Source organism: Cryobacterium sp. CAN_C2, from assembly GCF_015751745.1.
Taxonomy (GTDB): Bacteria; Actinomycetota; Actinomycetes; order Actinomycetales; family Microbacteriaceae; genus Cryobacterium.
Genome location: NZ_JADOUX010000007.1, coordinates 1 through 115343, shown reverse-complemented (window position 1 = coordinate 115343; position 115343 = coordinate 1). Strand labels below are relative to the sequence as shown.

Annotated in this window: 99 protein-coding genes, 3 tRNA genes and 1 pseudogene (1 of these 103 running past the window's edge); 59 read left to right on the top strand and 44 right to left on the bottom strand. The window is 65.0% G+C overall.

Features of this window, described 5'->3' with window-relative positions:
* A protein-coding gene (locus IWX77_RS07940; RefSeq protein WP_196843975.1) for a mechanosensitive ion channel family protein crosses the window boundary here: on the bottom strand, positions 1-6 show its 5' portion. Its footprint begins 1110 nt before the window's first position; the window shows 6 of its 1116 coding nt (coding positions 1-6); the start codon lies at positions 4-6; the stop codon falls past the left edge of the window.
* Positions 7-228: 222 nt separating this feature from the next.
* Positions 229-2775 (bottom strand): aminopeptidase N, encoded by a 2547-nt coding sequence (gene pepN / locus IWX77_RS07935; RefSeq protein WP_196843974.1) that lies wholly within the window; start codon positions 2773-2775, stop codon positions 229-231.
* Between the two features lie 102 nt (positions 2776-2877).
* Here pepN and IWX77_RS07930 point away from each other — a divergent pair, with 102 nt between their 5' ends.
* Positions 2878-3912 carry a DUF2332 domain-containing protein gene (locus tag IWX77_RS07930; RefSeq protein WP_196843973.1) on the top strand — a complete coding sequence of 345 codons (1035 nt, stop codon included), beginning with the start codon at positions 2878-2880 and terminating at the stop codon, positions 3910-3912.
* On the opposite strand, the gene IWX77_RS07925 is transcribed toward IWX77_RS07930, so the two are convergent.
* The 3 genes from IWX77_RS07925 to IWX77_RS07915 all read right to left on the bottom strand — a co-directional run bounded on the left by IWX77_RS07925 (position 3892) and on the right by IWX77_RS07915 (position 8924).
* Positions 3892-5331: an AAA family ATPase gene (locus IWX77_RS07925; RefSeq protein WP_196843972.1), complete on the bottom strand. Its 1440-nt coding sequence runs from the start codon at positions 5329-5331 to the stop codon at positions 3892-3894. The genes IWX77_RS07930 and IWX77_RS07925 overlap by 21 nt on opposite strands.
* A gap of 304 nt (positions 5332-5635) precedes the next feature.
* Positions 5636-7249: an SDR family oxidoreductase gene (locus IWX77_RS07920; RefSeq protein WP_196843971.1), complete on the bottom strand. Its 1614-nt coding sequence runs from the start codon at positions 7247-7249 to the stop codon at positions 5636-5638.
* A 100-nt stretch (positions 7250-7349) separates the two neighbouring features.
* Positions 7350-8924, bottom strand: a complete 1575-nt coding sequence (locus IWX77_RS07915; RefSeq protein WP_196843970.1) for an MFS transporter — start codon at positions 8922-8924, stop codon at positions 7350-7352.
* Positions 8925-9087: 163 nt separating this feature from the next.
* Between IWX77_RS07915 and IWX77_RS07910 the strand changes: the two genes are divergently transcribed.
* From IWX77_RS07910 to IWX77_RS07895, 4 genes are all read left to right on the top strand, one after another.
* On the top strand, positions 9088-9705 hold the full coding sequence (locus IWX77_RS07910; protein ID WP_196843969.1) for a mycothiol-dependent nitroreductase Rv2466c family protein: 618 nt from the start codon (positions 9088-9090) through the stop codon (positions 9703-9705).
* Between the two features lie 13 nt (positions 9706-9718).
* Positions 9719-10216: a ribose-5-phosphate isomerase gene (locus IWX77_RS07905; RefSeq protein WP_196843968.1), complete on the top strand. Its 498-nt coding sequence runs from the start codon at positions 9719-9721 to the stop codon at positions 10214-10216.
* Positions 10217-10222: 6 nt separating this feature from the next.
* A complete protein-coding gene (locus tag IWX77_RS07900) occupies positions 10223-11224 on the top strand; it encodes an Fpg/Nei family DNA glycosylase (protein WP_196843967.1) in 1002 nt (333 codons plus the stop codon).
* 62 nt (positions 11225-11286) lie between these two features.
* A complete protein-coding gene (locus tag IWX77_RS07895; RefSeq protein ID WP_196843966.1) occupies positions 11287-12879 on the top strand; it encodes a multicopper oxidase family protein in 1593 nt (530 codons plus the stop codon).
* 75 nt (positions 12880-12954) lie between these two features.
* Here IWX77_RS07895 and IWX77_RS07890 read toward each other — a convergent pair.
* Positions 12955-13028 (bottom strand) — tRNA-Gly (locus tag IWX77_RS07890).
* A 186-nt stretch (positions 13029-13214) separates the two neighbouring features.
* On the opposite strand from IWX77_RS07890, the gene IWX77_RS07885 reads away from it, so the two are divergent.
* The 6 genes from IWX77_RS07885 to IWX77_RS07860 all read left to right on the top strand — a co-directional run bounded on the left by IWX77_RS07885 (position 13215) and on the right by IWX77_RS07860 (position 18993).
* Positions 13215-13288, top strand: a tRNA-Pro gene (locus tag IWX77_RS07885).
* A 43-nt stretch (positions 13289-13331) separates the two neighbouring features.
* Positions 13332-14741, top strand: a complete 1410-nt coding sequence (gene tig / locus IWX77_RS07880; RefSeq protein WP_196843965.1) for a trigger factor — start codon at positions 13332-13334, stop codon at positions 14739-14741.
* 165 nt (positions 14742-14906) lie between these two features.
* A complete protein-coding gene (locus tag IWX77_RS07875; RefSeq protein WP_196843964.1) occupies positions 14907-15503 on the top strand; it encodes an ATP-dependent Clp protease proteolytic subunit in 597 nt (198 codons plus the stop codon).
* Positions 15504-15530: 27 nt separating this feature from the next.
* The gene (locus IWX77_RS07870) at positions 15531-16214 is read left to right on the top strand and encodes an ATP-dependent Clp protease proteolytic subunit (protein ID WP_196843963.1); all 684 of its coding nucleotides are present in this window, start codon (positions 15531-15533) and stop codon (positions 16212-16214) included.
* A 133-nt stretch (positions 16215-16347) separates the two neighbouring features.
* On the top strand, positions 16348-17625 hold the full coding sequence (gene clpX / locus IWX77_RS07865; RefSeq protein ID WP_196843962.1) for an ATP-dependent Clp protease ATP-binding subunit ClpX: 1278 nt from the start codon (positions 16348-16350) through the stop codon (positions 17623-17625).
* A 162-nt stretch (positions 17626-17787) separates the two neighbouring features.
* Positions 17788-18993 (top strand): benzoate/H(+) symporter BenE family transporter, encoded by a 1206-nt coding sequence (locus IWX77_RS07860; RefSeq protein WP_196843961.1) that lies wholly within the window; start codon positions 17788-17790, stop codon positions 18991-18993.
* A gap of 30 nt (positions 18994-19023) precedes the next feature.
* Here the strand turns inward: IWX77_RS07860 and IWX77_RS07855 are convergent, their stop codons facing one another.
* Both IWX77_RS07855 and IWX77_RS07850 read right to left on the bottom strand, forming a co-directional pair.
* Positions 19024-19779 (bottom strand): hypothetical protein, encoded by a 756-nt coding sequence (locus IWX77_RS07855; RefSeq protein ID WP_196843960.1) that lies wholly within the window; start codon positions 19777-19779, stop codon positions 19024-19026.
* Positions 19780-19907: 128 nt separating this feature from the next.
* Positions 19908-21971: a M3 family metallopeptidase gene (locus IWX77_RS07850; RefSeq protein ID WP_196843959.1), complete on the bottom strand. Its 2064-nt coding sequence runs from the start codon at positions 21969-21971 to the stop codon at positions 19908-19910.
* A gap of 35 nt (positions 21972-22006) precedes the next feature.
* Between IWX77_RS07850 and IWX77_RS07845 the strand changes: the two genes are divergently transcribed.
* Entirely contained in the window at positions 22007-22453 is a 447-nt protein-coding gene (locus IWX77_RS07845) for a hypothetical protein (protein ID WP_196843958.1), read from the top strand.
* An 8-nt stretch (positions 22454-22461) separates the two neighbouring features.
* Here IWX77_RS07845 and IWX77_RS07840 read toward each other — a convergent pair whose 3' ends face one another.
* The 7 genes from IWX77_RS07840 to IWX77_RS07810 form a co-directional block, all read right to left on the bottom strand.
* A complete protein-coding gene (locus IWX77_RS07840; RefSeq protein ID WP_196843957.1) occupies positions 22462-22731 on the bottom strand; it encodes a hypothetical protein in 270 nt (89 codons plus the stop codon).
* A 3-nt stretch (positions 22732-22734) separates the two neighbouring features.
* Positions 22735-23181, bottom strand: a complete 447-nt coding sequence (locus IWX77_RS07835) for a GNAT family N-acetyltransferase (protein WP_196843956.1) — start codon at positions 23179-23181, stop codon at positions 22735-22737.
* A gap of 8 nt (positions 23182-23189) precedes the next feature.
* Complete coding sequence (gene valS / locus IWX77_RS07830) at positions 23190-25784, bottom strand: valine--tRNA ligase (RefSeq protein WP_196844014.1); 2595 nt, start codon at positions 25782-25784, stop codon at positions 23190-23192.
* A 126-nt stretch (positions 25785-25910) separates the two neighbouring features.
* A complete protein-coding gene (locus IWX77_RS07825) occupies positions 25911-27548 on the bottom strand; it encodes a dipeptide ABC transporter ATP-binding protein (protein ID WP_196843955.1) in 1638 nt (545 codons plus the stop codon).
* The gene (locus IWX77_RS07820; protein ID WP_442784438.1) at positions 27545-28414 is read right to left on the bottom strand and encodes an ABC transporter permease; all 870 of its coding nucleotides are present in this window, start codon (positions 28412-28414) and stop codon (positions 27545-27547) included. Before IWX77_RS07820 ends, IWX77_RS07825 begins: the two co-directional genes overlap by 4 nt.
* On the bottom strand, positions 28411-29388 hold the full coding sequence (locus IWX77_RS07815; RefSeq protein ID WP_196843954.1) for an ABC transporter permease: 978 nt from the start codon (positions 29386-29388) through the stop codon (positions 28411-28413). Before IWX77_RS07815 ends, IWX77_RS07820 begins: the two co-directional genes overlap by 4 nt.
* Positions 29373-31031 carry an ABC transporter substrate-binding protein gene (locus IWX77_RS07810; RefSeq protein ID WP_196843953.1) on the bottom strand — a complete coding sequence of 553 codons (1659 nt, stop codon included), beginning with the start codon at positions 31029-31031 and terminating at the stop codon, positions 29373-29375. Before IWX77_RS07810 ends, IWX77_RS07815 begins: the two co-directional genes overlap by 16 nt.
* Positions 31032-31485: 454 nt before the next feature.
* Here IWX77_RS07810 and ileS point away from each other — a divergent pair, with 454 nt between their 5' ends.
* The 4 genes from ileS (at position 31486) to ndk (ending at position 37304) form a co-directional block, all read left to right on the top strand.
* Positions 31486-34905 carry an isoleucine--tRNA ligase gene (gene ileS, locus IWX77_RS07805; RefSeq protein ID WP_442784441.1) on the top strand — a complete coding sequence of 1140 codons (3420 nt, stop codon included), beginning with the start codon at positions 31486-31488 and terminating at the stop codon, positions 34903-34905.
* Between the two features lie 85 nt (positions 34906-34990).
* On the top strand, positions 34991-36361 hold the full coding sequence (locus tag IWX77_RS07800) for a bifunctional folylpolyglutamate synthase/dihydrofolate synthase (protein WP_196844012.1): 1371 nt from the start codon (positions 34991-34993) through the stop codon (positions 36359-36361).
* On the top strand, positions 36358-36885 hold the full coding sequence (locus tag IWX77_RS07795) for a DUF4233 domain-containing protein (RefSeq protein ID WP_196843951.1): 528 nt from the start codon (positions 36358-36360) through the stop codon (positions 36883-36885). The genes IWX77_RS07800 and IWX77_RS07795 overlap by 4 nt, the downstream gene beginning before the upstream one ends.
* Positions 36882-37304 carry a nucleoside-diphosphate kinase gene (ndk, locus tag IWX77_RS07790; RefSeq protein ID WP_196843950.1) on the top strand — a complete coding sequence of 141 codons (423 nt, stop codon included), beginning with the start codon at positions 36882-36884 and terminating at the stop codon, positions 37302-37304. The genes IWX77_RS07795 and ndk overlap by 4 nt, the downstream gene beginning before the upstream one ends.
* A 59-nt stretch (positions 37305-37363) precedes the next feature.
* Here the strand turns inward: ndk and IWX77_RS07785 are convergent, their stop codons facing one another.
* On the bottom strand, positions 37364-37963 hold the full coding sequence (locus IWX77_RS07785; RefSeq protein WP_196843949.1) for a vitamin K epoxide reductase family protein: 600 nt from the start codon (positions 37961-37963) through the stop codon (positions 37364-37366).
* Between the two features lie 301 nt (positions 37964-38264).
* Here IWX77_RS07785 and IWX77_RS07780 point away from each other — a divergent pair, with 301 nt between their 5' ends.
* From IWX77_RS07780 to IWX77_RS07765, 4 genes are all read left to right on the top strand, one after another.
* Positions 38265-41228 (top strand): Rne/Rng family ribonuclease, encoded by a 2964-nt coding sequence (locus IWX77_RS07780; protein ID WP_327012126.1) that lies wholly within the window; start codon positions 38265-38267, stop codon positions 41226-41228.
* Positions 41229-41327: 99 nt separating this feature from the next.
* Complete coding sequence (locus tag IWX77_RS07775; protein WP_442784439.1) at positions 41328-42317, top strand: permease; 990 nt, start codon at positions 41328-41330, stop codon at positions 42315-42317.
* Positions 42307-43086: a TIGR03943 family putative permease subunit gene (locus IWX77_RS07770; RefSeq protein WP_196843948.1), complete on the top strand. Its 780-nt coding sequence runs from the start codon at positions 42307-42309 to the stop codon at positions 43084-43086. Before IWX77_RS07775 ends, IWX77_RS07770 begins: the two co-directional genes overlap by 11 nt.
* A complete protein-coding gene (locus IWX77_RS07765; protein ID WP_196843947.1) occupies positions 43076-44587 on the top strand; it encodes a hypothetical protein in 1512 nt (503 codons plus the stop codon). The genes IWX77_RS07770 and IWX77_RS07765 overlap by 11 nt, the downstream gene beginning before the upstream one ends.
* Positions 44588-44666: 79 nt before the next feature.
* On the opposite strand, the gene IWX77_RS07760 is transcribed toward IWX77_RS07765, so the two are convergent.
* Positions 44667-44939 (bottom strand): DUF4031 domain-containing protein, encoded by a 273-nt coding sequence (locus IWX77_RS07760; protein WP_196843946.1) that lies wholly within the window; start codon positions 44937-44939, stop codon positions 44667-44669.
* 227 nt (positions 44940-45166) lie between these two features.
* Between IWX77_RS07760 and rplU the strand changes: the two genes are divergently transcribed.
* The 14 genes from rplU to IWX77_RS07690 all read left to right on the top strand — a co-directional run bounded on the left by rplU (position 45167) and on the right by IWX77_RS07690 (position 54979).
* Positions 45167-45475, top strand: coding sequence for a 50S ribosomal protein L21 (gene rplU / locus IWX77_RS07755; RefSeq protein ID WP_092450786.1), 309 nt, complete (start codon positions 45167-45169; stop codon positions 45473-45475).
* An 18-nt stretch (positions 45476-45493) separates the two neighbouring features.
* The gene (gene rpmA, locus IWX77_RS07750) at positions 45494-45751 is read left to right on the top strand and encodes a 50S ribosomal protein L27 (protein ID WP_092450784.1); all 258 of its coding nucleotides are present in this window, start codon (positions 45494-45496) and stop codon (positions 45749-45751) included.
* A gap of 150 nt (positions 45752-45901) precedes the next feature.
* Positions 45902-47578 carry a GTPase ObgE gene (gene obgE, locus IWX77_RS07745; protein ID WP_196843945.1) on the top strand — a complete coding sequence of 559 codons (1677 nt, stop codon included), beginning with the start codon at positions 45902-45904 and terminating at the stop codon, positions 47576-47578.
* A complete protein-coding gene (proB, locus tag IWX77_RS07740) occupies positions 47575-48381 on the top strand; it encodes a glutamate 5-kinase (protein ID WP_196843944.1) in 807 nt (268 codons plus the stop codon). Before obgE ends, proB (IWX77_RS07740) begins: the two co-directional genes overlap by 4 nt.
* A gap of 127 nt (positions 48382-48508) precedes the next feature.
* Complete coding sequence (gene proB, locus IWX77_RS07735; RefSeq protein WP_196843943.1) at positions 48509-49315, top strand: glutamate 5-kinase; 807 nt, start codon at positions 48509-48511, stop codon at positions 49313-49315.
* Between the two features lie 47 nt (positions 49316-49362).
* Positions 49363-50631, top strand: coding sequence for a glutamate-5-semialdehyde dehydrogenase (locus tag IWX77_RS07730; protein ID WP_196843942.1), 1269 nt, complete (start codon positions 49363-49365; stop codon positions 50629-50631).
* Positions 50632-50749: 118 nt separating this feature from the next.
* Positions 50750-50965: a hypothetical protein gene (locus IWX77_RS07725; protein WP_196843941.1), complete on the top strand. Its 216-nt coding sequence runs from the start codon at positions 50750-50752 to the stop codon at positions 50963-50965.
* A gap of 15 nt (positions 50966-50980) precedes the next feature.
* Positions 50981-51574 carry a nicotinate-nucleotide adenylyltransferase gene (gene nadD / locus IWX77_RS07720; protein ID WP_196843940.1) on the top strand — a complete coding sequence of 198 codons (594 nt, stop codon included), beginning with the start codon at positions 50981-50983 and terminating at the stop codon, positions 51572-51574.
* A complete protein-coding gene (locus tag IWX77_RS07715; RefSeq protein ID WP_196843939.1) occupies positions 51571-52680 on the top strand; it encodes a hypothetical protein in 1110 nt (369 codons plus the stop codon). Before nadD ends, IWX77_RS07715 begins: the two co-directional genes overlap by 4 nt.
* Positions 52681-52803: 123 nt before the next feature.
* Entirely contained in the window at positions 52804-53205 is a 402-nt protein-coding gene (gene rsfS / locus IWX77_RS07710; RefSeq protein WP_196843938.1) for a ribosome silencing factor, read from the top strand.
* 73 nt (positions 53206-53278) lie between these two features.
* Positions 53279-53354: transfer RNA gene (locus IWX77_RS07705), tRNA-Ala, on the top strand.
* Positions 53355-53731: 377 nt separating this feature from the next.
* Positions 53732-54076: a histone-like nucleoid-structuring protein Lsr2 gene (locus IWX77_RS07700; RefSeq protein ID WP_196843937.1), complete on the top strand. Its 345-nt coding sequence runs from the start codon at positions 53732-53734 to the stop codon at positions 54074-54076.
* A gap of 50 nt (positions 54077-54126) precedes the next feature.
* Entirely contained in the window at positions 54127-54450 is a 324-nt protein-coding gene (locus tag IWX77_RS07695; RefSeq protein ID WP_327012123.1) for a YchJ family protein, read from the top strand.
* Positions 54451-54637: 187 nt separating this feature from the next.
* A complete protein-coding gene (locus IWX77_RS07690; RefSeq protein ID WP_196843936.1) occupies positions 54638-54979 on the top strand; it encodes a TIGR02611 family protein in 342 nt (113 codons plus the stop codon).
* Positions 54980-55014: 35 nt separating this feature from the next.
* On the opposite strand, the gene IWX77_RS07685 is transcribed toward IWX77_RS07690, so the two are convergent.
* Positions 55015-55395, bottom strand: coding sequence for a hypothetical protein (locus IWX77_RS07685; protein WP_196843935.1), 381 nt, complete (start codon positions 55393-55395; stop codon positions 55015-55017).
* Positions 55396-55576: 181 nt separating this feature from the next.
* Between IWX77_RS07685 and IWX77_RS07680 the strand changes: the two are divergent.
* The 4 genes and pseudogenes from IWX77_RS07680 (at position 55577) to treZ (ending at position 63098) form a co-directional block, all read left to right on the top strand.
* Positions 55577-56611: pseudogene (locus tag IWX77_RS07680) on the top strand (LLM class flavin-dependent oxidoreductase).
* Between the two features lie 132 nt (positions 56612-56743).
* On the top strand, positions 56744-58945 hold the full coding sequence (gene glgX, locus IWX77_RS07675) for a glycogen debranching protein GlgX (protein ID WP_196843934.1): 2202 nt from the start codon (positions 56744-56746) through the stop codon (positions 58943-58945).
* A gap of 32 nt (positions 58946-58977) precedes the next feature.
* Positions 58978-61347 (top strand): malto-oligosyltrehalose synthase, encoded by a 2370-nt coding sequence (treY, locus tag IWX77_RS07670; protein WP_196844010.1) that lies wholly within the window; start codon positions 58978-58980, stop codon positions 61345-61347.
* Positions 61344-63098 (top strand): malto-oligosyltrehalose trehalohydrolase, encoded by a 1755-nt coding sequence (treZ, locus tag IWX77_RS07665; protein ID WP_196843933.1) that lies wholly within the window; start codon positions 61344-61346, stop codon positions 63096-63098. Before treY ends, treZ begins: the two co-directional genes overlap by 4 nt.
* 18 nt (positions 63099-63116) lie before the next feature.
* On the opposite strand, the gene IWX77_RS07660 is transcribed toward treZ, so the two are convergent.
* On the bottom strand, positions 63117-65963 hold the full coding sequence (locus IWX77_RS07660; RefSeq protein WP_196843932.1) for an FAD-binding and (Fe-S)-binding domain-containing protein: 2847 nt from the start codon (positions 65961-65963) through the stop codon (positions 63117-63119).
* Positions 65963-67717 (bottom strand): L-lactate permease, encoded by a 1755-nt coding sequence (locus tag IWX77_RS07655; protein ID WP_196843931.1) that lies wholly within the window; start codon positions 67715-67717, stop codon positions 65963-65965. The genes IWX77_RS07660 and IWX77_RS07655 overlap by 1 nt, the downstream gene beginning before the upstream one ends.
* A gap of 140 nt (positions 67718-67857) precedes the next feature.
* Here IWX77_RS07655 and IWX77_RS07650 point away from each other — a divergent pair, with 140 nt between their 5' ends.
* The 3 genes from IWX77_RS07650 to IWX77_RS07640 all read left to right on the top strand — a co-directional run bounded on the left by IWX77_RS07650 (position 67858) and on the right by IWX77_RS07640 (position 69880).
* Complete coding sequence (locus IWX77_RS07650; RefSeq protein WP_442784440.1) at positions 67858-68559, top strand: GntR family transcriptional regulator; 702 nt, start codon at positions 67858-67860, stop codon at positions 68557-68559.
* Between the two features lie 7 nt (positions 68560-68566).
* Entirely contained in the window at positions 68567-69046 is a 480-nt protein-coding gene (locus tag IWX77_RS07645) for a hypothetical protein (protein WP_196843930.1), read from the top strand.
* Between the two features lie 87 nt (positions 69047-69133).
* Positions 69134-69880 (top strand): enoyl-CoA hydratase/isomerase family protein, encoded by a 747-nt coding sequence (locus tag IWX77_RS07640; RefSeq protein ID WP_196843929.1) that lies wholly within the window; start codon positions 69134-69136, stop codon positions 69878-69880.
* Positions 69881-70105: 225 nt separating this feature from the next.
* Here IWX77_RS07640 and IWX77_RS07635 read toward each other — a convergent pair whose 3' ends face one another.
* The 6 genes from IWX77_RS07635 to IWX77_RS07610 all read right to left on the bottom strand — a co-directional run bounded on the left by IWX77_RS07635 (position 70106) and on the right by IWX77_RS07610 (position 77004).
* Positions 70106-71488: a DUF2079 domain-containing protein gene (locus IWX77_RS07635; protein WP_196843928.1), complete on the bottom strand. Its 1383-nt coding sequence runs from the start codon at positions 71486-71488 to the stop codon at positions 70106-70108.
* A gap of 482 nt (positions 71489-71970) precedes the next feature.
* Positions 71971-73416, bottom strand: coding sequence for a dihydrolipoamide acetyltransferase family protein (locus tag IWX77_RS07630; protein ID WP_196843927.1), 1446 nt, complete (start codon positions 73414-73416; stop codon positions 71971-71973).
* Positions 73416-74435 (bottom strand): alpha-ketoacid dehydrogenase subunit beta, encoded by a 1020-nt coding sequence (locus tag IWX77_RS07625; protein ID WP_196843926.1) that lies wholly within the window; start codon positions 74433-74435, stop codon positions 73416-73418. The genes IWX77_RS07630 and IWX77_RS07625 overlap by 1 nt, the downstream gene beginning before the upstream one ends.
* Positions 74432-75574, bottom strand: coding sequence for a pyruvate dehydrogenase (acetyl-transferring) E1 component subunit alpha (pdhA, locus tag IWX77_RS07620; protein WP_196843925.1), 1143 nt, complete (start codon positions 75572-75574; stop codon positions 74432-74434). Before pdhA ends, IWX77_RS07625 begins: the two co-directional genes overlap by 4 nt.
* A gap of 109 nt (positions 75575-75683) precedes the next feature.
* A complete protein-coding gene (locus IWX77_RS07615; RefSeq protein WP_196843924.1) occupies positions 75684-76172 on the bottom strand; it encodes an Lrp/AsnC family transcriptional regulator in 489 nt (162 codons plus the stop codon).
* A 7-nt stretch (positions 76173-76179) separates the two neighbouring features.
* The gene (locus IWX77_RS07610) at positions 76180-77004 is read right to left on the bottom strand and encodes an oxygenase MpaB family protein (protein ID WP_297413817.1); all 825 of its coding nucleotides are present in this window, start codon (positions 77002-77004) and stop codon (positions 76180-76182) included.
* A 192-nt stretch (positions 77005-77196) separates the two neighbouring features.
* Between IWX77_RS07610 and IWX77_RS07605 the strand changes: the two genes are divergently transcribed.
* Together IWX77_RS07605 and IWX77_RS07600 are read left to right on the top strand one after the other, a co-directional pair.
* Positions 77197-77757 (top strand): YceI family protein, encoded by a 561-nt coding sequence (locus IWX77_RS07605; RefSeq protein ID WP_196843923.1) that lies wholly within the window; start codon positions 77197-77199, stop codon positions 77755-77757.
* A gap of 235 nt (positions 77758-77992) precedes the next feature.
* On the top strand, positions 77993-79024 hold the full coding sequence (locus IWX77_RS07600) for an NAD(P)H-dependent flavin oxidoreductase (RefSeq protein WP_327012124.1): 1032 nt from the start codon (positions 77993-77995) through the stop codon (positions 79022-79024).
* Positions 79025-79062: 38 nt separating this feature from the next.
* Here the strand turns inward: IWX77_RS07600 and IWX77_RS07595 are convergent, their stop codons facing one another.
* The gene (locus IWX77_RS07595; protein ID WP_196843922.1) at positions 79063-79509 is read right to left on the bottom strand and encodes a DUF1801 domain-containing protein; all 447 of its coding nucleotides are present in this window, start codon (positions 79507-79509) and stop codon (positions 79063-79065) included.
* Between the two features lie 223 nt (positions 79510-79732).
* Here IWX77_RS07595 and IWX77_RS07590 point away from each other — a divergent pair, with 223 nt between their 5' ends.
* Together IWX77_RS07590 and IWX77_RS07585 are read left to right on the top strand one after the other, a co-directional pair.
* Entirely contained in the window at positions 79733-81169 is a 1437-nt protein-coding gene (locus IWX77_RS07590) for an amino acid ABC transporter substrate-binding protein/permease (protein WP_297413823.1), read from the top strand.
* On the top strand, positions 81166-81894 hold the full coding sequence (locus tag IWX77_RS07585; protein ID WP_196843920.1) for an amino acid ABC transporter ATP-binding protein: 729 nt from the start codon (positions 81166-81168) through the stop codon (positions 81892-81894). Before IWX77_RS07590 ends, IWX77_RS07585 begins: the two co-directional genes overlap by 4 nt.
* Before the next feature lie 120 nt (positions 81895-82014).
* Here IWX77_RS07585 and IWX77_RS07580 read toward each other — a convergent pair whose 3' ends face one another.
* From IWX77_RS07580 to IWX77_RS07560, 5 genes are read right to left on the bottom strand one after another with little or no spacing between them, the layout of a single operon-like run.
* Positions 82015-83058, bottom strand: coding sequence for an FUSC family protein (locus tag IWX77_RS07580; RefSeq protein ID WP_196843919.1), 1044 nt, complete (start codon positions 83056-83058; stop codon positions 82015-82017).
* A gap of 29 nt (positions 83059-83087) precedes the next feature.
* A complete protein-coding gene (locus IWX77_RS07575) occupies positions 83088-84230 on the bottom strand; it encodes a winged helix DNA-binding domain-containing protein (RefSeq protein WP_196843918.1) in 1143 nt (380 codons plus the stop codon).
* A gap of 44 nt (positions 84231-84274) precedes the next feature.
* Positions 84275-85879, bottom strand: coding sequence for a tripartite tricarboxylate transporter permease (locus IWX77_RS07570; RefSeq protein ID WP_196843917.1), 1605 nt, complete (start codon positions 85877-85879; stop codon positions 84275-84277).
* Entirely contained in the window at positions 85879-86406 is a 528-nt protein-coding gene (locus IWX77_RS07565) for a tripartite tricarboxylate transporter TctB family protein (protein ID WP_196843916.1), read from the bottom strand. Before IWX77_RS07565 ends, IWX77_RS07570 begins: the two co-directional genes overlap by 1 nt.
* 2 nt (positions 86407-86408) lie before the next feature.
* Positions 86409-87407: a tripartite tricarboxylate transporter substrate-binding protein gene (locus IWX77_RS07560; RefSeq protein WP_196844006.1), complete on the bottom strand. Its 999-nt coding sequence runs from the start codon at positions 87405-87407 to the stop codon at positions 86409-86411.
* Positions 87408-87587: 180 nt separating this feature from the next.
* Here IWX77_RS07560 and IWX77_RS07555 point away from each other — a divergent pair, with 180 nt between their 5' ends.
* Both IWX77_RS07555 and IWX77_RS07550 read left to right on the top strand, forming a co-directional pair.
* Complete coding sequence (locus IWX77_RS07555) at positions 87588-89264, top strand: sensor histidine kinase (RefSeq protein WP_196843915.1); 1677 nt, start codon at positions 87588-87590, stop codon at positions 89262-89264.
* Positions 89257-89943, top strand: a complete 687-nt coding sequence (locus IWX77_RS07550; RefSeq protein WP_196843914.1) for a response regulator — start codon at positions 89257-89259, stop codon at positions 89941-89943. The genes IWX77_RS07555 and IWX77_RS07550 overlap by 8 nt, the downstream gene beginning before the upstream one ends.
* On the opposite strand, the gene sepH is transcribed toward IWX77_RS07550, so the two are convergent.
* A complete protein-coding gene (gene sepH / locus IWX77_RS07545; RefSeq protein ID WP_196843913.1) occupies positions 89944-91125 on the bottom strand; it encodes a septation protein SepH in 1182 nt (393 codons plus the stop codon).
* A gap of 199 nt (positions 91126-91324) precedes the next feature.
* Between sepH and IWX77_RS07540 the strand changes: the two genes are divergently transcribed.
* Positions 91325-91618: a DUF4193 domain-containing protein gene (locus IWX77_RS07540; RefSeq protein WP_196843912.1), complete on the top strand. Its 294-nt coding sequence runs from the start codon at positions 91325-91327 to the stop codon at positions 91616-91618.
* A gap of 25 nt (positions 91619-91643) precedes the next feature.
* On the opposite strand, the gene IWX77_RS07535 is transcribed toward IWX77_RS07540, so the two are convergent.
* Positions 91644-92096, bottom strand: coding sequence for a DUF3093 domain-containing protein (locus IWX77_RS07535; protein ID WP_196843911.1), 453 nt, complete (start codon positions 92094-92096; stop codon positions 91644-91646).
* A gap of 38 nt (positions 92097-92134) precedes the next feature.
* Between IWX77_RS07535 and dut the strand changes: the two genes are divergently transcribed.
* The 5 genes from dut (at position 92135) to dxs (ending at position 99277) form a co-directional block, all read left to right on the top strand.
* Positions 92135-92644: a dUTP diphosphatase gene (gene dut, locus IWX77_RS07530; RefSeq protein ID WP_196843910.1), complete on the top strand. Its 510-nt coding sequence runs from the start codon at positions 92135-92137 to the stop codon at positions 92642-92644.
* Between the two features lie 35 nt (positions 92645-92679).
* Positions 92680-93270, top strand: a complete 591-nt coding sequence (locus IWX77_RS07525; protein WP_196844005.1) for a DUF3710 domain-containing protein — start codon at positions 92680-92682, stop codon at positions 93268-93270.
* A 148-nt stretch (positions 93271-93418) separates the two neighbouring features.
* On the top strand, positions 93419-94147 hold the full coding sequence (locus IWX77_RS07520; protein ID WP_196843909.1) for a DUF3159 domain-containing protein: 729 nt from the start codon (positions 93419-93421) through the stop codon (positions 94145-94147).
* Positions 94148-94364: 217 nt separating this feature from the next.
* A complete protein-coding gene (locus IWX77_RS07515) occupies positions 94365-97211 on the top strand; it encodes an aconitate hydratase (protein ID WP_196843908.1) in 2847 nt (948 codons plus the stop codon).
* A 116-nt stretch (positions 97212-97327) separates the two neighbouring features.
* The gene (gene dxs, locus IWX77_RS07510) at positions 97328-99277 is read left to right on the top strand and encodes a 1-deoxy-D-xylulose-5-phosphate synthase (protein ID WP_196843907.1); all 1950 of its coding nucleotides are present in this window, start codon (positions 97328-97330) and stop codon (positions 99275-99277) included.
* Between the two features lie 91 nt (positions 99278-99368).
* Here the strand turns inward: dxs and IWX77_RS07505 are convergent, their stop codons facing one another.
* The 4 genes from IWX77_RS07505 to IWX77_RS07490 all read right to left on the bottom strand — a co-directional run bounded on the left by IWX77_RS07505 (position 99369) and on the right by IWX77_RS07490 (position 104661).
* Positions 99369-101537: a 3-hydroxyacyl-CoA dehydrogenase NAD-binding domain-containing protein gene (locus tag IWX77_RS07505; protein WP_196843906.1), complete on the bottom strand. Its 2169-nt coding sequence runs from the start codon at positions 101535-101537 to the stop codon at positions 99369-99371.
* Positions 101534-102739: a thiolase family protein gene (locus tag IWX77_RS07500; protein WP_196843905.1), complete on the bottom strand. Its 1206-nt coding sequence runs from the start codon at positions 102737-102739 to the stop codon at positions 101534-101536. Before IWX77_RS07500 ends, IWX77_RS07505 begins: the two co-directional genes overlap by 4 nt.
* A gap of 100 nt (positions 102740-102839) precedes the next feature.
* Positions 102840-104078 carry an HRDC domain-containing protein gene (locus tag IWX77_RS07495; RefSeq protein WP_196843904.1) on the bottom strand — a complete coding sequence of 413 codons (1239 nt, stop codon included), beginning with the start codon at positions 104076-104078 and terminating at the stop codon, positions 102840-102842.
* On the bottom strand, positions 104071-104661 hold the full coding sequence (locus IWX77_RS07490; protein ID WP_196843903.1) for a DUF3000 domain-containing protein: 591 nt from the start codon (positions 104659-104661) through the stop codon (positions 104071-104073). Before IWX77_RS07490 ends, IWX77_RS07495 begins: the two co-directional genes overlap by 8 nt.
* A gap of 64 nt (positions 104662-104725) precedes the next feature.
* Between IWX77_RS07490 and IWX77_RS07485 the strand changes: the two genes are divergently transcribed.
* Complete coding sequence (locus tag IWX77_RS07485) at positions 104726-106066, top strand: alpha/beta hydrolase family protein (protein ID WP_334353654.1); 1341 nt, start codon at positions 104726-104728, stop codon at positions 106064-106066.
* Here IWX77_RS07485 and IWX77_RS07480 read toward each other — a convergent pair.
* Positions 105992-106423 (bottom strand): SufE family protein, encoded by a 432-nt coding sequence (locus IWX77_RS07480; RefSeq protein ID WP_196843902.1) that lies wholly within the window; start codon positions 106421-106423, stop codon positions 105992-105994. The two genes, IWX77_RS07485 and IWX77_RS07480, sit on opposite strands and share 75 nt — an antisense overlap.
* Positions 106420-107325 (bottom strand): sulfurtransferase, encoded by a 906-nt coding sequence (locus tag IWX77_RS07475; RefSeq protein WP_196843901.1) that lies wholly within the window; start codon positions 107323-107325, stop codon positions 106420-106422. The genes IWX77_RS07480 and IWX77_RS07475 overlap by 4 nt, the downstream gene beginning before the upstream one ends.
* A 139-nt stretch (positions 107326-107464) precedes the next feature.
* On the opposite strand from IWX77_RS07475, the gene zapE reads away from it, so the two are divergent.
* The 4 genes from zapE (at position 107465) to IWX77_RS07455 (ending at position 110958) form a co-directional block, all read left to right on the top strand.
* Positions 107465-108517 (top strand): cell division protein ZapE, encoded by a 1053-nt coding sequence (gene zapE / locus IWX77_RS07470; RefSeq protein ID WP_196843900.1) that lies wholly within the window; start codon positions 107465-107467, stop codon positions 108515-108517.
* A 181-nt stretch (positions 108518-108698) separates the two neighbouring features.
* Positions 108699-108848: an ammonium transporter gene (locus IWX77_RS07465; protein ID WP_196843899.1), complete on the top strand. Its 150-nt coding sequence runs from the start codon at positions 108699-108701 to the stop codon at positions 108846-108848.
* A gap of 210 nt (positions 108849-109058) precedes the next feature.
* Positions 109059-110279 (top strand): ammonium transporter, encoded by a 1221-nt coding sequence (locus IWX77_RS07460; RefSeq protein WP_196843898.1) that lies wholly within the window; start codon positions 109059-109061, stop codon positions 110277-110279.
* Positions 110280-110433: 154 nt separating this feature from the next.
* The gene (locus IWX77_RS07455; protein WP_196843897.1) at positions 110434-110958 is read left to right on the top strand and encodes a PadR family transcriptional regulator; all 525 of its coding nucleotides are present in this window, start codon (positions 110434-110436) and stop codon (positions 110956-110958) included.
* Positions 110959-111247: 289 nt separating this feature from the next.
* Here IWX77_RS07455 and IWX77_RS07450 read toward each other — a convergent pair whose 3' ends face one another.
* On the bottom strand, positions 111248-112429 hold the full coding sequence (locus IWX77_RS07450) for a MarP family serine protease (RefSeq protein WP_196843896.1): 1182 nt from the start codon (positions 112427-112429) through the stop codon (positions 111248-111250).
* A gap of 226 nt (positions 112430-112655) precedes the next feature.
* Between IWX77_RS07450 and IWX77_RS07445 the strand changes: the two genes are divergently transcribed.
* Positions 112656-113387: a YqjF family protein gene (locus IWX77_RS07445; protein ID WP_297412981.1), complete on the top strand. Its 732-nt coding sequence runs from the start codon at positions 112656-112658 to the stop codon at positions 113385-113387.
* Between the two features lie 13 nt (positions 113388-113400).
* On the opposite strand, the gene IWX77_RS07440 is transcribed toward IWX77_RS07445, so the two are convergent.
* From IWX77_RS07440 to IWX77_RS07430, 3 genes are all read right to left on the bottom strand, one after another.
* Entirely contained in the window at positions 113401-114054 is a 654-nt protein-coding gene (locus IWX77_RS07440; protein ID WP_196843894.1) for an NAD(P)H-binding protein, read from the bottom strand.
* Between the two features lie 49 nt (positions 114055-114103).
* Positions 114104-114811 carry a M50 family metallopeptidase gene (locus tag IWX77_RS07435; protein WP_196843893.1) on the bottom strand — a complete coding sequence of 236 codons (708 nt, stop codon included), beginning with the start codon at positions 114809-114811 and terminating at the stop codon, positions 114104-114106.
* Positions 114812-115041: 230 nt separating this feature from the next.
* Positions 115042-115343: HNH endonuclease signature motif containing protein (locus IWX77_RS07430; protein WP_196843892.1), on the bottom strand; the 302-nt coding region annotated here is incomplete at its 5' end.

The window sequence follows — 115343 nt, the reverse complement described above, 5'->3', positions numbered from 1 at the left end:
GTTCATATCAGAACCAGTCTACCGAGGGGCTTCGGCGGCATCCGTGACGTGGCCTCGGCGCTGCTAGCCGGGCCCCGCTATGCGGCCGGCGCAACCCGATGCAGGCAGCACAGCAGCGACATCCTCTCGGTTTGCGTGGAGTTTGCTGTGAACGTCGGGGCGAAAGTGAAAACCCCGCGACCAGCCTATGGACGGTCGCGGGGTTCGCAGTCGTGCAGGACTGGCGAACTATTCGGCGTCGCGCGCCTGTACCTTGAGTGAACGTTCGACACCGGCCAGGTTCTCAACCACGAGGCGGCGCAGGGCGGCCGGCTCGGGGTTCGCATCGAGCCAGGCGCCGGTCGCGTCGGCGAGAGCCTGACTGTTCAGCGGTGCCGGGTAGAGGCCGATCACGAGCTTCTCGCCGATCGAGAAGCTGCGGGCAGCCCACACCGCCTGCAGCATGTCGAAGTAGGTCGCGACGAACGGCTCGAGCAGCCCCGAGTCGTTCACCCTCAGGAACCCGGCGGCCGTCGTGCGCACGATGGTCGTCGCGGCCGTATCGACGTCGATGAGCGACGACCAGGCGGCGAGCTTGCCCTCGGCGGTGGGCAGAGCTGCCCGGGCCAGGGCGGCCGACTGGGCGCCTGTGGCCGTGTTGTCGGCCGCGAGCGCTGCGTCGATCTCGGTCGCGTCAGCGTGGCCGCCGGCGACGAGGGCGGTGAGCAACTCCCAGGCGAGGTCGGTGTCGACCGTGAGTCCGTCAAGCATGGTGCTGCCCGAGCGCAGAGCGGCTACGTTGTCGAGCTGCGCCGAGGTGGCCGCGACGGAGGCAAAGAACTTCACGAACTGGAATTGGGCATCGCTACCGGCCGCCGCTCCCTGCGCTAGCGTCCACAGCGCGTCGGCGACCTCGGTCGTGACGGCGGTGCGGTGCGGTGCGGCCACGTAGTAGGTGGCGGTGAGCACGACCTGGCCGAGCACGGTGCGCAGCGTGGTCGACTCGGTTTCAGTGGCAACGTTCTTCAGCACCAGATGCACGAAGTCGCGCGCCGTGGTTTCGGCGTCGCGGGTGGAGTCCCAGACCGAACCCCAGACCAAGGCGCGGGCGAGCGGGCTTTCAATAGCAGCGAGGTGCTCGAGGGCGCAGGCCTGCGAGGCCGGGTCGAGGCGCACCTTGGCATAGCTGAGGTCGTCGTCGTTGAGCAGGATCAGGTCACCACGCGCGTGGCCGACGAGGGCGGGGACATCCGTTCGCGAACCGTCGACGTCGAGCTCGACCCGGTGCGTGCGCACGAGTTTGTGTGCATCGTTGAAGGTGTAGAAGCCGATCGCGAGGCGGTGCGGGCGAATGGTGGGATAGTCGGCCGCTGCGGTCTGCAGTACCGTGAAGCCGGTGATGATGCCGGCGTCGTCGACAGCGATCTCGGGGCTGAGGGTGTTGACGCCCGCGGTTTCCAGCCAGAGCTGGGCCCAGCCGCTGAGGTCTCGACCGCTGGCCAGTTCCAGCTCGACGAGCAGGTCGCGCAGTTCGGTGTTGCCCCACTGGTGCTTCTGAAAATACGAGCCGACGCCGGTGAAGAACGCCTCGATGCCCACCCAAGCGGCGAGCTGCTTGAGCACCGACCCACCCTTGGCGTACGTGATGCCGTCAAAGTTGACGAGCACGTCGTCGAGGTCGCGGATAGTGGCGACGACCGGGTGGGTCGACGGCAGCTGGTCCTGCTTGTAGGCCCAGCTCTTCTCCATCACGGCGAAGGTGGTCCACGCCTCGTGCCACTCGGTGGCCTCAGCGGTGGCGATGGTCGACGCCCACTCGGCAAAGCTCTCGTTGAGCCAGAGGTCGTTCCACCAGGTCATGGTGACCAGGTCACCGAACCACATATGGGCAAGCTCGTGCAGAATCGTGACGACGCGGCGTTCCTTGATGGCGTCGGTCACCTTGGAGCGAAAGATGTACGTTTCGGTGAAAGTGACCGCGCCGGCGTTCTCCATCGCTCCGGCGTTGAACTCCGGCACGAACAGCTGGTCGTACTTGTCGAACGGGTAGGCGTAGCCGAATTTCTCCTCGTAGTAGGCGAAGCCCTGGCGGGTCTTCTCGAGGATGTAGTCGGCGTCGAGGTATTCGCTGAGGCTCTTGCGGCTGAACACACCGAGCGGAATGGTGCGTCCGTCACTCGACGTGAGTGAGCTGCGCACGACGGCGTAGGGACCAGCGATAAGCGCGGTGATGTAGCTCGAGATGGTGTGCGTCGGCTCGAACGCCCAGGTACTGGCACCGTTGCCGGCATCGGTCGGTTCGGGGGTGGTGGAGTTGGAGATGACCTGCCACGCGCTCGGCGCCGTGACGGTGAAGGAGAATTTAGCCTTGAGGTCGGGCTGCTCGAACACGGCGAAGACCCGGCGGGAGTCCGGCACCTCGAACTGGCTGTACAGGTAGACCTCGTTGTCGACCGGGTCGACGAAGCGGTGCAGGCCCTCTCCAGTGTTGGTGTACAGCGCGTCGGCGACGACGACGAGCTCGTTTTCGGTCTTCAGACCGTCAAGCGCAATACGGATGCCGTCACTCACGACGGCCGGGTCGAGCGCGGCACCGTTGAGGGTCACCGAGTGAACCTGCGCCGTGATGGCGTCGATGAAGGTCGAGGCGCCTGGGGTGGCGGTGAAGCTGACCGTGGTCGTGCTGCCAAACGTGGTGGGACCGGTGGTGAGGTCGAGCACAACGTTGTAGCTCGCTACGGTTACGAGCGCTGCGCGCTCCGCCGCTTCAATGCGGGTGAGGTTTTCTCCAGGCAACAGGTTCTCCAATTCGATTCACGATTCGATTCGCGATTGTGAAGCTCTGGCACTCGTGGAGCCATCGCACCTCGCAAGCCTAACCATGATTACGATGTGCACATGAGAGAGAGCACCGATCCGCTGGTCGCCACCAGCGCGCGCTACCGGGCCTTCGCCGAGGTCGAAGCCCGCGGCTTGAGCGCCTGCTACGAACGGTGGGCCGTTGGCATTGCGGACGACCCCCAGCTCGTGTCATTGATAGACGAGCTGCCCGCGGCCAAGCGGCAGCCGAACCTGATGTTCAGCGCGGCCCGGTTTCACGGGGCGCCGGTGGGGGAGTATGCACCGTTCGCCGCGTGGCTGCCGAAACACTGGGCCGACGTCGCCGCGACGTGCCTGACCCACGCGACGCAGACCAACGAGCCCGGTCGCTGCGCCGTGCTGCTGCCGGCTCTGGCGGCGCTCGCCGGACCGCTTGCGCTCATCGAGGTGGGGGCATCCGCTGGTCTCTGCCTGCATCCCGACCGGTACAGCTACCGGTATCGGTTCGCCGACAGTGACAGTGACAGTGGCAGTGGCAGTGGCAGTGGCGGCGGCGACGAGCGGATGCTGCATCCTGTCGATGGTCCCAGCCCGGTGCTGCTCGACTGTGTGGTCAGCGGCCCCGTGCCACTACCCGAACGGATGCCCGACATCGTCTGGCGCGCCGGCATCGACCTCAACCCGCTCGACGTGCACAGTGACGCGGACGTGGCGTGGCTCGAGGCGCTCATCTGGCCGGAGCACGACGATCGGCGGTCCCGGCTGCGGGCCGCAGTTGCGGTGGCCCGGCAGCACCCGGTCGAGATCGTGCGCGGTGATCTCAACGACGAGATCGAGGCGCTCGTGGCTCGGGCTCCGGCTGAGGCGACCGTCGTCGTATTCCACACCGCCGTGCTTGCCTACCTGAACGAGACAGACCGTAATCGGTTCGCCGGGCAGATGACGCGGTTGCCGGTGCGCTGGCTCTCGAACGAGGGATACAGCGTGGTGCCGGGGGTAGCGGAGCGACTCACGGCGACGCCGGCGGAGTCATCCGCTTTCATTCTGGCGCAGGGCAGTGAGCCGATCGCCTTCACCCAGCCGCACGGCCGGTCACTGCACTGGATTCGGTGACACGTCGGCGTCGAACGGGGCATCGTGCGGCTGCCAACGCGGGGTATCGCCGCTGCTCGTGCCGAGGAGTCGTCGGGTGAGGTCTTCTCCCGCCGACAACAGGTCGTCGAGGGCGATCTGCAGGTCGTCATCGTCGACGGTTTCGGCGCGGAGGGCCGCGCGCAGCACGGCACGGCGAATGAGCTCCTTCGCGAAGGAACCGGTCACGCCCTCCGAGCGGAGGGCGGCCGCGTCGAGGGCTGCCGGGCTGAACGGCAGCCCGGAAGCGTAGCGGCGAAACAGCCGCTCGCGCTCCGCGAGCTCGGGTAACGGCACTTCAACGGCGAGGTCGACCCGGCCTGGACGTTCGGCGAGGGCCCGCTCGAGTACCTCGACCCGGTTGGTGGTCATGACGAAGGCCACATCGGCGTCGCCGTCGAGTCCGTCGAGGGCGTCGAGCACCTCAAACAGCAGCGGTTGCGGAGTCGCGTTGCGCTGCATCGCGACGAGGTCGATGTCCTCCAGAACGACAATTGACGGCGCGAAGGTGCGCGCGATCTCGGCGGCCGCAGCGATGTGCACGATGCTGGCCCCGGTAAGCAGCACGGCCGTGATACCCGGTGTTTCGCTCAGCAGATGGCGCACCGTGAGGGTTTTACCGGTGCCGGGAGGTCCGTAAAGCAGTACACCGCGCTTGAGGTGCTGCCCGGCGGCGAGCAGCGCGAGGCGTTGTTCACCGATTCCGATGACGTGGTCGGCGATGGTGCCGAGGATTCCCTCCGGCAGCACGATGGCCGCTGGCGGTACGACGGGCCGTTCCAAAAATGTGATTCCGGCCCCGGCCCCGTATTCGGTTTGCACGAACGACAGCACCTGACCGCGCAGCACGCTGTGCTCGATCATGAGCTTCCGCAGGTGCTCGAGAAAGTCCGTGACCATCTGCGGTGACACCGCCATGATTTCGAGTTCGGCGGAGTATCGCCCGAATTGCGGGTTCGCGGCGCGTTGCAGCACAGCGATCGGCTGGTCATGGAAACGGATGAGCCGGAGTCCGAACGAGACCACCTGACGGGTCGACGTCGCACCGGTCGCGCGAGCGGAGTAGTCCACCGGACCGGGACCAAAGCCCTGAAACGGGCTCGCCACCAGCTCGGACAGTGTCGAGTGAAACCGCTGCTGCCCACCGGACACCCCGAGGAGATTGGCCGGATCCGAATCGGTCAGGGTGGTCAGGGCAATGTCGGCGTCAACGAGGCGATGATCGGCCAGAGACTCCGACACGACCGGCAGGGTCGACGCGTCCCTACCGAGGTGCGCGGTGACCACCTCGCCGAGGGGCGACAGGCCCGGCCGGCCCCGGTCATCCGCTGCACTGACCACACGGTCCATGAAGGACTTGAAGGCCCGAACAACGTCTCGATCGAAGGTGTCCTCGGTCATATCGTGCTCCTCTCGAACCTGACAGCCCGTAATGATTGTCACGCCCATGTTAGAGGCGAACCGGTGGGCCTCGCCGATGCCGAAGAAGATGGTGCTCACCGTAATTTCAACCGCGGCGTAGCCCCCCGGAGCCGAGATAACACAGCCGTATCGTCGCACCCGATAGCCGCATCTTTAAATCCCTGACCTCTGGTTTCCTCGGCATCACCGTGAGCCAGGCGTCGGCTCGATGCCGGGTGGCGCTGTCGGAAACTGCACGCGCGCCCGAGAGATGCTGGCGCGCGAGCTGCAGGGCGACGACGCGCTACCAGGCTCCGGGCTTGTAATCCTTGAGAAACACGCCGTAGAGATCTTCGCCGGCCTCACCGCGCACGATCGGGTCGTACACGCGGGCGGCACCGTCGACCAGGTCGAGCGGGGCGTGAAAGCCCTCCTCGGCCAGACGCACCTTGGTCGGGTGCGGGCGTTCGTCGGTGATCCAGCCGGTGTCGACGCTGGTCATAAGAATGCCGTCGTCGAGCATCTCCTTCGCGCTGGTGCGGGTGAGCATGTTGAGTGCGGCTTTGGCCATGTTGGTGTGCGGGTGGCCCGGCCCCTTATAACCACGACCGAACACCCCTTCCATCGCCGACACGTTCACGATGTAGGTGCGCCGGGCAGCGGATGCCGTGAGCGAGGACCGCAGACGGCTCACCAGCAGAAATGGCGCGGTCGTGTTGCACAGCTGCACTTCGAGCATCTCGAGCGGGTCGATGTCTTCGACGTTGGCGGTCCAGCTGTTCACCTCGTGCAGGTCGGGCACGAGGCCGCCGGCGTCGATGGCGGTGCCGGCGGCGAGGCGTTCGAGCGACGAGGAGCCGGCGGTGAGGGCCAACCGGGTGAGGTCATCCGCTGTGAGGGCGCCGGCGCCGGATGCAGCCGCGAGCAGCGGGTGACCACTGACCGACGCGGCGAGAGCGAGCGGATGCGCATCGTTGGTGTGCCCGAACGATACGATCTCGGGCAGCGGTCCATCGGGCAGCGGCGAATCCTCTGCCTCGACGAGGGGGGAGTAGGACCCGCGCGAGCGGCGCACGGTCTGGGCGGCGTTGTTGATGAGAATATCCAGTGGGCCCTGGGCGGCGACCGAGTCGGCGAGGGCGATCACCTGAGCCGGGTCGCGCAGGTCGATACCGACGATGCGCAGACGGTGCAGCCAACCCTTGGAATCCGGCATGGCGGCGAAGCGGCGCACCGCATCACGCGGAAACCGGGTCGTGACGGTGGTGTGGGCGCCGTCGCGCAGTAGGCGCAGGGCGATGTACATGCCGATCTTGGCACGGCCGCCGGTGAGCAGTGCACGCTTGCCGCTGAGGTCCGTTCGGGCATCTCGTTTGGCGTGGCTCGACAAGGCGCAGCTGGGGCATAGCTGGTGGTAGAACGCGTCGACCACGGTGTACTTCTGCTTGCAGATATAGCAGGCGCGCGGAACGAGCAACTCGCCGGCCGTCGCCGCGTTCGTGCCGAGGGAGAGCTGGGCGCCGCGGGTCTCGTCGTCGATGCGGGTGGGAGCACCGGTGGCCGTGGCGGCGATGACGCTGCGATCGGCGTCGGCGATCACCGCGCGCTTCTCGATGCGGCGCACCATTTTGACCGACTTGAACATCTTGGCGGTGGCCTGGCGCACGGTGACGAAGTCGGCGTTGTCCGGGTCGATGTCGCTGAGGGACGCGAGCACCCGCAGGGTGACCTCGAGGTCGTGCGGGTCAATACCGGCAAATTCGGCTGCTGGCGCGCTCAACTCCGCAGCGCCTGAATCGACCGCAGCGCCTGACTCGACCGCAGCGCCTGACTCGACAGCGTCTGACTCGACAGCGGTGGGCGCAGTGCTCGTGGGCGCCGCACCGATGGGCGCCGTACTGATTGGTGCAGTGGTCATCCGAGAATTCTACGTCGGGCGACTGGGAGCATCCGTTTGACGTGTACGCAGCGGGCGTGCGTGACCGGGAGCCGGCGACGCACGCCCGCGAACACGAATACTAGTGCTCGGCCGGCTCTCGAATCGGAATGGCGTTCGTCGGCGGCTCGTAGGTGTGATCGAACGGCATTTTGTCGGTGTCGAGCAGGGGGTTGTCGTCCTGCGTCTTGACCAGTTCGTGCGCTTCTTCCTCGGTGTTCACGCTCGGCATGGAGCCCGGCAGTGGTCGGTTGGCCGATTCCCGTAGAAAGAAGATGGCGATCGCCCCGATGAACGAGGTGCCCATCAGGTAGAACGCCGGCATCATGTCGTTGCCGGTGCCCGCGATGAGCGCTGCGATGATGAACGGCGTGGTCCCGCCGAAGATGGCCACGGCAAAGTTGTACGAGATGCCCATGGCACCATAACGGCTCGCCGTCGGGAACAGGGCCGGCAGGGCGGAGGCAAGGTTGGAGACGTAGAACGTGACCGGGAACGCGATGAGCGCCAAGCCGAGCAGGGTCGACCAGACCGCGCCGACGCCGATGAGCAGGAATGCCGGGTACGACAACAGGACGGTGCTGATGGCTCCGATCCAGAGCACGGGGCGACGCCCGATGCGGTCCGACAGACGGCCGGCCAGCGGAATGCACAGCGCCATCACCACGAGAATCGGAATCGTCAATGCCGTGCCGTGCAGCTCGTCATAGCCCTTGTTCTCGGTGAGGTAGGTGGGCATATACGACGTCAGCGCGTAACCGACGGTGTTCGCGGCCGCGACGAGGATCATGGCGATGACGATGTTGCGCCAGTGCGCCTTGAAGACGGCAATCGGACTCTTCGAGGTCTCGGCTGTGCCTCCAGCGGGGTTCTTCTGCGCTTTCTCCTGGGCATCAAGGGTGGCCTGGAATGCGGGAGACTCGTCAATCTTCATGCGGAAGTAGATGGCGACCAGGCCGAGCGGCCCGGCAATGAGGAACGGGAGGCGCCAACCCCACTCCTGCATGATGTTCTGACCGAGCGTGAGCTGCAGCACCGAGACGAGCGAGGCGCCGATGGCAAAACCGAGGTAGCTGCCCATGTCGAGAAAACTCGCGAAGAAGCCGCGCTGTTTGTCGGGAGCATGCTCGCTGACGAAGGTCGTAGCACCGGCGTACTCGCCACCGGTCGAGAAGCCCTGGACGAGCTTGACGAACACCAGCAGCACCGCCGCCCAGATGCCGATCTGTGCGTAGCCGGGCAGCACCCCGACGGCGAAGGTCGAGGCGGCCATCAGAATCAGCGTGGTCGCGAGCACCTTCTGGCGGCCGATCCGGTCGCCCAGCCACCCGAAGAACACGCCGCCGAGGGGACGGGCGAAGAAGGTCGCGGCGAAGGTGCCGAGGAGGAAGAGTGTTTGGACGGATGCGTCCGCCTCCGGCAGAAAGACCGGACCCATGGTGGTGATGAGGTATCCGAAGATACCCACGTCGTACCATTCCATGGTGTTTCCCACGATGGTGCCGCCGAGGGCGCGCTTCATGATGGGTTTGTCGACGACGTTGACGTCGGATACGGCGATTTGGCGGCGACGGAGAGCTTTTGTGGGCTTGAGCCGGGCGGCCGCGGCGCTCATTGCGCCCGAATTCGTCTTGGGCGTGCTTCGGTCAAATGGCATGTTAAATTCTCCCGTGGAGATATTGTGCGTGCAAAGACAAAGCTGTACTGCGTGGTGCAGATTTTTTTGAACCTCCTTATAATACCCCCACACGGGGGGCATTGCCCTAATGGCAATCCTCAGAGTCGGGAATGACTCAGGCAGTTCTGCTTAGGCTGGTGGCATGACTGATTCCGTTGACTTCTGGTTTGACCCCTCCTGCCCTTGGGCCTGGATGACTTCGCGGTGGGTTGACGAGGTCGCCCACCTGCGTGATTTCGAGGTGACCTGGCACGTGATGAGCCTCGCGGTTCTCAATGAAGACCAGGAGGTGAGCGAGGAGTACGCGGCGTTCTTTCCGCGGGCGCTCAGGTACACTCGCCTCGTTGCTGCCGCCGGCGCATTGCACGGCCAGCCGATGATCAAGGCGCTCTACGACGCGCTTGGTACGCAAATTCACCCCGGCGGCAACAGCAATCCCGACGAAGTCATTCCGGCTGCGCTCGCCGAGGTTGGCCTGCCCGCCGGCTTTGCAGCCTTCGCCGACAGCGACGAATACGACCTGGAGATGCGGACCAGCCACTTCGACGGCATCAACCGCGTCGGCCAGGACGTCGGCACCCCGGTGATCGCGGTCAACGGTGTCGCCTTCTTCGGCCCCGTTATCTCTCCAGCACCGATGGGTGACGCTGCTCTTTCTCTGTGGGACGGCGTCGTGGCGCTCGCCAGTTACGACGGATTCTTCGAGCTCAAGCGCAGCCGCACCCGCGAACCCATTTTTCACAGCGGCGGTCAGCACTAAATAGACTGCTCACATGCGCATCCACATCGCCACGGACCATGCCGGACTCGACCTCAGCCACCACCTGATCGCGCACCTGCGTGCGGCCGGCCACGACGTCATCGACCACGGACCACAGGCCTACGATGCCCTCGACGACTATCCGGCCTTCTGCATCAACGCCGCACAGGCCACCGTTGACGACCGTGAGAGCGGCATCGAAGCGCTCGGCGTCGTGTTCGGCGGTTCGGGCAATGGAGAACAGATGGCGGCCAACAAGGTAGCCGGCGCCCGCGCAGCCCTGGTCTGGAACCTCAGCACAGCACGGCTCGCCCGCGAACACAACGACGCCAACGTCATCTCGATCGGCGCTCGCGAGCACACGATCGCGGAAGCCACCGGGTTCATCGACGCGTTCATTGCCGAGCCGTTCAGTGACGGGGAGCGCCACGCGCGTCGCATCCGTCAGCTCGGCGAATACGAGCGAACCGGAACGATCGCCGGAAAAGGCGTGAACGTCGACGGCAGGTGAGCTGAGGTGCCAGAGGGTCATTCCGTCCACCGCATTACCCGGCAATTTCAACGTAACTTCGTCGGTCGCCGGGTCGCCGTCTCCTCCCCGCAGGGTCGATTTGTGGCCGGTGCAGCGCAGCTCAACGAGCACACGATAACGGATGCCCGCGCCGTCGGAAAGCAAATGTTTCTGGAGTTTGACCACGGACTGTGGTTGCGCATCCACTTGGGAATGTACGGCGCGTGGGATTTCACCGGCGAGATTCTGATGGATGCCACTATGGCCTCGGCCAACGGCCGGATGGGCCAGACCAATCAGCACGGCACCGACCTCGCTGCAGAAGCTGCAGCCCCGACCTTCGACGCGGGCGGCGAAAATTCAATCTTCAGCATCGGAGCGCCACGCCGCACCCGGGTGCGCATGTCGGAGCAGGAAAAGGAGGTCGACCTCGCCGACACCTTTCCGCCCGAGCCGGTCGGCCAGGTGCGGGTTCGCCTGCTGACAGGCACGGTGTGCGCCGACCTGCGCGGACCGACCGCGTGTGAGGTGCTCGACCCGGCCCAGGTCGAAGCGGTCATCGGCAAGCTCGGACCCGACCCGGAGCTGGGCAACACCCCCGAAGCCGAGGAACGCTTCGTGAGCGTTGTGCGCACGAAGCCCACGCCGATTGGCCGGTTGCTGATGGACCAGAGCGTGGTCAGCGGCATCGGCAACGTCTACCGTGCCGAGATGCTCTTTCGTGCCGGTCTGAACCCGCACACCCCCGGCAAGTCGCTGAGTAACGAGACCGTGCGGGCGCTCTGGCAGGACTGGGCACACCTCTTGCACATCGGCGTCGCGACCGGCCAGATGATGACGATGGACAAGCTTGAGGGTGCCGGATACCGGCTCGCCATGAAGAATCGCGCTGACCGGCACTGGGTCTACAAGCGGGAAGGCCTGCCCTGCCGGGCCTGCGGCACCCATATCGTGCTCGAAGAGATGGCGGCCCGCAAACTGTACTGGTGCCCGCGGTGCCAGGCCTGACCTCGCCCAGGCTCCACGGCTCCGTGGTGTGAGTGCGTCGGGCAAGCTGCGAAAATAAGCTCATGATCTTTCGTCGATTTACCCGGCCGCGCCGTCGTGTTGCCACCCTGATTAGCGGTGCCGTGGTCGGCGCGGTCGTACTCGCCGTGGGCCTGACCGCCTGCTCAAGCGACAACGGCGCCGGCGTCATCGACACCGTCGGCACGATTGACTTCGTGAACCCGCTCGCAATCCCGCCGCTTGCCGAGTCAACCGTCACTGACGACGGTGAGCGCGTCTTCGATCTCACGGCCCAGGCCGGAACGACCGAGTTCATGCCGGGAGTAGTCACCGACACCTGGGGGTACAACGGCAGTTATCTCGGCCCGACCCTCGTTGCCGAGCGCGGCGAGAACGTGCGCATCAACGTCAAGAACCACCTCGATGAGGCCACGACCGTGCACTGGCACGGCATGAACCTGCCCGCCGAAATGGATGGCGGCCCGCACCAGATGGTCGAGCCGGGCGCAGAGTGGAGCCCGAACTTCTCGATCGACCAGCCCGCATCGACGCTCTGGTACCACCCGCACCCCGCCGGAAAGACCGAGCACCAGGTCGAAATGGGCCTGGCTGGTCTGTTCCTGGTGCAGGATGCCGCTGAGGCGGCGCTCACCCTGCCCCGCAGTTATGGCGTCGATGACATTCCCGTGATGTTGCAGGACCGTCGCTTCGATGCGAACGGTCAGTTCGTCACCGACGTGCGCGGCTACATCGGCCCGATCGGCGACCAGCTGCTCGTCAACGGTACCCGCGCGCCGTACCTCGACGTGACAACCGAGGTGGTGCGCCTTCGCCTCGTCAACGGGTCGACGGCGCGCATGTATGACTTCGGGTTCAGCGACGGCCGGTCGTTTGACCTGATCGGAACCGACGGGGGACTGCTGAACGAGGCGGCAGCGATGGAGGGCATCCGCTTGTCACCGGGGGAGCGCGCCGAAGTGCTCGTGCGGCTGGTGCCGGGCGAGACCGTGAACCTGCAGTCCACCCCACCCGACCTTGGCACCTCGGCCGGAGCCGCAACCCGCAACGCCGGCGATGACACGCTCGACGTGATGGAGCTGCGCGCGGCCGACACGCTCAGCAGCATCGGCGCCGTGTCCACGAAACTGGCGAGCATCGAACCGCTCAAGAAAACGGATGCTTCCGCCGACCGTTCCTTCACCCTCAACGGATATACCATCAACAACCGGTTGATGGACATGGCGCGCATCGACGAGACCGTCGAGGCCGGTGCGACCGAAGTGTGGACCGTCGACAACGCCATGCCGTTACCGCACAACTTCCACGTACACGCCGTGCAGTTTCAGGTGCTCCGGGTGGGTACCGAGTCTCCGCCACCCGAGCTCTCGGGCTGGAAAGACACGATCTACCTTGAGCCCGGCGTGCGTTACGAACTGATCATGCAGTTCGCGGAATATACCGATCCCAACTTTCCCTATATGTTCCACTGCCACATGCTCGCGCACGAGGACGCGGGAATGATGGGCCAGTTCGTTGTGGTCAAGCCCGGCGACCAGGCCGGCACTCCGCCGACCGCGCACGACGCCGTCAGGTCGGAATCAAACTTGGCCGTCGGCAGTGGGCCACGGCTGCTCGCTCCGACCCACGGCCATTGAGTTTGTTCGCAGCAGCTGACGTGGGGCCGTTAGAAGGGGAAAGCCGCGGGCTCTCGGCCGACGACTTTCGTTGTGTGGAGGGGATGACGGGAATCGAACCCGCGCCATCAGTTTGGAAAACTGAGGCTCTACCATTGAGCTACATCCCCAGACCCAAGACTTCTGGGCACGGAAACATCGTAGTACAGGAAACCGGGTACCGGATGCCGGTGCGGGCGCATCCGCTCGAAAGGCGTGCATTAGACTTACTGAGGTCATTCCGCCTGTCGCGAGCTTTCGCCTGCGCCACCAGATTGATTCCCCAACAAAGTAGTACCAACGGGTCGAAGTAGATCCGGGGCGTAGCTCAGCTTGGTAGAGCGCTCGTTTTGGGGGCGAGAAGTCGCAGGTTCAACTCCTGTCGCCCCGACATTACCCGCAGCACACCGTTTCAATACACAGGAGAGTCTCGAGTGAAGTCCACGGTCGAAAAACTGAGCCCCACGCGCGCCAAGCTCACCATCACGGTGAGCCCCGACGAACTGAAGCCAGCCATCACCCACGCCTACGGCCACATTGCCGAAGATATCAACGTCCCCGGTTTTCGTAAGGGAAAAATCCCGCCGGCCATCATCGATCAGCGCGTCGGGAAGGCTGCGGTTCTGGAGCACGCGGTCAACGAGGGTCTCGACGGTTTCTACCGTGCGGCCGTTGAAGAGAACAAGCTTCGCCCGCTGGGTCGCCCCGAGGCCGACATTGTCGAATGGCCGAGCAACACCGACTTCTCTGGTGACCTGCTCCTCGCCATCGAGGTTGACGTGCGCCCCGAGATCGACCTGCCCAGCTACGCCGGCCTCAAGCTCACCGTCGATGCCGTCGAGGTATCCGACGAAGAAGTTGCCGAAGAACTCGACAAGCTGCGCAGCCGCTTCGGCACTCTCATCACGGTCGACCGCCCCGCCAAGACCGGCGACTTCGCCCAGATCGACCTGAACGCCGCAATCGACGGCGAAGAAGTCGACACAGCGAGCGGCATCTCCTATGAGGTTGGCTCCGGCGACCTCATCGACGGCATCGACGAGGCGCTCGATTCGCTCAGTGCCGGCGAGACCACCACCTTCAACTCCGACCTGATGGGTGGAGACCACGAGGGTGAGACGGCCGAGATCACGATAACGGTCATCGCCGTCAAGGAGCGCGAGCTTCCCGAGGCCAACGACGATTTCGCTCAGATCTCGAGCGAGTTCGACACGATCGCCGAACTGACCGAGAGCCTCAAGGTTCAGGTTGAGAAGTCCAAGGTCTTCGGCCAGGGCAGCCAGGCCCGCGAGCGTCTCATCGAGACGCTCCTCGGATCGGTCGAGGTTCCGATTCCCGCCGCGATCATCCTCGACGAGGTGAACCGTCACCTCGAAGGCGAAAGCCGCCTCGAAGACGACACACACCGCGCCGAGGTCACCGAAGCCAGCGAGAAGACGTTCCGTCAGCAGATTCTGCTCGATACGATCGCCGAAGCGGAGCAGGTCAAGGTCAGCCAGGACGAGCTCACCCAGTACCTCATTCAGGGCGCCAGCCAGTACGGCATGGACCCGAGCGAGTTCGTGCAGACGCTCAACACCAACGGTCAGATTCCGTCGATGGTCGCCGAGGTTGCCCGCAACAAGGCTCTCGCCATTGCCCTGGGCAAGGCCGAGGTCGTTGACTCCAACGGCAAGCCGGTCGACCTGAGCGAGTTCACCGGCCCGGTCGACGCCGGCGTCGACAGTGCAGCCGTAGCGGATGCCGCACCCGGCGACGCCGATGACGCTCCAGTCGCCGAGGCTGACGCTGACGCTGAGATCGACGAGAAGCCCAAGAAGAAGAAAGCCGCTGCCAAGAAGTAGCGTCTGAATGCACGCACGGGCCGGCTGGATTCTTTCCCGTCGGCCTGTCGCATGCTGCAGGAGCTGTGTGCGGCAGCCGGTAATCTGCCGAGGGCGAACAGAGCCGTTTTGCCGCACGCGCTCCGATAGATTCATTGAGAAGCGACAACTGAAACGGAGCACGACATGGCCGACCCGACACCCACTAACGGTGTATTTGACCGACTGCTGAAGGACCGCATCATCTGGCTCGGCTCAGAGGTCCGTGACGAAAATGCCAACGAGATCTGCGCCAAGATCCTGTTGCTGGCAGCCGAGGACTCGAAGCGCGACATCTATCTCTACATCAACTCTCCGGGCGGTTCGATCACCGCCGGAATGGCGATCTACGACACGATGCAGTTCGTACCCAATGACATCGTCACCGTCGGAATCGGCATGGCGGCGTCGATGGGCCAGTTCCTGCTCACCTCGGGTACCAAGGGCAAGCGATACATCACCCCGAACGCTCGCGTGCTCCTGCACCAGCCGTCCGGCGGATTCGGTGGCACGTCCGCCGACATCCAGACCCAGGCGCGCCTCATCCTCGACATGAAGCAACGACTGTCGGAGATCACGGCAGCGCAGACCGGCAAGACCGCCGAGCAGATCAACGCCGACGGTGACCGCGACAACTGGTTCAGCGCCCAGGAAGCCCTCGAATACGGTTTTGTCGACCACCTTCGGGCATCCGCTTCGGATGTCATCGGCGGCGGCGGCACCGACCCCGACGCCACCAAGTAGTCCACCGAAACTGAACAGGAAGAAATCATGACTATCCCCACATTCGGTGGCACTGCCTACAGCTCGATGGGCGGCTCGACCACGAACATGCCCGATTCCCGCTACATTCTGCCCACCTTTGAAGAGCGCACCGCCTACGGATACAAGCGTCAGGACCCCTACGCCAAGTTGTTCGAAGACCGCATCATCTTTCTTGGTGTACAGGTTGACGACGCTTCGGCCGATGATGTGATGGCTCAGCTCCTCGTGCTCGAGAGCCAGGACCCGGACCGCGATATCACGATGTACATCAACTCGCCCGGTGGATCGTTCACGGCCATGACGGCGATCTACGACACCATGCAGTACATTCGCCCCCACGTTATGACCGTGTGCCTGGGTCAGGCGGCATCCGCTGCTGCCGTGCTGCTCGCCGGCGGCACCGCGGGCAAGCGTCTCGCACTGCCGAACGCGCGCATCCTCATCCACCAGCCGTCCGTTGGCGGCCAGGGCGGAGGTCAGGCGTCCGACATTGAGATTCAGGCGGCCGAAATTCTGCGCATGCGGGTATGGCTCGAAGAGACGCTCGCGCAGCACTCCAACCGGAGCGTCGAGCAGGTCAATAAGGACATTGACCGCGACAAGATCATGAGCGCGGCGGATGCCCTCGAATACGGGCTCATCGACCAGGTTCTGACCAGCCGGAAGAACCTTCCGATGCTTGTCAAATAGTCTGTGACCTGAACCGGTCCAAGCGGCGCGTCGCCTTCGGGCGGCGCGCCGTTTCGGTTTGTCGCGTGCTGCACGTAACTGTCGGATGCACAGGCTAGGCTCAATTGCAGAGAGACCAATGGAGGAGGCTGACATGGCCCGAATCGGCGAAAGTGCCGACCTGCTCAAGTGTTCCTTCTGCGGAAAGAGCCAAAAGCAGGTACAACAGCTCATCGCCGGCCCCGGCGTGTACATCTGCGACGAATGCGTCGAGCTGTGCAACGAAATCATCGAAGAGCGCCTGGCCGAAGCCGGTTCTGAAGCCACCCCCGGTGAATTCGACCTCCCCAAGCCCAGAGAAATTTTTGGCTTCCTTGAGGAATACGTCATTGGCCAGGAACCCGCCAAGCGTGCCCTCGCCGTCGCCGTCTACAACCACTACAAGCGCGTGCGGTCTCGCGCTACGCTCACCGCAGCCGAGGCCATTCACGACGACGTTGAGATCGCCAAGTCCAACATTCTGCTGATCGGCCCGACCGGCTGTGGCAAGACCTACCTTGCCCAGACCCTCGCCAAGCGTCTCAATGTTCCCTTCGCCGTAGCGGATGCGACGGCCCTCACCGAGGCCGGCTATGTCGGTGAAGACGTCGAGAATATTCTGCTCAAGCTTATTCAGGCCGCAGACTACGACGTCAAGCGGGCTGAAACCGGCATTATCTACATCGATGAGATCGACAAGATTGCACGCAAGGCCGAGAACCCGTCGATCACCCGCGACGTCTCGGGCGAAGGCGTTCAACAGGCACTTCTGAAAATTCTCGAGGGTACGATCGCATCGGTCCCCCCGCAGGGCGGGCGCAAGCACCCACACCAGGAATTTATTCAGATCGACACCACGAACGTGCTGTTCATCGTGGCTGGCGCTTTCGCCGGACTCGAAGACATCATCTCGTCCCGCGCCGGGAAGAAGGGCATCGGCTTTGGGGCGCCCCTGCACATCAAGGGCGATGACATCAACCTGTTCAGCGAGGTTCTACCCGAAGACCTGCACAAGTTCGGTCTGATTCCCGAGTTCATCGGTCGACTTCCCGTGGTCACGACGGTCACCCAGCTCGATCAGGTGGCACTCATGCAGATTCTGACCGTGCCCAGGAACGCGCTCGTTCGGCAGTACCAGCGCATGTTTGAGCTCGACGGCGTGGAGCTTGAATTCGAGGAGCCGGCATTGGAAGCCATCGCCGACCTCGCCGTACTACGAAAGACCGGTGCTCGCGGGTTGCGGGCCATCCTCGAAGAGGTTCTCGGCCCGGTCATGTTCGAGGTGCCCTCCAGCACCGACGTGGAGCGTGTCATCATCACCCGCGACACCGTGCTGAACAACGCACCCGCTGAAATGGTGCTCCACAAGACCCGTCAGGTAAAATCCGCCTGACAACCGGGCCGGTGCACTGCGCCGTCTGCGGGCGTTGGGCCGGGCGGAGGGTAAACAGGCTCCGCCACTATCCGTGTGCGGGGTCGCGACAGGATGATCTGAGAACTTGGCAGCCTGCGGCGTCAGACCTGGATTGGGAAAACCTAACTGGGGGAGCAACGAATGAGCGAACGGCCACAGCGTGGTGGCCTGCGAGACGGCCCACGTGGCCTCCTACAGCCGGCGTCGACGGGTATTGTGGCGGCCATCACGGGCTTTGCGAGCTCGTTTGTGTTGGTCATCGCCGGGCTGCGAGGCGTTGGTGCGTCTGAGTCTCAAGCGTCGTCGGGGCTTCTCGCGCTGTGCCTTCTCGTAGGAGTGCTCTGCATTGCACTGCCCTGGTATTTTCGAATGCCCCTTTCTTTTGCCTGGTCAACCCCGGGCGCGGCCCTTCTCGTCGCGGCCGGCGCCACGACCGATGATTTTGGTGCTGCCGTCGGGGCCTTTCTCTTCTGTGGTGTGCTCATCGTCGTGTCTGGTTTGTGGCCACGGCTCGGCCGGGCCATCACGAGCATCCCCAAACCGCTCGCCGGCGCCATGCTGGCCGGCATTTTGTTGCCCATCTGCCTGGCTCCCATCCAGGCATCGATTGAACAACCGCTACTGGCTCTGCCCGTCGTGCTGGTCTGGCTCGTGCTGTACCGCCTGGCTCCGCGCTGGGCAGTACCGGCCGCGATGGTCGTCGCGGCGATCGGGATTGGGGTCACGGCTGGAACGGACTGGCTGTCAGCACCGACATCCGCGCCAGCCCTGACCCTGGTCGCCCCGGTCTTCGACCCGCTGGTGATCGTGAGCCTGGGCCTTCCGTTGTTCGTCGTGACGATGGCGGGCCAGAACGTGCCCGGCTTCGCCGTGTTGTCGACCTTCGGCTACCGCCCTCCGCCGCGCTCGGTGCTGGTGTGGTCGGGCATGAGCACCATGGTTGGCTCGGTGTTTGGAGCGCACAACATCAACCTGGCGGCGATCACGGCGGCGCTGATGGCCAGTCCAGACGCCCACCGTGACCCGGCGAAACGCTGGGTCGCGACGGTCGCGTCGGGTTGTGGCTACCTCATACTCGGCCTCGGGTCCGGGCTCGCGACTGCCCTCGTGGCGGCGTCACCGCCGATCCTCATCATCGCCGTCGCCGGTCTCGCGCTCCTCGGCGCCCTGGTCACAAGTATTACCGGTGCGCTGGCGGAACCCGAGCATCGCATCAGTGCCATTGCGACGTTTTTAGTGACGGCCTCCGGCATGACCATCGTCGGAATCGGGTCGGCGTTCTGGGGCCTCGTGGTCGGAGGTATCTGCATGCTGTGGCTCGGTTGGCACCGGCCTCGCTCAGGGTAGCCGACTGTGACGAGTGCTGGCCGCGTGTGTTCAGTCGATGTGCCGAGGGTGCCCGCGTGCGGCGCTGGCGCCGCCGAAACCTGTGCGCATTACGATTCCGGCCGCCGTGCGTTCGATGCTCAGCGCGTACAGAACCGCGGCGAAGGCAAGGAGCGCACCCGTCGCCTCGAACCCTTCCTCGATGCCGAGCAGCACGTGGTACTCCAGGCTGGCCCGAGCGAGGTCGTCCTGCTGCCCACCAACCACAATGCCACTGATTGCCTCGACTCCGACCGCGCCAAGCAGGTAGACGATGCCGGCGACGATGAGGCGGCGACGGAGACGTCGGTCGATGCTTCGCGCAATCCAGAGCACAACGATGCCCGCGACGATGGCCAGCGGCACCCCGATGGTTAGCCAGGCGAAGGTGAACGTCGCCCCCGGGGTGAACCGGGCAAATTTCTCATGCAGTTGAGCGATTTCATCGGCGGACATCTCGAGGCCCACAGCTCCGAGAACAACGTACGAAAGCCCGGTCTCACCCTCATTGCGGGCGTTCAGACCGATGACGCAGAGGACGACACCAACGCCTGCCAGGAGAAGCCCGGAAATCCAGGCCCAGAGGTTTGCTTCACCATCTGCGTAGAGCATACTCGCCGCTCCGCTCAGAACGCCCCACCCCGGCACCGAGCTGTCGATATTCTCGCGGAGGTAGTGAAAGATGAGTCCGATCAGGAGCATCGCGGCCAAAACGACGGCGGTGATCCACAGAAATCGTCGTCGACCAGCACCTTCGTCTCGACTCACTGGAATGTCCATGGCAGGAGACACTACACTGCGGCAGACCAGCCGCGCATCCTTATTCTTGAGGGTTTCTGGTCGGGACCGGAACCCTCCGAGATCGAGGCGGGAAAAACGGAACGCGAACTCGCACCCTAGTTCAGGCCCCGTCGGTCGAGCAGGGGCTGCAGGTGAGCATCACGGCCGCGCCAGTGCCGGTAGGCCTCGAGTGGATCCTTGGTGCCGCCGACTCCGAGCAGGCGGTCACGAAAGCGATCGCCGTTGGTGCGGTTAAGGCCGCCGTTCTCTGTGAACCACTCGACCGCGTCGGCGTCGAGCACTTCGCTCCAGATGTAGGAGTAGTACCCGGCGTCGTACCCGCCCGAGAACGTGTGGGCGAAATAGGTGCTCGCGTAGCGAGTGGGAACGACGGGATTGTCCAGGCCAACGGAAGCGAGGGCATCCGCTTCGAAGCCGGCCACGTCAGTGACGGTCGTACCGGCGTCAATGCGGTGCCAGGCCTGGTCGAGTAGCGCGGCGGCCAGGTATTCGCTGGTCAGAAAGCCCTCGTTGAAGGCCGATGAGGCCTGGATGCGGTCGACGAGCTGTTGCGGCATCGCCTCTCCCGTTTCGTGGTGGCGGGCATAGTTCGCGAGGATCTCGGGCCAGAGCATCCACATTTCGTTGACCTGGCTAGGAAATTCAACGAAGTCGCGGTACACATTGGTACCGGAGAACTTGGGGTAGGTCGCGCGGGCGAGCAGCCCGTGCAGGGCATGGCCGAACTCGTGAAACAGGGTTGTGACCTGGTCGTAGGTGAGCAGCGTGGGCTGGCCGGTGGCGGGTTTGGACACGTTGAGGTTGTTGCAGACCACGGTCGTGTCGGTTCCGAGCAGGGTGGATTGGGAGACCAGAGCGTTCATCCATGCCCCACCACGCTTGGAATCGCGGGTGTAGAAGTCGCCAATGTAGAGCCCCACCGGGGTACCCGTCTCGGTACTGACCTCGAAGACCCGTGATTCGGGGTGCCAGCCGACCAGGTCGGGCCGGGCGGTGAAGGTGAGGCCGTAAAGCCGGTTGGCCGCGTAGAAGACCCCGTTGACCAGCACGCTGTCAAGTTCGAAGTACGGGCGCATGGCGGAGGCATCAACGTTGTACTTCGCCCGGCGCACCTTTTCGGTGTAGAACGCCCAGTCCCAGGCGGCCAGCTCGAAACCGCCGCCCTCGGCGTCGATCACAGCCTGCAGGTCGGCCTGTTCCACCCGGGCATTGCGGGCAGCGGCCGGGGCGAGGCGGCCGAGCAGCTCCCAGACCGCGCCGGGATTCTTGGCGGTTTCGTCGGCGGTCACGAACGCGGCATGGCTGTCGAACCCGAGCAGCCGGGCCCGCTCGGCACGCAGGTGTGTGATCTCGATCACGAGCGGCCGATTGTCGTTCGCCGCTCCGGCCGCATCAGAGCGGATGCCGCGAGCGCGGCTCGCCGCGAGCAACCGCTCGCGCACCCCCCGGTTGGTCAGGCTTGCGAGGTACGGGTGCGAGGTGGGGAGCACGAGACTGATCAGGTATTTGCCGTCGAGGTGGCGCTCCCTGGCTGCTTCGGCGGTGGCGGAGATCTCGCCGTCGGTGAGACCGTCAAGCTCGGCCACGTCATCGATGATGAGCGCGAGGGCATTCGTATCGGCTAGCAGGTTCTTCTCAAAGCGGGTGGTCAGGATCGACAGCCGCGCGTTGAAATCACGCAGCGAGTGCTTCTCGTCGTCGCCCAGGCCGGCCCCGGCGAGCGTGGACTCGGTGAAGTAGCGGTCGATCAGGTAGAGCGACTCGGCGTCGAGTCCGAGGCTCGCACGCTGCCCGTGCAGGGCGGCGATGCGCGCGTACAGGGCGGGGTCGAGCCGGATGGCGTCGGCGTGAGCGGCCAGCAGCGGCGCGAGTTCCTCTTCGAGGTCATTGGTGAAGTCGCTCGAGTCGGAAGAGCTCTTGTTGAAGAAGACCTCGGTGACCCGCGCGAGCGTCTGCCCGCTGCGCTCGAGAGCAACGAGGGTGTTATTGAAGGTGGGCGCATCCGCTGTGCCGGTGATGACACCGATCTCGGCGAGCTGTTCGGTCATGCCCTGCAGAAAGGCCGGCCGATAGTGCTCGTCGGCTATTTCGGCGAAGGGCGGCAGCTGGTAGGGCAGGGTGCTGCGGGCAAGAAAGGGATTGATCGCGGTGGAAGCCATGCCTCCACACTAGCCAAGGCCGCCGACATGAAAGCGTGCTGCGCTCGCACACCTGGCGCACGGTGGCGAACTCGGCCGCGTACCTGATTCCGGAGTTGTGCACCGGAGGAGTGCTGCTCGATGTCGGCTGCGGCCCGGGCACGATCACCGTCGATCTGGCGCGTCGGCTCGCGCCGGACTACTGGAACGGCGGCGACCCCGATGCCGGGCGTTCGCTTAAGTCCTGGGCTCGACGGGCCGGGTTCACCGACGTGACCTGCAGCGCATCCGTCTGGTGTTTTGCCTCCGATGCGGAACGCGAGTGGTGGGGTGAATCGTGGGCGGTGCGATTGACCGAATCAAGTTTCGCGGCACACGCCATCGAATCCGGAGTGGCCGACCTGGGCGACCTCAAACGGATAGCCGTGGCCTGGCGCGAGTGGGTGCGTGACCCGAACGGTTGGTTCGGAATACCGCACGGCGAAATTCTGGCCCGCGGCTGACCGAGAGCTCAGATCCATTCCTCATCGTCATCATCGGCGGTGGTTGAGGGCTGCGTGATGGTCGCGCTGTCATCCACCGGGTTGAAGCGGATTACGGTCCCATCGTCGAGCTCAATCACCGGTTTGGCCTCCAGCCAGGTCAGTGTCCAGCGCCACGTACTGGTGTCGACGGCGAGAGCGGTGAGATCCTCTTCGACGGCGCGCACGGCGATTTCGACGACGTGTGGAAGCCCGGTCGGCAGAGTTCCGCCGAGGGTCCACCGGGTGCCCAGCTGCATGATCTAGACGTCGATCTCGTAGGTGACCCAGTCGGTCCGAGTGCCGAGCTGATCGTAAAGCACCTGCGCGGTCGCGTTGTCGGCGGCGGTCACCAGCTGAACCTGGGCCAGCTTGTGCTGACGCGCATAGTTCTTGGTGAATTCCATCAACAGTGTGCCGACCCCCTGACCGCGGTGGTCCTCAGCAACATACAGATCGTCAAGGAATAGGGCGAGGTCGCCGCTGAGCGTGCGCGGCACGCTGCGGTAGTGCGCGAAACCGACGAAGTCACCATCGTCGTTGACCGCCACGGCACCGTTGAGGTCGTTGCCGGCGTCAATGATCCAGCTCCAGACCTGCAAAGCCTTCTGATCGGTCAGTTCGCTCTCGTAGAACGCGCTGTAGCCCTCAAACAGGCCCAGCCAAGCGAAAAAGTCCTTGTCGCCCAGCGGGCGCACGGTTACTGTCATCTGGTCTCCTAACTTTCCAACACGGTGGCGAACACGATGTCGGTCACAGCGAGTTCGCTGCCGTCGACAAAGGTCAATTCTTGAATCCGACCAACCGCTTTGAGATCGGCGGCGGCCAGGGTAAGTAGTGCGATCTCAGCGGGTGCACCGCATATTACAGCGGAATCCACTTCTGATTTCTGCGACGCCTTTGCATCCGTTTTAGCACGACGGATGCCGGTCAGCGCGCGACTGGCCAGATCGAGCAGGGCGATGTTGCCGGCGGCCACCTCGTCGCTCCCGAGCAGATCGGCGGCGACCGGCCACGGCGCGGTGTGCACCGAGCCGTCGTTGGACCAAGACCAGGCTTCTTCGGTGGCGAACGGAACGAATGGCGCGAACAGGCGCAGCAGGGTGGCCAGTGCGGTGCGCAGCGCGGCGACGGCAGAGGCCTGCTCCGGACCGGGCTCGCCGTAGGCGCGCTCCTTCACCAGCTCGAGGTAGTCATCACAGAAGGTCCAGAAGAAGCTTTCGGTGGTCTCAAGCGCGCGAGCGTGGTCATAGTTCTCGAAAGCGGTCGTGGCCTGGGCGACGACCGCGGTGAGGCCGGCCAGCATGCTCTGATCGACCGGTTCGGTGATCGGGGCGTCACGGCTGCCCTGCGACATGGAGACGAACTTGCTCGCATTGAGAATCTTGATGGCGAGGCGACGGCCGATCTTGATCTGCGTCGGATTCTTCGGGTCGAAGGCCGCGTCGGTGCCCAGGCGAGAGGATGCCGCCCAGTAGCGCACCGCGTCGGAACCGTGCAGTTCCAGCATGTCGGCCGGGGTGACCACGTTGCCCTTCGACTTCGACATCTTCTTGCGGTCCGGGTCCACGATGAAGCCGCTGAGCGCGGCGTGCTGCCACGGCGACGTGCCGTGCTGCTGCTCCGCGCGCAGCAGGGTGGAGAACAACCAGGTGCGAATGATGTCCTGGCCCTGCGGGCGCAGCGAGTACGGAAAGACCAGGTTGAACAGTTCCGGGTCGCGCTCCCAGCCGCCGGCAAGCTGCGGGGTGAGCGAGGAGGTGGCCCAGGTGTCCATGACGTCGACCTCACCGATGAAGCCGTCGGCCTGTCCGCGCTGGCTCTCGGTATAGCCGGGTGCGGCATCCGAGGAGGGGTCAACCGGTAGCAGGTCGCGGGTAGCGACAATCGGCTGGTCGAACACCGGGTTGGCGTCAGCGTCGAGCGGGTACCAGACCGGCAGCGGCACGCCGAAGAAGCGCTGGCGGGAGACGAGCCAGTCGCCGGTGAGACCGTTGACCCAGTTCTCGTAGCGCACCTTCATGAATTCGGGGTGCCAGGCGAGCTCGGTGCCGTGCTCGAGCAATCGAGCGCGCAGCTTCTCGTCGCGGGCCCCGTTGCGGATATACCACTGCCGGGTGGAGACGATTTCGAGCGGCTTGTCGCCCTTTTCGAAGAACTTGACCGCGTGCACAATCGGCTTGGGGTCGCCGATCAGGTCGCCGCTGGCCCGGATCAGCTCCACGACGGCCTGCTTGGCGGAGAAGACGGTCTTGCCGGCGAGCTGCGCGTAGGCGGCACGGCCGGTTTCGGACGTGATCGCTTCAGGAGCCTCGGCGATGATGCGGCCGTCGAAACCCATGATGGCGCGGTTGGGCAGGTCGAGTTCGCGCCACCAGACGACGTCGGTCACATCGCCGAAGGTGCAGATCATGGCGATCCCTGAGCCCTTGTCCTTCTGGGCAAGGTGGTGGGCGAGCACGGGAACCTCGACACCGAACACCGGGGTCGTCACCGTGGTGCCGAACAGGTGCTTGTATCGTTCGTCGTCGGGATGCGCGACGAGCGCCACGCAGGCCGGTAGCAGTTCGGGGCGGGTCGTCTCGATCTCAATCGTGCTGCCGTCGGCTTTTCGGAACGACACCCGATGGTACGCGGCGGGCATGTCCTTGTCTTCGAGCTCGGCCTGCGCCACCGCAGTGCGAAAGGTGACGTCCCACAGGGTGGGCGCCATGGCCTGGTAGGCCTCGCCGCGTTCGACGTTGCCGAGAAAGGCCAGCTGCGAAGTGAACAGCGCCTCCTGGCCGATGGTGCGGTAGGTCTGGGTCCAGTCGACGCTCAGGCCGAGGGTGCGCCAGAGCGCTTCGAACTGCTTCTCATCTTCTTTGGTGAGGGTTTCGCACAGTTCGATGAAGTTGCGGCGGCTGATCGGCAGCTGGTCGGCGGCCTTCGAGCTCTTACCGTCGCCGCCTTCGAACGGTGGAACGAAATTCTCGGTGTAGCCGAAGGAGGGGTCGCATCGCACGCCGTAGTAGTTCTGCACGCGACGCTCGGTGGGCAGCCCGTTGTCGTCCCAACCCATCGGGTAGAACACGTTCTTGCCGCGCATGCGCTGAAAACGGGCGACGACGTCGGTGTGCGTGTATGAGAACACGTGGCCGATGTGCAGCGAGCCCGACGCGGTCGGCGGGGGAGTGTCGATCGAGTAGATCATCTCCCGGGTGGCGTTCTCGCGAGCGAAACGGTAGGTGCCGTCGTTTTCCCAGCGGGTCTCCCATTTGGCTTCAAGCCCCTCAAGGGCAGGCTTCTCGGGGACGCGGTCGGCGTGGGTCATGACTCTCCGGTTCGTTATGTTCGGCACCGTGTCGATGGTGAGGTGCCTGAGTGCGCCCATTCAATCTACCCGATCGGGCCTTCTTCCCAGAATAGGGGCTTCCCCGGGCGCTCGAATGCACCCGGTTCAGGCTGGCAGGCGGGGCACGGCGGCGAGTAACTGCGCGGTATACGGATGCTGTGGCGCGGCGAACACACGCCTCGCCGGCCCGCTCTCCACGATGCGTCCCGCCCGCATGACAGCGATCTGGTCGCTGACATGCGCCACGACACCGAGGTCGTGCGAGATGAAGACCAGACTCAGAGCGTGCTCCCGCTGCACGTCGTCGAGCAGATCGAGTACCTGGGCCTGCACACTCACGTCGAGGGAGGAGACGGGTTCGTCGCAGATGAGAATCTCGGGTCGGGCAGCCAGCGCCCGGGCGATGCCGACCCGCTGCCGCTGCCCGCCGGAAAGCTCGAGCGGGCGTCGGGGCAGAGCGGAAGCGGCGAGGCCCACTTCGTCGAGCAGGGTGGTGAGCCGCGCCGTCGTCTGCGGCGCGCGGCGCTCATGCCGCAAGCCCAGCGCGTCGGTGAGGATCTCGGCGACGTTCCAGCGTGGATCGAACGAGCCGAGGGCATCCTGATAAATGGCCCCAACGGATGCCCGCAGCCCGCGCCGGGTTTTCTCGCCGGCCGCGCTCCACGGCTGGCCGCGCACCTGTACCTCGCCGTGCTCAGGTGCCAGGAGCGCGAGCAGGAGGCGCGCGGTCGTGGTCTTGCCGGAGCCGGACTCGCCGACGATTCCGAGGGTGCTGCCACGGTGTAGCGCGAACGAGACGTCGTCGACGGCGAGCTGTCGGCTGCCGTCCGGGCGACGAAAACTCTTCGACAGGCCGATGGCTTCGAGCACGACGGTGCTCTCGCGGGGAAACGGTGTGGACAAAGCGCAGGTCGTGCCGGGGGCATCGGCCGGGCGGGCCGTGAGAGACAGCCGGGTGCCGCGCGGCTTGTCGGTCGGGATCGCCGCCACCATTCGCCGGGTCTGCTCCTGCCGGGGTGACCCCAGAACCTGTGCGGTGCCGCCGGTCTCCACGAGCCGGCCGTCGTGCATCACCGCTACCCGGTGCGCGATGCGGCTCACCACGGCGAGGTCGTGACTGATCAGCAGTATCGCGGTGCCCGCCAGGGCGATCTGCTCGAGCAACCCCAGAATCTGCGCCTGCACGGTCACGTCGAGGGCCGTCGTCGGTTCGTCGGCGATGAGCAGCGGCGCCTCCACTGCGATCGCTGCGGCAATGAGCGCCCGCTGGCGTTCGCCGCCGGAGAGCTGCCCGGAAAGTTTGCGCACCTGCAATTCGGGGTCAGGAAGCCCGACGGCCTCGATCAGCTCGAGCACCCGCCGTACCCGCGCTGCGGCACCGAGGGTGGTGTGCAGGCGCAGCGAGTCGGCGATTTCCCGACCGATCGGTCGCAGCGGATCGAGCGAGACCAGGGCATCCTGCAGCACGAGGCCGACGTCCTTGCCGCGCCGAGCCCGCCAGGCGCGGTCGGTCAGGCCCAGCACGCTGCGCCCGCCGAGCTCGAGACGGTCGGCGGTGACGTGGGCGTTCGCCCCGGCGAGCCCGAGCAGGCTGCGCGCGGTCACGCTCTTGCCCGAGCCGGATTCGCCGACAATGGCGAGGCACTCGCCCGGGGCGATGTCGAAGGACACACTGTGAACGACGGGTTCGGCCGCGCCGAACACGACTCGCAGATTGCGCACGGTCAGCGCTACCTCACTCATGCGTGCCTCATTCGACGGTCGATGCTGCGGCCTAGCACCGTGGCGGTCACGGCGGTCAGCACGATGAACAGGCCGGGAAAGAAGCTCATCCACCAGGCCGAGGTGATGTACGTGCGCCCGGCCGAGAGCATGGCGCCCCACTCCGCGGTTGGCGGTTCGGCGCCGAGGCCGAGGTAGCTGAGCGTTGCCGCCCAGACGATGGCCTGGCCGATGCCGAGGGTCGCGAGCACGAACAGGGGCGCGAGGGTGTTCGGCAGAATGTGCCGCAGCAGAACCTGCCATCGGGTGCGGCCGAGCACGGTCGCCGCCTCGACAAACGCGGCCGAGCGCACGGTACGGAGCTGGGCGCGAATGATGCGGGCGTAGCCGGGCGCCGTCGACAGCCCAACGGCGATCGTGGCGGTCGCTACGCCGGGTCCGAAGATGACGATGAACAGCAGTGCCAGTAGCAGCCCGGGAAAGGCGAACAACACCTCGAGAAACCGGTTCACGGTGAAGTCGACGACGCGGCCGAGCATTCCGGCGAGGGTGCCCAGCACGATGCCGAGCCCCAACCCGATCACCGTGGCGGTGGCGCCGATGACGAGCGAATACTGGGTGCCGTGCACGACCCGAGTGTAAATGTCCCGGCCCGATTCGTCGGTGCCAAAGCCGTGTGCGAAATTCGGCGACTGAAACGCTGAGAGCGGGTCGATGTGGAGGGGATCGCCCGGGGCGAGAAGCGTAGGCGCGACCGCTGCAACCAGCAGGAACAGGGCGAACACGCCGGCTGCTCCTTCGGCCACGCCGAGGCGCCGCGCCGGGCCGGCTTGCCGTGACTGGCTGGAGTGGGCCGCAAGCTCGGCCTGTACCTCGAGGTCGCTCACAGGAGACGCAATCGGGGATCGACCAGGCGACTGGCGGCATCCGTCAGCAGCGTCATCAGAATGTAGGTGACCGCGACGATCATCACGACGCCGATCACCACCGGAACGTCGCGCAGGGTGACCGCATTGAGCAGGGTGCGGCCGAGGCCGGGACGAGCGAAAATGGTCTCGACGACGACCGCACCGCTGATCAGCGAGCCGAAAGCCCACCCCGATAGGCTGATCGCGGGCAGCGAGGCGTGGCGCAGCGCGTGGACCCAGCGCACTCCACGCTCACTCTCGCCGCGGGCGCGGGCCGACAGCACGAACGGACTTTCCAAGGCGACCTGCAGCGATTCACGCATGATCTGGCCCAGAAAGCCGGCGAGGGGAACAGCCAGGGTGAGCACCGGCAGCACCAGTCCGGCGACGCCGTTGGTGCTGATCGGTGGCAACACGCCCAGCCAGATACTGAACACGACGATCAGTGAGGTCGCGAGCCAGAAATGCGGTAGCGCTGCCGCGACGATTTCGAGGCTCGACCCCACCCGAAAAGCGATCGTGCCGCCGCGGGTCGACCAGGTGGCGAGAGCCAGGGCGAGTAGCCAGGCCAGGGTGAGGGCGAGAACGGCCAGCAGCACGGTGCTGCCGAGCTGGCTGAGCACGAGCGGGCCGACATCCATGTTGAGTGCGTAAGACCTGCCGAGGTCACCGGTGGAGAGTCGACCGAGTTGGGTGAGGTACTGCACGATCACGGGCTGGTCGAAGCCGTACTCGGAGCTCACCGCCGCGAGGGCTTCGGGCGAGGCCTGCGATCCGGGGCCGCCGAGCACCGCCTGGGCGGGGTCGCCCGGAATGAGCCGCACCGCAAAGAAGGTCACGGAGGCCACCGCCCACAGCACAAAGACCGCGCCACCCAAGCGGGCAGCGAGTCGGCCGAGCACCCGCAGGACCACCCGCAGCGTGGCCCCGCGGGGACCTACCGGTTCAGCCACGCGTCGTACAGCGTGGGCACGGCCACGGTCGGCAGGGTGCGCAGGCCCACCACGTCGCTGCGCAGCAGGTAGTGGTTCTGCTGGTCATAGAGCGGCAGGATATAAAAGCCCTCCAGGATGCGGTTCTGGGCGTCGGAATAGAGGGACGCGCGCGCGGCGGGATCCGTTGCGCGGGCCGCCGTCGTGAGCAGCTCATCGATTGCGGGGTCGTTGACCTGCGCGAGATTGGCGAAGTACCCGCTCGGCGCCGGCACGATGCTGGCGGAGTGGTACAGAATGCGCAGCACGTCCGGGCCGACCTTGGTGTACGGCGCGCTCACCGCGTCGTAGTCGTTGGCGGCGAGGGCGGCGTACCAGCTGGAGAGGTCCAGGGGGCGAAGTTTCACGTCGAAGCCGGTCTCCTTCGCCGTGGCCTGAATCTGCTCGAACACACTCTGCTCGGCCGGGATGGACTGGTTGGTGCTCACCGGAAACTCCACCGTCAAGCGCACGCCATCTTTGACGCGGTAGCCGTCGGCATCCGTTTCGGACCAGCCGGCCGCATCGAGGAGTTTCGCGGCGGCAGCAGGGTCGTAGTCGAACAGTGCGGCATTCGAGACGGCGGTGGCTTCCACACTCGACAACGCCGAGTACGACCGGGTAGCGGTGCCCAGGAACAGGCTCGACACGGCGTCGTCGACGTTGGCGGAGCGCATGAATGCCTCACGAACGCGCACATCGTTGAAGGGGGCCCGGCCCGAGTTCAGTTCAATGCGGTTGGAGGCCCCCGGGCGCGGTGAATCGAGATGCTCGAGGGAATCGCTCTGTTTGGCTTGCACGATGGTGTCGGGCTGGGCATTGTCAATCACGTCGACCTCGCCGGACTGCACGGCCGCGTAGCGGGAGGCCGAGTCCGGGATGAAGCGCCAGATGACCTTGTCGAGGTAGGCAGGGCCGGAGTGGCCGGCATCCGCTGGCGGGGAGACGTAGTCGTCATTGCGCACGAGGGTGATCGCATTCTGCTTCACCCAGCTTTCCACGATGAACGGGCCGGTGCCGACCGGGGCGGCACAGTTCTCGTCCTGGCTGCGTTCGAGCGCCGTCGGTGATTCGATCGCGAGCCAGGGCTGGGACAGCGACTCCAGCAGGGCGCTGTCGGGCGCGCTGAGGGTGAAGCGCACGACGGTGGGGGAGACCGCCTCGGTGCCGGTGACCTTGCCGAGGGCGAGATACCCGGTTGACGACAGTGTCGTCGGGTCCTGTACGTGTGCAACGTTGGCCTGCACAGCGGCGGCGTCGAAAACCGTGCCGTCGGTGAAGGTCACGTCGTCACGCAGGGTGAAATCCCAGGTCAGGCCGTCCTCGCTCGCCGTCCACGACTCGGCCAGCCAGGGGATGATCTGCCCGTCGGTATCGCGGGAGACGAGCGACTCCAAATACTGCGCACTGATCAGGGCCTGGGGAAAGTTTCCGCCGACGTGCGGGTCGAGGCAGCTCGGTTCGGCGTCGCCCGAGGCGTAGGTGAGCGTGCCGCCGCTGATCGGTTCACCGACGGGTTTGTCTGAGCCGGTCGCGGTGCAGCCGGCCACGAACAGGCCAAGGGCCACGATGCCGGCGGTGGTGGCGAGAAGGCGGCGGGTACGGGCGGGGTGCCGAAGGGGCATAAGGATTCTCTTTCCCCGGCGGTTGCACGCCGGGCATTTGGTCACAGGGGTTCAGTGCGGGGCACTCCTCAACGTTAGGCCACGTCGGGCGAATGGGGGACAGGCGGTATCCCGGCTCATCGATGGCAGTGACAGGACCGGCCGGCATTCGATAGGTGAGCACCGCGTAGCTCAGAACAGATGAGTTCGGGTTGTTCATCCGGTACGATTAACGCGAATGACAGTGACCCGGCCATCACCGGAAAGTCTTCGGAAGAACGGATGCCCACCCTCGGGTGGACATTCCAGTAGAACCGAACGAGTCGGGCCCGTTACAGCCTGTGAATAAGCGGTCGGTCGTGGGTTGAGCGTGTCGAAACCACGGGTGGCAAGCGAGGTGGTACCGCGGCGATTTCGACAGAATCGTTCGTCCTCGTGGAGCAGGGCCCCAGTGACCCGTCCCGGTAGGAGAAGCATTTTGTACCCCAAGAGCCGTAACGCCCCGAATGGTGACGAGACCACGACCGGCGCGGCCATCGTGCCGTCCCCGAACTTTCCCGACCTCGAAGCCGAGGTGCTCGCGTTCTGGAAGAGTGATGAAACCTTCCAGGCCTCAATCGACTCGCGCGACGGTGCCGAGGAGTGGACTTTCTACGACGGGCCGCCCTTCGCCAATGGCCTTCCGCACTACGGCCACCTGCTCACCGGCTACGCCAAAGACCTGTTCCCGCGCTTTCAGACCATGCGCGGCAAGCAGGTGCACCGCCGTTTCGGCTGGGACACCCACGGCCTGCCCGCCGAGCTCGAAGCGGAGCGCAAGCTCGGCATCACCGACAAGAGCCAGATCGAAGAGATGGGCCTGGCCGCGTTCAACGCCGTCGCCCGCGAGTCGGTGCTCGAGTACACCAAGGACTGGGAAGAGTACGTCACCCGCCAGGCCCGCTGGGTTGACTTCGAGAACGACTACAAGACCCTCGACATCACCTTCATGGAATCGGTGATCTGGGCGTTCAAGCAGCTGCACACCAAGGGCCTCGCGTATGAGGGGTACCGGGTGCTGCCGTACTGCTGGCGCGACCAGACCCCGCTCTCCAACCATGAACTACGTATGGACGACGACGTCTACAAGATGCGCCAGGACCAGACCGTCACGGTCACCTTTCCGCTGATCGGTGCCAAGGCCGAAGCGCTCGGTCTCACCGCGGTGCGCGCCCTGGCCTGGACCACGACCCCGTGGACCCTTCCGACGAACTTCGCACTCGCCGTGGGCCCTGAAATCGTCTACGCCGTCGTGCCGGCCGGGCCGAACGGCACGCCCGATGCCGAGGTACTCAGGGAAGGGGCCGCCGTCTCCGCCGAGGTGCTTGGCGCGGAATACCTCATCGCAATCGACCTGGTCGGCAACTATGCCACGGATCTGGGCTATGACGCGGCGGCCGACGCCACCGCATCCGTTTCCCGCACCGTGCTCGGCAGCGAGTTGGAGGGCGTCAGCTACGACCGCCTGTTCGATTACTACGCCGACGAATCGGTCTGGGGCACCCAGAACGCCTGGCGCATCCTTGTGGCCGACTACGTCACCACGAGCGACGGTACCGGCATCGTGCACCAGGCTCCCGCCTACGGCGAGGAGGACCAGAAGATCGGGGAGGCCGCCGGAATCCCCGTCATCCTCTCGCTCGACGATGGCGGAAAGTTTCTCAGCGACATTCCCGAAGTGGCCGGCCAGCTCTGGAGCGAGGCCAACAAGCCGCTCACCGCGCTGCTGAAAGCCAACGGCCGCCTCATCCGCCAGGCCAGCTACGAGCACTCCTACCCGCACTGCTGGCGCTGCCGCAACCCGCTCATCTATAAAGCCGTCTCGAGCTGGTTCGTGCGCGTCACCGAATTTCGCCCGCGGATGGTCGAGCTCAACCAGGAGGTGAACTGGGTTCCCGAAAACGTGAAAGACGGCCAGTTCGGTAAGTGGATCGGCAACGCCCGCGACTGGTCGATCAGCCGCAACCGCTACTGGGGCTCGCCCATCCCGGTCTGGAAGAGCGACAACGCCGACTATCCCCGAACGGATGTCTACGGCTCGCTCGACGAGATCGAGGCCGACTTCGGCGTGCGCCCCACCGACCTGCACCGCCCCTTCATCGACGAGCTCACCCGCCCCAACCCCGACGACCCCACCGGCCAGTCGACGATGCGCCGCATCACCGACGTGCTCGACGTCTGGTTCGACTCCGGCTCGATGCCGTTCGCCCAGGTGCACTATCCCTTCGAAAACCGGGAATGGTTCGAAGCGCATAACCCGGCCGACTTCATCGTCGAGTACATCGGGCAGACCCGTGGCTGGTTCTACCTGCTGCACGTGCTCTCCACCGCCCTGTTCGACCGGCCGGCTTTCAAGAACGTGGTCAGCCACGGCATCGTGCTCGGTAACGACGGCCAGAAGATGAGCAAGTCGCTGCGCAACTACCCCGACGTCAGCGAGGTCTTCGACCGCGACGGCGCCGACGCCATGCGCTGGTTTTTGATGAGCTCGCCGGTGCTGCGCGGCGGCAACCTCGTCGTCACGGAGGAGGGCATTCGTGAGGGCGCCCGCCAGGTCATGCTGCCGCTATGGAGCACCTGGTATTTCTTCTCGCTCTACGCGAACGCGTCTGGGCCGAACGGTGAAAGTAGCGCGGGCTACGACGCCACCTGGCGCACCGATTCCACCGACGTGCTCGACCTCTACCTGCTCGCCAAGACCCGCGACCTGATCGTCGGCGTCACGGCCGACCTCGAAGCCCTTGACAGCACGGTCGCCGCCGCGCGCCTGCGTGACTTCGCCGACGTACTCACCAACTGGTATGTGCGCCGGTCCCGCGACCGGTTCTGGGGTGGCGCTGCCGACGGAGCCACCGCCCACGAAGCCTTCGACACCCTCTACACCGTTCTTGAAACCGTCTGCCGGGTCACCGCTCCGCTGCTGCCGCTTGTCACCGAGCGCATCTGGCAGGGCCTCACCGGCGGCCGCAGCGTGCACCTCGAAGACTGGCCCGATGCCACCCTGTTTCCCGCCGACGAGGTACTCGTCACCGCGATGGACCAAGTGCGCCTGATCAGCTCCACCGTGCTGTCGCTCCGCAAGCAGGCCGGCCTGCGGGTGCGCCTTCCGCTGACCAACCTCACCGTCGTTACGGGCAACACCGCCGAACTTGACGCGTTTGTCGGCATTTTGCGCGACGAACTCAACGTGAAAACGGTCACCCTGATCGAGCTCGAAGATGACAGCGCCGCCGCCTACGGGGTCACGAGCAAGCTCGTCGTCAACGCCCGCGCCGCCGGACCGCGTCTCGGCAAGCAGGTACAGCAGGTCATCAAAGCCGCTCGTGTCGGCGACTGGAGCGAGACCGACGGCCGTGTCACGGCAGGCGGGATCGCGCTTGAGCCGAACGAGTACGAGCTGACCCTCGAGGCGAACAGCTCGGTCGAAGACGGGGCCGCAGCGCTCGCCCTACTGCCCGGCGGCGGTTTCGCGCTTCTCGCGACGCGCACCACGCCCGAGCTCGAGGCCGAGGGCTTCGCCCGCGACCTCATTCGGGCCGTACAGGACACCCGCAAGTCGGCCGGTTTTCACGTGAGCGACCGCATCCGTCTCGATGTGGTGTTTCAGAACGAAGCGGATGCCGACTCTTTCGACCTCGCCGGCGGGGTCGATGTGGCCGCCGAAACCCTCGCCACGAACTTTTCCACCCACCGCCCGTCGACCGGGGAATTTTATGCCGAGTTGCCGTCGGAGTGGTTGGAAGCCCGAGTCGGCGCTCCCGTCGAACACTACGTGCGGTTCGAAGCCGACCACTATGTCAATCTGGGCGCCGTCATCGTGGCCGTCGCACGCGTGAACGGAGCCATCCTTGTCTGAGAACGACACCCCCGAAGCACAGAATAACGACGCCGACAGCGCCGACTGGAAGAACATCACCGGGCGCGGCGACGACGAGGAGCCGATGAACCAGCCAGCCCCGCTGGACGCTTTCCGCGAGGCCGGCGATGCCGTCTTCGCCGAGCTGATGCAGCGGGTGGGGGAGGCTCAGCCGCAACCGCGCCTCGCGCCGACCCGCCGCGCCCTCGACTTTCTCGGTGACCCGCAGAACTCGTATCCGATCATTCACCTGACCGGCACCAACGGCAAGACCAGCACGAGCCGCATGGTGGAGAGCATCGTGCGGGCCTACGGGTTGCGCACCGGCCTGCTGACCAGCCCGCACCTGGTGCGATTGAACGAGCGCATCGTCATTGACGGCGAGCCGATCAGCGACCAGATCCTCGCCGCCAACTGGGCCGACATCCAGCCCTACCTGCAGCTCGTCGACTCCGAACTCGAAGCAGCCGGCGACGTGCCGCTGACCTTCTTCGAAGCGCTCACCGTGCTCGCCTTCGCGTGCTTCGCCGACGCGCCGGTCGATGTTGCCGTGGTCGAGGTCGGTATGGGCGGCGAGTGGGATTCCACCAACGTCGCCGACGGGCAGGTTGCCGTGTTCACGCCGATCGCGCTCGACCACACGCAGCGCCTCGGCAATACCGTCGCCGAAATTGCGCGCACCAAGAGCGGCATCATCAAGCCGGCGGCATCCGTCGTCTCTGCAGCCCAGAGCCCTGAGGTTCAGGCTGAACTCGATCGTGCCGCCGAACTGAGCGAGTCCACCCTCGCGCGCGAGAACGAGGGCTTCGAACTGCTCTCGAGCACCGTCGCCGTCGGCGGCCAGGTCATCTCGGTGCGCGGTCTCGCCGGCACCTACAACGAGCTGTTCCTGCCGCTCTACGGCACCCACCAGGCCCACAATGCCGCGGTCGCCATTGCCGCCGTCGAATCGTTCCTCGGTGCGGGCAGCCAGGCGCTGGTCGGTGACCTCCTCGCCGAAGGCCTCGGCACCACAACCTCGCCCGGTCGCCTGCAGCTCGTCGGCATCGAACCGACCGTTCTCGTGGACGCCGCGCACAACCCGCACGGCGCCACGGCCCTCGCCGCCGCGCTCGAGGCTTACTTCGACTTCACTGAAATCGCCGTGGTCATCGGAATCCTCGCTGATAAGGACGCGCAGGGCATCGTCTCGGCCCTCACGACCCAGGTCGACCGGTTCTACGTGACCGAGCCGCACTCCGAACGTGCCGTGCGCGTGGACGACCTCGCCGACAACATCGCCGAGTGGACCAACCACCAAGCCATTTTTCGCTTCGACGATGTGGCCGCGGCCCTCGACAGCGCCCGCGAGTGGGCCGCCGAGGCGCCCAGGCGCGCCGTGCTCGTCACCGGGTCAATCGTGCTCGTCGGCGAAGCGATCACCCTCGCCGCCGCCGGCGAATGGATGGAGAAATGAGCCTCGCTGCTGACGGTGCAACCCCTGATGACACCGGCGCTGAAAACACTGGCGCTGAAAACACCGCCGCTGAAAACACCGGCGCTGAAAACACCGGCGCTGAAAACACCGCCGCTGAAAACGCTCCCGCTGAAAACACCGCCGCTGGTATGTTCCGCCGCTCGTCGGGCCCGCGCTCGGTGAGACGCAGCCTTGCCACGATCCTGCTCGGTTTCGAAACGATCGTCGTGTTTCTGGGCGCGGTGGTCACTCTCGGGCTCGTGTCCGTGGCGACCGAGCCCGGCCCAATCTCGCCGCTGGCCGTGATCATCGGCGGTGTGCTGCTCTGCCTGGCCATGGTCGCCCTGATCGGACTGCTTCGCTTTCGCTGGTCGTACCCGATCGGCTGGCTACTGCAGGCGGTCATCATCGCCACCGGGTTCGTCACCCCGGCCATGTTCTTTGTTGGAACCCTGTTTGCCGCGATGTGGACCTACTGCATGATCACCGGCTCGAGAATAGATCACCAGAAGGAGATTGAATGAACACCCCGATCGAAGAAACGCTTGTTTTGGTCAAGCCCGACGGCGTTGCCCGCAACCTGACCGGCGAGATTCTGCGCCGTATCGAGGCCAAGGGTTACTCCCTCGTCGACGTCAAGCTCGTCGAACCCGACCGCTCGCTGCTCGCCGCGCACTACGCCGAGCACGAGGGCAAGCCGTTCTATGAACCCCTTGTCGAATTTATGGAAAGTGGCCCCATCATCGCCTTCCGCGTCGCCGGCAACCGGGTCATCGAAGGCTTCCGCGCTCTCGCCGGCACGACCGACCCCACGACCGCCGCTGCCGGCACCATCCGCGGCGACCTCGGCCGCGACTGGGGCTCGAAGGTGCAGCAGAACCTCGTCCACGGTTCGGATTCGCCCGAGTCCGCCGCTCGCGAGCTCGCCCTCTGGTTCGACTGAAAGAACATGAATGGTCCCGTCTCGAGTGAGGCGGGGCCATTCCTGTATTCGGCTGCAGGCTACAGCCGGTTGAGTACGTCCATGTTGACCTGCGCGACGATGAAGAACACGATGTAACAGACGATCGTAATGACAAACATCCAGGAATACGCGGCTCCGGCCATGCGGCGAACGAATACCCCGCCCGGCAGATTGCCCTCCTTGAAGTTGTAGAGGGTCACGGCTAAAAAGGCCGGAATGGTCACCGCCCACGTCACCATGCACCACGGGCACAGTACGTCGAGCACGAAGATGCTCTGCCCGATGAGCCAGATCACGAAGACGACCGCGGCGAGCATGCCAAGGTTCAGGCCGACCCAGAACCAACGGGCAAATCTGGTCCCGGCCAGAATGGCCATGCCGATAGTGATGATCACGCTCCAGGCAGCGATCCCGATCAGCGGATTCGGAAAGCCCAGAACGGCGCCCTGCGGGGAGGTGAGATTGGTCGCGCAACCGATGAGAACGCTGAAGCTGCAACTCAGTTGAGCGTTCGAATCTTCCAGCAGGTGGATCTTGTCGAGCGTGAGGGCGAAGGCCGCTGCAAATGCGATAATCCCGGCGATGATCAGGAAAACAGCCAGGCCTGTTGGACGCTGAGAACGCTCTGTCTGTGGCACTCTTGCGATTATGCCACGCGTGCGGCGTAGCTTTGGGCGATTACATGCGATAATCGGGGGGTAGTCGTTGAGCCGCGCTCAAGCAGACGCCAAACAGGCTTAATGGGCAACAGTCGCCCAGTAGAAGGGTCCCACGACCCGAAGTATTAGCAGCCAGAGCACAGTCCCTGAGCACCAACAGGGGTCAAAGCCGGTTGCCGCAGTAAAACATTCGCGAGGTTTCCACGAAGGTGACAACCCCGCACGAGAGAGTAACCGGTGGGTGGCGCGGTCACCCAAACGGTCAAGGAGCGCACCAGTGATGGTGGAAGACAACGAAAACAAGAAACGCAAGAGCCTGTTCGGCCCTCGCAAATCGACCCGGAGGACGCCGGTCACACGGTCAAACGTAGCCCCAGCACGGGAGTCGCCCGTTGTGCCGAGCGAACCCGCTGAGCCCGCACCCGCCAAAGTGACCATCGCGGAGTACAACAACGTCACCGGAGCGCAGCAGATGACCGACGCCATGGCTGATACCTCCGCAGACGATAAAACAGACGACAAGACGGATGATCAGGTCGCGGCCCCGGTTCGCCCGTCGTTCTCCCTGCTGTTCCAGGCGCCGGAGATTCTGCCGATGCCAGCGCGCACGGGCATCCGCTCGTCGCAGCACTCGCAGCAGCAACAGCACGAGTTGGATGACGACGATCAGGAGGCGGCCACGACCGTTCGTCGCCGCGCTCGTCGTCGCACCGGCGACGAGAATCGTTCGGGCACCGACGACCCCGCCAACACGGTCGTCAAGGTGCGCGCCCCGCGCGAACCCGAACTCATCACCGAACCCCAGCGCATCAAGGGTTCCACGCGGCTCGAGGCAAAGAAGCAGCGCCGCCGCGACGGCCGCGACGCGGGACGCCGACGTCCCGTCATCACGGAGGCTGAGTTTCTTGCCCGCCGCGAGTCCGTCGATCGCCTCATGGTCGTGCGTGCCAAGCACAACAAGATCCAGATCGGTGTGCTCGAAGACGGCGTGCTGGTCGAGCACTACGTCGCCAAGAACCAGGACGCCTCGCTCATCGGCAACGTGTATCTCGGCCGTGTGCAGAATGTGCTCCCCAGTATGGAAGCCGCCTTCGTCGACATTGGACGCGGCCGCAACGCCGTGCTGTACTCCGGTGAAGTCGACTGGGACGCCGCCGCCGAGAACTCCGGCAGCAGCAACCAGACCCGCCGCATCGAGCTCGCGCTCAAGCCGGGCGACAAGGTGCTCGTGCAGGTAACCAAGGACCCGATCGGGCACAAGGGTGCCCGCCTCACCAGCCAGGTCTCCCTACCCGGCCGTTACCTCGTCTATGTGCCCAACGGTTCGATGAACGGCATCAGCCGCAAGCTTCCCGACACCGAGCGTGCCCGCCTGAAGAAGATCCTCAAGGAGGTTCTGCCCGACAACGTGGGTGTCATCGTGCGCACCGCCGCCGAGGGTGCCACCGACGAGCAGCTGACCGTCGATGTCAACCGGCTGCGCCTGCAGTGGGCAAACATCGCCGAGCAGGTCGAGTCGGCCCAGGCGCCCGCCGAACTGCACAGCGAGCCCGACCTGCTGGTCAAAATCGTGCGCGACGTCTTCAACGAGGACTTCCAGCGGATGGTCGTGGCCGGCCCTGATGTGCGCTCGACGATTGAGACCTACCTCAGCCAGGTCGCTCCCGACCTGCTCGAGCGCGTTGAAACCTACGAGGGCGAGGTCGACGCGTTCGACGAGTTCCGCATCTCGGAGCAGATCGAAAAGGCCCTCGACCGTAAGGTCTGGCTGCCGTCCGGTGGATCCCTCGTGATCGACCGTACCGAGGCCATGACCGTCGTCGACGTCAACACCGGTAAGTTCGTCGGCAGTGGCGGAAACCTCGAAGAGACCGTCACCAAGAACAACCTAGAAGCGGCCGAAGAAATCGTGCGCCAGCTGCGCCTGCGCGACATCGGAGGCATAATCGTCGTTGACTTCATCGACATGGTGCTCGAGAGCAATCGCGACCTCGTGTCGCGTCGCCTGATCGAGTGCCTCAGCCGTGACCGCACCAAGCATCAGGTGGCCGAGGTCACCTCGCTCGGACTCGTGCAGATGACCCGCAAGAAGCTCGGCCTTGGCCTGCTGGAATCGTTCAGCGAGAACTGTGAGGCCTGCGCCGGCCGCGGCATCATCGTGCACCACGACCCGGTCGTGAAGCACCGCCAGACCGCGCAGCCGCCGCAGGAACGCCGCCCGCGAGCCAAGAGCGGCGGCAACTCGGCCGCCAGCAACGGTTCCGGCAACAACGGTTCCGGTTACAACCGCGACACCTCGGGTCAGCGTGACGGTGCCAACCGCGACGCTCACTCCGGCAGCAACGCCGGTTCCGACGCTCCGAAGAGTGGGCAGGGCACCCACGGCATCACCGAGGACGCCAAGCAGGCCCTCGCGCTCATCGCCGCACGTACCATCACCCGCACCGGTTCCATCGCGATCGTCAGCGCGCCGGGCTCCCGGGCAGCGGACGCTGAGCTCGCGACGGTCACTACCGAGCCGGTCGTATTCGAGCCGGCCGGCACCGAGCAGGCCGGCACCGAGCAGGCCGGCACCGAGCAGGCCGGCACTGAGCAGGCCGGCACTGAGCAGGCCGGCACTGAGCAGGCCGGCACTGAGCAGGCCGGCACTGAGCAGGCCGGCACTGAGCAGGCCGGCACCGAGCAGGCCGAACGGACCAGCACCGCGCGGTCCCGTGGCCGCCAGTCGCGTTCCCGCAGCCAGGGCGGGCGCGGCCAGCAGTCGCGATCCGAACAGGCCCGCGCACGTCAGGCCAAAGCGGAACAGGCCGAGCCAGCGGCATCGGCTGCCCCGGCCAGTGAGCGAGTATCCGAGGCAGCCGCCGAGTCCGTCGCCTCGGCGGCAGCGAATGCCGCACCCCGCAGCGGCCGCAGCAACTCGGCCACAGACACGTCAGCTGGCGCGTCGGCAGCAGGAGCCTTCGAAGTGCAGGCGCCCGCAGTCGAGCGCTCCGAGCCCGTTGATATTCTCGATATTCCGGTGAAGAAGTCGACGCGCACCGCACGGCGCCCCAGCAAGCAGGTCACCGACCAGCTGCTGGACTCGGTGCTCGACTCTCTGCCGGAACCGAAATTGCCCGGCCAGGGACGCCCGCGCAGCCGCCGCGTCACGACCGCCGGTGGTCCCACCGGCCAGGCCATTCTGACGGCGACCGGTGCGTCCACATCGGCGTCGGCACCCAGCCAGCCGCCGCGCGGCGACTAGAACAGAGGAATAGGCGCGAGAATCAAGTAAGGCGGTAACGCAATCGGCGGGCAGTTTCCTCTCCTGCGGCGATGGCCTCTCGGCATCACCGCGGGGGCGTTGGTCGTACTCGCCGTTTTCGTCGTTCGAGCCCTGTCGCCGGCGTTCGTCGATGAGCAATTAAGCGACTGGCAGCTGCCCGACCGGGTGCAGGACACCCTCACACTGGCGATCAGCGTCATCATCGAGTCGGTACCCTTCGTCTTTCTGGGCATTCTGCTCTCAGCGGTCGTGCAGGTCTGGCTGCCACACGGCGTGCTTGCCCGGCATCTGCCGCGCAATCCTGTGCTGCGGCGCGCCTCAATCTCGCTGCTCGGCATGTTCTTTCCGGTCTGCGAGTGCGGAAACGTGCCGTTGGCCCGAGGATTCATGGTCGGCGGATTCACCGTCTCCGAATCGATCACCTTTCTGCTCGCCGCGCCCATTTTGAACCCGATCACCATTATCACCACGCACCAGGCCTTCGGTTGGGATGGCCACATTCTGGTGGCCCGCCTGCTCGGCGGGTTTCTCATCGCCAACGTGGTCGGCTGGTTGTTCAGCAAGCACCCCGACCCGCAAAGCCTGCTGGCGACCAAGTTCGCAGCGGCCTGTGTGACCGGTTCGACGAACGGCCACGATCATGAGCACGGTGGGCTCGGCCGTGAGAGCCGGTTCAGCCAGACCACGGAGATTTTCATTCGTGAAACCTCGGTCATCATGCCGGCCCTGTTCATCGGTTCCGCCGTGGCCGCCCTGACCCAGGTCTTCGTTCCTCGGTCGGTGCTACTCGCCCTCGGCAGTAACCCGGTCTGGTCGGTGCTCGCCATGATGGCCCTGGCCTTCATCGTGGCGGTCTGTTCCAACGTTGACGCTTTCTTCGTGTTGTCTTTCGGCAGCACTTTTCTACCCGGTGGCATTGTGGCGTTCCTGGTGTTCGGCGCCTTGATCGACGTCAAGATGCTCGCCCTAATGCGTACGACCTTCACGAGCCACACCCTGATACAGATCACCGTCGTTGTGGGCCTCATGAGTGCGGCGCTCGGATTGCTGGTGAACTATGTTGCCTAATCGACAGCGCTCTGGAGGCGCGGCCCTGCGCTATTGGGCGGATCGCTGGCAGGGCGTCGTGCTCAGCCTCGTGGTCGTTGTGACGACCCTCTGGCTGGGCCTGAGCGGCCAGCTCGGCCTGTATATCCACCCGCGCTACTTCGTGTTCACGATTGTCATGGCCGTCATCGGGCTCGTGCTTGTGAGCGCCGGCTTCGCCCGCCGCCGTTTGTTCGAGGTCGAGCACACTGGCCGGGTTGCAACGACGCTGACCGGCATGGGAGTCGTGCTGCTCCTCATCATGGGCGTCGCCATGGTCGTTGTTCCGCCCACTACCCTGACGAGCGCAACCGCCACCCAGCGCGAGGTGAACTCTGGCGGACTCGGCACCGACGACGACGCCGACCAGGCCGCGGCACTCATCGGTACCGGAGATTTCGAACAGCTCAGCGTGCGGGAGTGGGTATCACTGCTCGCACAATCCTCCGATCCCGCCTTTTACGCCGACAAGACCGCCCAGGTCACCGGATTCGTGACGCCCGATGCCCAAGACCCCGACAACGTGTTCTATGTCGCCCGGTTCGTTGTCACCTGCTGCGCGGTCGACGCCCAGCCGATCGGCGTTCCGGTTTATCTGCCGGGCTGGCAGGCCGAGTATGAGGTCGACGACTGGGTGCAGGTCACCGGTCGGTTCGATCTGAGCGTGAGCGCCACTGCGAGCGACCCGCTGGCGATTACGCCGGTGGAGATTCTTCCCGTTGACCAGCCGAATGACCCCTATGTCTATTGAGCCGGCGAACCTGCAGCCGGCGAACCTGCAGCCGGCGAACCTGCAGCCGGCGAACCTGCAGCCGGATGAGCAGCAGAGCGCCCTGCGCCGGTTTCGCCGCGCACTCTGGATACTCGTGGGCGGCCTGGTCGTGGCCTGTCTCGCCCTCGTCGCAGTCAACCTGCTCAGCGGACCTCGGCTCACCGCCGTCGACGTCGACACGACCTCCGCGGTGTCGTCCGCCAACGCACGTTTGGTGCTCGCAACGAACCGTCAACTGGCGCCGGTCACCCCGGAGCAGGTCAGCATCGAACCGGCCACAGCGTTTCACGTCACGACGAGCGGGAACTCCGTCGTGATCTCCTTTCCTCAGGCGCTCGCCTACAACACCGACTATGCGGTCTCGGTTCGGGAAATCACCGGTTCCGCCGTCGACCGAGAATCGACGCTGAGCGCAGAATTCAGCACGAGCGAGCCCTCGCTGTACTACCTCAGCCGCGCGGCGCCTTCCACGGAAGTCGGCACCCGGGCCGCCGACCGCATTCTGCGCACCACGATCGGCTCGACCGACACCGCCGTTGCCTTCGAGGCCCCCACTATTCAACAGTTCGTACCGATGGGCAGCGAGCTCGCCGTGGTCACCGTGAACGCCGACCTGGCCAACGCCCTCTACCGCGTCGACGCCGACGGCACCGCCGAGGTCCTCAACCTGCCCGGCGTTGGCCTCGTGCACGACCTGCAGGCCGCGCCCGGCCAGTCCCTGCTCGGCTTTCGATTCACCAGCGCAGCGGATGCCCCCGGCCCGCACTACGAGAATGTACTGTTCGTGCTCGACCTGCGCACCAATGCGGCCACGGCGGTACCGGACCTTGAGGGCGCCCCTCTCAGCGTCACGACCTGGGGATTCATGGCCCGTCGCGCCGACATCGTCGCACAGCAATACGACTCGACCCTGCTGCTGATCAATCCGCTTGACCAGTCCGGTGGTAACCCGCTCGAGAATGAGCCAGAACTCGACCCGCCGGTTCCGCTCGGACAATTTGCCAACCTCACCGCGTTTGCGCCCGACGGCGTGCGCATTTCCGTCTCCGACCGCGACGGGCAGTACGTGCTCGACCTCTCGCAGGGCGCCGAGTCCACCATTGTGCCGCAAAGCGTGGAAGGCACCACCCAGTACACCGCAGAACTGCGGTTCCTCGTCGGGCAAGATGGCGGGTACGTGCAGCGCGTCGCCGAGTTCAATGCGGCGACCGGCTCCGCGCAGCAATACCTCTCGCTCGTGCATGGTGGCGAGGCGCGCACCGTCTATGCGCCGGCATCCGCTGAAGAAACGATTGTCGGTTTCGAACTCTCGCCGAACGACCAGTTCCTGGCCGTTCAGATCGTGCCGAACCGCGGCACCGAACTGTCCGACGGATACCCGGTCAACGCTGCGGCAACGGATGCGACGACCCTGTTCGTGAACGTCGCGACCGGTGAGGTGCGCCGCAGCGTGATCGGCTTCGACGCCACGTGGCAGTAATGGTGCCCCCCTGGCCCCAGCGCACTGACCTCGCCGCACATACCCCGCCGCGGTAACGCCGCCCGTCCCGCCCCCGGCACTACCGTTCGCGACGTTGCCGAGCCGTCACGCGCAGCCCGCTGGAGCGGAGCCGCACGATCATCTCGCGAAAGCTCACCGGCAGGGCTCCAGCGGCGACCAGGTCGGCGTAGCGTGCCTCGGGCACGTCGTAGTGGTCGAGGTCGAAACCACGCGGTGGAATACCGGCAGCGGCCGCGAAAGTGTGCAATTCGTCAAGATCTGAGTCGCTCACGAGGTGTGCCCACATCGTTCCGTGCGCCGGCCAGCTAGGCTGGTCGATGAGTATTGCCATGATCGAAGTGTACGAGCCGCTGTTTGGTTCAGACACGCCGCGCCGTTGGTTTGACCACGGGTAACGGATCAGGTAAAGTCAACCCTTGGTGTGCGTTAGGAAAAATCAACGCAAATGCCAAGGTTTTCTGAGTGCGCTGGGCCAACCGGTTCGTGCTATCCAGTGAATTTCCAGCAGTGAATTTCCAGATTCGGAGCCCAATGGCTCCCCAGAGATTGGTACGTAAAGTGGTTTACGCAGTTGTGCGCGCCGGAGGGCGGCAGGAGAAGGTAGAGGTCGGTACCATCGTGACGATGGACCGAATCAAGGCTGACAAGGACGGCAACGTCGAGCTGGCCGCCGTGCTTCTCGTCGACGGCGACAAGATCACCTCTGACGGGGCGTCGCTGGCCAAGATCAAGGTCACCGCCGAAGTGTTGAACAACCTTCGCGGCCCGAAGATCGTCATCCAGAAGTTCAAGAACAAGACCGGGTACAAGAAGCGTCAGGGGCACCGTCAGGAGCTCACTCGCGTTCAGGTTACCGGCATCGCCTAGGCCTGAGGAGACAGACAGATGGCACACAAAAAAGGTGCGAGTTCCACTCGCAACGGTCGTGACTCGAACGCCCAGCGCCTCGGCGTGAAGCGCTTCGGTGGTCAGGTTGTCGGCGCAGGCGAAATCATCGTTCGTCAGCGCGGCACGCACTTCCACCCCGGCGTCAACGTCGGCCGTGGCGGCGACGACACCCTCTTCGCCTTGGCGGCCGGCTCCGTGCAGTTCGGCGCCAAGGGTGGCCGCAAGGTGATCAACATCGTGGTGGCAGCCGAGTAGGTTTCCACAGTTATATCGTCAGGGCGGGCTTCGGTCCGCCCTGACGTGTTTGTCCGTCACAGATTTTTCTGTCAGACCCAGATGCATTGCACGTCGTTTCATGGCACCTTGTTTTGAAGCATTTTTTGCGCCACCTGAAAGGGGCACTCCATGGCCACATTCGTTGACCACGTGACGCTGCATTTACGAGCGGGCAATGGAGGAAACGGATGCGTTTCGGTCAAGCGCGAAAAGTTCAAACCCCTCGCCGGTCCCGACGGCGGTAACGGCGGCGGCGGCGGCGACCTCGTGCTCGTGGCCGACTCGAGCACGACTACCCTGCTTGGCTATCACCGTTCGCCGCACCGCAGTTCCGACAACGGTGGCCCCGGCATGGGCGACCACCGCAATGGCCACAACGGCGACATGCGCGAGCTCATGGTGCCCATCGGCACCGTGGTCAAGGACGTTGAGGGCAACCAGCTCCTCGACATGAATGAACCCGGCCTGCGCCTGACCGTCGCGCCCGGCGGCCAGGGCGGGCTCGGCAACGCCGCCCTCGCCTCGACCAAACGCAAGGCCCCCGGCTTCGCCCTGCTCGGCACGCTCGGCTGGGAAGGCGACGTCTACCTCGAGCTCAAGACCGTGGCGGATGTCGCGCTGGTCGGGTATCCATCCGCCGGTAAGTCCAGCCTCATTGCCGCCATGAGTGCCGCCCGGCCCAAGATCGCCGACTACCCCTTCACCACGCTGCACCCCAACCTCGGCGTCGTCGAGTCGGGCGAGTCGCGTTACACCATCGCCGACGTACCCGGCCTGATCGAGGGCGCGAGCGAGGGTAAGGGTCTGGGACTCGAGTTTCTGCGCCACGTCGAACGCTGTACCGCTTTGCTACACGTGCTCGACTGCGCCACGCTTGAGCCCGGGCGCGACCCGATCAGCGACCTCGACGTCATCCTCGGCGAACTCGACGCCTACCCGGTACCCGAGGGCCAGAAGCCCCTGCTGCAGCGTTCCCAGCTGGTCGCGTTGAACAAAATCGACGTGCCGGAAGGCCGCGAGCTTGCCGCTTTCGTCAAGTCCGACCTCGAAGCCCGCGGCTACCGCGTCTTTGAAATCTCCAGCGTCACCCACGAAGGGCTCAAGCAACTCAACTACGCTCTCGCCGAGGTCGTTGAACAGGGCCGCGCCGAGGCCGCCGCAGCCGAAGCGAAGAAGCCGCGCATCATCATCCGTCCCAAGGCCGTGGACGAGGGTGGCTTCGTCATCAAGGTCGAGGGTGGCACCTTCGGCAATATCTACCGCATTCTCGGCACGAAGCCGGAACGCTGGATTCAGCAGACCGACTTCACCAACGACGAGGCCGTCGGCTTCCTCGCCGACCGGCTGGCCAAACTCGGTATCGAAAACGAGCTGTACAAGTCGGGTGCCATCGCCGGGTCGACCGTCATTATCGGCCCTGGCCACGGCGTCGTCTTCGACTGGGAGCCCACGCTCACCTCGACCGCCGAGCTCATCACCGCTCCGCGCGGAACCGATTCCCGCCTCGACGAGCCCAAACGCCGTACCAGCAACGAACGCCGAGAAGAGTACTTCGGCCGGATGGACGCCAAGTCGTCGGCTCGTGCCGAACTCATTCGCGAACGCGAAGCCGGCATGTGGCAGACCGGTGAAGAGGAATACAACGAAGACGTGCGCTTTGCCGATGTCGAGTTGACGGCAAATGGGGGAATCGCTGCCGCCGATATCGCGTCGACGGATGCAGCGGAGACCGAGACCGAGACCGAAGCCAGGACCGAGGTCGACAGCAGTACCGACAGCGACACAGTGGAAGAAGCACGGAAGTGAGTGGCTTAGCCAGAGACAACGTAGCCGGCGCGAAGCGCGTCGTCGTGAAGGTCGGGTCTTCGTCGATCAGCGGCGAGAAATCCGACCAGATCACCCCGCTCGTTGACGCCCTGGCCGAGGCCTACGGTCGCGGCACCGAGGTCGTGCTGATCTCGTCGGGCGCAGTCGCCACCGGCATGCCGTTTCTGAACCTGGAAGAACGTCCCAGCGACGTCGCCACACAGCAGGCGGCCGCTGCCGTCGGGCAGAACGTGCTGATCTTTCGCTACCAGGAAAGCCTCGACCGCTACGGCATCGCGGCCGGCACGGTGCTGTTGACCGAGGGCGACGCCCTCAAGGAACCGCACCGCAGCAACACCCGGCGCGCGCTCGAACGTCTGCTCGACCTGCGCATTCTGCCAGTCGTCAACGAGAACGACACCGTGGCCGTCTACGGTTTGCGGTTCGGCAGCAACGACCGCCTCGCGGCGCTCGTCGCGACGCTCATCCACGCCGACCTGCTGATCATGCTCAGCGACGTCGACGCGCTGTACACGAAGCCACCGCACCTGCCGGGGGCTGAAAAGCTCGACTTCATCGCCGCGGACGACCCGCTCGATGGTTTTGAATTCAGCTCGAGTGGGGCAACCGGCGTCGGTACCGGGGGAGCGAGCACCAAGGTCGTTGCCGCCCGCCTCGCCACCAAGGCCGGCACCGCCGTTCTGGTCACGTCGACCGTCCTGGCCGCCGCCGCCCTGCGCGGCGAGCACGTGGGCACCTGGTTCGAACCGACGGCCAGCGAAGAGCATCGCGCGCTGCTCTGAACGGGTGCGGTGGTGCGCTGCGCTAAGCTGCCGATGGTCGTGTGTTGCGTCCATAATTCGCGCCGGAGGGCAAGTTGCATGTGGGGTTGCACGTGGTGAGCGTTGTCAGCCCAGGAAACAGCGACCGATGAGGGCTCACTCCCAGCAGGTCGTGCGATCGGCCGCACGCATCGTCGTCAAGGTCGGCTCCTCGTCGATCAGCGGCGAAAAATCCGGCAACATCGCACCCCTCGTTGATGCCCTGGCCGAAGCCCACGCTCGGGGCACCGAGGTGGTTTTGGTGTCGTCGGGCGCCATCGCGATCGGAATGCCGTACCTGCAGTTGCAGGAACGCCCGACCGACCTGGCGACGCAGCAGGCTGCGGCATCCGTTGGCCAGAATCTGTTGATTTTTCGGTATCAGGACAGCCTCGACCGGTACGACATCGTGGCCGGCCAGGTGCTGCTCACCGCGAGCGACCTCGACAATGCCACCCATCGCGGCAATGCACAGCGCGCCATGGAACGCCTGATGGCGCTGCGTATTCTTCCGATCGTGAACGAAAACGACACGGTTGCCACTCATGAAATTCGATTCGGCGATAACGACCGGCTGGCTGCCCTCGTCGCCACCCTGATCAATGCAGACCTGCTGGTGCTCCTCAGCGATGTCGACGCCCTCTACACCTGTCCGCCGCACCTACCCGGGGCAGAGCGCATCAGCCATGTGCCTTCCGGTGACCCCCTGGTCGGCATGGAATTCGGTGCAACGGCCGTCAACGGTGTCGGCACCGGCGGAGCCAGCACGAAGGTGACGGCGGCTCGCATTGCCGCCCAGGCTGGAACCGCCGTGCTCGTGACCGCGACCGGTCTGGTGGCCGAGGCGCTGCGCGGCGAACCAGTCGGAACCTGGTTCGAACCCTCGATCGCACCGTCAGCGCTGCGGATATCCTGACCAATCCCAAATAGTCTCTCGCTACAGCCTCGGCGTAAACTAGGGGCATGTTGCAGTCTCTGAACGATGTAGCCCAGCTCACGCCCACCCTTGAGGCCGCTCGCGCCGCCTCCGTGTCGCTCGCTTCAGCGCCCACGGAAGTGAAGAACAAGGCCCTCACACTGATTGCCCAGTCGCTGCGCGATCACGTCGGGCACATAGTCACGGCGAACGAGGCCGACCTCGCCGCTGGCGCCACCAACGGTCTCACGGCCGGCCTGCTCGACCGTCTGAAGCTCGACGCGTTCCGTATCGCAGCCCTTGCCGACTCCGTCGACCAGATCGCCCTGCTCACCGACCCGGTCGGTCAGGTCGTGCGCGGCAGCAGCCTACCCAACGGCATCAAGATCAGCCAGGTGCGCGTTCCCTTCGGCGTTATCGGCGTCATCTACGAGGCTCGCCCCAATGTCACCGTTGACCTTGCGGCCCTCGCCCTGAAGAGCGGCAACGCCGTCGTGCTCCGCGGCGGTTCCGCCGCCGAAAACAGCAATCGGGTGCTCATCGACCTCGTGCAGGCGGCGATCACAGCGGCCGGACTCAATGCCGATTCGGTGCAAACCATCGACCCGTTTGGTCGGGCCGGCGCGACCGAACTGATGAAGGCCCGCGGTTACGTCGACGTGCTCATACCCCGCGGCAGCGCCAACCTCATCCAGACCGTTGTGACCGAGTCCCAGGTGCCGGTCATTGAGACCGGAGCCGGCGTCGTGCACGTCTTCCTCGACGAGACGGCCACCAAAAAGTGGGCGATCGATATCGTGCACAACTCCAAGACCCACCGTCCGAGCGTCTGCAATGCCCTTGAAACCCTGCTCGTGCACCGCGGCGCCGCCGAACGGCTCCTTCCCGACGTGCTCGCCAAGCTCGCGGCATCCGGCGTCACCATCCACGCGGATGCCCGCACCCGCGCCATCTATCCGACAGCGGTCCCGGCGACCGACGAAGACTGGGGCACCGAATACATGAGTCTCGACATCTCGGTCGCAATCGTCGACTCGCTCGACGAAGCCATCGCGCACATTCGCCGCTATTCCACCGGGCACACCGAATCGATCATCACGAATGACCTGCAGAACGCAGAACGTTTTTTGAACGAGGTCGACTCGGCTTCGGTCATGGTCAACACCTCGACCCGGTTCACCGACGGCGGCGAGTTTGGTTTCGGTGCCGAGGTGGGTATTTCCACCCAGAAGCTGCACGCACGTGGACCGATGGGTTTGCCAGAGCTGACCAGTACAAAGTGGATCGTTCGCGGCACCGGACAGGTGCGCGCTTAGGTCCCTACCTGGCACTCAGGTCCGGCTAGACTGGAACAACGGCGTGAGTCGCCGGGCCCGCGACCTGTCGCAGCCCATCAAACCGCGCAGAACGGTGTAGCGCGTGAATGGAGAACCGATGTCTTTTGTGAGTGCCGTACTGACCGAGGTCGAGCACATCGCCCTGCCGTTGCCGATTATCGCCTACCCGATGGTCGCGGCCGTCCTGTTCCTGGCTCTCGGCGTCGTGCTGTGGAGCTTTCGCGAAGTCTCCAACCGCCACAGCGGCAAGGCTGATGCCTACGCCGCCGCGCACGGCGCACACGATCCTACGTCCAGCACCGGTGGCCACTAGAAGCCTGATCGTAACGTGACAGTTCGTCGTCCGCGCATCGGCGTGATGGGCGGAACGTTCGACCCAATCCACCATGGGCACCTCGTTGCTGCCAGCGAGGTTGCGCAGAGTTTTGACCTCGACGAGGTTATCTTTGTGCCGACCGGACAGCCTTGGCAGAAGAGCGGCGTAACGCGTGGCGAACATCGGTATCTGATGACCGTGATTGCGACCGCGTCCAATCCTCGGTTTACCGTGAGCCGGGTTGACCTCGACCGGGTCGGCCCGACCTACACGATTGACACACTGCGTGATCTGCACGAAGAACGCCCGGACGCCGAATTGTTCTTCATTACCGGAGCGGATGCGATCACTCAGATTCTTGGCTGGAAAGACGTGCGCGAACTCTGGCAGCTGGCGCACTTCGTCGCTGTGAGTCGCCCGGGCCATGAGCTGAGCGTTTCGGGTTTGCCGAACCAGGACGTAAGCTTATTGGAAGTTCCGGCACTGGCTATTTCGTCCACTGACTGCCGGGCACGGGTCAATCGGGGATTCCCTGTCTGGTATCTGGTCCCCGACGGGGTTGTCCAGTACATCTCAAAGCATCATCTGTATCGGAGTGTGGCATGACGTTGGGAGACCATCAGCCGCTAAGCCGACGCCAAGCGCGTGAACTCGCCCGCGATCAGGGCGACGAAGTCGCCGCGGTGCTCGACGCCATCCCGATCCTGGACGTTCCGGCGCTGAGCCCGGCAGCGCTCCGCCCGGCCTCGTTTGCCGCACCGGCACACAATCCGTCATTGAACCGATCGAGCCGATCGCGCCGACACCACACCGTTCAAGAGCAGGGAGCACCGAGCGAGATTACCGCTCCCGCGCGTCCCACCGCAGCGTCCGCATCCGCTGCACCGGAACCCGTCGATTCGGCTCCGGTTCGAGCCGCGCACACCCTGAGTCGCCGGGAATTGCGCGCTCTGCACGCTCGTGAGGAACAGGCGCGTGGTGCGGATGAACTGCCGCATGAAGCGAGCTACCCGGTCGATGCTGAGCCGGTCGATGCTGAGCCGGTTGATGCTGAGCTCGTCGAGGCCGAGTTGATCGAGCTCGAACCAGCCAAACCCACTGCCGACCTCGTCGAACCCGAGCAGATGTACGCCGAACCCATCGTGGCTGACCCGGTCGTGGCTGACCTGACCGGGGCAGACGACGTAACGCCACGCGCGTATACCGGCTGGACGCCGCCGATCGGACACTGGTCGATCGACGAGGATGCGGCCCGGGACGAGGTGCCACCGCCCGACCAGTCCCTCGACGAACTGATCAGTCGCGGTATTGGGGCTGGCGGTATCCCCACCACCACGAACGCGCTCATTTTGCCGTTGATCCCCAACCAGGGTCAGAGCGTAAGTCCGATCTCCAATACGGGCGAAATCATGATCACCGGCTCGTTCGACCTGCCGCGCAGCCTCGGGTCGACCGGCGCGCATCCGAACCTGTTTGATTCCTCAGAGATGGACCACGTAATGGACCAACTCGACGCCGATCAGCTCGGCGGAGATTCGGCACCGGTCAGCGCGAGTCGCGCTGTGAGCACGCACGCCTCGACGCGAGGCATGTTGACGCCGCCCAAAAAACAGCGCGCCTCGCTACCGATGGTTCTGGTCGTCACGACGGCTGCTCTCGCCGTCAGCGTTCTGGCACTCTTCGTGACCGGCTACTTATTGGGTATTTTTTAGTGGCTGCCGGTGTGCGGCCACCTCACTCCTGCCTCGCGAGCCTCTGCGGCTCGCTTTCTTTCGTTCCCCCATCATCGCCGCGGGCGCACTAATGCCTCGCAGCACAATCTCAAGGATTCATTCATGACCACTTCGCCTCACGCCCTCGAGTTGCTCACAGTCGCCGTCGCTGCCGCCGAATCGAAGGGAGGCGAAGATCTGGTTGCCCTCGACGTCTCGAACCCGCTTCCCCTGGCCGATATTTTCTTTATCGTCACGGGTCGCTCTGAGCGCAACGTTGTCGCTATCGCCGGTGAGATTGAAGACAAGCTGATCGAGGCCGGCCACAAGCCGCTGCGTCGTGAGGGACGCGCTGCCGGTCGTTGGGTGCTCGTCGACTTCGGCGACCTGGTCGTGCACGTGTTCCACGAGGAAGAGCGCCAGTACTATTCCCTGGAGCGTCTCTGGAAGGACTGCCCGGTGATTCCAACCGGCATTCCCTCAAAAGTGGCGGCGGAAGAGGTGGCGGAAGAGGTCGCGGAGTAGCTGCGGTTTCGTAGATCACATTCTGTGTAGTAAGCTAACAAAGTTGTTTCGGAGAGATTTGAAACAACAATCTGGGTCCGTGGCGCAGCTGGTAGCGCACCTGCATGGCATGCAGGGGGTCAGGGGTTCGAATCCCCTCGGATCCACCAGGTACCAAAAAACCCCGACATCGTCGGGGTTTTTTTGCGCTCCACGTTCTTTTCGCGTTTTTTTCTGGCCCATATGTCTTTTTTCGCTGATGATTTATTTTTTTTTACTGATGCGCGAGTGCTGGCGGGATGAGCGTCGCCGCGAGGCCGCCATCGCCCATTCACACGGATGCCACCAGGCCGCTGATCGGGTCTCTTCCGTGACGAGTAGGGCCTATCCTCTTGTACTCTGCAGGGGACGAGTGGTGAATACAAAAGAAATACCGCGTGGCGGGTATCGGAAAAGGCGTTGGACGGCGATACTTCGTTAGTGGTGAATGCCACAGGCGAATGTATCCATCCCGAATGTATTCGACACCTCATTGGAGAATCTCAGAATGAAGAAGACCACGGTTCAACTACTCGACGACCTCGACGGCACCGTTATCGAGAATGGCTCCGGAGCCACCGTTTCATATGCCTTTGAGGGCGACTCGTACGAAATCGATCTGTCCGCAGAGAATCTCGTAAAGTTTCGATCCGCACTGAAGCAGTACACGAGTGTTTCACGACGCGTGGGCTACGTGCCTGCAAAGCCGCGCGGTGCCAGTTCGGCCGGTTCGGACCGGGCCGAACTGCAGGCTATCCGCACCTGGGCAAGCGCCAACGGCATGCAGGTATCCGACCGTGGGCGCATCGCGGGAACCGTGCGCGAGGCGTACGCCAACGCGCAGGCCAAGTAGAGCCCGAACGCACACCACCGCTTCACGCACTCGTATCGGCGCCACAGGTCATGTCTACTCCGGAGCAGCGGTGTCCCTGCCTGAGCGGGGACACTTATTCCGTCTGCTGCGGCCGCTTTCATAGCGGTGCTACCGTGCCGCTTACAGCCGAACGGCTGATGCGGTCGCGGTATAGCGCCTATGCCTGCGGCAACGCGCAGTATCTGCTGAATACCTGGCATCCGCTCACTAAGCCGGTCTCACTCGACCTGGATGCGGCGATAACGTGGCGGTGGCTCGATATCGTGCGTACCGTGGGTGGCGGTTTATTCGATAGAGAAGGCGTTGTGGAATTCATAGCGCACTTTCGTGTAGACGGCATAGCGGCAGCATGAAATCAGCCGTTTTCTGAAGGTTGACCACCAGTGGTATTACCTCGATGCTGCACCGAATAGTACCGCTGCCGGATAGTAGGGCTGGCGAATGTGCGGCCTGTCGAATAGTGCGAAGTTTACGTCAATAGAGGTGGCCCCCGGTGCTATGCGGCGGCGACTTCCCAGAAATCTGAATTAGGTTGCGTAAATGTCTGAGAATTTGTCCCGCGATATAACCAGCGGCGGAGACCCGCGGCATCCGGTACGTCGTGCCCTGCGCCGCGTTCGGGTCTGGGTTGACGGGCACCCCTATCTACTCTTCGTTTATCGTCTCGGCCTCGGACTGCTCGGCACGGCCATCGTCGTGATCGGTGTTGTTCTGATTCCCCTGCCGGGTCCGGGCTGGCTCGTCGTCTTTTTGGGCCTCGCCATGCTCGGAACGGAGTTCTCAGCGGCCCGGCGTGCGGGCGCGTTTCTCAAGCGCATCGTGACGAGGGCCTGGGAGTGGTGGCGTGCCCGCCGCGGCAGCCGTGACGCCCGTTTTCCGTAGATTCCGGGCGAACGCTGAGGTAGGGCGGTCGTCGCTCAGCGTGTGCTGAGAAAAAGTGCGGCCAACAGTGCGATGTACACCACGACGAAGATCGCCGGCGTGAGAAACCGTACGACATTGACCCACCTGCCCATGGCCACAATGCACTGAGCGAGTGAACTGGGCGCCTGCAGAGCGCGCAGGTCAGCGATGACAGCGAGTCCTTCGTTCGCCGCGGCGATCTGCGCCACGGCCCCAAGAATACCCGAAGCGAGCAGAATACCGGCGGTCGCGATGCGCACCATTGGGTCAGCGGTTGCCAGACCCAATGCTAGAAAGCCGACGATCGCGGTCAACAAAAACGTGGGAGCCGCCTGAGCGGCGATAATGTGCCCGCGGGCTTTGACCCAGGCGTTGATGAGGTCGGATTCAGTCATGAGGGCTCCTATTCGTTGGGCGCCGCGGCGGCACACGGCTCTATTCTGGTGGCTCGTGCCTGCTGTCCGCTCCATCCTGCCTCGCCAGTACGGGTTTGGTGGCATTAGCTGTGTCGGGCTCAGGTTCCTTCGGTATACGCATCTGCATAGAGATGCCGGTTGTTGTGAGAGGCCCTACCGCGTGACGGACAAACTTGAGCTAGGCCTCGATACCTTCGGTGACGTCACCTTCGACGCCCACGGTCAGCCGCTCCATCAGTCGCAGGTGCTCCGCAATGTCGTGCCGGAGGCCGTGCTGGCCGATCAGGTGGGCCTGGACTTCTTCGGCATCGGCGAACACCACCGCGCCGATTTCTCTGTCTCCGCACCCGAGGTGGTGCTCGCTGCGATCGCCGGCCAGACCAGCCGGATTCGTCTCGGCTCAGCGGTGACCGTGCTCAGTTCCGACGACCCGGTGCGGGTCTACCAGCGGTTCGCCACGCTCGACGCCGTGTCGAGCGGCCGAGCCGAGGTCGTTCTCGGACGTGGCTCGTTTACCGAATCCTTTCCGCTCTTCCGTCTTGACCTCGGCGACTACGAGCAACTGTTCGAAGAGAAACTGGACCTGTTCACCGAGTTGCTCAAGGAATAACCGGTGACCTGGGCCGGCCGGACCCGGGCTGCGCTGAGCAACCAGACCGTGTTTCCGCCGACCGAATCCGGGTCGATCAAGACCTGGATCGGTGTGGGCGGCAGTCCCGAATCGGTCATTCGCGCCGCACACTACGGACTGCCCGTCATGCTCGCGATCATCGGAGGCACCCCGCTCGCGTTCGCGCCCCTCGTTGACCTGTATCACCGCGCCCTGGCAAAGTTTGAGAAGCCCACACTGCCGATCGGTGAGCACTCGCCGGGCTATGTCGCCGCAACGGATGCAGAGGCTCGCGACGAAATGTGGCCACACTATGAGGCCATGCAGAACCGCATCGGTTGGGAACGCGGCTGGGGCCCCGCCACTCGGGAACGCTTTGAGCAGGATGCCAGCCGCGACGGTGCCGTCTTCGTCGGCTCGCCCGAGACCGTGGCGACGAAAATCGCCACCGTCGTGCAGGGTCTCGGGCTTTCTCGCTTTGACCTGAAATACAGCATCGGCGCGCTGCCGCACGAGAAACTGATGAACAGCATCGAGCTCTTTGGCACTGAGGTGTCGCCGCTCGTGCGCGAGCAACTCGGCTGAGCCCGTTCCGGGCGCAGGCGCGCGTGACCGCATATGTCGGCGGATGCCTGTAGCGTATTATCCAAGCGCGCACGCCGTCTTGTCGCTCAACCTCGCACCTGACCGTGTCCCACCTTCATCCCGAGGAGTCTCATGGAAACTTGGCCCGGAACCGCCTACCCCCTCGGCGCAACGTTTGACGGGAGCGGTACCAATTTCGCGCTGTTCAGCGAAGGCGCCCAACGCGTCGAGCTGTGTCTCATTGACGAAGACGGAGGTGAGACGCGCGTCGAAGTGCGCGAGTCATCCGCTTATATCTGGCACTGCTACCTGCCGCTCGTTCAACCGGGCCAGCGCTACGGGTATCGGGTGCACGGTGACTACAATCCGGCGGCCGGCAACCGGGCCAACCCGAACAAGTTGCTGCTTGACCCCTATGCGAAGGCGGCGACAGGGATCATCGACTGGGATCCCTCGCTGTTCTCCTACGATTTCGATGACCCCGACTCGCCGAACAACGAGGACTCCGCCTCGCACATGATGCTCGGCGTGGTCGTGAACCCGTTCTTCGATTGGACCGGTGACCGGGCGCTGCGCACGCCCTACAGTGAGTCGTTCATCTACGAGGCACACGTTAAAGGCCTCACCAAGCTGCAAGGCTCGGTACCGGAAAGCCAGCGTGGCACCTACGCGGGATTGGCGCACCCGTCGGTCATCGAACACCTGCAAAAGCTTGGCGTGACCGCCATCGAATTGATGCCCGTGCACCAGTTCGTCAACGACGGCATCCTCGTGGAACAGGGCCTCAACAATTATTGGGGCTACAACACCATCGGGTTTTTCGCGCCGCACAACGCGTATTCCTCGACCGGTGACCTCGGCCAGCAAGTGCAGGAATTCAAGGGCATGGTGCGCAGCCTGCACAACGCCGGAATCGAAGTTATTCTCGACGTGGTCTACAACCACACCGCCGAGGGCAACCACATGGGGCCGACCCTCTCGTTCAAAGGCATCGACAACGAGGCCTACTACCGACTGATGGACGACGACAAGCGGTACTACATGGACTACACGGGCACCGGCAACACCCTCAACGTGCGTCACCCGCACGTGCTGCAGCTCATCATGGACTCGCTGCGCTACTGGGTACTCGAAATGCACGTCGACGGCTTTCGGTTCGATCTGGCCTCGGCCCTGGCCCGCGACCTGTACGAGGTCGACAAGCTCTCCACCTTCTTCGAGCTCGTGCAGCAAGACCCGATCGTGTCGCAGGTCAAACTCATCGCCGAGCCGTGGGACGTCGGCCCCGGCGGCTACCAAGTGGGCAATTTTCCCTCCCAATGGTCGGAGTGGAACGGCAAATACCGCGACACCGTGCGCGATTTCTGGCGCGGGGAGCCCTCCACACTCGGTGAATTCGCCTCCCGAGTGGCGGGATCGGCGGACCTCTACGAACACTCCGGGCGCCGCCCGATGGCGTCGATCAACTTCGTCACCGCGCACGACGGCTTCACCATCGCCGACCTGGTGTCGTACAACGAAAAACACAACGATGCCAACGGCGAAGACAACAACGACGGCGAGTCACACAACCGGTCGTGGAATTCCGGCGTTGAGGGTGCCACTGATGACCCCGAGATTCGTGGGCTTCGCGCTCGGCAGGCACGCAACTTCATTTCGACACTGTTGTTGTCGCAGGGGGTGCCGATGCTGCTGCACGGCGACGAGCTGGGCCGCACCCAGCTCGGCAACAACAACTCCTATGCGCAGGATTCCGAGCTGACCTGGGTGCACTGGGACGAAGCCGATGTGCCGCTGATCGAATTCACCGCGGCCGTGTCCCGCCTGCGCCGGGAACACCCGACGTTTCGGCGCAGTCGATTCTTCGACGGTCGCCCCGGAAAACGGGTGGCGGGTGAGTCATTGCCCGACATCGTTTGGCTCAACACTGTTGGTGAGCCGATGGCGCCGGAGGACTGGGACGAAAATCTTACCCGAACGGTCGCCAAGTTTCTCAACGGCAACGGGATCCGCGAGCGCGACGTGCGCGGTCAGGACGTCACCGACGTGAACTTTCTGCTCCTGTTCAATGCCGACGATAAGGACGTCGAGTTCACGCTGCCGCCCGACGAATATGCCCCAGCCTGGGAGATTGTGGTCGACACCGCCGGTGAGGGGGCCGATTCCATTGCCCGCCCGGCGGGAGCCATTCAAACGGTAGCGGGCCGCTCCCTCGTGGTGTTGCGCGCCTATCACGAACCCGAAGTTGCGCCCGATCACTCCGTTGCGGCTTCCCTGGCCGGTGCCACCGGCCTGATCACGCTACCGAGCCTGGACGAAGAGCCGGGCCAGTGACCTTCGACAGAGAACATTTTGCGACGGGGCCAGTGGCCGTGCCGTTGTCGACCTACCGCCTGCAGATCACGGCGGGTTTCGACCTCGATGCTGCGGCGAAAATTGTCGGCTACATTCGCGATCTCGGCGCCGACTGGGTCTACCTGTCGCCGCTGCTGAAAGCCGAAGCAGGATCGGACCACGGTTACGACGTTGTTGACCATTCCCTCGTCGACCCGGCGCGCGGCGGAGCGGCTGCCCTGGACCGGCTCGCTGCGGCGGCGCACCAGGCCGGGCGGGGCGTGCTCGTGGACATCGTGCCCAACCACGTGGGCGTTGCGACGCCCTGTCACAACTCCTGGTGGTGGGACCTGCTGCAGAACGGCCAGCAGTCGCGGTACGCCGAGGCCTTCGACGTCGACTGGGCGTTCGGCCAGGGCAGAATTCGCATTCCCGTGCTCGGTGACGAAGACAGTGGGAACGATTCGGGCGGTGACGGTCCGGGCGAGCTCGACCGGCTGGAGCTCGTGGACGGCGAGTTGCGCTACTTCGACAATCGTTTTCCGATAGCAGCCGGAACGGTCGAGCACGGTGCGAGCCCGGCCGACGTGCACGAACGGCAGCACTATGAGCTGGTGAACTGGCGCCGCGCCGATGCCGAACTGAACTATCGTCGATTCTTCGCCGTGAATAGTTTGGCGGGCATTCGCGTCGAGGTGCCGTGGGTGTTCGATGAGTCGCACGCCGAGATCGTGCGCTGGGTGCGAAACGGCCTTGTGCAGGGACTGCGGGTCGACCACCCGGACGGCCTCGCCGACCCGGCTGGCTACCTCGATGCGCTGAGCCGGGCGACCAACGGTGCCTACGTGCTGGTGGAGAAGATTCTCGAGGGGCGCGAGCAACTGCCGACGAGCTGGGCGACCGCTGGCACCACCGGGTATGACGCCCTCGCCGACGTCGACCGGGTGCTCGTTGATCCGGCCGGCCAGAACGCCCTCGACGCCTTGGAGTCCCGGCTGTACGACGATGGCGCCGCATGGGGAGACCTGGTCTATCGCAACAAACGCTCGGTGGCCGATGGCATTCTGCGCTCCGAGGTGCTGCGCATCGCCCGTCTGCTTCACAGAGACGATCCGAGCGCCGAGCACACCGCCGACGCCGTGGCCGAACTGCTGGCCTGGTTTCCGGTTTATCGCTCCTATCTGCCGCTGGGCCTCGAGAATCTCCAGGAGTCGGCAGATCGGTCTATCGCCCACCGCCCGGAACTCGAGAGCGAGATCACCCGGCTGCTGCCGCTGCTGGGCGACCCCGCGCATCCGGCCGCCGCACGCTTTCAACAGACTTCGGGCATGGTCATGGCCAAGGGCGTCGAAGATCGGGCCTACTACCGGTTCAGCCGGCTGACCTCCCTCAATGAGGTGGGCGCCGATCCTAACGAGTTTGCCATATCGGTTGCGGAATTCCACGACCGGCAGCGCATGCGCCAGGCCGGGTTTCCACACTCGATGACGACGCTGTCGACCCACGACACCAAACGCGGCGAAGACGTTCGGGCTCGCATTTCGGTGCTCGCCGAGATGCCCGCCGAGTGGGAGGCCGTGTTGGAGCACCTGCGGGCGCTGCATCCGCTCGGGGATGCCCCCGTCGAGAACCTGCTCTGGCAGGCGATTGTCGGCGCCTGGCCGGCCAGCCGGGAACGGCTCGCGGCCTACGCGCTCAAGGCGGCGCGCGAAGCCGGCACGTCGACCACCTGGACGCAGCCGAACAACGATTTCGAAGCGGCCATCGACGACCTCGTCGCGGCCGCCGTCCGGCCGGGGCCGACCCACGACCTCGTCACCGGCCTGGCAAGCCGGGTGCAGCAGGCCGGCTGGAGCAATTCGCTCTCGCTCAAACTGTTGCAACTGACCATGCCGGGGGTTCCCGATGTCTATCAGGGCAGTGAATTATGGGAGACCTCGCTCGTCGACCCCGACAATCGTCGTCCGGTCGATTATGAGCTGCGCCGCGAGCTGCTTACCCGCATCGACAGCGGGTGGTTTCCCCCGGTCGACGAGAGCGGCGCCGCCAAGCTGCTGGTCACGTCACGGGCCCTGCGGCTGCGCCGAGACCGGTCGGACCGCTTCACCCGCTACGCCCCTGTGCCCGCCTGCGGGACGGCCGCCGGCCACGTCGTGGCGTTCGATCGCGGGGGAGCGATCACACTCGCCACCCGGCTGCCGATCGGGCTGCAGGCGGCTGGTGGCTGGGGTGACACGACGATTGCCGTGGCCGGCCGCAGCTACCTCGATCTGCTCACGCAGGAACGCTTCGATGGACCGAGCCTTCGTGTCGCTGACGTGCTCGCGCGTTACCCGGTGGCGCTGCTGGTCGCCGCCGGTGACCGAGATCATCTTTCCACCCCCACAGGACGACACGCATGAACGCTCAGAAATTCGCAATCTGGGCGCCCGACGCGCAGGCCGTGCAGGTTCAACTGGGTCAGGACCGGCTGGAGCTGGCGGCGGGAGACGATGGGTGGTGGGAGCTGCCGGCATCCACTCGCCGTAACGTCAGCGGCGCGATGGACTACGGGTTCATTGTTGACGGGCGCGGACCGTTCGCCGACCCGAGGTCACGGCGCCAGCCTGCCGGGGTGCACGCCCTCTCGCGTACCTTCGACGCTTCCGCCCACGTCTGGCAGGACACGGACTGGACCGGCCGACAGCTCGCCGGCGCCATCATTTACGAGCTGCACGTGGGAACGTTCACGCCCGAGGGCACTCTCGACGCGGCCGCCAGCCGGCTCGATCACCTGCAATCGATCGGCGTTGACTTCGTCGAACTGTTGCCGGTGAACGCGTTCAACGGCACGCACAACTGGGGTTACGACGGTGTTCTCTGGTATGCCGTGCACGAGGGCTATGGCGGCCCGACCGCGTACCAAACCTTCGTCGACTCCTGCCACCAGCGCGGCATCGGCGTTATTCAGGACGTCGTCTACAATCACCTCGGGCCGAGCGGCAACTACCTGCCACAGTTCGGCCCGTACCTCAGCGAGGCCGCCGGCAACACCTGGGGCTCTTCGCTCAATCTTGACGGGCCGCACTCCGACCCGGTGCGTCGCTATATTCTTGACAACGCGCTGATGTGGCTCGGTGACTACCACGTCGACGGACTGCGCCTCGATGCGGTGCACGCGCTGCACGATGCGAGCGCCACCCACCTGCTCGAGCAGCTCGCCGTCGAGGTCGCCGCTCTCAGCGCCGAAACCGGGCGACCACTCACCCTTATCGCCGAGTCCGACCTCAACGACCCCCGCCTCGTGACCCCGCGCGACGCCAACGGCTACGGCCTCGACGCGCAGTGGAGTGACGACTTCCACCACGCCGTGCACGTCGCGCTCACCGGCGAAACGACCGGCTACTATGCCGATTTCGAACCGCTCAGCGCCCTCGCCAAGGTGCTGTCCCACGGGTTCTTTCACGACGGCACCTACTCGAGCTTTCGCGAGCGCACCCACGGCCGCCGCATCGACCTCGAGCGGATGCCCACGTGGCGGCTGGTCGTCGCCTCCCAGAACCACGACCAGATCGGCAACCGTGCCGTCGGCGACCGACTGAGCGAGCAGCTCGACACCGGTCAGCTTGCGATTGCTGCCGCGTTGACGCTGCTCGGCCCGTACACGCCCATGCTGTTCATGGGTGAAGAGTGGGGAGCCACGACGCCGTGGCAGTTCTTCACGTCGCATCCCGAACCGAAGCTCGGCGCCGCCACCGCCACCGGCCGCATCAACGAATTCGCCCGCATGGGCTGGGATCCGGCGCAGGTTCCCGACCCGCAAGATGTGCAGACGTTCGAACGCTCCAAGCTGAACTGGAAGGAAGCCACCGAGCCGGAGCACGCGCGCTTGCTCGGGTTCTATCGGGAGCTGGCCGCGCTGCGGCGCAGCCGCCCGGACTTCACCGACCCCCGGTTCGACCAGATCGCCGTCGAGTTTGATGCGGGAGCGGGCTGGCTGCGGCTGCACCGCGGCGGCGCCAAGATTCTGATCAATCTCAGTGCGCAGCTGGTGCACATCCCGGCCGGGAGGGGCGACGTCGTGCTGTCCTTCGCGACCGGCGGTGATGCCGTGCAGGGCCGGCTGCCGCACTCCCTGCAGCTGGCGCCGCACTCGGTCGTGGTGCTCGCCTGATCTCACGCTCTCGGGTTGTCAGGCGGGGCGCGATACCTCGTTGAGCAACTCCAGCACGTGCCGGTACGGCGCTTTGGTCGCCCGTGTCATGCCGAGTTCACAGGTGCGGTTGCACGAGGCGTGCGCGGTCGAGTCGAGGGCGACGATCTCCTCGGATTGAATCCGGGTGGCCGATTCGGTCAGTTCGGGGTGAAGCATGCCCCGGTCTCCGGCGAATCCGCAGCATCCCCAGTTCTCGGGTACGTCGACTTGGTCAGCGACTGCGCCCGCCACACTGTCGAGCGCCGCGTTGATTCCCATCCGAGTCGACGAGCACGTGGGATGCAGCGCGAGCGATTCGAGCTTGACGTACTCGGGAAGGGAAGGCAAAATGTGCGCGGCGGCGAATTCGACCGCGTCCATCACACTCAGCCGATTGGCGCTCGTGTCGCTCTCGATTGTCTGCCGCAGCCCCTCGGTGCACGAGGAGGCGTCGCAGATGATGGTGAGTTCGCCATCATTGGTGGCCGCATGCAGCGCCGCGAGGGTGCGCGCACGCATGGTGGCCTGGCCCGCCGCCATGCCTTTGGACGCCCAGGGCGTGCCGCAGCACAGTGTGTCAATGCCCGGTGGAACGAGCAGGGTGATGTCGGCCCGCTGGCACAGCTCTTCAAAACTGACCTGCACGCCGGGAGTGGCAGCATCCGCCGCGCCAAACATGGTGCTGACGCAGGCCGGAAAGTACACCACGGATGCCGCTTCCAGAGGAGCTGGGCGCGCGCGCGACACCCCGCCGGTCGGCAGTTCGCCGGAGTAGAGCGGCACGGTGTCGGTGCCGAGCACGGCGCGGGCGATCTTGTTCGGGCCCAGCACGAGCGGGGTCGGCACCTTCTTCACCACGCTCAGTGCGAGGCCCGCCCCACGTGTCACGGTGCCCCAGTTCTGTGCGGCGACGTTCCAGAGGGCATTCGCAACCGGATTCGCATCTTGTTTACGCAGACTCTTGACGAGCAGTCCGGTGTCAATATTGACCGGGCACGCTGTCTGGCACATGCCATCGACCGCACAGGTTTGCACGGCGTCGTAGTCGTAGTCCTTTGTGAGTTCGGCGACGAGGTCACTGTTGCCGTCGATGCGGGCTTGTTCGATGGCACGCAACGTCACGATGCGCTGCCGCGGGGTGAGCGTGATCTCGCGGCTCGGGCAGACCGGTTCACAATAGCCACACGACACGCAACGATCGACTTCCTCGGCCACTGCGGGCGTGGATTTGATGTCGCGCAGGTGAACTTCAGCGTCGTCGTTGATCAGTACACCCGGGTTGAGCATTCCCACGGGATCGCAGAGGCGTTTGATCTGGCGCATGACGTCGTAGAGCTCATCACCGAACTGGCGGCGAACGTACGGTGCCATTACACGTCCGGTGCCATGTTCGGCCTTGAGCGAGCCACCCTCGCCGAGCACGAGGTCAACCATGTCTTCGGTGAAATTGCGGTACCGATCGAGTGACTCAGTGCCGGCGAAACCGTCGGTGAGCATGAAGTGAATATTGCCGTCTTTCGCGTGCCCGAAGATTACGCTGTCCCGGTACTGGTAGCGCTCGAACAAATTCGTCAGCTCGATGCACGTGCGGCCGAGCGCCGGAACCGGCACGACGACGTCTTCGAGCAAGGCCGTCGTTCCCGGCGGTCGCGCACCGGCCACCGCCGCATACAGGCCCTTGCGCAGGTGCCATATCTGGGCGCGCGCGCCCGCATCGCTGCTGAACTCGGCCGGGCTGCTGAGGGCCAGTCCGGCGGCAAGTGCCAGCCCGGTCGCCTGCAACTCGGCGAGGTGTCCTGCGTTGTCGGCGTGGTACTCAACGAGCAACGTTGCGTGGTCGCGCACGGCCAGATCGCGGATGATCGGGGGCGCGTCCGGCAGGCTCTGTCCCACCTTCAGGGAGAGTGCGTCCATGAGTTCGAGGGTCGCCGCTCCCGTGTCGACGAGCGCGGGCAGGGCGGCGTTGGCCGCCTCCAGATCGTCAAACACCATGAGGCTGGTGGTGACGTGAGCGAGCTTGGGAACGGTGCGAAACACGGCCTCGGCTACGAAACCGAGCGTTCCCTCACTTCCCACGATGAGGTGCGCAAGGATTTCCGCCGGTCGATCATGGTCGAGCAACGCGTTGACGCCATAGCCCATGGTGTTCTTCATGGAAAATTGGTGCTCAATCGTCGCCACGGACGTGGGGTTGCCGCGAACCCGCCGCGCCAAGCGGAGCAGCCCCTCGTGCAGCTCGGGCTCAAGGGCCCGAAGACGCTCGTCGGCATCCGTCGTTCCGGTGTCGATGACCGTGCCGCTCGGCAGTACGACGATGAGTGATTCGAGGGTGCGATAGGCGTTGTCTGTGGTGCCGCAGGCCATGCCCGACGAGTTGTTGGCGATGACGCCGCCGATTGTGCAGGCGGACTCGCTCGCCGGATCGGGCCCGAACTTGCGCCCATACCGGGCGAGCCGGTTGTTGAGGGCACGCACCGTGACACCGGGCTGAACCCGAACGCGCCCGCCGGCGTCCAGCACCTCAATTTTCTTGAAATTGCGCCGCACATCAACGAGCACGCCGTCGGTCAGGGCTTGACCGCTGAGGCTGGTTCCGCCGGAACGGAACGTGAGGGGGATGCCCTGGGCGGCGCTGACCGCGAGCAGTTGGCCGACTTCGTGCGCGTTCTCGGCCACGACGACCGCTTGAGGGATCAGCAGAAAGTGGGAAGCGTCGTGGGCGTTGGCGTGCAGGTCGATGGCCCGGCTCTTCACCCGGGTCGGGTCGTGCACGGCCGTGCGCAGCGAATCGAGCAGCGTCGACGGGGATGCGGAACCGTCGTGTCGCGTCAGGGTGTCCGTCATTACGGAACCATCCAGCCCAGCACGGGAGTCGACTGCAGCACGATGAGGATCGTGATGAGCGCGAGCAGGCTCAGACTCCAGCCGAGTAGCTTGCGGAACAGGGTACCTTCCTCCCCGGCCAGGCCGACAGCCGCCGCGGCGACGGCGAGGTTCTGCACACTGAGCATTTTACCGAGTACACCGGCGGAGGAATTTGCGGCCGCCATGAGCACTGGCGACAGGCCGGTCTGCGTCGCTGCAGCGACCTGGAGCTGGCCGAACAGCGAATTCGAGGAGGTGTCCGAGCCGGTAAGTGCCACCCCGAGCCAGCCGATGACGGGAGAGAGCACGGCGAAGAACACGCCAGTTGTGGCAAGGGCGACACCGAGGGAATTTGTCTGGCCCGAGAGGTTCATGACAAACGACAGGCTGAGCACGGAGGTGACGGTGACAATGGTCCAGCGCAACTGCACGAGCGTCTGCCAGTAGATGGCCAGGCCCTGGCGAATCGACATCCGGTAGAGCGCCATCGTGACGATACCGGAGAGCAGCAGCAGGGTGCCGGTGGCTTTGAGGTGGTCGAATTTGAACGTCTGTGCAGGAACCGGGTCACCGGCGGCGTTCACGACGTCGAGCCCCGGCCACTGGAACGTCACGCTGCCGACGACACTCAGCCATGCCTTGACCGCCGGAATTTGAGCAATCGAGAAGATGCCCATGATGATCAGGTACGGAGCGATCGACGTCCAAACGTGTGCTGCCGGTGGGCGCGTCGTCTTCTCGAGTACTGCGATGGAGCCGGTTGTCGGGGCCACGGACGTTGCTGGTGCCGCGGAGACCGGGTGCAGGGGCACACCGATCCTCGGTTCGCTGGCCGATGAGGCGTCGGTGGGAGCACCATCCGTCACGCCGATGATCTCTTTCGGCTGCCAGAAGCGCAGCATGATCAGCACGGCAATGATGGTGGCCACGGCGGCCACGACGTCGGTGAGTTCGACCGCAAAGAAGTTCGAGGTGACGAACTGGGACAGTCCGAAGACGAGGCCGGCAATGAGGGCTACCGGCCAGGTCTGCTTGAGTCCGCGCTTGCCGTCGACCATGAAGACCAGGATGAGGGGAACCAGAAGAGCAATGAAGGGAGTCTGCCGGCCTGCCATCTGAGACAAGTCGTGGATGGGCAGGCCGGTCACTCCGTTGAGGGCGATGATCGGGGCGGCCATCGCACCGAAGGCCACCGGCGCCGTGTTGGCGAGGAGGGAGACCAGGGCCGACTTGAGCGGCTTCATGCCGGCAGCCATGAGCATGGCAGCCGAAATGGCAACCGGGGCGCCGAAACCGGCGAGCGACTCCATCAGGGCGCCGAAACAGAAGGCAATCAGGATTGCCAGAATGCGCAGGTCATTGGTGATCGAGCGGATAGTGCGGCCGAGCACCTCGAACCACCGCGTCGCCACGGTGAGTTTGTAGATCCACAGCGCGTTCACGAGGATCCACAGGATCGGGAACAGCCCGTAGAAAGCTCCGGCGGCGGCGGCGCTCAGCGCCTGGCCGACCGGCATCTGCCAACCGACAATGGCAAGCACAACGGACAGCAGCAGGCTGGCGAGGGCTGCCTTGTGTGCCTTGACGCGAAAGACGCCGAGCAGCACGAAAAGAAGGACGAGCGGCAGCGCGGCGCACGCCGCTGAGAGGATGAGGTTACCGGATATCGGGTCGGTGATCTGTAGGAATGAGTCCGATTCGAACGGACGGACGGGCTGGGCAATGAAATGCATGATGATCTCTCCACACTGAGGTTGCGTCATATGCCGATGACGATTGAAATATTGTCTAACAAGTATTCACGTATGTCAACAATTCCGGTTGTCTTGTCTGGCAAGATTGGGTGGTCCGGTTCTTTCGGATAGGAGAGGCGGTGTCCGTGGTTATTCCCGTTGCGGCAATTTCCATCGTGGATGCGATCGCGAATGACCTGCGCGAGCGGCTGTTCTCGGGTGGGCTCACTCCCGCGGCCGCGCTGACCGAGACAGACATTGCCGGTACTTACGACGTCGCGCGTCCCACGGCCAAAGCTGCCATTGAGCGGCTTGTCGCCGAAGGGTTGCTCGTGCGCGGCGCACACAAGACCGCCCGCGTGGCCGATCTCAAACCCGCAGACGTGCGCGACATCTATCTCGCCCGCGCTTACCTGGAGAGTGAGGTTCTACGCCGACTCGCCCGAGCGCGTTCGGTTCCGGCGGAGGCGGTGCGCGCCAACGCCGAAATCGCCGCGTTGACCGACGAGGCACCGCTGGCGGTCGTCGAGCCCGACATGCGATTTCATATGAGCCTCATCGACGCCGTCGGAAATGAGCGGATCAGCAAGATGTACCGCTCCCTCGTGAGCGAGGTACGCCTGTGCATGACTCGAGTGCAAGCCCTCAAGCTTCTTGACACGTCCATGATCCACGACGAACATGAGCGCATCCTCGCGTTCCTTAGCGCGGGCGAGAGCGAGGCCGCGGCCCGGCTGCTGGACGAGCACCTCGCCCGAGCCCGCGAGAGGCTCGCCGCGGCACTCGGCGGCTCTGCCGACCCAGCGGCATTCAGACCGTCCACCCCGCTGTCCGCTGAGTGAGACCGACATGGCACACTTCCTCACTGCGTCCACCCGAGCGGCGCTGGACTCTCTGATCGCTCTCGACGATGGCGTCGCGGCGGATCCGCTCGAGCGGCTGCGCGCCATCCGCTCACTGCGAACGGCCCTCGATATCGACCCGGCCACCATCGGCGCCGTTCGCTCCGCGCTCACGACCGAGAAATCGTGGGAGGAGATCGCAGACGCGACCGGGCTCAAAGTGCCCGCCGCCAAATGGCGTTGGGGTGGCAGCGATGACGAAATTACCGACCGGCTCGAAGCAGGCCGTAAACGATCAGCGCGGCCGAGCAGCATACCGACCGACCTGCCGGGACTGTCCGTCGCCGAGGCCGCGACCGCGCGCGGTGTCAGCACCCAGGCCATCTATCTTCAGGTGCGCCGCGGAAACCTGGTCAGCCGTACCGTGACCCTGCCCGACGGGCGCAGCTATAAGCGAGTCTTCCCGGCTGGTACGCCCGATTCCTGACCATTCCTGCGGCGCAATTTTGCACACGTACCCTTCTGCCCCAACTTCACGCCCACTTCACACCGACTTCAACGGAGACGTCCCACAATGAACAACACCCCGACCACCCTGTCGATTCAACGCCGCGCCGACCGGGTGCACGTCGAACTCGACCGGCCCGACGTGCGCAATGCGATCGACCAGATTATGATCGATGAACTGCACGCGATCTGCGCGGAGCTGGAGCAGCAGCCGCGCATCCTCATCATCAGCGGCGCGAACGGCGTCTTCGCGTCGGGTGCCGACATCGCCCAGCTGCGCGAACGCCGCCGCGACGACGCGCTGCTCGGTATCAATTCCGGGCTGTTTTCGCGCATCGCTAAGCTGCCGATGCCGGTCATCGCCGCGATCGACGGCTGGGCGCTCGGTGGCGGAGCCGAGCTTGCCTACGCCGCCGACTTTCGCATCGCGTCCACGAGCGCGCGGCTCGGCAACCCCGAGACGGCGCTCGGGATTCTGCCCGCCGCCGGCGCGCTCTGGCGCCTGGCCGAGTTGGTCGGTGAGCCGGTAGCCAAGGAGATCATCCTGGCCGGGCGCATCCTGAGCGCCCCGGAGTGCCTCGCCGTGCATCTGGTCACCGAGGTGCATGACCCCGACGACCTGGTGGCCGCCGCGCACGCGCTGGCGGACCGCATTGCCTTGCAGGACCCCCTCGCAACCCGCCTGGCCAAGGAGGTTTTCCACGCGCCGCGGGCGTCTCATCCGCTTGTCGACAACGTCGCCCAGTCGATCTTGTTCGAGTCCGACGCCAAATTCACCCGAATGGATGCTTTCCTCGCCCGTCGAAAGCGCTAGTCGCGGTCGGCGGAGCCGGCGCGTTGTTCAGACTGCGCCACGGGGCCGGCGCGTAATGGCATGAGGTGAGCGCTCTGGCGGGCTTTTCGGCCGGTGAATGATCTTGGGAACGAATGACACTGGTGACCCGACCGGCCGGCCCACCTTCGGAAACTGGGCCCTTGATCTCTTGGGCCCAGTTTCCAGGCCCGGCCCCGGAAAAGAGAGGGCCCGCGCAGGCTTGGTTCAGCGGGTGCGAGCCACTTCATAGCCGCCGGCGGAATAGATCGTCGTGAACGTGGCTCCGGGGTGCAGTGCCGTGCCCACGATCTGCGCCGAGCTCCACTCACCGGGCAGGCCGCCCGCCTGCAGGTCGATCACGAGATAGTCCGGCAGGGGATTGTGGTTGCCGAGCCAGTAGACATCCGTTCGTTCCACAAGGTAGTTCATGAGGCCGATGTCTGATTCGACCCGGGCGCCGTCGGGCACAACCTGCAGTGCGGCATTCGCGGCAGCTGCACGATCCGTCGAAAAGTTCGCGGGAATATCAGTGAGCTTGAACAGCGGCAGCGTTGTGGCGAGCACCAGCGCGGAGACAATCGAGACGGATGCCGCCTGCCGCCCGTAGCCGCGCAGCCAGTGCCGCCGGCTGGTGCGCAGGAGGGCGATGCCGTCGAGGCCGGCGCAGAACGCGATCGGCATGAGTACGGCGCTGTACTGCCAGGTGGGCCCCCAGTAGCCCGAGTTGTCGGACAGAAACCGCCAGGCTAGCGTCGGCAGCAGTACGAGCGCGAGCGGTGACCGTACCGCGATGACGCCGGTGGCGACGAGGAGCAGGGCCAGGGTCAGACCCTTCTGCGGCTGAAACAACGCGGCCGGGTCATTCACAATCCCGAGCAGGTCGATGCTGCTCGAATACGCCCAGGCCCCGTTCGGGTTGAGCACCGGCAATATCACCAGGCTCGCCAGGACGAACCAGCCCACGCCCCAGACGGCGAGCCAGATGCCCAGAGGTCGACGGCTGCGTACGGCGAGCACGAGGCCGAGTGCGGCCACGGTGAGTCCAAGGTCTTCCTTGACAAAGACGAGCGGTATCGCCCACAGCAGGCAGGCCAGCCACTTGCGCAGCAGGAAGGCGGTCAGCGACAACGCCAGTAGTGGCACGGCGAACGCAATTTCGTGGAACTGCGCCTCCACTGCGCCCTGGAGGCCCCAGCTGAACGCGAAAGCGAGCCCGAACAGCGTGCCGGTGAGCGGGCCGAGCAGTCGGATGGCGCCAGAGGTCAGGGCGGCAGCAGCGAGCCCGAACAGCGCGTTCTGCACCACCAGCAGGGTGAAAGCGTGCGGGAACACGGCGAAAACGGGCCCGAGCGCCACCAGGAGCGGATGAAAGTGGTCACCGAGCAGGTTGAAGCCGTCGCCCTTGATCGTGACGATCGGTGCCTCGAACGCTGCGTACTGCCGGGCCAGCTGGGTGAAGATGCCGAGGTCCCAGGACGGAGCGGCAACACTGCGCCACTGCAGGGCCGAGAACACGGTGTATAACGCAGTCGTCACGAGCCCGACGCCGGCCGGCAGCAGGAACGGCTGCAGCGCGCGCGGTGGCTCACCGAAGCGAAATCCCCTCATTCGACCACGCTAACGCACGGGGTCAATTGCCTGTGCCGGATCCAGTAGCAGGAGAGGACCTTTGGCCCTGTTTTCACCGCCCGGCTACGGAGCACACTACAAGCGTGTCCCAAACAATGGCACGCTCGGAGATCGCATGACACTCACTTGCCCCTTCTGCCGTTCCCAAGCCCGGCTGAGCCCGAATCCGGCTCACGCCGAGCGCAACTCGCTTCCCGTCTACATACTCAAATGCTCCGGATGCGACCACACCAGTGTGCGCGTCGCCGCGCTTCGTAATCAGCTGGCTGCCCGAAACGCCACTGCGGGCATCCGACACCACCTCTGACACCCCCCTGACACCCTTTCTGACGCCTTTTCTGACAGCACCTTAAGGCGGCATATCCCGATAATCCTCGTGACATCCCCACGCCATCGAGGACAGAAACACCTTCACATCCCCGCCTCGTACGGAGGTGTTCTCCTACTATGGTCGGGCGGTCCTACAGGTCGGCGAGCAGGCTCACCGGGTTTTCGATGCAGCGGGCCACATAGGTGAGGAAACCGGCGGCGGTTCCGCCGTCGCAGACCCGGTGATCGAACACCATCGACAGCTCCACGACCGTGCGCACCGCGAGTTCGTGATTGACCACCCAGGGCCGCTCGATCATGCGCCCGACTCCGAGGATCGCCGCCTCGGGGTGGTTGATGATCGCCGCCGAACCGTCGACGCCGAGCGACCCGAAATTGTTCAGGGTGAAGGTTCCACCGGTGAGCGCGCTCGGCGCAAACGTGCCGTCGGGCGATCGAGCCACGAGCTCCGCGAGGGAATCGCGCAACGTTCGTGTGCTCATGGCATGCGCGCCGTGGATGACGGGCACCATCAACCCGCGCGAGGTCTGCGCCGCAATGCCGAGATTCACGGCATTGTGCTGCAGAATCTCCTGGCTGGCAGTGTCGACCGAGGAGTTGAGCTGCGGATATTGGCGCAAACCGGCCACGACGAAGCGCGCGATGAGCGCCGTCACGCTGAACCGCTCGCCGGTCGCCTGCAACAGCTGATCGCGGGCCGCGAACAGGGCGGTCGCGTCGACATCGAGCCAGATCGTCGCCTCGGGAATCTCCCGTCGCGACGTCGTCAGCCGCTGGGAGACCACCTTGCGCAGCCCGGAGATTGGGATGCGGATATCGACGTTCTCATCGACAGCGTGCGTGGCGGATGCACTGGTGGATCGCGGCGCCTGAGGGGAAGGCAGAGCTCCGACCGGTGCAACCGATTCCGAATCCGTGCGCGTCTGAATGTACTCCTCGACGTCGCTGCGCAGCACCAGTGCGTTCTGACCGCTGCCGGCCAGCATGCTCGCATCGAAGCCGTGGGCGCGCGCGAGTCGGCGCACGATCGGCGACACGACGGGGGAGCGGCGGGCCGGGTCGAGAATGACCGTCGAAGCAGATGCCGGAGCCTCGGCCTCCGGCTCGGCCTCCGGCTGGGCCTCAATGGGCGTCGGCACGGGCCGAACCGGGGTATCCGCTGCCGGGGAGACGAGAACGCTCGGAGTGAGCGCGCCGCCGAAGCGCCCGGCGGCTACCCGTCTGGCCGGTCGAGCGCTCTCGGTGGTGCCGTACCCGACAAGTACCGCTCCAGAACCCTCGGACGGTGCGGCAGCGGCCGGAGCCACGGTCGGAGCCACGGCCGGAGCCACGCTGGCCGACGCATCCACGACGGTCAGCAGCACCTGGCCGGCGTGAATGACCTGCCCGGGTTCACCGAACAGGCTCGCCACGACACCGCCGTAGGGCGAGGGCAGCTCCACGATCGACTTGGCCGATTCGACCTCAACCACGGCCTGGTCGATGACGATCGTGTCGCCGGGAGCAACCAGCCAGGCCACAATCTCGGCCTCGGTCAGGCCCTCGCCGAGGTCGGGCAACAGAAACTCGCGGCTCATCAGGACCACTCCCAGGTCGACAGTGCGGCGAGTATGCGGTCGGGGGTCGGCAAGAAATACTCCTCGAGCTTGGGCGACGGATACGGAATGTCGAAGCCGGTGATGCGCAGAATGGGTGCGGCCAGGTAGAAGAAGTTGCGCTCGGTCAGGCGGGCGGCCACCTCGGCGCCGTAGCCGCCGAACTGCGCGGCCTCGTGCACGATGGCGGCCCGACCGGTCTTGCGAACGGATGCCCCCACCGTCTCGTCATCAAACGGAGACAGGCTGCGCAGGTCGATGACCTCGATCGAGAGCCCCTCGGCCGTGGCCTGCTCGGCCGTGGCCAGGGCCGTTTTAACGGTCGGCCCGTAGGCGATGAGCGTGACATCGGTGCCTTCCCGCAGCACGACCGCCCGGTTCAGCGGCTCGGTCTGCACCGGCAGGGCGAGGGAAGCCTTGCTCCAGTAGCGGCTCTTCGGCTCCATGAAGATAACCGGGTCGTCGCTCGCAATGGCCTCACGCAGCATGGAGTAGGCGTCGGCCGGGTTCGACGGGCTCACCACGGTGAGTCCGGGCGTCGCCGTCCAGTACGCCTCGGAGGAATCGGAGTGGTGCTCGACCCCGCCGATGTCACCGGCGTAGGGAATGCGAATGACGATCGGCAGCGGAATCTTGCCGCGCGTGCGATTGCGCATCTTTGCCACGTGCGACACGATCTGCTGAAACGCCGGATAGCTGAACGCGTCGAACTGCATCTCCACGACCGGGCGCAGGCCGTACATGGCCATGCCGATCGCGGTCCCCACAATGCCGGCCTCGGCCAGCGGGGAGTCGCTCACCCGGGTCTCCCCGAATTCTGCGTAGAGCCCGTCGGTGACCCGAAACACGCCGCCGAGCGGTCCGACGTCTTCGCCGAACAAAACGACGGAAGGATCATCGACCATCGCGTCGCGAATGGCCGCGTTGAGCGCCGCGGCCATGGTCAGGTTTTCTGGCGCGCGCACGGCGGTGCCGGTCTCCAGACTCTGCTGGGGGCTCATCGGGTGCCCTCTTCGCTGATGACAGCGGATGCCGCGGCATCGCCGTCGAGTTCGGCCGCCAGAAAGGCACGCTGCTCGGCCAGGGCGGCCCGCGGGGTGGAATAGACGTGCTCGAACAGTTCGAGCGGATCGATGACTGCCTGCTCGGTCATGCAGTCGCGGGTTGTCGTGGCGAGTTTCTCGGCGGCCGCCATAATCTCGGCGCGCACCTCCTCGGAGAGCGCGCCCTGCGCGACGAGGTACTTTTCCAGGCGTTCGATCGGGTCGCGGCTGCGCCACAGATCAACGTCGGCGGTCTTGCGGTAGCGGGTGGGGTCATCCGAGTTGGTGTGTGCCTCGATGCGGTAGGTGAGGCCCTCGATCAGGGTGGGGCCGTTGCCGCTGCGGGCACGGTCCATGGCCGCCGCGATGACGGCATACATTGCGGCGACGTCGTTGCCGTCGACGTAATAGCCGGGCATGCCGTAGCCGATTGCCTTGTCGGCGATGGTGCGGCAGGCCATCTGCTTGTCGAGCGGCACGCTGATCGCGAATTGGTTGTTCTGCACGACAAAGACGACCGGAGCCTGCCAGACGGCCGCGAAGTTGAACGCCTCGTGGGCGTCGCCCTCGCTCGTGGCGCCGTCGCCGAGCAGGGTGAGTGCCACGGTGTCGTCGCGCTTGAGCTTCGACGCGGTGGCGAGGCCGACGGCGTGCAGCGCCTGGGTGGCGAGCGGTGTGGCCTGCGGGGCGATGCGGTGCTGGTGATAGTCGTAGCCGCTGTGCCAGTCGCCGCGGAACGAGGCGAGGATATCCTTCGGCTCGACGCCCCGGGTGAGCAGCGCGATGCTGTCGCGGTAGGTCGGAAACAGCCAGTCCTGCGGGGCGAGTGCGGCGACGGCGGCGATCTCGCAGGCCTCCTGACCGAGCGCCGACGGGTAGGTGGCGAGGCGCCCCTGCCGGGTGAGGGCGGTGACCTGCACGTCGAAACGGCGGGCGATGACCATCTGACGGTAGAGACCGAGCAGCGTCGGGACGCTTGGCAGAGTGAAGCCGCCGCTCTCGCTTTCGGCAACCGCGCGACCGGTGTCATCGATCAAACGAAGGGGTGGGGGTGCCAGCACGGCTGTCAGCGGCGTGCTCTCGACATTGAGACTCATAACCCAATGGTGCGCCCTTTTCGGGGCCGTGGCGGCACATTTTCGCAGTTGTGAACGATTGGCGGACCAGATGCCAGACGGGGGCCAATTGGCATTCATACACCGTGAATCAGTACCAGGCGTCCGGAGTGGCACCCGGTGCGTGCCCGATGATCTCGTCGAGGATGAGGTGCGATCGCGTGGAGATCACCCCAGGCATGGTGTGGATATCGCGCAGAATGGCCTGGCTGAGCTGCTCGTGGTCGGGAGCGCTCACCGTGAGAATAATGTCGATGTCGCCGCTCACGGCCTGGGCCTTCTCCACGAAGGGCAGTTGAGCCAGCTGCGCGGCGATCTCACCCCAGGCCACGTCGCTGATCTTCACGACGACGAGTGCCGATACGTTGAGTCCGAGCGCCTTCCGGTCGGTCTGTGCGCCGAACCCGGTGATGACGCCGTGGCGGATCAATTTCTGCACCCGGGTGTGTGCGGCGGTGCGTGAGATGTGCACCTGCAGGGCCAGCTGGCGCATCGACAGTCGGGCGTCGCGGCTGAGCCCGGCGATGATCTGGCGATCAGTGCTGTCGAGTCCGGGGTGGGGAGTCTGCGGCTGCGTCATTGGTCTCTCACACTACCGGCGCCGGCGCGGAAGCGTGCAGCACGCGCAGGTAATGATTCTTCGGCCAGTGTCGCAGTGCTCGCGGCAGGCGCGGATAAGTCAGCCGGATGCCGCCGAGTACCAAATCAAAGCGCCGCTGGTGCCGCGCCGACCAGGGTAAATCGAACAGCACCCGAACATGCGAGGGCAGCAGGCCGGCGGTCATCAGGCGGGCCAGGGGCAGGGCGGCGCGATACCAGAGCGGCGCGGTGCGCGAGTGCAACAGGTCGTGCGCGACGGCGCGAGTGGCGTCATCCGTTGTGAGGAGCGTCAGCTGCTCGTTCCAATAGCGGCGGAACGCGGCGCGATCGGCCGGCCAGAGATCCGGCGGTACCTGCAGGGACGTGCCCAGACGGGAGTACTCGCGGTAAACGTCATCGGCCGTTTCGTCGTCGAGGGGGCCGTAGAGCAGGCCGTGCAGGTACGTGGCCGATTCGTATAAGGTCGCGGCGACCCACAGCTGCAGTTCGGGGGTGAACGCGTTGTACTCGGGGGTCGTGCCGGTGGAATGCACGGGACCGTGCGCCTGGTTGACTCGTTGGGCGACCGTCGCGGCCAGGTGGGCGTCGCCGAAGACGATCGCGTAGACATAGCTGAGGGTGCCGTTCAGTCGGTCGAGGGGTCGCAGCGCGAAATGGCTGTGGTCGGCGACGCCGTGTCCGATGGCCGGATTGGCCAGCTGCAGCAGGATGGCGCGGCCTCCGGCTGCGATGAGGATCCCCTCGCCGGCGACCCCCTGCATGCTCGGTGCGGACGTGCTCGGTGTGCGTGCGCTCGAACGTCGTGCACTCACAGCTACCTCCGAATAAACACGCAGAACCTCGCAATACCCGATCCTATTCGGTCGGCCTGAGTTTGGGCCGGTGTCTGAATGCGCGAATAGGGGAGATGAACAGTTGTCTTTTGCGGAATAACACCGCCTTCTATGCACTTGCATGTATCTGAGGGCGACAATTCCTGGGCCCACACACTTGAGGAGAACTTTATGAGCGAGACCACCGCAACGAGCATCCCGGGCTACAAGGCCGGAACCTGGACCATCGACAAGACCCACAGTTCAGTGGGCTTCAGCATTCGCCACATCGTCATCAGCAAGGTCAAGGGCACCTTCGATGACTTCGACGCCACCTTCGTGACCGGCGAGAACCCGCTTGAGACAAGCGTCACCGCCTCCGCCAAGGTCGTCTCGATCAACACCAATGAGCTCAGCCGCGACGGTCACCTGCGCACCGGCGACTTCTTCGACGCCGAGACCTACCCGACCATCGACTTCGCGTCGACGGGTGTGCGCGAAGTCAAGGGCGAGTACCTCGTCGACGGCAATATAACCATCAAGGGCGTCACCAAGCCGGCCACCTTCGAGCTCGAGTTCGGCGGCTTTGGCGGAGACCCCTCCGGCAACTACAAGTTCGGTGCCACGGCCAAGACCGAGGTTACCCGCGAAGACTTCGGCCTCACCTACAACGCCGCCCTCGAAACCGGTGGCATGCTGCTCGGCGACAAGGTCACGATCACGCTCGAACTGCAGGCCGCGCTCAACGCGTAACCAGTAGCTTTTCGACGGGGCCCCACTGCGGTGGGGTCCTGTCTCGTTTGAAGGGCGTGTCGGGGGATTGGCGATCAAGTGGACGGATGGCCTTTGCGGGGCCTCACGGTGCGCACTTGTAGTTTTTGTTGTGGTTGAGTAGAACGGTGGTGGCGTTGCTGGCGGGCGCATACGCAGAATGTAGATCGTCGTTCCAGTCGATAGGACGGCGCGGCAACCAATCGAGGAGATCCCCGTGTTCACCCTGAACGAGCTTGAGATTCCGATCATTGCGGCACCAATGGCCGGCGGCGCGTCAACTCCGAACCTCGCGGTCACCGTGAGCGACGCGGGAGGTCTCGGCTTTCTGGCCGGCGGTTACAAGACTCCCCAGGCCCTGATTGAGCAGATCGCCGATGTGCAGCAGCGCACCGAGCGGGCGTTCGGCGTCAATCTGTTCATTCCGCAGCCGGCCCTGACCGACCCGGCCGCCGTCGAGGCCTACCGCTATGCGCTGGAACGAGAATATGGAGCTTCGCTCGGGGAGATCGCGGACGAGGATGACGACTGGTTCGTGGAGAAGACGGCCATCGTCATTGCGCATCGGGTGCCCGTAGTGTCGTTCACGTTCGGCCTGCCACCGTTAGACGTTGCGCAGCGGATGCACGCGGCCGGGTCGTTCCTGATCGCCACGGTCACCTCGATTGCAGAAGCCCAGCAAGCGGTCGATCGTGGCGTCGACGCACTCTGCGTGCAGGGGCCGGAGGCCGGCGGGCACCGGGCAACCTTCACGACGCACGGAGAGCCGGGCACGCTGGCATTGGGGGCACTGTTGATCGCGATTCGCGAGGTGGTGACGCTGCCGCTCATCGCGGCGGGCGGCATCCACTCGGGCGGGCAGATCGCCTCGCTCCTCGCTGCAGGCGCCGAGGCGGTGCAGCTCGGCACGGCCTTTTTGCGCACCGTGGAGTCGGGCGCGAACTCGGCCCACCAGGAGGCACTCGTTGACCCGCGCTTCGCCGAAACCGTCATTACCCGGGCCTTCTCTGGCCGCCCGGCGCGCGGCCTTCGCAATGCCTTTATCACCGCCCACGATACGAGAGTCCCCCACGAGTATCCGCAGGTGCATCACCTCACCAAGGGGCTTCGAGCGGATGCCGCCCGTCGCGGCGACCCCGACGGGCTCGCCCTCTGGGCCGGCACCGGGTTTCGCGCGGCGCGAACCGGTCCGGCCGCGGCGGTTCTCAACGGACTCTGGACCGATGCGCACGCTGCGGTCGTCTCCTAGCGGCGTCGTCTCGTAACAGCACCCTCACGTGGCGGCGCCTATTCGGTCGGCCGGTCACCCTGTGATTCCGCTGCACGGTGCCCAAATGCCTCGCCGGTGGTCACCGTGCGATACGACATGGCGATCATGCTTTCGAGCAGTGCCAGGTCGATTGTGGTGAGGTCCTTGAGATAGAGGCAGGCGACGCCGGTCGTGTGCGGCCCGAGGCGTTCGAGCTGGGACGCATAGGCACCGACTCCATCGGGAAAATACACCGTCAGTGCGGCCTTGCGCGGTGAGAATCCAGCGGCCCCCGCATCTCCTTCTCGACCACTCGCATACGTGTAGTGGTACTGTCCGAATCCGATGATTGAGGACCCCCACATGCGTGGCTCCTCGCCCGTGACCCGGGCCATGATCTGCAGCAAGGTGAGGGCATCGCGCCTCCGGGTCGGGTTCGCGACCGCTTCGATGCACGCGTGCACGTCGGTGGCGCTGGTTTCCATAAGGTCTCTTCCCTGTGGCTGGCGTGGTCGCATTTGCGGCGTGCACCCCAAGGTAGGCTCTTTCGGCGGGGTGTGCATCATCCGCTACCCGGTAGATCAGCGTCGATCGGCGCGACACAACCCTCTGGCTGACAGACCGAGCAGGTCGCACGACACGAATCGCACGATAAGAAATGGTTTCATTTTGCTAAAACTCAATATTTTCCGAGCGGGAAAGCTCACAGTGGCCGTTACGGCGCTGCTGGCCCTCGGCGGCGGATTCGTGGGCGTCAGCGCCGCAGCCGCGAGCCAATCCCAGACCAACCCGGTGTCCGCGGTCGCTGGTGAGACGTACGTCATCGGAACCGACACGACCTTTGCACCGTTTGAGTACCGCGAAGACGGTGAACTCACCGGCATCGACATGGACTTGATTCGCGACATCGCCGCGAGCCAGGGCTTCACCGTGGAGATCAAGTCGCTCGGCTTCGACGCGGCGCTGCAGGCGTTGCAGTCCAACCAGGTCGACGGGGTCATCGCCGGCATGTCGATCACCGACGAGCGCAAGCTGGTTTTCGACTTCTCCGACCCGTACTTCGACTCCGGCGTGCAGATGGCCGTCGCCGACAGCAACACCCAGATCACCGGCTACGCCGATCTGGCCGGCGAAACCGTTGTCGCCAAGCGTGGCAGTGAGGGCGAAACCTTCGCCAACTCGATCAAGGACGAGTACGACTTCACCGTCAAGGCCCTCGCCGACTCGGCCACGATGTACGACGACGTCAAGGCCGGCAACTCCGTCGCGGTGTTCGATGACTACCCGGTGCTTGCCTACGGCATCAACCAGAACAATGGGCTCAAGTCGGTCACCGAGAAGGAACGGGGCAGCTCCTACGGCTTCGCCGTCAACAAGGGCCAGAACCCCGAACTCGTCGCCGCCTTCAACACCGGCCTGGCCGAGCTGAAAAGCAGCGGCAAATACCAAACGATTCTCGATAAGTATCTCGAGCAGCCGGCGCCCGCCGCGGCATCCGGTTTCTTCGGTCTGCTGACCGACAGCCTGCCGGCCCTGATGAAGGGCCTCGGGCTGACGTTGCTCGCGACCGGCCTGTCAATTCTGATCGCCCTCGTGCTCGGCGTGCTGTTCGGGTTCTTCAAGGTGTCCGAAAGCCGCGTGCTGCGCGGGTTGGCGAGTATCTACGTCAGCATCTTCCGCGGCACCCCGCTGCTGGTGCAGGCGTTCTTCTTCTACTTCGGCCTGCCGCAACTCACCGGGCAGTCCATCGACGTGCTCACCGCCGGTGTGCTCACCCTGAGCCTCAACGCCGGCGCCTACATGACCGAGATCGTGCGCGGCGGAATCCAGTCGGTAGACCCCGGGCAGACCGAGGCCGGGCGCAGCCTCGGACTCGGCTACGTCACGACCATGCGCCGCGTCGTGCTGCCGCAGGCCGTGAAGATCATGACGCCGTCGTTCATCAACCAGTTCGTGATGACGCTCAAGGACACCTCGCTCCTGGCCGTGATCGGCTTCGCCGAGCTCACCTATCAGGGCCAGCAGATTTACGCCGCGAACTTTCGCACCGGTGAAACCCTGCTGATCGTCGCGGCGCTGTACTTCATCGTCATCAATCTGCTCACCATGCTCTCCAACAAGCTCGACAAGAGGTTCAACAAATGAGCAAGATCAGCGTCTCCGGACTGCGCAAGTCGTTCGGCGCCAACGAGGTGCTCAAGGGCCTTGACGTCGAGATCACCGAGGGCGAGGTTGTCTGTGTCATCGGCCCGTCCGGTTCGGGCAAGTCAACCTTTCTGCGCTGCCTGAACAAGCTCGACGAGCTCAGCGCCGGCACGGTCATCGTCGACGGATTCGACCTCAGCGACAAGACGGTCAACCTCAACGAGGTGCGCCAGCACATCGGCATGGTGTTTCAGCACTTCAACCTGTTTCCGCACATGACGGTGCTGCAGAACATCATGCTGGCCCCGCTCGAGCTGAAAAAAGAATCCGCAGCCAATGCCCGCGCCACCGCCCTGAAACTGCTCGACCGGGTGGGCCTCGCCGACAAAGCGAACGCCCGCCCCGCCCAGCTCTCCGGCGGCCAGAAGCAGCGCGTCGCCATCGCCCGTTCCCTCGCCGTGAATCCCGACATCATGCTCTTCGACGAGGCCACGAGTGCGCTCGACCCGGAGATGGTCGGCGAAGTGCTGCAGGTCATCCGTGACCTCGCCGCCGAGGGGATGACCATGGTTGTCGTCACCCACGAGATGGGTTTCGCACGTGAGGTCGCCGACCGGGTCATCTTCATGGCCGACGGCGTCATCGTCGAAGAGGGCACCCCGGCCGAACTGTTCGGCAACCCGCAACAGGAACGCACCCAGGACTTCCTGTCGAAGGTGCTCTAAACCGTTTCACTTCAAGAACGGATGCACCGCGCGAGTCCAGCGCGGTGCATCCGTTCTTCTGTACCTTCAGATTCTCTGTGCCCTTCAGATTCTCTGTGCCCTTCAGATTTTCACTGCCGCTCAGGCGCGGTCGCCGACGATCTCCTCGCGCACCCGGCGCAGGTCTTCCATGAGCGAGCCGATCAGAATCCAGTGGTCCGGGTGCGGTGTCACGATGCGCAGCGGCGCGGTCAGGGCGAGCACGTCGGGTGCCGGCTGCTCCGGAACGACCGTGAGGTCACCCTCCGCGCGGGCGAGCAATTTGAGGTCGTGGGCCGCGCGAGCCAGCTCCCGGGAGAACGCCTGAACGCTCGGCTCGAGCTGTAGGGACTCGTCGTAGTGATCGTGCAGGGCCCGGGTCATGCCGATGGCGCGGGTCACGAGCGTCGGTAGCCGCTCGATCATCTCCTGATCGGCGTCGAGCGCCACACGGAGCCTGGCCTTGCGCGGGTTGAGCATGAGGCTCTCCTCCGCCTGCGCGATGGCCTTCTCGGCCGACGCGAGCATGGGGCGCAGCAGTCGCGCCTTGATCATCAATTCCATCAGGTCGATCGGGGTCTGCGGTGTGCGCAGCGCCTGGGCGATGCGGTCAAAGGTGTCGGCCAACTCGCGTGCCAGGAGACCGACGGCGTCGCGCGCGGGCGCAATCAGCACCGGGGGAACGATGAGCGCATTGATGACCAGAGCGATCCCCGCCCCGATGAACGTCTCAAAGATGCGATCGAGGGCGTACCCGGGCGTCGTCGCGCCGAGGGCGAGTACGAGCATAGCGCTGATCGGAATCTGGCTGGCCGAGACCGTTGACAGGCGGAGCGCCCACGCGACGAGGATGCTCACCACGATCGTACCGAGCACGACCCAGCTGGACTGGCCGAGGAAGAAGCCGATCGTCGAAGCGATGACGACACCGCCGATGACGCCCGCGGTGCGTTCGATCGCGCGGCCCAGGGTCTGATTGACGCTCGGCTGCACCACGAGCAGGGCCGCGATCGCGGCAAAAATGGGCAGGTCGTTGGGCAGCAGCAGCTGGGAGGCGACCCAAGCCAGGCCGACGGCGACGGCCATTTTCACAACCTGCAGCACCGGGAGCCGTTTGGAGATGCGCAGGGCCGAGGTAAGTTTCACTGGTCAAGGCTAACCCGTGGAAGGCTCCGTCAAACGGATGCCGGCGCCGACTGATATGGCACGCCGAGAAACCGGGCGTAGTCCTTGAGAGCGCGGCCGAAGCCCCGCTGCGTTCGCTCGGCCCGAGTCCGGGCGGCCGCCGTGGTCGGTTCGTCGAACAGCGAGGCCACGGCGGTGAGCCCCGACACCGCAATCTTCTTGCGCCAGGTTCCGACGATGCGGCCGTTCATGACAACGAGGGGAAGAAAGATTCCGTTCAGCCCGGGCACGACCCGGATGAGCTCCTCGGCAGCGATCACGCACGTGCGGTCGCGGTAGCCGAGCAGATACTCATCGAACCCGGGCAGCGCGAGCACTGGCGTGTGCTCGCGAGCACCCGCATCCGTCCTCGCTGCATCCGCTGCATCAGCGGCAAGAAAGTGGGGGACACCGTCGACCAGAACCTCGGTGAGCCTCGTTCTCGCTACGGCCAGACCGGTTTTAGCGTCGGCGACGGTGAGCTGGGACCACCAGGCGAAGTCGACCAGTGTCGCTGGCCCGTGGCCGACGAAATAGCGGTACACGAACTCGCCGAGGGCCTCGTCGCGCTCGAGCCGCCGCGGGTTCGGCACCCATTCGTCGAGCAGCACGAGCCCCTGCTGGGCGCCCACCTGTCGGCCCCAGCACAGGGTTCCGGTGAGGGCGAGGTGGGCGATCATGTGGTAGCCGCGCTGGCCCTCGGTCGACAGCCCCACAGCCTGGAGGATGGCCATGAATTCGGCGCGGCTGAGCTGTTTCTGACCGGTCAGCGCTGCGATCGCGGCCTCGCGTGCCCGTTCCAGCACAGCCGGGTCGAGGCCGAGCCGCTCGTTGATCGTGCGTGTTTTCGCAAGCAGCCGCGGTGTCGTGAGGCCCTGCATCCAGCTCAGTTCCCGGGCCGGAACAAAATGCAGCGTGCCACGCATCGGCCACGATCGCACGATTTTGCCAGCCGCAACGAGGGCCTGCACCTCGGCAAGTGTCGTGCCGGGGGAGCGCACGCCGAGCGCCCACTGACCCGCCGGGTAGTCCTGGGCCTGCACCGCGAGCATCCGCTCGGCGACGGCCGCCGCACCGGGTAGCGGAACCCCGGCCAGCCCCTGCGCCCGCAGGCGCAGGCGAACGACGTCGGCGCGGGAGACGACAGCTGGCATGACACCAGTATGCCGACTCCCGCGCTGTCTGAAGACGGCCTGCGCTACTTTCCGCGGCGACCTTGGCGCACCGCCTGAATCACCCGGGCGCTTCCGTCCGAGGTCTGGGTTCCGAAGGCGTCGAACTGGTCGGTGGACGGCCCGCTCGTGGGCGGCGCACCACGACCGAACCGTCGACGCAGCGCCTTGATGACCGGCGGAACGACCAGGAACAGCACGATCACGGTGTACACGACAACCGCGAGCGGTTCACTCAGCAACGCCGCCGGGTCGCCCGCACTGATCTGCAGGGAGCGGCGCAGCTGGCGTTCCATCTCCGGGCCGAGAATGGCCCCGACGATGATCGGCAGCACCGGAAACCCGAAGCGTCGGGCCATGTAGCCGAGCGCGCCCAGAATCAGCAGGATCACAATGTTGAAGGTCTGCATGCCCGCCGCGTAGGCGCCGAGGGTCGCGAAGAACAGAATGCCCGCATAGAGATACGGCCGGGGAATCCGCAGCAGCTTCGCCCAGAGCGGTGCGAGCGGCAGGTTGAGCGCGAGCAGTAGCGTATTGCCGATGAACAGGCTCGCAATGAGCGTCCAGACCAGAACAGGCTCGGTCTGGAACAGAAGCGGTCCGGGGTGGATGCCGTACTGGTTGAACGCGGCGATCATCACGGCGGCGGTCGCTGTGGTCGGCAGGCCGAGGGTCAACAACGGCACAAGGGTTCCGGCAGCGGAGGCGTTGTTGGCTGCTTCCGGGCCGGCGACGCCCTCGATGGCGCCATGGCCGAACTGTTCCGAATTCTTGGACAGCTTCTTCTCAGCCACATAGGACAAGAAAGTAGGAATCTCCGCGCCGCCGGCCGGGATGGCACCAAACGGAAAGCCGATGACGGTGCCGCGCAGCCACGGCTTCCAGGAGCGCTTCCAATCGTCCTTGCCCATCCACGGCACCCCGACCGGGATCGTCGCGGGCGTGCCATGACGCAGGTGCGCGGCGATCCACAGGGCCTCACCGACCGCGAACAGGGCGACGGCGATGACGACGACGTCAATGCCGCCGGAGAGCAGCGGCTGCCCAAAGGTCAGCCGCGGCTGGCCGGTCGTGCCGTCGAGGCCGACGAGTCCGATGGTGAGGCCGATGAACAGGGATGCGAGTCCGCGAATGCGGCTTGCACCGAGCACGGTGCTCACCGCGACGAAAGCGAAGACCATCATCGCGAAGTACGAGGGGGCCCCGAGACCGATCGCGATCGCCACGACGAACGGGGCAACGAAGACCAGGGCGCCGGTGGCGAGCGTGCCGGCCACGAACGAGCCAATCGCGGCGGTCGCGAGTGCCTGAGCGCCGCGGCCGGCCTTGGCCATCTTGTTGCCCTCGAGCGCCGTCACGACCGAGGAGGATTCGCCGGGCGTATTGAGCAGAATTGAGGTCGTCGACCCGCCGTACATGCCGCCGTAGTAGATGCCGGCGAACATGATGAGCGACCCGGTCACGTCGAGCGCGTAGGTCAGTGGCAGCAGCAGGGCCACGGTCATGGCCGGGCCGATGCCGGGCAGCACGCCGACCGCGGTGCCGAGCAGCACGCCGATGAGGGCGAACAGGAGGTTCTGCAGGGTCAGCGCGTTGCTGAACCCCTCCATCAGCAGGGTGACGTTGTCCATCAGAGAATTCCCGTCAGGAGGCCGGCCGGCAGGTTGATGCCGAGGCCCAACACGAAGCCATAGAAGGTGCCGACGGCGAGAAGAATACCGATCACGAGCGCCCAGACCAAGCGCCTCGAGCCGAGTAGCAGGGCGGATCCGAAGAACAGCAGCGCGCTGCCGATGACAAAGCCGAGAAAGTCCATCGAGAGGGCGAAGACGAGGATCAGGCCGCCGAGGCCGAAAACGGTCGGCCAGTGGGCCTTCTGGGAGAGGTCGATGTCCTCGCCGTCTTCGGCGTCGGCGTGGCCGCCCCGCAGCACAGAGATCGCCAGGGCGATCGCACACAGGCCGAGGCCGATCGCAATGATCGTGGGAACGACCTGCGGTCCCATCACGCCGGCGTTGATGGCGGTATGACGGATGTTCGCGGTATCGACCGCGATCACAATCGCGATCACGGCGAGCAGGGCGGCGACGCCGAGCTCGGAGCGACCCTGCAGGCGGGCGCGCAGCCCCGAAGTCGGAACTGTGCTGGGGGCGGTCATGATTAGACCAGGCCCAGGGTCTTCAGTACGTCGGCCACACGGGTGTCCTGCTCGGTGAGGAAGGTGCTGAAGTCGTTGCCGGTGATGAAGGCGTCGGTCCAACTGTTGTCCTCGAGAACCTGCTTCCACTCGGGGCTGTCGTGCATGGCCGTGACGGCGTCGACGAGGCGGGCGATTTCGGCATCGGTCAGGCCCGGTGCGGCCAGGAGCCCTCGCCAGTTGGTGAAGACGAGGTCGATGCCCTCTTCGGTCAGGGTGGGGGCGTCGATGACGGGAACGCGCTCCTCGCTCGTGACGGCGAGCACGCGCAGGTCTCCCGACTTGATCTGTTCGAGGAACTCGCCGTAGCCGGAGGCACCGAACTGCAACTTGCCGCCGAGAATAGCCGGCAGTAATTCACCGCCGCCGTCATAGGCGACGTAGTTGACAGTCGTGGGGTCAATGCCGACGGCATCGGCGAGCTGCATCGGCAGCAGGTGGTCCGGGCCGCCCGGCGAGGAGCCGCCGCCGACGGCGAAGGTGGCCGGGTCAGCCTTCCACGCCTCGACGAGATCATCGATGGTTTCGTAGGGGGAGTCGGCCGCGACGAAGATGGCCCCGGCTTCTTCGATGAGTCCGGCGATCGGGGTCGCGTCGGCGACCTTGGCATCACCCTCGTTGGTGTACGCGGCCCCGACGACGCCGAGCCCCATCATGAGCAGAAAGTTGGCGTTGCCGGTTTCGGTCAGGGTACGGGCCAGGCCCACGGTTCCACCGGCGCCGGCCAGATTGGTGACCTCGGTGCCGGTGGCCAGGTCCAGATCGTCCATGACCTTGACCGCCGCGCGCCCGGTAACGTCGTAGCCGCTGCCCGGAGCGTTGGGAATCATGACCTGCAGTTTTTGGATCGGACCACTGTCGGTAGCCTCGGTGTTCTTGGCGCTGGTGACTCCGCAGGCGCTGAGCGCGAGTGCGACGGCGCCGGCGAGAACGACGGTGCCCATGTTGCGGCGCGGGCGCATGGTGCGTGCTGTGATTGGCATGCTTGAATCCTCTTCGATTTCTGGCGAGCCTCTTTGCTGGCCGGGATCAGCCTGCGTGCTGGGCCGGCCTGAGACAACTTGTGACGTTAGTGAACGTTTTGTAGCTTGTGGTTGCCCGCATCAATTTCGGTTTACCTCCACGATGAGGGATTATCTCTTATGGCTAAAGACGACCGAGGGGTTTTGATCCCGCGCCCACGCGGGTCGGTCATCCGTTCGAGCCGTCTGAGCCTGACCCGCCAACTGCTGCTGTTTCAACTCAGCCTGATCGCCCTCGTGCTCCTCGCCGTCACGGCCATTTCACTGGAGCAGACCCGCAGCAGCTTTGAAAGCGGCGCCCAGCGACGCATGCTGACGGTCGCCGAGTACACCGCCGCCAACCCGCTCGTGCGCAGTCTGCTCGACAGCACGGCGGTATCCCAGCAATTCTCCGTTCCGGTCGAGACCCTCCGCACGACAACCGGGGTCGACCAACTGATCGTGACGGATGCTGCCGGCCGTATCATCGCTTCACCCGCCGATCCGCGGCTGCTCGCGACCGGCCTGGCCATCGATCCCACTCCTGACGGGTCCGACGCCGCGTGGGCCGGCGTCGCCCCGCTCGGTACCAGGGACTACGTGGTCGCGCAGGTGCCGGTGCTCTCGAACTCCGGGGAGGTCGTGGGTTCGGTTGTGGCCGCCCGCCAGTTTCCGGCCGTGGCCGAACTGCTCGCGAGCGCGGCGCCGAACCTGCTCACCTATGTCGGGGTGGCCGGGGTGCTCGGCGTGGCCGGGTCGCTGCTGTTGGCGGCGCGGGTGAAACGGCAGACGCTCGGCCTGGAGCCGGAACAGATCGGCCGGCTGGTCGAGCATCGGGATGCCATGATCCACGGAATCCGGGAGGGCGTGATCGCCGTCGACGCCGATGGTCTCATCACGCTCGCCAATGACAGCGCCCGCAGCCTGCTCGGTCTGCCCGCTGACGCGGAGGGCCGGGCGATCGATACGGTGGGTCTCGATGACGAGGCGGTGCGGGCGCTGCGCCAACAGGACGTTGGCGAGATCGATACGGTGTTTGTGAACCGGGGGGTGCTGCTCGTGCTCAACCAGACGCTCATTCACCCGCCCAGGTCGCGGCCCGAGGTTGTGACGACCCTGCGCGACCGCACCGAACTGGTCACGCTCCAGCGTGACCTCGGCAGCAGCCGGCAGGCCACCGATACCCTGCGTGCCCAGACCCACGAGTTCGCGAACCGGCTGCACACCATTTCGATGCTCATGCAGCTCGGCGACACCGACGCGGCGGTGGAATACGTCGACGCCGTCACGCGTGACCGCACCGAGCTCGACAACTCGGTTCTGACCCGCCTGCAGGAGCCGGCGGTGGCCGCGCTCGTGATAGCAAAGACCTCGCTCGCCCGCGAACGTGGTGCGACGCTCGTGCTCTCGGCCGAATCGGCCCTGGCTCGGGTCGATGCCGACCTCTCAACCGACCTCGTGACGGTGATCGGAAACCTGGTCGACAATGCCCTCGACGCCGTTACCGGAGCCGGGGAACGCGGCGTTCGCCTCGATGTGCAGCCTCTCCAGGGTGCCATGCGCGTGACGGTGAGTGATTCCGGGCCGGGCATCGATACCGCGCTCATCGGCCGGGTGTTCGAGGTCGGTGTGACGAGTAAGTCGGCGCTGACCGGGGAGGACGCCCACGGCTACGGACTCGCGATCGTGCGCCTCGTCGCGACGCGTCGCGGGGGATCGGTGAGCTACCGGGCCGAGAACGGTGCAGTGTTCGAGGCGGTGCTCCCGATCGACGCGGCCCGGTCAGCCGAGGAGAAGGAGGAGCAGATCCATGTGTAACGTACTCGTCGTGGATGACGATTTCATGGTGGCCCGCGCCCACGAGCGCATTGTGGCGCAGCAATCAGGCTTCACCGCGGTCGGTGTCGCGGCGACCGGTTCCGACGCGCTCGCCCAGATTACCGGCAAAGCCCCGCACCTCGTGCTTCTCGACATGTATTTGCCCGATATGACCGGCCTCGACGTCATCCGCCGGGCGCGGGAGGCCGGGCTCGGTGTGGACTTTCTCGTGCTCAGCGCCGCACGGGAAGCCGAGATGGTCACCGCGGCTCTGCAGGGCGGCATCGTGAGCTATCTGCTCAAACCGTTCAAAATCACCGAGCTGCAGGTTCGGCTGGTTGGGTACGCCGAACGGCGTCGACTGCTGGGCCGCAGTGGTGACCTCAGCCAGAGTGATCTTGACCAGGCGCTGGGACGAGCATCCGCTCTACCGGCCACGGAAACGGTCTCCACCCTGCCGAAGGGCCTGAGCAAGGAAACGGCGGCGCTGGCCGCTACCGCCCTGGCCAGCCGCGAACTCGACCTGGCCGCGTCGGAGTGTGCCGAACTGCTCGGCCTGTCACGGGTGGTGGCCCGCAAATACCTCGAGTACTTCGTCGATTCCGGTCAGGCCACCGTCAGCCTGCGCTACGGCCAGACCGGCCGCCCCCAGCGTCGTTACTCGTGGCTGGCCGGTTAGTCAGCCGAGGTCGTCGTCGGTCCGTGCACCGAACACGATTTCGTCCCAGCTCGGCATAGAGGCACGGCCGCGTTTGGGCGTCGTACGTGCGTGGTTGGTACGACCGTGGTTGGTGCGTTCCTGCGCCCGGGCGGCCTGATTGGCCCAGGCGTTGCCGGTCGGCTCGGGAGTGGTGGCCGGCGCCGCACTGGAGTCGTCGGTGACGGCGGCGTCGGTCGGTGTCGCCCGACGTGGTTGGAGCGTTGCCGCTTGCGCTGAATGGTGCGTGGGAGTCTGCGTGGGGTGCTGTGCTGACGCGGATGCCGTCGGCTTGGCCGCCATCGCATCCCCGCTTGACGTCGCCTCGCGTTCACCGCGTCGACGACGCAAGGATTCCAGAAGGTCGGCGGTCTCGCTCATGTTCGAGGTCGGCTCAGCGGCGCGCTTGATCGCCGCCTTCGACACCGCATCGTCCCGGCCCAGCGAGCGGGAGTAGGGAACGGCCTCAAGGTTCGGGCTGGTGTCGTTCAGAATTTCATCGGCGAGCGATTCCTTGAAGTTGAAGGCGTTGCTGTCGAAACGCGACACGTCGGCAGCACTCGTCTCGGCGCCCACCGCGCGCAGCCGCGGAATGAGCGAGCCCTTGAGCTCGCCCTGCTGCGACAGCGCGACCGCCTCGCTGCCGACCGGCGACAGGGAATTCTTTTTCGGTTCGAAACCCCAGCGGGCATCGTGGTCGATTTCGTCGGCGGTGAACGACAACTTGACGATCCAGCCGCCGTCGGGCTCTTTCCAACTTGCCCAGCGTTCACCGGTCGCGCCGATTGAGGCGAGACGTTCCCGAATGACGCTGCCAAAGTTGACGTTTTCGTCGATCGGGTCGGGATCGATGGCAGTGTGCACGGGAACACTCAACGCCGACGAGACGATGTATTCTCGCTCGGCCACGACCGGGCCCTCGAAGCGGCGCACGTAGTCGAGCGACGCCCCGGTGACCGCGGCGACGTCCTCAGCCGACATCCCGGAGCGAATGTGCGCCTGAACTTCCCGCGGAGACACCTTGGGAGCGTTGACGCGTTCCGTCTGGGTTTGACGAAGCCGGGACTGAAGAACCTCGTCGATGGCGATGCGATATCGATCGCCATCCTCGGACGCTGCGAGCAACGCACCGTTCTCAACCCCAATAACCTTCAATTCCTGCATGAAGACAAGCCCTCTCGCGATTACCGTTGGATGCAAGACTGCCACGGGTTGGTGCCTTTTGCGGGAATACGCCGGGCGTGCCGCAAGTTGTTTCTTCGTGTCCGAATAGAAAAGTTGGCGGACGGTTTGCAATTCCGTCTGGATTGTTGGAAACTGTGGCCGCCGATTTCGTTTATCGGCGTAACTGAAATGGATGGGCATGGCAACCGATTACGACGCACCCCGAAAGACTGAAGACGACTCTGAGTCGATCGAGGCCCTCAAGGAACGTGTGCCAGACAAGATGTCCGGCAGCGTTGATGTCGACGACTCCGACAATCCCGGTGGGTTCGACCTTCCGGGCGCCGACCTGTCCGACCTGGACCTCGATGTCGTCGTTCTACCCGCGCAGGCCGACGAGTTCACCTGCGTGAATTGCTTCCTCGTCAAGCACCGCTCGCAGATGGGCCACGGAACCAAGCTCGGCACCATCTGCCTGGAGTGCGACTCCTAGCTCGACTGCACCAGCACGATCTGCTTCACCCCACGTTGGCCGTTCGCGATTCATTGATCGCGGCGGCCAACTCTGTTGGGTGTCGGCTGGAGATGACCCAATACGGTGCGGGGTCGGTCGCATCCACGATCGGCACACGCACGATCGGGTCGATCCAGCCGCGAATGAGCAGCCATGCTCGGGCATCCAATCGAGGTCCGCGCTCCTGGGTGGCTTCGGACTTCTCGTAGACCGTCGCTTCGCCCAGCAGACGGGTGGAGATCGAGGCCGGCCCGGCGATCAATTCGCCGTTCTGCACGCGCACGACCGGCGCGGCCAGCACGAGCAGCACCACACAGCCGCCGTACAGAACGGCGGCCGTGACGATGCCGGCAATCAGGGAGATCGGCACGAGCACGAGAATGCTCGCTGGTATCACCAGGGCGGTGACGATGAAGGCCCAGGCGTTGGGCCACAGTTTTTCGCGGTAATCAGGCATGGCTCTATTCGATCAGATATCTGCACTACCCTCGACACGTGGCAGAAAGCGTCGAAGTACTGATCCAGGCATCCATCCTCCCGAACTACGCACATCCCGGTGATGCCGGGGCCGACCTGCACGCGGCCGAGGCTCTCGTGCTCGCCCCGGGAACCCGTGCACTTGTTGGTACCGGCGTGTCGATCGCCCTTCCCGACGGTTTTGCGGCGTTCGTCGTTCCCCGCAGCGGCCTGGCCATCACGCACGGCATCACCATCGTGAACGCCCCCGGAACAGTGGATGCCGGCTACCGTGGTGAAATCAAGGTCGCCCTGCTGAACACGGACCGTAACGAACCGTTCACCATTGCGATCGGCGATCGCATCGCCCAACTCATCGTGATGCCCGTCGCCCGCGCCGCCTTCATTGCCGTCGACAAGCTGCCGGGCAGCCAGCGCGGTGAGGGCGGTTTCGGCTCGACCGGCATTCTGCCGGGTGCCGCAAGGAGCGCCCACGACAACGCACCAGTGATGGGCGCAGCCGCCCCGCAGACAGGAGATAACCGGTGAGTGACATCACGAACCCGGGGGAGTTCCCCGAAACCATGCCGAAATCGGCACCAGAGGACCGCGAGACCGAGGGCCCGTTTGATGAGTCAGAGGCCAACCCGGTGCGCCCATACGTCGACCTCGGCGGAATCAAGATTCTCCCGCGTGAGGGCCTGCACCTGCGCCTCGAAATTGAAGAGGGCAGCAAACGTGTTGTCGCCATTGGCCTCGACTTCGCCGGTTCCACCCTGCAGGTACAGCCGTTCGCCGCGCCGCGCTCGAGCGGCCTGTGGCACGAGATCCGCGACCAGATCGCCGATCAGATCGGCAAGCAGGGCGGCACGACGACCCCCCGCGAAGGCCCGTTCGGCCCCGAGCTGGTCGCCGAGATCCCCGTCGCGGCCGGTCAGGAAGCGGGCGGCGTTTCCCGCCTCGCGCGCTTCATCGGCGTCGACGGCCCGCGTTGGTTCCTGCGCGGCGTTATCGCCGGTGAGGGAGCGATCGACCCCGCCGCAGCAGCGCAGATCGAAGACCTGTTCCGCAGCATCGTTGTCGTGCGCGGCTCCACCCCGATGCCGCCGCGCGACCTGATTCCGTTGCGCATGCCGGCCACGCCGGCCGGCGCGACTGAAACCACCGCCGGCTAACCAGACCATGAGTGACACCCCCACAGATCAGCCAGATCAGCCAGATCAGCCAGGTCAGCCAGGTCAGCCAGGTCAGCCAGGTCATCCAGGTCAGCCAAAGCAGCCAAAGCAGCCCGAGTTACCCGCCGAGCCCAACGCTCCGGCTGCCGTGCCACCGAAGGCCTCTGAGCTTTTCGCCGAGTCGATGGCCGGCGCGGCGCGGCGCGCCGGGTTCGGCGCGGCGACCGAGGGGGAGCCGATCAGCGGCCGGGCCCTGCTGGAAGCGATGGGCGGAATTCGCGGTCTGATGGAAGCGGTGCTGCCCGGCCTGGTCTTTCTGATCACCTACTCGCTCACGATCGACCCATCGACCGACGTGACGAGCGACCCGATCGGCACGCTGCTGCCGTCGCTCGTGGCGCCGCTCGTGATCGGCGTGGTCTTCGTGGCGCTGCGCGCGATCACCAAACAGACTACGACCCCGGCCCTCGGCGGTCTGGTCGGAACTGCCATCAGCGTCGCCCTGGCGCTGTTCTCCGGCAAACCGTCCGATTTCTTTTTGGTCGGCCTGTGGACCAACGCCGGCTACGGCGCCGCGCTGCTCATCTCGGTGCTCGTGCGCTGGCCCCTCATCGGCGTGGCCGTCGGTTTTTTGATGGGCGACGGTGTCGCCTGGCGCCTCGACGCGTCCAAGCGCCGCGTGCTGACCATTCTCACCCTGTGCTGGACCGGCCTCTTTCTCGGACGCCTCGCCGTGCAGCTGCCGCTCTACCTCGCCGACAACGTCGAACTGCTCGCCTCCATGAAGCTTCTCATGGGTATCCCGCTCTACGCGCCGCTGCTCGTGATCTCCTGGCTCATGGTGCGTTCGGTCTATCGCAGATCGGATGCCGCCTGAGCGGTTGAGCCAGGTCTATGGAAAGCCTGCGCCCTGCTAGAGTTATCTTGACGTCAAGATAGTTACTCGGTGCTGACTCGCCGGCGTGACTCGATGGAAAAAGGCAGCCCCCGGCATCCGCTGGTTAGGTTCGCCTTGCTGGCACGAGGCTGTGGCAGCGCACAAGAATTATGGATTGCCGCCGGTATCCCGTCGGCTCCACAACGGAGAGGGCATTGTGTCGGATTCAACAAATACCGCGGTAAATAGCTTCGGAGCCAAAGACACCCTGCGCGTCGGTTCGACGGACTATGAGGTCTTTCGTCTGGACGCGGTCGACGGTTATGAATTATTGCCGTACAGCCTGAAGGTGCTGCTGGAAAACCTCCTCCGCACCGAGGACGGCGCCAACATCACCGCCGAGCACATCCGTGCCCTCGGCGCGTGGGTCCCCACCGCGGAGCCCGACACCGAGATCCAATACACGCCGGCTCGCGTCGTCATGCAGGACTTCACCGGCGTTCCCTGCATCGTCGACCTCGCCACCATGCGCGAAGCCCTCGTCGAGCTCGGCGGCGACGCCAAGAAGATCAACCCGCTCGCCCCGACCGAAATGGTCATCGACCACTCCGTCGTCGCGGACCTGTTCGGCACGACCGACTCGTTCGAGCGCAACGTGGAGATCGAGTATGAGCGCAACGGAGAGCGTTACCAGTTCCTCCGCTGGGGCCAGACCGCGTTCGACGACTTCAAGGTCGTCCCGCCGGGAACCGGCATCGTGCACCAGGTCAACATCGAATACCTCGCCCGCGTCACCATGACCCGCGAGGTAAACGGCGTGCTGCAGGCCTACCCCGACACCTGCGTCGGCACCGACTCGCACACGACCATGGTCAACGGCCTCGGCGTGCTCGGCTGGGGCGTCGGCGGAATCGAAGCCGAGGCAGCGATGCTCGGCCAGTCGGTTTCCATGCTCATACCCAAGGTTGTCGGTTTCAAGCTCTCCGGCATCATTCCGGCCGGCGTCACCGCAACGGATGTCGTGCTCACCATCACGCAGATGCTCCGCAAGCACGGCGTCGTCGGCAAGTTCGTCGAGTTCTACGGGTCGGGCGTTGCCTCCGTACCGCTCGCCAACCGCGCCACCATCGGCAACATGAGCCCCGAGTTCGGCTCGACGGCCGCCATGTTCCCGATCGACGATGTCACCCTTGGCTACCTGCGCCTGACCGGCCGCAGTGACGAGCAGGTTGCTCTCGTCGAGGCGTACTCGAAGCTGCAGGGTCTCTGGCACAACCCCGATCAGGAGCCGATCTTCAGCGAGTACCTCGAGCTCGACCTCTCCACGGTCGTTCCCTCGATCGCCGGACCGAAGCGTCCGCAGGACCGCATCATCCTCTCCGAGTCGAAGTCGCAGTTCGAGCGAGACCTGGACAACTACGCCAACGCGCCCGTCTCCCTCGTCGACGCGGCACTAGAGGGTACGTTCCCGGCCTCCGACCCGCTCGGCCTCACGTCACAGGACGAAGAGACCGCGCACAACCACGCGTTCGAAAGCGGCCTGGCCCGTCACACCAGCCACCCCACCAAATCGCACCCGCAACCGACCGACGTCATGCTCGCCGACGGCCGTGAGTTCACGATCGACAACGGTTCCGTTGCGATCGCCGCGATCACCTCCTGCACCAACACGTCGAACCCGAGCGTAATGCTCGCGGCCGGCCTGTTGGCCCGCAACGCGAGCCTCAAGGGACTCAAGAGCAAGCCGTGGGTCAAGACCACGCTCGCACCGGGCTCCAAGGTCGTCACCGAGTACTACGCGAAGGCCGGCCTGAACGGCTACCTCGAAGACCTCGGCTTCTACCTCGTCGGCTACGGCTGTACCACCTGCATCGGCAACTCGGGCCCGCTCGAAGACGAAATCTCCGCCGCCGTGCAGGAGAACGACCTCGCCGTCACCGCCGTGCTCTCCGGTAACCGCAACTTCGAGGGACGCATCAACCCCGACGTGAAGATGAACTACCTCGCGAGCCCGCCGCTCGTCATCGCCTACGCCCTCGCCGGTACGATGAACTTTGACTTCGACACCGACTCTCTCGGCAAGGACACCGGTGGCAACGACGTGTTCCTGAAGGACATCTGGCCCGACGCCGACGAGGTGCAGAAGACCATCGACGAGTCCATCGACTCGAACATGTTCGAGACGCAGTACGCCGGCGTCTTCGAGGGTGATGAGCGCTGGCAGTCGCTCGAGACGCCCGTGGGCGACACATTCGCCTGGGACGCCGAGTCAACTTACGTGCGGAAGCCGCCGTACTTCGACGGCATGAGCCTGGAAACCAGCCCGGTCGTTGATATCTCTGGTGCTCGCGTTCTCGCCAAGCTCGGCGACTCCGTCACCACCGACCACATCAGCCCCGCCGGTTCGATCAAGGCCGACGGCCCCGCCGGCCGGTACCTGGCGGAGCACGGCATTGAACGTGGCGACTACAACTCCTACGGCTCGCGTCGGGGCAACCACGAGGTCATGATTCGCGGAACGTTCGCGAACATCCGCCTGCGCAACCAGCTCCTCGACAATGTCGAGGGTGGTTTCACCCGCGACTTCAGCGTCGCCGGAGGGCCAAAGGCCGACATCTACGATGCCAGCCAGAACTACCAGGCCGCCGGAACCCCCCTCGTCATCTTCGGTGGCAAGGAGTACGGTTCGGGTTCCAGCCGTGACTGGGCAGCCAAGGGTACGAGCCTGCTCGGCATCAAGGCCGTCATCGTGGAGAGCTTCGAACGCATCCACCGCTCGAACCTCATCGGCATGGGAGTTGTGCCCCTGCAGTTCCCGGTGGGCCAGAGCGCCGACTCGCTCGGTCTCGATGGCACGGAGATCGTCTCGATCTCCGGCATCACCGAGCTGAACAACGGCAAGACCCCGAAGTCCGTGCACGTCACCTGCGCCCCGAGTGAATTCTCGGCCGCCGGCAAGGCACCGGTCGAGTTCGACGCCATCGTGCGCATCGACACCCCGGGCGAAGCCGAGTATTACCGCAACGGCGGTATCCTGCAATACGTGCTGCGCTCGCTCGTCTGAGCCAGCGCCTCGCTCCACCAGTACGACACCGGCGCGTAGACTCGATTCATTCGGGACTACGCGCCGGTGTGCTTGCGGAACAGTCTTGATGAACAGCTACGTGAAAGGTGTGACGGATGATCCTTCTAGAGACGATTCACGGTCCCCGGGACCTCGATGGTCTCTCGAAAGAACAGCTGCCCCAGCTGGCCGCCGAGATCCGTTCCTTTCTCGTGCGGGAGGTTTCCAAGACCGGTGGGCACCTCGGGCCGAACCTCGGCGTCGTCGAACTGACCATTGCCATCCACCGGGTCTTTCACTCTCCGACCGACGCGATCGTCTTCGACACCGGCCACCAGTCCTACGTGCACAAGCTGCTGACCGGACGCCAGGATTTCAGCAAGCTCCGACAGTTCGACGGGCTCGCCGGCTACCCACAGCGCTCCGAGTCCGAGCACGACATCGTCGAGAGTTCGCACGCCTCCAGCTCACTGTCGTGGGCCGATGGCATCTCGCGAGCCTACGAGATGACGGGCCAGAACGACCGGCACGTTGTCGCCGTCGTCGGCGACGGAGCACTCACCGGCGGAATGACCTGGGAAGCGCTCAACAACATCAGCGATGACAATACGCGCAAGCTCATCATCGTGGTCAACGACAACGGTCGGTCCTATGCGCCGACCATCGGCGGCATGGCGCGCTTTCTCAATACCATCCGTACCCGGGCCAGCTACCGGGATGCCTACCTCACGAGCAAGGACGTTTTCGATCGCCTCGGTGCGCCCGGTCGGGCCGTCTGGCGTGGTGTGCGTGGTGGCATGCACGGCTTCCTCGCCCGGGTCACCAACAATGAGGCCCTGTACTCCAACCTCGACATCAAATACATCGGCCCCATCGACGGGCACGACGTGCACGCGATGGAAGAGGCCCTCTCCCAGGCCAAGGGCTACGGCGCGCCGGTCATCGTGCATGCCATCACCCAAAAGGGCAAGGGTTACGACCCCGCCGTGCAAGACGTCGCCGACCAGTTCCACGCGGTCGGACAGATCGACCCGGAAACCGGCGAATCCGTCGAGGAGCCGGGCGCGGCATCCTGGACCTCGGTCTTTGCCGACGAACTGTTGCGGCTGGCGATCGAGAATGAGCGCATCGTGGCCATCACCGCTGCCATGCTCCGCCCGACCGGGCTGCACAAGATGGCCGAACGTTTCCCCTCCCGCGTGCACGACGTGGGAATCGCAGAACAGCACGCGGTGACCAGCGCGGCCGGCCTCGCCTTCGGCGGTCTGCACCCCGTCGTCGCGCTCTATGCGACGTTCATCAACCGGGCCTTCGACCAGGTGCTTATGGACGTCGCCCTGCACCGGGCCGGCGTCACCTTCGTGCTGGACCGCGCCGGGGTCACCGGACCTGACGGCCCCAGCCACCACGGCATGTGGGACCTCGCCATTTTGCAGGTCGTGCCCAACATTCGTCTGGCCGCGCCGCGCGACTCCGTGCGCCTGCGCGAAGAACTGGCCGAGGCCGTCGTCACTGACGACGGGCCAACCGTGCTGCGCTTCCCCAAGGGCAGCGTCGGGCTCGAGTTCGAGGCCATTCGTCGCCTCGAGGACGGCGTCGACGTTCTTCAGGAAGCGACTCAGCAAGACGTACTCATCGTCACCGTCGGCCCAATGGCGGCGATGGGCCTTGACGTGGCCGACCGGCTGGCGGCGCAGGGCATCGGGGCGACGGTCGTCGACCCGCGCTGGGTCGTACCGGTCCCGCGCAGCATCGTCGCCCTCGCGGCCGCGCACCGCATCGTCGTCACGATCGAGGACGGTATCCGGGTGGGTGGAATCGGCACCCGCATCCGCCAAGACCTGCGCGAAGCCGGCGTCGATACGGCAGTGACCGAACTCGGCCTGCCCGACCAGTTCCTCGGCCACGGCACCCGCGCCCAGATTCTTGAGCGGGTCGGACTGACCCCGCAGGCGATAGCCCGCGACGTGGTCGCCATGGTGCTCGGCAGCAAGATTCCGAACGCCCGGCCGCTGCCCTCCAACCACACCGACACCGGTGCTATCCGGGTAAGCCGCCGCGACTAACCCGCCTCCCGGGCCCGGAAAGCGGGCCCATGATAGATCATGGGCCCGCTTTCATAAGGTGGGCCGGTCGGGGAGACCGGCCCGGTGGGTGCTAGCTGCGCGTGACCGCCGGCAGCTGTACGCCGATGCCGCGGATCGGTGGCGTGTGGAACGTGTCGCCGAACACCCGCTCGCTTGCGCCGACCCGGTCGAGGTACGGGGTGATCCCGCCCATCTGGAACGGCCAGCCGGCGCCGAGAATCATGCAGAGGTCGATGTCCTCGGCCGCGTGCACGACGTCGTCATCGAGCATCCGCTTGATCTCGTCGACCAGGCCATCTTCGACCCGCTGCAGAATCTGCTCCGCCGTCATCGGCGTGGTACCACCGGCGACGATCTTGAGCGCGCCCCTGTCGAAGCCGGTGCGGCGGCCCTTGGCGTCGCGTTCGAGAATCTTGCCGTGCTCAGCGAGCTTGTGCAGGTTGTCGCTCTCAAAGAATCGGTCGGGGAACGCCGCGTGGTGTGTGTCGAGCACGTGAGCGCCCACGGTGAGTCCGACGAGCTCGAGTAGCTCGAACGGGGTCATTGGCAACCCGAACGGCGCCACAGCGGCTTCCACGATCTCGAACGGAGTTCCGGTATCGACGGCGTGCATCGCTTCGCCAAGCAGTTTGGCAAGCACCCGGTTGACTACGAAGCCGGGTGTGTCTCGGGTGATCACCGCGTTCTTGCGCAGCTTGCCGGCAATGACCATGGCCGTGGCGAGTGTGATCTCGTCGGTCTGCGGTGTGTTGACCACCTCGATGAGCGGCATGACCGCGACCGGGTTGAAGAAGTGGAACCCGAGCAGGCGTTCCGGGTGGGCCAGCTTCGACCCGATCTCCTCAACCGAGAGCGACGAGGTGTTCGTGGCCAAGATGGTCTCGGGGGAAATGAACTTTTCGATTTCGGCGAACACGGACTGCTTCACGCCGATTTCCTCGAAGACGGCCTCGATCACCCAGTCGGCGTCGGAGAACAACGACCTGTCTGTCGTGCCGGTGACGAGCGCGCGCAGCCGGTTGGCTTCGTCGGGGGAGATGCGATTCTTGGTCTGCAGGGCGGCGATCTCGTCGTGGATGTACGCCACCCCCTTGTCGACGCGGGCCTGGTCAAGGTCGGTGATGACGACCGGCACCCGCAGTCGACGCACGAACAGGAGTGCGAACTGGCTGGCCATGAGGCCGGCGCCGATCACACCGACCTTGGTGATCGGGCGGGCCAGCTTCTTGTCGGGCGCACCCGCGGGCCGCTTGGCTCGTTTCTGCACGAGGTTGAAGGCGTAGATGCTGGCCTGCAACTGGTCGCCGGCGATGAGGCCGGCCAGGGCATCGTCCTCACGCTGGAAGCCTTCGGCACGACTGCCGCTCTTGGCTGCCTGCAGCAGGTCGAGTGCGACGTACGGCGACGTCGCAACCTCGCCGATGCGGTTGACCAGCATCTTGCGCGCGATGCCGACGGCGACATCCCACTTGACGAGACGCTCGATCTTGCCGGGCGCGTTCGGGCGGGATACCTTCGTGCTGCCGGCGATCACACCGTCCGCCCATGCGATGGAGTCTTCGAGGAAACGCGCCGAGTCGAACATGACATCGGCGATTCCGAGCTCAAGAGCATCCGCTCCGGTGAGGGTGCGGTTGTTCTTGAGCGGGTTCTCGATGATGACCTTGAGGGCGTTTTCGATGCCGATCAGGTTGGGCAGCAGGTACGAGCCGCCCCAGCCGGGAATCAGGCCGAGAAAGACTTCGGGCAGCGCGATCGCGGGCACGGCCGCGTCGACCGTGCGGTACCCGGCGTTCAAGCCGATTTCGAGCCCGCCACCGAGCGCGAGCCCGTTGATGAATACGAACGACGGCACGCCGAGCGTGTCGAGCTTGCCGAGTGCGTGGTGGCCGAGCTGGCTGAGCAGTTTTCCCGCTTCCAGCGAGGGGATCTCGGCGACCTTGCTGAGATCGGCCCCGGCAGCCAGAATGAACGGCTTGCCGGTGACGGCGACACCGTGGATCTCGCCGCGCCCGGCCCGAGTGGTCAGCTTTTCCATGGTAGCGGCGAACTCGAGCAGGGTGACCGGGCCGAGCGTATTCGGCCGGGTGTGGTCCCGCCCGTTGTCGAGGGTGACCAGGGCCAGGGTGCGGCCAGCACTCAGCGGCACGTCGCGCACGAAGGAGTGTGTAACGATCTCATCGCCGGAGATCGCAACGAGGGAACTGAAATCGAGGGAGTTGTAGTCGGTGGTGCTCATCGCTTGGCTGCCTTCTTGTTGAAGTGCGGGTTTTCCCAAATCACCGTGCCGCCCTGGCCGAGGCCGATACACATGGCGGTGAGGCCGTAGCGCACCTCGGGGTGCGACTCGAACTGGTGGGCGAGCTGGTTCATCAGGCGCACGCCCGACGAGGCGAGCGGATGCCCCACCGCGATCGCTCCACCGTATTCGTTCACGCGGGGGTCGTCGTCATCGATACCGAAGTGGTCGAGAAAGGAGATGACCTGCACGGCGAATGCTTCGTTGAGCTCGAACAGGCCGATGTCGGTGATGGACAGGCCCGCCTTGCGCAACGCCTTCTCGGTGGAGGGCACCGGGCCAAGGCCCATGACCTCCGGCTCCACTCCGGCGAAAGCAAAGCTCGTCATGATCATTTTCACGCCGAGGCCGAGTTCCTTGGCCGTGGCGCCGCTGGCAAGCAGGCAGGCGGAGGCGCCGTCGTTGAGGCCGGAAGCGTTGCCGGCCGTGACGCGGCCGTGCGAGCGGAACGGGGTGCGCAGGGTGCTCAGCCCCTCCATTGTGGTCTCGGGGCGGGGTGCTTCGTCGCGGGTCGCGAGGCCCCAGCCGGATTCGCTGCGCGTGGCAACTGAAATCAAGTCGGGCTGAATATTTCCGGCGTCATATGCCGCGGCCACCTTCTGCTGGCTGCGCAGGGCGAACCGGTCGGAGCGTTCCTTGGTGTACGACGGGAACCGATCGTGAATGCGTTCGGCGGTCGCGCCCATGTTGAGGGCGTCTTCGCTGACCAGCCGCTCGGAGAGGAACCGCGGGTTCGGGTCGGCCCCGAAGCCCATCGGGTGGCGGCCCATGTGCTCAACGCCGCCGGCGATGGCAAGGTCGTAGGCACCGAAACCGATCGATGACCCCATTGAGGTGACCGCCGTCATGGCCCCGGCGCACATTCGGTCAATCGCGAAACCGGGAACCGATTTCGGCAGACCCGCCAGCAGGGCGGCCGTGCGCCCCAGGGTCAAACCCTGGTCGCCAGTCTGGGTCGTGGCCGCGATCGCGACGTCGTCGATACGTTCCGGCGGCACCCCCGCGTTGCGTTCCATCAGCCCGATAATCGCCTTGACCACGAGGTCATCGGCTCGGGTGTTCCAGTACATGCCCTTTTCGCCGGCGCGTCCGAACGGGGTTCGAACTCCGTCCACAAAAACGACTTCTGCTCTCTCGGCCACAATGCCTCCCGTAGGTGATTCACTCAGACCAGAATCGGTCTGTTAGGTCTGATCCGATCCTAGGGTGGCGCAAAAAGCCCCCCGAATCGTTTGCCGGTTTCTACGACTCCAGATCAGACACCGGGTCAGCGGTTTGTGGAACTTCTACAAAAGCATCCGCTATTAATTGTGCGGTCACATCAATTTGCCAGCGTCGCGCCCCTAAATCGGCCAGGGCTTCCCCCACGGATGCCGCATCCGCCGGCTCTGGCGGTGACCAGGCCACCCGACGCAGGTAGTCCGGAGTCAGCAGATTCTCGAGCGGAATCTCCCGTTCGTCCGTGACGGTTTGGAGCGCCGCCCGTGCCGCCTTGTAACGAACGTCGGCTTCCGGATTGCGGTCGGCCCAAGCCCGGGGCGGCGGCAGGGTGTCATTGCTCGCCTTGAGCGCGGGCAGGTCGGCGGTCGCTCGACCGCGCTGAATGGCGGCCCACCAGCGGTCGAGTTCGTTGCGGCTCGCCCGTCCGTTGAACTCACGCAGGTCGGAGAGGGCCTGGCGGGTCGCGGGAAGAACGCGGGCGGCGGCGAGCAGTGAGGCGTCGGGAACGAGCCGTCCGGGGGACACATCGACCTCACGGGCGAAATCGTCGCGAGCCAACCACAATTCGCGGGCGACGGCCAGATTACGTTGGCCGCTCAGCGAGTGGATGCCCGACAGCCGCCGCCACGGGTCGACGCGGGCCGCTTTGGCTTCCTTGGCGAGGGTCGCAGCGAATTCCTGGTCGGCAATATCGGTCTTGCCGGATTCCACGAGCAGGTCGACCATGCGGTCACGCAGGTCGGGCAGCAGCTCGACGTCGAGGGCGGCGTAGACCAACCAGGATTCGGGCAGTGGCCGGGTGGACCAGTTCGCTGCGGAGTGCTCCTTCGCGAGGTGGATACCGAGCAGGCCTTCCACCACGGTGCCGAGGCCAACCCGCGGAATGCCCAGCAGCCGGGCGGCCAACTCCGTGTCGAAGATGCGTGCCGGGTCGAGCCCGACCTCCCGAAGGCAGGCGAGGTCCTGGCTGGCGGCGTGCAGAATCCATTCCACGTCGGCGAGGGCATCGTTCAGCTCTCTGAAGTCGCCGATCGGCGGCGGGTCGAACAGAAACGTTCCGGCGCCGCGACGATAAATCTGAATCAGATAGGCGCGTTGCGAGTAGGTGAAACCCGATGCCCGCTCCGCGTCAACCCCGACAGGCCCGTTGCCGGCGGCCAGGGCGGCTGTCGCGGCGACATAGGCCTCGCGGGTATCAATGACCCGATGCTGCACGACGGGCGACGCAACGACGCTCTGATTGGATGGCGATTCAGCCACGGGCTGCTCGGCGTGCTGACAACATGCTGACTCCTTCCCCAGCGGGAGGGAGTCCGGCAAGCATGCAGAGCAGCTCGCCCCACCCCTCGACGTGGGCGGTGAGATTGTGATCCAGGGGTGTCCACGACGCACGCAGCTCAATCTGCGCGCCATCTCCCTGTTTGGCGAGTTCGCCAAAGCCTGACGAGATTATTTTAGTCGCCGTTCCGGAGGCCGCAATGTACTTCGCTTTGCGGGAGTCCAGAGCATCAACGAGCCACGCCCAGGTGACCTCGGCCAGAAAAGGGTCGAGCCCGATCTCGACCTCGAGCGGAGCCTGCGCGAAACAGACCACGCGAAAGGCTCCGTTCCAGCCTTCGGGCTCGTCCGGGTCGTAGAGCAGAATGAACCGACCGGTGCCCAGCTCGGAGTCGCTTCCGTGCCGTGTTGGTCTGATATTGGCCGCCAGGGCGATTGAATACGGGGCGAGCTGGGCCGGCGCCGTGATCTCGGTGACGACTAATTCGGCCCGGCTCGTGGCGCGACGAATCGCGGTCAATGCCGCGGCAAACTCCGCGGGGAGCGATTGATGTGTTTCCGGCACGTCTGCAGACTAGAGTTTTTTCTGGGTGTTGTCCGTGAGGCACGCCGACCAGTCGGAGGTACACGTGCACGACCCACAGCCCCCAAGCAGGCGTCAAGCCGCTCGTCAGTGCTCCTCTCGGAACTCGATTCCGGCGTCAATCCTGGGCGTCACCGGCATCGTCGCAGCCGGCTGGGCTGTGGCACTCGTCGGTGCGGCCGGTGTGCTCGCGGCGGTCATGGCCAAAACTATCGTCACACCAGTGGCAACGCGCGACGACGATACCCGCGTCGTCGCGGTTGACCTAACGCGCCGTACGGTCACCCTGCAACGCCACCGCGATTCAGTACTGCCGGGCGACTACAGCTTCTTTTTCAGCGCCGGCACCGGCCATGCGCGGGTCGGTGAGATCACGACGCGCACGGCGACCACCGTCACTCGGCGCATCCTCAGCATCGACTACGGCGACCTCCAAGCCGCCCGCCGGGGCAGGTTCAGCGGCTGGCTCTACACGAGCCCCGACGATCTTGGTCTGGAGTGGACCGAGGTCAGTATTTGCACCCCCGTCGGGGCGGCGCCGGCCTGGCTCTTTCCAGCGGATGCTGCAGCGCCAGTCTGCAGTGCAGCATCCGCGGGCACCTCGGTAGCCGCAGGCCAGTGGGTCATTCAGGTGCACGGCCGGGGCGTACGCCGGGAGGAGGCGTTGCGGGCGGTGTCGGTGTTTCGTGCGGCCGACTACACGTCGTTGCTCATCTCGTATCGAAACGATGGAGACGCGCCGGCCAGTGCGGACGGCCGGTACGGTCTCGGAGACACGGAGTGGCCCGACGTGGAGGCCGCGATTGAGTACGCCGTCGACCACGGGGCCACGAGCATCGTGCTGATGGGCTGGTCAATGGGCGGTGCCGTGGTGTTGCAAGCGCTGACGCGAAGCGCACACCACGGGCTGATCGTGGGTGTCGTACTGGAATCTCCCGTGATCGACTGGGCCGACGTGGTCGCCGCCCAAGCGATCGATCGCAGACTTCCCCGGACGATCGCACGCGGCGCCCTGGTACTGATGGCGTCTCGGTGGGGCGCACGCTTCACCGGGCAGGCCCACCCGATCAATTTCGGTCGGCTGGACTTCGTCGCCCGCGCCCGCGAACTCCAGCGGCCGATTCTGCTCCTGCACAGCGATGATGACGGTTTCGTACCGGCCACCGGGTCGCGCAAGCTCGCCGACCGGCGGCCCGACATCGTGACCTTCGTCGCTTTCACGCAGGCGCGGCACACCAAACTGTGGAACTACGACCCCACCCGGTGGAACGCGGAAATCGCTGCCTGGCTGGCTCGGCTAGCCCAACGCTCATCAGGCGAGGCGCTCCCGAAGCTGACGTTTGGCCCGGCCGAGCATGGCGCTCATGCCGCGCAGGCGCAGCGGTGACACTGCCTCGCTCAGGCCGATCGACTGCGGATAGTCATCCGGAACCGCCAAAACCTGATCCGCGCTCAGGCCGTCGAGACCTTGGGCGAGGATAGACGCAAACCCGCGGGTGGTCGGCGACTCGCGCGGTGCCGTCGCGTGCAGATGGAACGCGCCGCCGACATCCAGGTCAACGAAGATGAAGACGGGCGACTGGCATTCGACGACGCGCTCGAGCAGATCGGGGTGATCCTGAAATTCCTGCGGAAGTTCAGGCAGATCGTTGGCGAACTCGAGCAGCAAGAGCAGGCGGTCTTTCTGCTCGAGAGCGAGAAAGTCCTCTTGGATCTCCGCCAGTTGGGCAGGCAGTGCGATCATCGACGCGGCGCCGGTGCGACGCCGGGTGCGGTGCCGACGACGATCGGCACCGCGACGGCGTTGCCCCACTCAGTCCAGGATCCGTCGTAGTTGCGCACATGCTCGAAGCCGAGCAGGTGGGTCAGCACGAACCAGGTGTGGCTCGACCGCTCACCGATGCGGCAATACGCGATCACGTCATCGCCATCGGCCAAACCCGCCTCGCCGCGGTAGATGCCGTCGAGTTCAGCGCGCGTCCTAAAGGTGGAGTCTGTGGCCGCTGCGCGGGCCCACGGCACCGACGCGGCCGTTGGAATGTGGCCGCCACGGAGGGCGCCCTCCTCGGGGTAGGCGGGCATCGTCGTGCGAGCGCCGCTGTATTCCTCGTCGGAGCGCACGTCGATGAGCGGGTTGCCGAAATGCCCGAGAACGTCCGCTTTGAAAGCACGAATCGGGGCATCAGTACGCTCGATCACCGGGTAATCCGTGGGTGTCACGGGGGAGGCATCCGTTGTCATGTCGCGCCCCTCGGCGAGCCACTTCGTGCGGCCTCCGTCGAGCAGTCGAACATCATCGTGGCCGAACAGGGTGAAAACCCAGAGGGCGTATGCGGCCCACCAGTTGCTCTTGTCGCCGTAGATGACGACGGTACTCTCGCGGGCGATGCCCTTACTGCTCATGAGCGCGGCGAAGGCGGCGCCCTCGATGTAGTCGCGGTTGATTTTGTCGTTGAGGTCGGTGTGCCAGTCGATTTTGACCGAGCCCCTGATGTGGCCCACTTCGTAGAGCAAGACGTCTTCGTCGGATTCGACCACGACCACTCCCGCATCCGTGCGGTGTTCGGCCAGCCAGTCGGTGGAAACCAGTTTGGAGGGGTTAGCGTAGGCGGCAAACTTCTCGGTCGTGTCGAACGGGGCGGTCATGTTACCTCCAGGTGGGCAGCGGATGCATACGGATTCGGGTTGACCGCGGATTAGGCTTGTCTGTGCCCACCCCATAAATCTACGCGGTGCCGGCACCCAGCGCATTCGCAGCAAGAAGAACGAGAACGGGCGTTTCAGCATGGCACCAGAGGCCCATCAGCAGGCACACCACACAGTTCCGCAACTGGCAGATCGTACCCCGAGTATCACGGGTCGTGAAATCGTGGCCGAACTGGTGCCGCCTCCCCAGTTTGAACACGCCTCCTTCGAGAACTACCGGCCCGATCATGACTACCCGTCCCAGGTCGCGGCCGTGGAGAAGCTTCAGGAATTCGTCAATCCCCGGCCTGCCGGATTCTTCTCCCGTCGACGCCAGGCCAAGGACGACCTGCCCGGCATCTACCTCGACGGGGGTTTCGGTGTGGGCAAGACGCACCTGCTCGCGGCCCTGTGGCATGCCGCAACCGGCCCCAAGTATTTCGGTACCTTTATCGAGTACACCGCCCTCGTGGGGGCGCTCGGCTACCAGGAGACCATCAAGGAGCTGCGCAGCGCGAAGCTCATCTGCATCGACGAGTTCGAGCTCGACGATCCGGGCGACACCATGGTGATGACCCGGCTGCTCGGCGAACTGGTCGCAACCGGTACGCGGGTCGCCGCCACGTCGAACACCCCGCCCAACTCTCTCGGCGAGGGCCGGTTCGCCGCGCAGGACTTTCTGCGCGAGATCTCGGCAATGAGCGCCAACTTTGAGACGCTCCGCATCGACGGCCTCGACTACCGCCGCCGCAATGTCACCGGTCAGGCGGTCGCGGTCGAGCCTGACGCGCGTGAGCACCTGGTCAACACGTTGCTCACACGTGGTTCGAAGGTCACCGAAGATGACTTTGGAGCCCTGATTCGTCACCTCGGCACCGTGCATCCCTCGAAATACGTCAAGGTGATTCGCGATGTTGAGGTCATTGCTTTGCGCGGTGTCTTTCTGCTGACCGATCAGTCGGACGCCCTGCGCCTCGTGGCGTTCATCGACCGGGTCTACGACGCCGAAATTCCGATCGTTGCGAGCGGTCGCCCACTCAACGAGGTATTTGACGACGAGATGATGGCCGGCGGGTACCGAAAGAAGTACCAGCGGTCCCAGTCGCGTATGGTCGCCCTCACCACGGGAGAGTTGCCGCCGCACGCAGACTGATCGCACCGAACTCGGGCACGGAAACACGCATTTAACATTCCGTCCCGAGCTGTTGCCTGCCGGAAGCATTCGCCGCCGGCGTCTGAAACCGACTCCCGGAATGCTTTCGCCCAATTGACTTACCGGGCGGGAGGCAACTGGGCAGATCGGGCGCGATTGCCGATCGGGCCGAGTTCGACCCGTGCCCGACTTCGCCAGCGGCACGGTCGTACGCATGAAAGCCGGAGCATCCGGACTCGAACTCGCGCTCATGCTGGGCAACCGGGTCGAGTTCAGGAAGGGCCTGTCCAAACCGCACCCGACGAGTACGTACGCGATGCCTTCTGAGTGATCAGGCTGTGATGCACCCGGCTTTTCGATATGTAACGTGCGCGAAACACCCCGGTGCGCTCGTTGAAACGTCGAGCGGCAATACTGATGCGAGCCGAGGAGGGAGCTGCGAACGATCCGTTTGTGAAATTACTCCTTGCTCCGCACAGTATTCCTTATCTCACACCAGCATTTGCACACTCAGCATATTCGAGACGCGTAAGGACAATCTATGGATACCGGAAGCATTGCATGGGGGCTGACAGCCACCGCACTCGTGTTGTTCATGACGCCAGGTGTCGCCTTCTTCTACGGAGGACTGGTCAAGGCCAAGAGCGTCATCAGCATGATGATGATGAGCTTCGGTGCACTGGGCCTCATCAGCGTCCTGTGGATTCTCTACGGCTACAACATGAGCGTGGCCGGCAGTGTCACGGCTTTCTCCGGCAATCCGTTCTCTGACTTCGGACTGGGTGCGATGGCGATGGGGGAGACCGGCAGCACCGATCTTCTTGGTGCCACCTACGGTGCAACCTTCGCCATCATTACCGTCGCGCTCATCAGCGGCGCCGTCGCCGACCGGGCCAAGTTCGGCTCGTGGATGATCTTCGCGGGCATCTGGGCAACCCTGGTCTACTTCCCCGTCGCAGCATGGGTGTGGGGTGGCGGCTGGATCATGAATCTCGGAGAAACGTTGGGCCTGCCCGGCGTCATCGACTACGCCGGTGGAACCGCGGTGCATATCAACGCCGGTGCCGCCGCCCTCGCCCTCGCCCTGGTTCTCGGCAAGCGCGTCGGATTTCAGAAGGGCATCACCAAGCCGCACAACGTGCCGCTCGTGCTCATCGGCGCGTCCATTCTCTGGTTCGGCTGGTTCGGCTTCAACGCCGGCGCTGAGTGGCTGAATGGCCTCGCCAACGTCGGCATCATCGTCGTCAACACCCTCGGCGCGACCGCGGCAGCAATCCTCGGCTGGATGGTCGTCGAGAAGTTCAAGGATGGCAAAGCTACCTCTGTGGGTGCCGCATCCGGTGCTGTCGCAGGTCTCGTGGCGATCACGCCGTCCTGTGCCAACCTCGAGCCAGGTTGGGCGCTCCTCCTCGGTGCCGTCGCCGGTGCTGTCTGCGCCCTCGCCGTTGAACTCAAGTTCAAGCTCGGCTTCGACGACTCCCTCGACGTTGTGGGTATCCACCTCGTGGGTGGCATCATCGGTACCCTGTACCTCGGCTTCTTCGCGATCGACACCGGGTTGTTCACCGGTGGCGGCCTCGGCCAGCTCACCGTGCAGGCCATCGCTGCCTTCTCGGTTCTCGCTTACTCCTTCGTCGTCGCCTACCTACTCGGCCTCGCTATTGAGAAGACCATCGGCTTCCGCATCAAGAACGAAGACGAACTGGCCGGAATCGACACGAGCGTGCACGGCGAAGACGGCTACGCCCTCGAGCGTGTCTAACTCACAGCAGTCGTAGATTCAAGCGTCCGTCCCACAGGGCGGCGAGCCGGCAGCGGCTATCCAGCCAAAGCCTCCTCGCCGCTCTGTGTCGTGCGCCGACTCCAAGCGGATGCCGCAGCCTGACTGACTATACATTGCGTGCTTAGTCGGGCGGGTGGACAACTCTTTGACACTGCTGGGGCTACTGAGCATCGAGCCGAGCTACGGCTACGACCTCAAGCACAGCTGCGATAAATTCTTCGGCTCCCGCAAGCCACTCGCGTTCGGTCAGGTCTATGCGACCCTGGCCCGCATGATGCGCGACGACTTCATCACTGCCCTCGGTGAGGAAACGGGCCGAGGGCCCGACCGCAAGAAATACGCAACAACGCCAGCCGGCTGCATCCGCTTACAGAGTTGGATGTTCACCCCCGACGTACCGTCGGAGACGCTGCAGAGCAATCTGTTCGCCAAGATTGTGCTCGCCCTGCTCGTTGACACCGACGCGGGCAGCCTGCTCGACCGTCAGCGAGCCGAGCACATGTCGCGCATGCGCGAGCTGACCCGCTCCAAGACCGGCGCCGACCTGTTGCACGTGCTCATCTGCGACCACGCCCTTTTCCACATCGAAGCCGACCTGCGCTGGATGGACCTCACGAGCGCCCGACTCGACCAGCTCAAGCAGGAACTGAGCCTCTGAACCAACCACTCATTCGTGCCAGAGACCTGCACAAGAGCTTCGGGCAAACGGATGCTCTGGGCGGCATAGATCTAGACATTCACCGCGGCGAGGTGCTCGGGATCACGGGGCCGTCTGGCTTCGCAAAAATCGACGCTGCTGCACTCCCTCGTTGGAGTGATTGTGCCGGAGCGTGGCACCGTTAGGTTCGGCGAGGAGCATTTCGACCGGCTCGGTCTCGAATCTCGGCAGGACCGCACGAACTGGATGCGGCACGTTGGCGGTCACCGTGCTGGCCGTGGTGCTCGGCTCAGCCGCGAATGCAGGTTCCGGAGGAGACCGGGGCCGAAAGACTGGACGCCTGGCTGATGACCGGCTGCACCTCGTCGAGCGCGAGTGCATAGCCGACGTTCTCGGTGTTGGACGCCTTGGCAAAGATGACACCGACCACCAAGCCGGATTCGCTCAGCAGCGGTCCGCCAGATTCGCCCTGCTGCACGTCAGACGCCACGGTATACACCTGACGTGGTGTCGGATCCTGGCCGTAGATGTCGGCGACGCTGATGGTGCTGATCGAGATGACCTGGGCAGGATCGGACACATACGGTCCGCCGAACGGATACCCGTCCGCGACGGCGCCCCTGCCAGCAGCAAGTTGCTGCCCGACGGTGAGCGGAGCGGCGGCCAGGCCGGGCACCGAAATGACGGCGAGGTCGTCGACCGCGTCGAAGTACACGATTTTCCCAGCCAGGGCTTGACCCGCCGGTGTTTCAATGACCGGCTGACTCACACCGGCCACGACGTGGGCATTCGTGATGACGCGACCGTCGGAGACGACGAAGCCGCTGCCGGACTGGCTCTGCCCGCAGGCATAGGCCGTTCCGGTAATGCGCACCACCGACTGCGCTGCAACGGCCAGGGCGGGGCTGCTGGTGTCGGCCTCAGCGGCATCCGGGGTCGGTCCACTGAAAGCGTCGACGATGCGCGGCAGCCCCTGCTGCACGGCCACTGAACGCAGCTCGGCCATGAGCGCCTTGACCGGGTCCGGGGTCAGGGCATCAATTCCGGACACGACGTTCGACGACGCTATCGCGGGGGAGAGGAACGGAATGCCGAGGGCACCGATACTGAACGCGACCATCGATGCCACGAGTGCAGAGGCGACGGCCGCAAAAGCTGCACCCAGCACGCGATTCAGAGTGCCGAGCGGGGAACGACGCTTGTGTCCACCGGTCATTCGTCCAAACGCTGCTCCGAGCGAATGTCCCAGCAGCACGAGCAGAACTGCCGCGGCGATGGTGGCTGGAGTGCGCCACTCGGCTGCAGGGATCCAACCGCCGACCAGAGGAACCACGAAGAAGGCGGCGATTCCGCCAAGCACCGCGCCGACGATGCCGGTGAGGCTCTGTAACAGTCCGCTGCGGTAGCCGTTCACCAGGGCTACAAACAAGATCAGAATCAGTAAGAGGTCGAGAACGGTGGAGCCCGTCATCCGTCTTCCTCAATTCTTCTAGTCGCAAGTGGTCTGGCCGCGCCTCGCATGAACACAGGTATCGGTGACGATGTCATCTCCTTCTTCATGTTTACACAGGCCGCCTCCGCGATTGCTGAGCGGATACGCCTGGCCGCTCGCATTCCCGGTCGATCAACAGGCGTTGGGCGTGGCAGAGCGAGTACCGTGTTATCAGTCAGCGAAAATAGCTCCGCGAGAGGATGCCGTGAAAAACGCCGAGGCCTATCCCATTTCGGCGATAGCACCGCCCCTTGCTGGTCGAGCCTCGGCCAGCCAGAGGTGGTCGCACCTGGTGTTTCTGCATTGGCGAGTGGATGCTGCGCTGGTTGCGCCGCTCCTGCCCAATGGCTTGGTTCCCGATGAGTATGACGGTTCAAGTTGGGTCGGTTTGATTCCATTTGTGCTCGATCGCGCGACCATCCTGGGTAGCCCCCCGGTACCATATTTCGGTACCTTCGTCGAGGTGAACGTGCGCCTCTATGCCGTTGACTCCGACGGCCGTCGCGGTGTTGTGTTCGTGTCGCTGGAGGCCAGTCGTCTCGCGGCAGTACTGGCCGCCCGCACACTGTTCTCGCTGCCCTACGTCTGGTCCCGCACGCGGCTCACGGTCGATTCCGGACAGTACCGATACACCTCCACCCGCCACACGGATCGCACCAGGTACACCGACATCGTGGCGCACGCGGGTTCCGTCTTGGTGGTCAACGACCCGCTGGCAGATTTTCTGACCGCGCGCTGGGCACTGTTCACGAGCATCCGTGGTCGCACAGTGCACTTGCGCAATCACCACGAGCCATGGCCGCTGTATTCCGCCGAGCTCGTGAGTATAGACGACACGCTGTTGGCCGCTGCCGGTTTCGCCGGCCTCGCCCAGCGTGTTCCGGATTCCGTGCTCTACTCGCCCGGAGTCACGACCTGGTTCGGTCGCGGCAACTAGCTGCACGTTTGGCTCAGTGAATAGCCGCGATTGCCATGTCGATCGGCACGTCGCCGTCGGTGAACTCGATGAACTTTCCCACTGTGTTGTCGCTGGCCAGAACGGCGGCGGCCACGAGAGCGACGTTCTCCCGTGAGGTGTCGCCGCGCGCCACACTGGAGCCCACAGCGATGGAGCCGGTTGCGGCGTCGAGGGTCAATGCACTCGGTCCGAGAATGGTCCAGTTCAAAGAAGTGGCCCGCAGATAGGCGTCTGCGGCCGCTTTAGCTTCGTAGTAGGCGAACATGCCGTCGTCGGGGGAGGCGCCGTGATCAACACGTGACCCCAGGTACGACACCATCACATAGCGGTAGATGCCGGCCTGCGCTGCGGCGTTCATCGAGCGGATGGCCGCATCCCGGTCCACCGCATAGGTGCGGTCGGCTCCGCCTCCGCCGGCTCCGGCTGACCAGACGACGGCGTCGTGTCCGGCCAGTGCGGTGGCGATCTGCTCAGTGGACATATTCTCGACATCCGCGAGAACCGGCGTGGCACCGGTCGCCGTGACGTCGGCGGAGTGCTCAGGATTACGAATCAGGGAGTTGACCTCGTGACCGACAGCCGCAAGCGCACGGGCCAGGTGGAGGGCAACTTTTCCGTGTCCGCCGATGATCGCAATTTTTGTCATGTGTTCACCCTGCCACGGTTGGCTGCGTGCGGCACTCAGACTTGGCCGATCACACCAATCCCAGCAGTTGCGCGCCCAACGCCACACAGAATAGTTGCGCGGCGAGAAAGACGGCCACCCAGAAGATACCCGGAATATGCGTGAGGCTGGCAAGCTGGTCGGCATCCGACGACGAGCCGCCGCGCCGCGAGCGTGATTGCTGCAGTTCGAGGGTCGTGCGCACGGCACCGAGCAGCAGAAAAGCCGTGACCAGCAGCGCGAACATTCCCTGCACCTGCACCGACCCGAACCAGGAGACCCCGAAGACCACGGCACCGGTTAAGGCCACCGACCAGAGTCCGAACCAGTTGCGAATCTGCACGAGCAACAGTGCCAGCGCGGCGAGTAGCAGCCAGAGGAGGCCCACGTCGTAACCGCGGCTGAGCAGCCAGGCGGCACCGAGTCCGAGGAGCGCCGAGGCCGGATACCCGGCCAACAGTGTGAATATCATGCCCGGCCCGGTCGGGCGCCCGCGGCTCACGGTGAGCCCCGACGTGTCTGAGTGCAAGCGGATGCCGCCGAGTTTGCGCCCGCTCAGCACTGCGACGATTCCGTGCCCGCCCTCGTGCACGATCGTGATGGCGTGCCGCCCCAGCCGCCACACCGGCGAAAACAGTACGATCGCGGCGGCTGCTGCAACGGTCAGCCACGCGGTGAGTGGCGCCAGCGCGACGTGCGGTGTCGTCATGCGTTGCCAGAGGTCGAGAAGCACGTCCATGCACCTCAGACTAGGTGTGCCACTCTCCATCGCACGCACGCACGCACGCACGCACGCGCGCACGGCGAGTTGTCGGTCCCCGGCCCAGAGCGTTGCCCCGGGCGTCAGTCGTCTTGCAGCGAGCACGTTCGTATGTCAAAGAGGGACCCTAGCATTGTCGCCCGACTCCAACTCTCCATGCAGGTGTAGTTCCGCCCGTCCGTGGGCACATGTCTGCGGGCACACTGCTGTTAGGTGCGCCAGTGGGGTTTTGGGCTGGGCGTATTCGCGCGGTGGGTGTGGGCGGGTCGCCAGGTTTGGGTGGGGTCCCAGAGGAGGGGGCCGAGGAGTTGGGGTCTTCCGTTGGTTATGCGGATTTTCCAGCCGTTGCTGTTGATGGTGTGGTGGTGGTACCAGCAGAGCAGGGTGCCGTTGTCGATGTTGGTCGGCCCATTGTTTTGCCAGGGGATGATGTGGTGGATTTCGCACCAGCGGGCGGGGATGGTGCAGCCGGGGATGATGCAGCCTTCGTCGCGGGCGGCGATGGCCGCGC

What these genes read in the sequence shown, in the direction of transcription:
- IWX77_RS07930 (WP_196843973.1), top strand. Translation starts at nt 2,878, where the DNA reads ATGAGAGAGAGCACCGATCCGCTGGTCGCCACCAGCGCGCGCTACCGG.
- IWX77_RS07925 (WP_196843972.1), bottom strand. Translation starts at nt 5,331, where the DNA reads ATGACCGAGGACACCTTCGATCGAGACGTTGTTCGGGCCTTCAAGTCC.
- IWX77_RS07920 (WP_196843971.1), bottom strand. Translation starts at nt 7,249, where the DNA reads ATGACCACTGCACCAATCAGTACGGCGCCCATCGGTGCGGCGCCCACG.
- IWX77_RS07915 (WP_196843970.1), bottom strand. Translation starts at nt 8,924, where the DNA reads ATGCCATTTGACCGAAGCACGCCCAAGACGAATTCGGGCGCAATGAGC.
- IWX77_RS07910 (WP_196843969.1), top strand. Translation starts at nt 9,088, where the DNA reads ATGACTGATTCCGTTGACTTCTGGTTTGACCCCTCCTGCCCTTGGGCC.
- IWX77_RS07905 (WP_196843968.1), top strand. Translation starts at nt 9,719, where the DNA reads ATGCGCATCCACATCGCCACGGACCATGCCGGACTCGACCTCAGCCAC.
- IWX77_RS07895 (WP_196843966.1), top strand. Translation starts at nt 11,287, where the DNA reads ATGATCTTTCGTCGATTTACCCGGCCGCGCCGTCGTGTTGCCACCCTG.
- IWX77_RS07875 (WP_196843964.1), top strand. Translation starts at nt 14,907, where the DNA reads ATGGCCGACCCGACACCCACTAACGGTGTATTTGACCGACTGCTGAAG.
- IWX77_RS07870 (WP_196843963.1), top strand. Translation starts at nt 15,531, where the DNA reads ATGACTATCCCCACATTCGGTGGCACTGCCTACAGCTCGATGGGCGGC.
- clpX (WP_196843962.1), top strand. Translation starts at nt 16,348, where the DNA reads ATGGCCCGAATCGGCGAAAGTGCCGACCTGCTCAAGTGTTCCTTCTGC.
- IWX77_RS07860 (WP_196843961.1), top strand. Translation starts at nt 17,788, where the DNA reads ATGAGCGAACGGCCACAGCGTGGTGGCCTGCGAGACGGCCCACGTGGC.
- IWX77_RS07850 (WP_196843959.1), bottom strand. Translation starts at nt 21,971, where the DNA reads ATGGCTTCCACCGCGATCAATCCCTTTCTTGCCCGCAGCACCCTGCCC.
- IWX77_RS07840 (WP_196843957.1), bottom strand. Translation starts at nt 22,731, where the DNA reads ATGCAGCTGGGCACCCGGTGGACCCTCGGCGGAACTCTGCCGACCGGG.
- IWX77_RS07835 (WP_196843956.1), bottom strand. Translation starts at nt 23,181, where the DNA reads ATGACAGTAACCGTGCGCCCGCTGGGCGACAAGGACTTTTTCGCTTGG.
- valS (WP_196844014.1), bottom strand. Translation starts at nt 25,784, where the DNA reads ATGACCCACGCCGACCGCGTCCCCGAGAAGCCTGCCCTTGAGGGGCTT.
- IWX77_RS07825 (WP_196843955.1), bottom strand. Translation starts at nt 27,548, where the DNA reads ATGAGTGAGGTAGCGCTGACCGTGCGCAATCTGCGAGTCGTGTTCGGC.
- IWX77_RS07810 (WP_196843953.1), bottom strand. Translation starts at nt 31,031, where the DNA reads ATGCCCCTTCGGCACCCCGCCCGTACCCGCCGCCTTCTCGCCACCACC.
- IWX77_RS07800 (WP_196844012.1), top strand. Translation starts at nt 34,991, where the DNA reads ATGAACCAGCCAGCCCCGCTGGACGCTTTCCGCGAGGCCGGCGATGCC.
- IWX77_RS07795 (WP_196843951.1), top strand. Translation starts at nt 36,358, where the DNA reads ATGAGCCTCGCTGCTGACGGTGCAACCCCTGATGACACCGGCGCTGAA.
- ndk (WP_196843950.1), top strand. Translation starts at nt 36,882, where the DNA reads ATGAACACCCCGATCGAAGAAACGCTTGTTTTGGTCAAGCCCGACGGC.
- IWX77_RS07780 (WP_327012126.1), top strand. Translation starts at nt 38,265, where the DNA reads ATGGTGGAAGACAACGAAAACAAGAAACGCAAGAGCCTGTTCGGCCCT.
- IWX77_RS07770 (WP_196843948.1), top strand. Translation starts at nt 42,307, where the DNA reads ATGTTGCCTAATCGACAGCGCTCTGGAGGCGCGGCCCTGCGCTATTGG.
- IWX77_RS07765 (WP_196843947.1), top strand. Translation starts at nt 43,076, where the DNA reads ATGTCTATTGAGCCGGCGAACCTGCAGCCGGCGAACCTGCAGCCGGCG.
- IWX77_RS07760 (WP_196843946.1), bottom strand. Translation starts at nt 44,939, where the DNA reads ATGGCAATACTCATCGACCAGCCTAGCTGGCCGGCGCACGGAACGATG.
- rpmA (WP_092450784.1), top strand. Translation starts at nt 45,494, where the DNA reads ATGGCACACAAAAAAGGTGCGAGTTCCACTCGCAACGGTCGTGACTCG.
- obgE (WP_196843945.1), top strand. Translation starts at nt 45,902, where the DNA reads ATGGCCACATTCGTTGACCACGTGACGCTGCATTTACGAGCGGGCAAT.
- proB (WP_196843943.1), top strand. Translation starts at nt 48,509, where the DNA reads ATGAGGGCTCACTCCCAGCAGGTCGTGCGATCGGCCGCACGCATCGTC.
- IWX77_RS07730 (WP_196843942.1), top strand. Translation starts at nt 49,363, where the DNA reads ATGTTGCAGTCTCTGAACGATGTAGCCCAGCTCACGCCCACCCTTGAG.
- IWX77_RS07725 (WP_196843941.1), top strand. Translation starts at nt 50,750, where the DNA reads ATGTCTTTTGTGAGTGCCGTACTGACCGAGGTCGAGCACATCGCCCTG.
- IWX77_RS07715 (WP_196843939.1), top strand. Translation starts at nt 51,571, where the DNA reads ATGACGTTGGGAGACCATCAGCCGCTAAGCCGACGCCAAGCGCGTGAA.
- rsfS (WP_196843938.1), top strand. Translation starts at nt 52,804, where the DNA reads ATGACCACTTCGCCTCACGCCCTCGAGTTGCTCACAGTCGCCGTCGCT.
- IWX77_RS07700 (WP_196843937.1), top strand. Translation starts at nt 53,732, where the DNA reads ATGAAGAAGACCACGGTTCAACTACTCGACGACCTCGACGGCACCGTT.
- IWX77_RS07695 (WP_327012123.1), top strand. Translation starts at nt 54,127, where the DNA reads ATGTCTACTCCGGAGCAGCGGTGTCCCTGCCTGAGCGGGGACACTTAT.
- IWX77_RS07690 (WP_196843936.1), top strand. Translation starts at nt 54,638, where the DNA reads ATGTCTGAGAATTTGTCCCGCGATATAACCAGCGGCGGAGACCCGCGG.
- IWX77_RS07685 (WP_196843935.1), bottom strand. Translation starts at nt 55,395, where the DNA reads ATGACTGAATCCGACCTCATCAACGCCTGGGTCAAAGCCCGCGGGCAC.
- glgX (WP_196843934.1), top strand. Translation starts at nt 56,744, where the DNA reads ATGGAAACTTGGCCCGGAACCGCCTACCCCCTCGGCGCAACGTTTGAC.
- treZ (WP_196843933.1), top strand. Translation starts at nt 61,344, where the DNA reads ATGAACGCTCAGAAATTCGCAATCTGGGCGCCCGACGCGCAGGCCGTG.
- IWX77_RS07660 (WP_196843932.1), bottom strand. Translation starts at nt 65,963, where the DNA reads ATGACGGACACCCTGACGCGACACGACGGTTCCGCATCCCCGTCGACG.
- IWX77_RS07655 (WP_196843931.1), bottom strand. Translation starts at nt 67,717, where the DNA reads ATGCATTTCATTGCCCAGCCCGTCCGTCCGTTCGAATCGGACTCATTC.
- IWX77_RS07645 (WP_196843930.1), top strand. Translation starts at nt 68,567, where the DNA reads ATGGCACACTTCCTCACTGCGTCCACCCGAGCGGCGCTGGACTCTCTG.
- IWX77_RS07640 (WP_196843929.1), top strand. Translation starts at nt 69,134, where the DNA reads ATGAACAACACCCCGACCACCCTGTCGATTCAACGCCGCGCCGACCGG.
- IWX77_RS07635 (WP_196843928.1), bottom strand. Translation starts at nt 71,488, where the DNA reads ATGAGGGGATTTCGCTTCGGTGAGCCACCGCGCGCGCTGCAGCCGTTC.
- IWX77_RS07630 (WP_196843927.1), bottom strand. Translation starts at nt 73,416, where the DNA reads ATGAGCCGCGAGTTTCTGTTGCCCGACCTCGGCGAGGGCCTGACCGAG.
- IWX77_RS07625 (WP_196843926.1), bottom strand. Translation starts at nt 74,435, where the DNA reads ATGAGCCCCCAGCAGAGTCTGGAGACCGGCACCGCCGTGCGCGCGCCA.
- pdhA (WP_196843925.1), bottom strand. Translation starts at nt 75,574, where the DNA reads ATGAGTCTCAATGTCGAGAGCACGCCGCTGACAGCCGTGCTGGCACCC.
- IWX77_RS07615 (WP_196843924.1), bottom strand. Translation starts at nt 76,172, where the DNA reads ATGACGCAGCCGCAGACTCCCCACCCCGGACTCGACAGCACTGATCGC.
- IWX77_RS07605 (WP_196843923.1), top strand. Translation starts at nt 77,197, where the DNA reads ATGAGCGAGACCACCGCAACGAGCATCCCGGGCTACAAGGCCGGAACC.
- IWX77_RS07595 (WP_196843922.1), bottom strand. Translation starts at nt 79,509, where the DNA reads ATGGAAACCAGCGCCACCGACGTGCACGCGTGCATCGAAGCGGTCGCG.
- IWX77_RS07585 (WP_196843920.1), top strand. Translation starts at nt 81,166, where the DNA reads ATGAGCAAGATCAGCGTCTCCGGACTGCGCAAGTCGTTCGGCGCCAAC.
- IWX77_RS07575 (WP_196843918.1), bottom strand. Translation starts at nt 84,230, where the DNA reads ATGCCAGCTGTCGTCTCCCGCGCCGACGTCGTTCGCCTGCGCCTGCGG.
- IWX77_RS07570 (WP_196843917.1), bottom strand. Translation starts at nt 85,879, where the DNA reads ATGGACAACGTCACCCTGCTGATGGAGGGGTTCAGCAACGCGCTGACC.
- IWX77_RS07565 (WP_196843916.1), bottom strand. Translation starts at nt 86,406, where the DNA reads ATGACCGCCCCCAGCACAGTTCCGACTTCGGGGCTGCGCGCCCGCCTG.
- IWX77_RS07560 (WP_196844006.1), bottom strand. Translation starts at nt 87,407, where the DNA reads ATGCGCCCGCGCCGCAACATGGGCACCGTCGTTCTCGCCGGCGCCGTC.
- IWX77_RS07555 (WP_196843915.1), top strand. Translation starts at nt 87,588, where the DNA reads ATGGCTAAAGACGACCGAGGGGTTTTGATCCCGCGCCCACGCGGGTCG.
- IWX77_RS07550 (WP_196843914.1), top strand. Translation starts at nt 89,257, where the DNA reads ATGTGTAACGTACTCGTCGTGGATGACGATTTCATGGTGGCCCGCGCC.
- sepH (WP_196843913.1), bottom strand. Translation starts at nt 91,125, where the DNA reads ATGCAGGAATTGAAGGTTATTGGGGTTGAGAACGGTGCGTTGCTCGCA.
- IWX77_RS07540 (WP_196843912.1), top strand. Translation starts at nt 91,325, where the DNA reads ATGGCAACCGATTACGACGCACCCCGAAAGACTGAAGACGACTCTGAG.
- IWX77_RS07535 (WP_196843911.1), bottom strand. Translation starts at nt 92,096, where the DNA reads ATGCCTGATTACCGCGAAAAACTGTGGCCCAACGCCTGGGCCTTCATC.
- IWX77_RS07525 (WP_196844005.1), top strand. Translation starts at nt 92,680, where the DNA reads ATGCCGAAATCGGCACCAGAGGACCGCGAGACCGAGGGCCCGTTTGAT.
- dxs (WP_196843907.1), top strand. Translation starts at nt 97,328, where the DNA reads ATGATCCTTCTAGAGACGATTCACGGTCCCCGGGACCTCGATGGTCTC.
- IWX77_RS07505 (WP_196843906.1), bottom strand. Translation starts at nt 101,537, where the DNA reads ATGAGCACCACCGACTACAACTCCCTCGATTTCAGTTCCCTCGTTGCG.
- IWX77_RS07480 (WP_196843902.1), bottom strand. Translation starts at nt 106,423, where the DNA reads ATGATCGCACTGCCTGCCCAACTGGCGGAGATCCAAGAGGACTTTCTC.
- IWX77_RS07475 (WP_196843901.1), bottom strand. Translation starts at nt 107,325, where the DNA reads ATGACCGCCCCGTTCGACACGACCGAGAAGTTTGCCGCCTACGCTAAC.
- zapE (WP_196843900.1), top strand. Translation starts at nt 107,465, where the DNA reads ATGGCACCAGAGGCCCATCAGCAGGCACACCACACAGTTCCGCAACTG.
- IWX77_RS07460 (WP_196843898.1), top strand. Translation starts at nt 109,059, where the DNA reads ATGGATACCGGAAGCATTGCATGGGGGCTGACAGCCACCGCACTCGTG.
- IWX77_RS07450 (WP_196843896.1), bottom strand. Translation starts at nt 112,429, where the DNA reads ATGACGGGCTCCACCGTTCTCGACCTCTTACTGATTCTGATCTTGTTT.
- IWX77_RS07440 (WP_196843894.1), bottom strand. Translation starts at nt 114,054, where the DNA reads ATGACAAAAATTGCGATCATCGGCGGACACGGAAAAGTTGCCCTCCAC.
- IWX77_RS07435 (WP_196843893.1), bottom strand. Translation starts at nt 114,811, where the DNA reads ATGGACGTGCTTCTCGACCTCTGGCAACGCATGACGACACCGCACGTC.